The sequence below is a fragment of the Cognatiyoonia sp. genome (assembly GCF_965661665.1).
GTDB lineage: Bacteria > Pseudomonadota > Alphaproteobacteria > Rhodobacterales > Rhodobacteraceae > Cognatiyoonia.
In genome coordinates this window covers 1-110,356 of sequence record NZ_CBFIEO010000002.1, presented here as the reverse complement: position 1 = coordinate 110,356, position 110,356 = coordinate 1, and the positions used below count along the sequence as shown (strand labels likewise).

The window sequence follows — 110,356 nt, the reverse complement described above, 5'->3', positions numbered from 1 at the left end:
ATGAGTTGAAGCGCAGCCTCTGCCAAACCGCCTTTGACGCAGGAATCACGCATTTTGACCTCGCCAACAACTATGGCCCCCCGCCAGGCAGCGCGGAAACAGCGTTTGGCGAAATCCTCCGCACGGACTTCCGCGGCTATCGCGATGAGCTAATCATCTCTTCAAAAGCCGGATACCTAATGTGGCCCGGGCCTTATGGGGAACAAGGCAGCCGCAAATACCTGATCTCCTCTTGTAATCAATCGCTCAAGCGGATGGGTCTCGATTATGTCGATATCTTCTACTCCCACCGTTTCGACCCTAACACCCCACTGGAAGAGACGATGGGCGCACTCGACCAGATCGTTCGCTCGGGCAAAGCGCTTTACGCGGGGATCAGCTCATATAACTCGGAGAAAACCCGCGAAGCCGTCGCCATTCTCAATGACCTCGGCACCCCCTGCCTCATCCACCAACCCAGCTACAACATCCTGAACCGCTGGGTAGAAACCGACGGGCTAAAGGATACGCTGAAAGACCTCAGCGTCGGCTCCATTGCTTTCACCCCCTTGGCACAAGGACTGCTGACCAACAAATATCTGAACGGCATCCCCGAGGGCAGCCGCATGACCCAAGACAAATCGCTGGGCGAAAATCAACTGTCGGACAAGACACTCACCGCGATCAAAGCTTTGAACGACGTGGCCGCTAATCGCGGGCAAACCCTTGCACAGATGGCGATTGCCTGGGTGCTCAGGGGCGGCGGCATCACCACTGCCCTGATTGGCGCGTCCAAGCCTGAACAGATCACTGATTGCGTGGCCGCGACACAAAATCTCGACTTCACGCCCGACGAACTGGCGGAAATTGACCGCCTCGCAGGGGATGCCAACATCAACCTTTGGGCCAAATCATCTGAGTCCGACAACGCCCCCAGCTAAATGCGCACCGCCTCCACCCTGCACCCCATCGCGGCCTTCCTGACCGGCGGGCTACTGAGCCTCATGGTCCTGACCAACGGCACATTGGCGGTCTATGGCACGCTGCTCTTTTCATCATGGGTGCCGCATTTTACCGGCACCTCTGCGGCGCTGGCGCTGCTTCTTGTCCTGCGCCCGAAACGCGCCCAGCCGACGCGCGCGCCGCTTTGGTCCTATGCGGCGGGCATTGTGGGCGCGTTTACGGTCATGCTCACCTCCGCCGCGCTCAATTCCCCACTAGCCCTCTCCGGCACCATCGCCTTAGGGCTTGCCGGACAGGTGGCGTTTTCGATAATTGCTGACCTGCGCGGCCTCTTCGGCCTGCCAAAACGTCGCCCCAGCACACGCGAATGGGCGGCCTTTGCGCTCATCTTGGTGGGCGCGGGTCTACTGGTCCTGTCAGGGACGGAGGCATGATCCTGTTTATCACAATGTCCTTCGTTGCCGGCATCCTTGTCAGCGTCAGCCGCCAACTCAACGGCCGGCTTTCCCTTTCCACCTCAGCGATGGAGGCGTCGTTTTGGAACCACATCGTTGGCTTCGTTTTCCTCTCCCTCGTTGCCCTTGTCTTCGGCGGGCTCTTCGACGGCAACATCGCGGAGACGCCGAAATGGGCCTACCTTGGCGGCACCATCGGCGTGCTCTTCATCGCCGCGTCGAGTTGGCTGGTGGCTGAGATTGGCGCCGTCAAAACCACCCTGCTCATCATCGCAGGGCAGATGATTTTTGGCCTTGTTATCGACCTGCTGCGTGACGTGCCCGGTGATACCGCGCACCGTATTGCGGGCACAGTACTGATCCTTGCCGGCATGTGGCTCCTCCACGGGCGGCAGAAACGCACTCCAAATCCCTGATTTCCTTGCGGCCCCCCGTCGCGATGCCTATCTCTCCCCTAACGACGAAAGAGGGGACGATGATGCCGCAACCGAACCAAGCCGCGCTGGAGTTTTTGCTGACCCGCCGCTCTCGCCCCGCAAAAACCCTAACCACCCCCGTTCCCGACCGGGCGGCGCTGATGCAAATCCTGACCGCCGCAGGCCGCACACCGGATCACGGCAAGCTGGAGCCGTGGCGCTTCATCGTGCTGGAAAAAGACGCCCTCGCCCGCATCGCCGCCGAAATTCCAGCCCTCGGCACCGAGGAAGGTATTAATCCTGCGAAAATCGACAAAGCCGCCGCGCAGTTTGGCAATGCCGACCTTGCCATCGCCGTCATCTCCAGCCCGCAACCGTCTGAAAAAGTCCCGCACATCGAACAGGTCTATTCCGCAGGCGCGGTGTGCCTGTCGCTTCTGAACGCCGCACTCGCCAGCGGTTGGGGGGCGAACTGGCTTTCCGGCTGGGCCAGCCACGACAAACCTTTCATGCAAAGCATGTTGAGCCTCACTGCGGATGAAAGCGTCGCAGGCTTCATCCACATCGGCACTGAAACCAACGCGCCGCCCGAACGCCCCCGCCCCGACATTGACGCCAAAACCACATGGATGGCGCAATGATCTTTGCTGATTTCTTCAAGGCCATTGGCCAAATGGCTGACCCGCGCTTTCGCCGCGTCTTGCTGCTGGGCGTTGGCATCACGATCATCCTCCTGATCGCCGTCTACGCGCTCTTCCTCGGTCTCATCTCAATGTTCGTGCAGGAAGAAGTCACAATCCCCAGCGTCGGCCCTGTCACATGGGTGGGCGATCTCTTGGGCTTTGGCAGCCTGCTTTTGATGCTGGTCCTGTCGGTCTTTCTGATGATCCCTGTCGCATCGGCGGTCACTTCGCTCTTTCTCGATGACGTGGCCCAAGCGGTGGAGGATCAGCATTACCCATATCTGCCCCAAGTGGACCGCATTAGCTTTTGGGATGGGCTGAAAGACACGGTGAACTTCCTCGGCGTGCTGATTGCTACCAACCTCGCCGCGTTCATCCTCTATGTCTTCCTGCCGTTCCTCTCGCTCTTCATCTTCTTCGGGCTGAACGGATTCTTGCTGGGACGCGAATACTTCCAACTCGCCGCCTCTCGACGGATCGGACGCACAGCCGCGCTGCAAATGCGGCGCAACAACATGGCTCAGGTCTGGATAGCGGGCTGCCTGATGGCTTTGCCCCTCAGCATTCCTCTCCTTAATTTGGTGATCCCGATCCTAGGTGCGGCAACTTTCACGCACCTCTTTCACCGCATCAACGGGGCGGCGGCGACATCCGGTTGAGGAAATCAATATCGCGCACCGTGATCGTCCCAGACCAGATCACGAAGGCGATGATCGCCCAGATTCCAAACGCCCAAATCGACGTGATGATCGCTTTGCGCTTCAATTGAGGGTTCGCCGGTGCCGACGCATGAGTGCCCGGCACCACCTCCCCATCTTCGCCTTGCGTCACCAACCGCAACGGCAAGACGACAAAGAACACCATGAACCAGCAAACGGCATAAAGGACTAGGCCGGAGGTGATACCCATTTGAAGCTCTCCTTCAGGTGTGCAGTCTAGACTTGCTCAAGCTCGACAAGACAGCCGTTGAAATCCTTGGGATGCAAGAAAAGCACTGGTTTGCCATGTGCGCCAATCTTCGGCTCACCGCTTCCCAGCACCCGCGCCCCTTCTGCCTTTAACTTATCCCGCGCGGCCAAAATGTCATCCACCTCATAACAAATGTGATGGATGCCGCCCGATGGATTCTTTTCAAGAAAGTTCGCAATGGGGGAGTCGTCGCCTAATGGATAGAGAAGCTCAATCTTCGTGTTGGGCAGATTGATAAAGACCACCGTCACACCGTGATCGGGCTCATCGTGCGGCGCACCTACATCTGCCCCCAAAGCCCCGCGATACTGCGCAGACGCCGCTTCCAAATCAGGCACCGCAATCGCCACGTGGTTCAAACGACCAATCATCTCATTTCTCCCATCCAATCTTGGGGGTCTTATGCGGACAGGCGGCACGCGCTGCAAGTCTCTCAAATTTTTCGTTGTATCCTAAACGGACTATTCAAACTTTGCGTGAAAAGCTTCCCTTCTAGCCACACACATCAACGGAGGGGTCGATGGATAATCTCAACAATTTAACACAGGCGCGACGTCCGATAGCCCAGTGCCCGCTGCTGGGCCTCACCATCCTGATTGTGGAGGATAGCAGTTTCGCCAGTGAAGCGCTCCGACTGATGTCGACGCGCTCCGGCGCGCGGATCAGACGCGCTGATTCCATTGCCAACGCCCGCCGCCACCTTGCGATCTACCGCCCATCCGTGGTGATCGTGGACATCGGCCTGCCCGACGGCTCAGGGCTAGCACTGATCGAGTCTCTCAGCCTCGGCAGCCTCTATATTGACGTCATCCTCGCCACAAGCGGCGACCCTGGTCTGGAAAGCGCCGCGCGCCAGGCGGCGCGGATGGCTTCTTGCCCAAACAGATGGACAGTCTTGCGAAATTTCAGACAGCCATCCTCGATCACCTTCCACGGGATCACCAACCACCCGGCCCCCGCCGACTGAGCGAGGAAAACATCGCACCCGATCCGCTCGCTTACTGCGATGATCTGACCCATGCCGCGCAAGTGCTTTCCGGCGCACGCAATCCCGACAACGTCGACTACATCACGCAATTCCTCGGCGGTGTCGCGCAAAGCGCGGTGGATGCGGATTTGCAAAGGGCCGTCTCGCAACTCAGCTATATCAGGCGGCACGGCGCTCCGATCGATGTCGGCCTCGCCGAATTTTCCGCTCTCGTGCAATCGCGGCGCGCCAGCGCCAGCGCTATCTAAGCATGGGATCCGTCGCGTAAAGCAGGGGCCTCGTCAGCGATGACAAGGACTGTTTTTGATGACCCTCGGCATCGAAATTCTCTGGCGACAACCACGTGAGGTAGGCATCCCGCAGCGCTGGCCAATCGGCATCCGTGATCGCAAACCACGCCGTATCGCGATTGCGCCCTTTCACCACCAAATGATTTCGGAACATCCCTTCAAAACTGAAACCCAATCGCTCCGCCGCGCGGCGGGAGGGGGCGTTGAGCGCATTACATTTCCATTCCATCCGGCGATAGCCGTTCTGAAACACCCAGTCGTTCATGAGAAAAAACGCCTCCGTCGCGACAGGCGTCCGCTGCACCGCAGGCGACAGGTTCACATTGCCAATCTCATTGCTACCCATCGCGGGAACAGTCGTCCAAAAACAGGCATAGCCCAGCGACGCTTCATCCCCCTTTACGCGGATTACATAGGCAAATTTATCGTCCTTTGCGGCCAACTCTGACAAAATGCAGGTAAATTCCGCCTCACTCTGCGGTGCTGGCTCAAACAGATAATCCCATAGCCAATCCGCCCCCGCCATCTGCGCCCAAAGCCTGGGCGCGTCGCGCGCAACATCCAAAGGCCGCAACTCCGCCCAAGTCCCCACCAGATGTAACCCGCGCGGCTCCACCACAGGCGGAAAATCTGGCAGCTTGGCCCCCAAAACCCGGTCCATGCCTCCGGCCTTAATCCTCTGGCGGCAACACCCGCAGGCGCAACTCGCGCAACTGCTCGTTCATCGGCTCACTCGGCGCACCCATCATCAGGTCTTCGGCGCGTTGGTTCATCGGGAACATGATGACCTCACGGATATTCTCCGCATCCGCCAAGAGCATCACAATACGGTCAATCCCAGCGGCACAACCCCCGTGTGGCGGCGCACCATATTGGAAGGCATTGACCATGCCGCCAAAGCGCTTTTCAACCTCATCGGCCCCGTAGCCTGCGATTTCAAACGCCTTGAACATGATCTCTGGCCGGTGGTTCCGAATGGCCCCCGACACCAGCTCATAGCCGTTACACGCCAAATCATACTGGAAGCCCAAGACCTGCTCAGGATCACCCTCAAGCGCCGTCATCCCGCCTTGCGGCATCGAAAAGGGGTTGTGTTCAAAATCAATCTTGCCTGTCTCAGCATCGCGCTCGTAAATCGGGAAATCCACGATCCATGCAAAGGCAAAACGCTTCGTGTCCGTCAGACCCAGCTCATCACCAATGACAACCCGCGCACGGCCCGCGACTGCTTCAAACGCCTTCGGCTTGCCACCAAGGAAGAACGCCGCATCCCCCAGACCAAGCCCCAGCTGCTGGCGAATGGCCTCCGTCCGCTCCGACCCGATGTTCTTGGCCAGCGGTCCAGCGGCTTCCATGCCGCCTTCAACCTCGCCCGATTTCAACTTCGCCTGCGCTTCTTTGACGGTGATGCCCAGCTCTTGCGCCACCGCATCCGCTGTCTTTTCGCGCCAGAAGATATAGCCCATCCCAGGCAAGCCTTCTTTCTGCGCAAAGGCATTCATCCGATCACAGAACTTGCGGCTGCCCCCTGTCGGCGCAGGGATCGCACGCACTTCGGTGCCCTCTTGCTCCAACAGCTTTGCGAATATCGCAAAGCCAGAATCGCGGAAGTGGTCGGAGACCACTTGCATTTTAATAGGATTGCGCAGGTCGGGCTTGTCAGAGCCATACCAAAGCGCCGCGTCGCGATAGGAAATCTGCTCCCACTCCGCTGGCGCATCCACTTTGCGACCGCCGCCAAACTCTTCAAACACGCCCGCAATCACTGGCGCGATCGTGTCAAAGACGTCCTGCTGCTCCACAAACGACATCTCCATGTCGAGCTGATAGAAATCGGTGGGGGAGCGGTCTGCCCGCGGGTCTTCATCGCGGAAGCACGGCGCAATCTGGAAATACTTGTCGTAACCGCTGACCATAATCAGCTGCTTGAACTGCTGCGGTGCCTGTGGCAGCGCGTAGAACTTGCCCGGATGCAACCGCGACGGCACCAAGAAGTCGCGCGCACCCTCTGGGCTCGACGCCGTGATGATCGGCGTCTGATACTCGCGGAAGTCCTTCTCCCACATCCGCTTGCGGATGGAGGCGACCACGTCAGAGCGCAGCTTCATATTGTCCTGCATCGCCTCACGGCGCAGGTCGAGGTAGCGATGCTTCAGACGTGTCTCTTCCGGATACTCCTGATCGCCAAACACCATCAGGGGCAGCTCTTTCGACGCACCCAAAACTTCCATGTCGCGGATGAACACTTCAATCTCACCCGTTGGGATCTTCGGATTGACCAACTCTGGGTCGCGCGCCTTCACCTCACCGTCGATGCGGATACACCATTCGCTGCGCACCTTTTCGACCTCGGCAAACACAGGGCTGTCAGGATCGCAGAGCACCTGCGTCATCCCATAGTGGTCGCGCAAATCGATGAACAGAACACCACCGTGATCTCGGACCCGATTGACCCATCCTGACAGGCGGACGGTCTGCCCCACCTCAGCAGACGTCAATTCAGCGCAAGAATGACTACGATAAGCGTGCATGGCTCTATCCCTTATTTCACGGTGGGGAGGGTTGACCAATTCAACGCCGCGAAGTCAAGCCATCGCACTCCAAATATTCCTTGGAAACAAAGCCATCTCGAGCAAATGCGATCTCGTCCCACAAAAAGGCCATCTTTGGCGACGTGGGGTCACCCCTCTTTTGTTCATTTCTGACGCCGCGCGGGCAGATTTTCCCGTATAAATTGCATCCGAACCGGTCAATACACCTATTAACAGATCACAACCCCACTGTGATTTGTCCTGTCAGATGTTGGCCCATTTGAACTAAAGGGGCATTGCATCAGACGGGATCTGGGGAATGCAGCCCACTCACAGGCCAACTCCTGCCGCGTGGGACGCGTGCGAAGGCAGTTTGTTTCTACACATCCGCTGAATTTTTCGCCCGCCCCAAGGGATTAACCCCCCGCTTGCCCCATCGCCCTAAAAATAATGCCCACTGGCCCCTTGCAGGCCGCGTCCCGATGCGTATAACGCACGACAATTTGGGCGCAGGGGAGTGCCCAAATGAAAAATTGAAAAGGGGCTGCCGCCATGCCGAAGCGTACCGACATCAAGTCGATCATGATCATCGGAGCGGGCCCTATTATTATCGGCCAAGCCTGCGAATTCGACTACTCCGGCGCGCAAGCTTGTAAAGCGCTGAAAGAGGAAGGCTACCGCGTAATCCTCGTCAATTCGAACCCTGCGACGATCATGACCGACCCCAACATGGCCGACGCAACCTATATCGAGCCGATCACCCCCGAAGTTGTCGCCAAAATCATTGAGAAAGAGCGACCAGACGCGCTCCTGCCAACAATGGGCGGTCAAACAGGTCTCAACACCTCTCTTGCGCTCGACGACATGGGCGTGTTGGAGAAGTTCAACGTCGAAATGATCGGCGCCCGCCGCGACGCCATTGAAATGGCTGAAGACCGCAAGCTTTTCCGCGACGCGATGGACCGCCTCGGCATTGAAAACCCGAAAGCCACCATCGTCACAGCGCCATTTGCTGACGATCCAGACCAACGCCCGTGGCCCCGCATCCAAGGTAACGACCGGTTCAAGATCCTCGAAGAAGGGGAGCGTTTGGCTTTGGAAGCGCTGGAAGAGATCGGCCTCCCCGCCGTCATCCGTCCTGCATTCACTATGGGCGGTACCGGCGGTGGTGTGGCCTATAACCGCGAGGAATACATCCACTACTGCCGCACCGGCATGGATGCCTCCCCCGTGGCGCAAATCCTCGTCGATGAAAGCCTGCTGGGTTGGAAAGAATACGAGATGGAAGTTGTCCGCGACAAAGCCGACAACGCGATCATAATCTGTTCCATCGAAAACGTCGATCCGATGGGCGTGCACACAGGCGACTCCATCACTGTCGCCCCTGCGCTCACGCTCACGGACAAAGAATATCAGATCATGCGGACGCATTCGATCAACGTCCTGCGCGAGATTGGCGTCGAAACCGGCGGCTCCAACGTGCAATGGGCCGTAAACCCAGACGATGGCCGCATGGTCGTGATTGAGATGAACCCAAGGGTCTCCCGCTCTTCCGCGCTGGCCTCCAAAGCCACGGGGTTCCCCATAGCCAAAGTCGCGGCGAAACTGGCCGTTGGCTACACCCTGGACGAACTCGACAACGACATCACGGGCGTCACACCCGCCTCCTTCGAGCCGACCATCGACTACGTCGTCACCAAAATCCCACGCTTCGCGTTTGAGAAATTCGCAGGGTCTGAACCGTATCTAACCACCGCGATGAAATCCGTGGGCGAAGCGATGTCCATCGGCCGCACCATCCACGAGAGCATGCAAAAAGCCCTCGCCTCCATGGAAACGGGCCTCACGGGTTTTGACGAAATCGACATCCCCGGCGCCCCTGACAAAGCCGCGATCACCAAAGCGCTGGCGCAACAAACGCCGGACCGCCTGCGCGTCATTGCCCAAGCCATGCGCGAAGGGCTATCCAACGACGACATCCAAGCCGTCACCAAATTCGACCCATGGTTCCTCGACCGTATCCGCGAGATCATCGATGCGGAGGCGAAGCTGCGTAAAGACGGCCTGCCCGTCACCGAAAACCAGCTCCGCGCGATCAAAATGCTGGGCTTCACCGACGCCCGCCTCGCCAAGCTCACAGGCCGGGACGAAGACCAGATCAGAAACGCCCGCCACAACCTCGGCGTCACCGCCGTCTTCAAACGTATCGACACCTGCGCGGCGGAGTTTGAGGCGCAAACGCCTTATATGTATTCCACCTACGAAACCCCCGTCATGGGCGAGGCGGAATGCGAAGCACGGCCATCCGACAAAAAGAAAGTCGTCGTCTTAGGCGGCGGCCCCAACCGCATCGGTCAGGGGATCGAGTTTGATTATTGCTGCTGCCACGCTTGCTATGCGCTCAAGGATCAGGGCTATGAAACGATCATGGTCAACTGCAATCCAGAGACTGTCTCCACCGACTACGACACCTCCGACCGGCTCTATTTCGAACCGCTCACCTTCGAGCACGTCATGGAAATCCTGCGGGTGGAGCAGGAAAACGGCATGCTGCTCGGTGTCATCGTCCAGTTCGGCGGCCAGACACCACTGAAACTCGCCAACGCGCTCGAAGAAGCAGGCATCCTAATCTTGGGCACCTCGCCCGACGCCATCGATCTGGCCGAAGACCGCGAGCGGTTCCAAGACCTCGTCAACCGTCTGGGCCTCAAGCAACCCGTCAACGGCATCGCCAGCACCGACGCAGAAGCCTTGGAAATAGCCAAAGACATCGGCTTCCCGCTGGTCATCCGCCCATCTTACGTTTTGGGCGGCCGCGCAATGGAAATCGTCCGCGATCAATCCCAGCTTGAACGCTACATCTCCGATGCGGTTGTCGTCTCCGGCGACAGCCCTGTCCTCCTCGACAGCTACCTTGCCGGCGCGGTTGAGGTGGACGTTGACTGCCTCTCCGACGGCACAGACACCCACGTCGCAGGCATTATGCAGCACATTGAAGAGGCGGGCGTACACTCCGGCGACTCAGCCTGCTCCCTGCCGCCACACTCCCTTTCTGCGGCGATGATCGAAGAAATCCGCCGCCAAACCGTCGCCCTCGCCCTCGAACTCAAGGTCGTGGGCCTGATGAATGTGCAGTTCGCGGTGAAGAACGAAACAGTCTACTTGATCGAGGTGAACCCCCGCGCCTCCCGCACCGTGCCATTCGTGGCGAAAGCAACAGACAGCGCCATCGCCTCAATCGCCGCGCGGCTGATGGCGGGTGAGCCGCTCAGCAACTTCCCGATGCGCGAACCCTATGCGGAGGCTGACTATGACACGCCGATGCCGCTGGGCGACGCCTTCACGCTGGCCGATCCCAACACGCCGTGGTTCTCTGTCAAAGAGGCTGTAATGCCCTTCAACCGCTTCCCTGGTGTCGACACGATCCTGGGGCCAGAGATGCGTTCAACTGGCGAAGTCATGGGCTGGGCCCGTTCCTTCCCCCGCGCCTTCCTGAAAGCACAGCTTGGCGCAGGCACCACCCTGCCGTCAGAAGGCACCGTCTTCCTTAGCCTGCGCGATGCCGACAAAACCGACGACACCATCGCCGCCGCGCGCACCCTGACGGAGCTTGGCTTCACCCTATACGCCACACGCGGCACTGCTAAATTCCTCAATGACGCTGGGCTAACTGCACAAACCGTCAACAAAGCCTACGAAGGCGGCCGTACAGTCATCGACCAGATGAAGGATGGGGAGGTCGCGCTGGTCTTCAACACCACCGAAGGCGCCGCCGCCGTCGAAGACAGCCGCTCCATGCGCGCCGTGTGTTTGAACGACAAAATCCCATACTACACGACAGCCGCAGGCGCACAGGCGGCGGTGATGGCGATGAAAGAGAGCGCCGAGAGCGAGATTAAGGTTAGAGCCCTACAAGGTTAACCGAAGAAACCAAAGTTCTCCCAAATTGTCCTCATTGCACTTGTTAAAGTTGCAATATTCTTGGATGTTTTCGCAGAATTATCCAAATTATTTTCAAATTTTGTTACTGCGGCCTTCGTTTCGCCGACTGCTGAAACTGCGACGGGTTCCGATTGTGTCTCGGACGCAGTTGCTAGAGATCGAATTACAGCGTCACGTTCAGAATCGGCCATCCCGACAGCTTTCGCAAATTCCTCGAAAATTGTCCGTAGTTGATCGACATGCTTGGGCTCAACTAATTGCACCCCAGAATCTTCAAAGTTCACACAATTGCAGTCTTCGGCTCGACCACAAACAGGGCATCCATGAACGAAATAACTTATAAAAGCATCATCGAAAGACCCTGCACTAGTGGAAAGTTCCCATGCCGAAAGGAACCAAGCAAAGAGATCTGCAAATTCTTTAGTAACAGCTTCTATTGGCTTCTTACTGTTTAGGTGGCGCCTTGCCGCCTCATGTACTTCGGCCAAATCTTCTTGCATTTTTGCCGACAGTTTCCAACCACCGATTGTATCCCAGGTACTCTGGTTTCCGGGATAAATTGACTTAAGAACCCTTACAATTTCAGTGAAGTTCTTGCCCTGTTCTCGGAGCATGATTTCCGACTTGTAAAATAACTCTTCGGGTATTTTGTAGGCGGGTAGTCCGTTGACCGGTCTCTTACTCTTTGTCGTGCACCGGCAAGTTGACTCTACGCAGTATGGGCAAATTCCTGGGTAGCGCTTAATTATTGATCTCTCGAGATCAATTTCTAGTTTGTTACCAAGAGCCAACAGCCATGCCGCTGCCTTTACGAGCTCTGATCGTGGATCCCTATCCTGCGTTATGCACTTGGCTACAAATCCAAGATGTCGCGATGCGTATCCATAAATATATGGAAAATCTCGATCGTCGTTTGGATAAAGGCGGGCGATAAATTTTTGGGCGGCGCCGATTGAACCAATGTCCTTTGATCCCACGGAATATTCAGTCCACTTTTACCGTTTCAGTTCGAGATATCCTCATACAGCTTTGACGGGAAATCCAAGTTAATTTGTTCAGGCATAACGGGCAGGACATACGGCGTTAATGAATCATAACCCTCCATCGTCCTCGCCACCCCTGACATCGACGCGGATATCTTCATCAACGACATCGCTCTGTGTTTGAGGATATGCCGCAGACGCAAGTCTCTCTCTACGCCTCCTCCAACGACATTGCGCTGCAGGCCAGCCATGCCGTCAAAGGCTTTGCGCGGATCGGCGCTACGGAGTTCGGGGATGACGACCTCTCCCCCGTCAGCATGATAGATGCGTCGGAGGCCGAGTCGAATTTCTTTCAACACACCTACTACGACGATAACCTAAGGATTATTGACGATATTGGCGGTTTCATCCGCGACCAGCTGGCCCCGATTGACCGGCCGACGCTTGTGGGCGTGCCAAATCCAGAAGGCCCAACATAGAAGATTGTCGTCCGCTGACATGAACTGACTTTTGACGCATCGTTGGGCTGGACATTACGTCGCTTGGACCACAGTGTATGTGCATTCAAGGGAGCCCCGACATGCACAACGTCGCCATCACTGGTACGGGTGTTTCCACACCTGACAACGTCATCACCAACGACGAATTGGTCGAAGCGTTCAACGCCTACGCCGATCTAGAAAACGCCAAGAACGCCGCCGCCATCGAGGCGGGGGAGATGGAGCCGATCCCGCATTCCTCTGCCGATTTCATCGTCGCGGCGAGCGGGATTGAACAACGCTTCGTGCTCGACAAAGATGGGATTTTGGACCCCACCCGCATGTCGCCAAAGTTTTCCCCGCGCCCCGATGATGCGCCCGCAATCATGGCGGAGATTGCCGTAGATGCCGCCCAAAAAGCGTTGGATCAGGCTGGCATTGCAGCCGATCAGGTTGAACTGGTGCTCTGCGCCGCCTCCAACATGGAACGCGCTTATCCTGCCGTCGCAGTGGAGATTCAGAGCCTCCTAGGTGCTGGCGGATTTGCCTTTGATATGAACGTGGCCTGCTCTTCCGCCACCTTCGGCATCCAGACCGCAACTGACATGATCCGCACTGGGTCCGTGCGCACCGCACTGGTCGTTAACCCGGAAATATGTTCCGCGCATTTAGAGTGGCGCGACCGCGATTGCCATTTCATCTTTGGCGACGTGGCCACCGCAACCGCTCTACAACGTGAGGAAGACGCAAAAGGCGATCACTTCAAGGTCCATTCGGCCCGCTGTGCTACACAATTTTCTAACAACATCCGAAACAACAACGGCTACCTGCGCCGCGCTCATGACCAGATGGAAGACCGCCGCGATATGCAGTTCATGCAAAACGGGCGGAAGGTGTTCAAAGAAGTCCTTCCTTTGGTCAGTCAGCACATTGCCTCCCATATGGAAGAGGAAGGCGTCGTCGCGGATGATCTGAAGCGGCTTTGGCTGCATCAGGCCAATAAGACGATGAACGACTACATAGGCAAAAAAGTGCTCGGTCGGACACCGGAAGCGGGCGAACAGCCTAACATTTTGCAAGATTATGCCAACACGTCTTCGGCTGGGTCGATCATAGCCTTCTCGCAGAACTCCGATGACCTGAAGGCGGGCGACAAGGGTATCATCTGTTCCTTTGGGGCGGGTTATTCAGTCGGTTCCGTCCTCGTCGAACGGGCCTAGCTCTTCGTCACAAAGGGCGGCGGGACTGTCACAGTCAGCGCGGGCAGTGGTTTGCTCCATTTGTCCACCCGCACAACACAGGTATGCGCCGCATTGCCCTGGCTGAGGTCCGAACAGCCTTTGTCCAGCGTGAGCGCATTGGGGTTGCCATGCACCTCCAAATACGCGCCGTCCACGATTTGAGGATCATACCACGCCCCGGTGGAGAGGGAGATGCAATCAGCCCGCAGCGCATCACTGATCGCCACACCGGCGAGGCAGGCCCCACGCTCATTGTACAACCGGATGATATCCCCTGCTGCGACCCCTATCCGCGCCGCTGCCTCAGAGTGGAGCGTCGCCACTTCGCGCCCTTGAATTTTGGAGGCGAGCGACTCTGATCCCATATCGTTTTGCGCGTGAAGCCGCGTTTCGGGCTGGCCGGAAATCAGGTGAAACTCCCCCTCCGCCAATGGCGCACCTTCCGTCGGTGGGATCCATGCAGGATGTCCGGGGCAATCGTCCAACTCTCCTGCGCCAATTGCTTGATTTGAAATGGTAATCTTGCCGCTTTCGGTCCCCAGTGGATTGGCTTTGGGGTCCGCCACAAAGCCCTCCAACGCGATCCGTCGCTCCTGCGGATCAGGTATATCAAACCGCCCTTGCGCCTTGAACTCCGCCCACTCCGGCAGTTCAAATCCGTGCGCCTCGGCCACCTCCTGACACTGCGCCCACATGTGTTCTTGCCAAGCAACAAGATCCCGCCCTTCGGTGAACGCCTCCCCAAAACCGCACCGCTCAGACAGATCCGCGAAAATCTTAAAATCATCCCGCGCGGCACCCATCGGCGCAATCAACGCCGACATGTAAAGCAACGTCGGATCACGACGGTTGAGCATCATATCGTCTCGCTCCAACGGTGTCGTCGCGGGCAGTACAATGTCTGCCCGCCGTGCGGTTGCCGCCCAGCTGTGTTCGTTGACGATGACCGTCTCCGGCTTGCACCAAGCAGCCTCCAACTTGCGGAGGTCTTGGTGGTGGTGAAACGGGTTGCCGCCGCACCACCAGATCAGACGCGTGTCAGGATAGGTGCGCTCTTGCAGGTTATAGCGATAAACCCCGCCGGGATTATTCAAAAGGTCCGTGATCCGCGCGACGGGGATGTAATCGGACACGGGGTTTTTCGGCACCGGAAACGACGGCCATGGGACCAGCTTTGCGGCGCGGCCAACGGGCGAGGTTGAGCCATAACCAAACGCAAACCCCGTCCCCGGTTGCCCGATCTGACCCAGCACACACGCCAGCGCCAGCCCCGCCCAAATCGGTTGCTCCCCATGGTCCGCGCGTTGCATCGACCACGACATGCTGATCATGGATTTGGATCGGTGAAGGTCGGCCGCCAAAGCGCGGATGTTGCCCGCTGGGATGTCACAAATAGGCGCGGCCCAGTCAGCGGTTTTGGCGGTGCCGTCCACCTCCCCCATAACGTATTTTCTGAATTTTTCCCAGCCACTTGTATAGGCATCAAGGAAAGCCTGATCATGCTGCCTCGCCGCGACAAACTCATGGATCAAAGCAAGGATCAGCGCAGTGTCCGTCCCGGGCCGGATCGCCCACCACTCGCCCCGCGCCTCCCCCTTCTCAGGCGCGATGGTGATGACGCGGACACCCTTAGCGGCCAGTGCATCGATCCACGGTCCAACCTCATGATAAGACGTACCCGCCGACATGATCTGCGCCGTGCGCGCGGAAATGCCACCGAAGGCGAGCATCAACTCACAATGCTCTGTCACCAAAGGTTGGGCGGTCATCTGATCCTGCAGCTTCGTGTTGCTCATCCCCAAGACATGCGGGAAGAGCACCTCTGCCGCGGCGTGGGAATAGGTCTCCCGCGAGGATGTGAAGCCGCCACCCAGCGACAGGAACCGGCGCATCTGGCTTTGCGCGTGATGGAACCGACCGGAGCTTGACCAGCCATAAGACCCGCCAAAGATCGCGCTGTTCCCATGCGTCGCTCGGACGCGCATCACCTCCTCCGCCGCTAGGTCGAGCGCCCGGTCCCAACTCACCTCGACAAAGCTGTCGTTGCACCGTGCGGCGCCTTTGTCACCGTTGAGCCAGCCTTTGCGCACGGCGGGTTTCAGCACCCGCGTGGCGGCATCACCCGCAGCGCTGACCCAGCCCTTGCCGATCCGCGACGGGTTGGGATCACCGGCGAGCGGCTGAAGCTCTTCTGCGCCGTCTTCAAACTGATACGCGCCCCAATGGGCGGCGGTGTATTTCATCGATGCGACCCTGGTTTTGTGGTTGCGGCGACTCGACCGTGGCGGGGTCGTGGTGTCAATTCAAAACCTCTAAAAGCCAGTCCCGAAACAGCGCTGCGTCACCGCGCCCCTCGCGCGCCCAAAGGTAGTACCCTTCCTGCGCTGGGATCGCCCCGTCATGTGCGCGCACGACCTGCCCTTGCTTGATCGCTTGGCCTGCCAAAACCTCACTCACCAGAGCGACGCCATTGCCATGCGCGGCCAGTTCCAGCGCCATGCCGTAGTTGTCCGCGAAATACTGCGGTTTGTGCTGCCCGCCGTGTGCTTCCGACCACGCCGACCAGCCAGCGGATGTGCCAACCGCTTCGATCAAGGGCAAGTCGTCTAAGGGGGCCGATAGCGTGGGTGATTTCACCGCGATTAACCTGTTGGGCTCAAGCAATTGCGCCCCGTTCCCGACCTGCTTTTCCGAGCCAAAGCGGATCTCCACATCCACGCGCGGGGCTTGGAAATCATCCGGCCAAATCGCACTGATGAAGCGCAGTTGCAGGGACGGGTGCCGCTCTGTGAACTCCGTCAAACGCGGGGCGATGACCCATTGCGCCAAACTGACGGAGGTGGCGATGGTCAACACCCCATCTTTGGCGCCACCCGTGAACGTCTCAGCGGCGTGAAGCAACGTCTCCAACCCCGCGCCGACTTGCGGCAACAACCGCCGCCCGTCATCCGTCAGCGACAGCCCGCGCGGTTGCCGCACAAAGAGCGCGACATTCAACCGCGATTCCAAGGCTTTGACCTGTTGACTGACGGCGGATTGGGTGAGGCCGATCTCCTCCGCCGCGGCGGTGAAACTAAGGTGCCTTGCCGCCGCTTCAAACGAGCGGAACCATGTGAGCGGAGGGAGCGATTTCATGAAAGGTCAACCTAGGTATTAGCGATACTAATATCTAAGGGGCAAATACCATCATTTGTCAAAGTTTTCGGGCGTTCCTAGGCTCATTCGACTCAAGAAGGAACGCCCAATGCAGCCAGAAATCCGCAAGCTCGTCACCTACGACGAAGAGGTTTTGATCGAAGGGTTTCGCAAGGCGGCGACACCGTGGCGCATGTTTGCTGTGGCGGCTGTGGTCAAGAACCCGTGGGCCGGCAGGTACGTTGACGACCTCTCCCCCGAAATCCGCGCATACGGACCCGTCTTGGGGGAGCTACTGACCAAGCGGATCATCGACTTGGCAGGCGGCGGCGACCAGATCGAAGCCTATGGAAAGGCGGCGGTCGTCGGGCTGGATGGGGAGGTTGAACATGCCTCTGGCCTTATTCACACGCTGCACTTCGGCAACCACTATCGGGAGGCCGTTGGGGCCAAATCCTACCTGTCGTTCACCAACACACGCGGCGGGGCCAATGCGCCGATCATGGTCCCGCTGATGGACAAAAACGATGCCGGGCGGCGGTCGCATTACCTGACCATTCAATTCGCCATCCCTGACGCGCCGCGCGATGATGAGATTGTTGTCGTGCTCGGTGGCGCAACCACTGGTCGGCCTCACCACCGGATCGGCGACCGTTATCAAGACCTGAAGGAACTGGGCCATGACGTGGACAACCCAGCCTCGGTCTAAGGTCGGGCCCCTCGCCGCGATGTTGGCGGGCAACGGGCAGCGCGTCTTGTTGTTGCATGGCGTCGGCTTGCGGTCGGAGGCGTGGGCGCCGATCTTCACCGATTTGGCACAGGATTATGCCGTCCAAGCGCCCGACATGCTGGGGCACGGTGAAACGCCCCGCCCCGACGGGCAGTTGCGGCTGGATGATTACATCGATGCCGTCGCAGCCTTAGTCGACGGGCCGGTGGTGGTCATCGGCCATTCGATGGGCGCGGTGATGGCGTTGGAGCTTGCGATGCGGATGCCGGAACATGTCAAAGGCGTCGCAGCCCTCAATGCGATCTTCGAGCGGGATGCGGCGGCGACCGCCGCGATCCGCAAACGCGCCGCTGCGCTCGATGGTGAATCCGCGACCGACCCGACCGTCACCTTGCACCGCTGGTTTTCAGACACCCAGTCGCCGGAGCGGGAAGCGTGCGACAACTGGCTGCGCAGCATCAACCCCAAGTCCTACCAGTTGGCCTATCAAGCCTTCGCCGCCAGCGATGGCCCTGCCCGCGCGGACCTTGCAAACCTTACCTGCCCCGCGCTCTTCATGACCGGCGCGGAGGAACCCAATTCAACCCCTGCGATGTCAGAGGCTATGGCGCAGGTTTGCGCCAATGGCCGCGCCGTCATTGCCAAAGGCGCAGCACATATGATGCCAATGACCCATCCCAATCCAACAATTGCCGAGCTCCGCACGTTACTGCGGGAGGTTTGGCCATGACCCACCCAGAGAGGACTTAGACGATGGAGTTTTCCCTTTTTGCCCATATGGAACGGCTGACGCCGGAGGAGCCGCAGGAAGAGCTCTATGAGAATTTTATCTCGCTTTGCAAAATGGCGGATGATGCGAAGATGCGCGCTGTCTGGACGGGGGAGCATCATGGGATGGATTTCACCATCGCGCCCAATCCGTTCATTTCACTTGTAAACTTGTCGCATCACACAAAACATGTGCGGCTTGGGACGGGCACCGTCATCGCCCCGTTCTGGCATCCGATCAAATTGGCGGGTGAGGCAGCGGCAGCGGACCTTTGCACTGGCGGGCGCGTCGAATTGGGCGTGGCGCGGGGGGCGTATTCTTATGAATATGAGCGGCTGATGCCGGGGATGGATGCGTGGGAAGCAGGCCAACGGATGCGGGAAATCACGCCGCTTTTGCCACAGCTTTGGAAGGGGGATTGCGCGCATGAGGGGGAGTATTTCTCCTTCCCCGCAACAACGGCGACACCGCGCCCGTCGCAGACGGATGGCCCGCCCATTTGGATCGCGGCACGGGATCCAAACAGCCATGAGTTTGGCGTCCACAACGGGTTTAACATCCAAGTGACCCCGCTGTGGCAGGGCGTGGAAGAGATCGAAACGCTGATGAGCCGGTTCAACGATGCCTGCGCGACCTACGATGGGCCGCGCCCAAAGATCATGCTCTTGCATCACACCTACGTCGGCAGCGATACGGATGACGTGGCGCAAGCGGCGAACGAGCTGTCGAAGTTCTATTGCTATTTCGGCGCGTGGTTCCAGAACAAGCGGCCGGTCAATCAGGGCCTCATTCAAGAGTTGAGCGAGGAAGAGCTTGCCGCCAACAAGATGATGGCCCCCGAAAACATGGCCCGCGATCTAACGATTGGCACTGCGCAACAGGTCATTGACCGGATCAAGCATTACGAAGACCTTGGCTATGACGAATATGCGTTCTGGATCGACAATGGGATGAGCTTTGAACGCAAGAGAGAGTCGCTGGCGCGTTTCATCGACGACGTGATGCCAGCGTTTCAATAAGGAAAGACAGGGCCAATGGAGCACTATCAATTATTCATCGACGGCGCGTGGTGCGATGGCGCTGACGGTCAGGTCATGACCTCTGAAAATCCGGCGACCGGGGAAGGCTGGGCGACATTTGCCTGTGCCGCCCCCTCGGATGTCGAACGTGCGGTGTCTGCTGCTCGGCGTGTGTTGGGTGACCCTGCGTGGCGCGACATGACGCAGACCCAGCGGGGCAAGTTGCTCTACCGGTTGGCGGAATTGATCGAAGAGCATGCAAAAACCATCGGTGAGGTGGAGACGAAAGACAGTGGCAAGCTGTTGGCCGAAACAGCCGCACAATCAGCCTATGTCGGGGATTACTATCGCTATTATGCAGGCTTGGCGGACAAGATCGAAGGGGCTGTGCTGCCGATTGATAAGCCTGACATGCATGTCTTTACACGACGCGAGCCTATCGGCGTGGTTGCAGCCATTGTGCCGTGGAACGCGCAGATGTTTCTGACAGCGACCAAGCTGGGGCCCGCGCTAGCGGCGGGGTGTCCGGTGGTTTTGAAAGCCTCCGAAATGGCCCCTGCGCCGATGCTGGAGTTTGCCAAATTGATTGAGATGGCAGGGTTTCCGGCTGGCGTCGTTTCCGTCATCACGGGGAATGCTGAGAACTGCGCCATTCCGCTGACGCGCCACAAGGACGTAGATCGGATCGCGTTCACGGGTGGCCCGGACACGGCGCGCCATGTGGTGCGGAACTCGGCGGAGAACTTCGCGGTGACGACGCTCGAACTTGGCGGCAAATCCCCGATCTTGGTGTTTGAGGATGCCAACCTAGAAGGCGCGACAAACGGGTTGATTGCGGGGAACTTTGGCGCGTCGGGGCAAAGCTGCGTGGCCGGTACACGTGCGTTTGTGCATCGCTCCATCATTGACGATCTTGCTGCGCGGATTGAGCAGAAGATGAAAGGCGTAACCGTCGGTGATCCGCTGGATGCGAGGACGCATATCGGACCGCTGTGCACCAAGGCGCAGATCGCAACGATCGAGAAAACCTTGGCCGCGGCGCAGGCATCCGGCGCAAAGATCAGGTTCGGCGGCGCACCTTTGGACTGCCCCGGCAACTACATGGCCCCCACCTTGGTCGAATGCCCCGATACGGTGAGCGAGACGCTGCATACCGAGATGTTCGGCCCCGTAATGTCGCTGGTGCCGTTTGACACGGAAGAGGAAGCGATTGCGATGGCCAATGACACGCCGTTTGGCCTTGGCTCCGGTGTGTTCACCGAAAGCCTGTCGCGCGCGCATCGGGTGTCGGCACGGTTGAAAGCAGGCATTTGCTGGGTGAACACCTATCGCGCCGTGTCCCCCATCGCGCCTTTTGGCGGCTATGACCAATCGGGTTATGGTCGCGAGGCAGGGATTGAAGCCGTGCTCGATTACACGCGGACGAAAACCACGTGGATCAACACCTCCGACGCGCCTATGGCGAACCCATTCGTCATTCGCTAGGCGGCGATAAGGGAAGCGACATTTGTTCCGCTGACGGTTTGCGGCGGCGTTGACCACTGTTGGGGATGCCGCTTTTGCGGCTGCCGTGCTTGTTTTGGATCGCGCCTGCGGCCGCGCGGAAGTCATCGCCGCGACGGACAGTCCAGATCTTCTCCCGCGCGTCTTTCGCGGCGGCTTTGTAGTCTACAATCGGTTCGGGATAGCTGCGACCCAAGACGGCGCCTGCGCTCTCAGCCAGCCACGGCTCTTGCAAATGGGTGTCGGGAATGTCTTTCAGCTCTGGAATCCAATGGCGGGTGAAAGCGCCGGTTGGGTCTTGATCGTGGCCCTGTTTGACAGGGTTGTAGATGCGGATCGTGTTGATGCCTGTTGTGCCGGATTGCATCTGAACTTGGCTCCAATGGATGCCAGGTTCGTAGTCGGTGAAAAGCCGCGCCAACACTTCACCGGAACTGCGCCACGGCAGCCAGAGGTGGTAGCTCGCCACCGCTGTCACCATCGCGCGCATGCGAAAATTGAGCCAACCTGTTGCCCGAAGCGACCGCATACAGGCATCGAGGAACGGGAGACCAGTCTCCCCATGGGCCCAAGCGTGGAGGCGGGCGGCGTCAGGCTCAGATGGGCGAAATCCGTCATAGGCGCGGTGGAGGTTGCGAAACTCGATCTCCGGCTCATCCTCGAGTTTTTGGATGAAATGGCAATGCCAGTGCAGCCGCCCGTTGAAGGATGTCATTGAGCCGCGCCAGCCTTTGACCTCTGCCGGTGGTTGGGCTTTGAGGTCGCGCTGCCGTGCCCAAGTGGCCTGCGCCACCTCCCGCATCGACAGGCTACCCCAAGCAAGATGGGGGGAAATGCGCGAACAAGCGACCGCCCCTTCCAGCGGGGAGGACATGGCGGACCTGTAAGGTCGCCCACGTTCGTAAAGGAAGCTGTTGAGGCAGTCCAAACCGGCGGCACGTCCGCCGATCTGCCGGTCGCGGCAGTTGTCCGGCAGGTTTTGGTCGAGGGTGATTGCACCTAAATCGAGCGTGACAGGTTTCAGGTGCGGCGTGGGCGTAATGGGTTCGGCCATGAAGCGATCCCAATCTGCGGCCCATCCGTTCCGGCTGGCCAAGCGGCGCTGGACACCGTGGTTGCGCAATTCGCTCCATTCGATCGACGCAGCACGGCACCAATCCGCAACACGCTTGTCACGCTGATAGGTCCAATCGTTTCCAGTTTCCTCATGCGACCAGAGGTGCGTGAATCCGGTTTCCTGTTGCAGTTCGGTCAGAACTTGCGTGACTTCCCCACGCCGCACGATCAACGGTTGGCCTGCAGCCGCCAACGCGTCGCGCAGTTCGGTCAGGCATTCCTTCACAAAGGCCCATTGGCGTCCCGACATGTCCGGCTCTGACCAGAGGTCAGGCTCGATGACGTAGAGCGGGATGACAGGTCCCGCCTCCGCTGCTGCAGCAAGCGCGCGGTGGTCGTAGCTCCGAAGGTCTCGTTTGAACCAAACGACGTGCATGGTGGCCTTTGTGTTGTTCCCAAGAAAACACATAGGTCGGCGGAGCGTTCCGTCAGGGGATTAAACGCGACCTTTTCGCGTCTCCCAGCGGTCGACCCAATGGCGGTACCAGCGGTCGGCGGCTTGGAGGAAGTGCGGGTTTGATCCGGGGTGGAGGAAGCTGGTGCGCAGCGTCGTCGCGATATAGCCCGTTGCCCCACGGGGGTCGCCCAGCGCTTGATAGGCGGCCTTCGCGCCGAGGTATGGCGCGAGCACGGTGCCGGAGCCGGAATAGCCCATCGCGTAGTGGATACCATCGTGGCTGCCGACATGGGGCATATGGCCAAAGCTATAGCCCGTGTTGCCGGTCCAGACATGGCTTAGTTTTACCTCCGCAAGGTCGGGCCAAATCGCGGCCATCGTGCGCTGCAACCTGTCGGCAGCACGCGGCAGATCCATCGGGACCATCGCCGCACGACCGCCCCAAAGGATGCGGGTTTTGTCGGGCGACAGGCGGAAATAGGAATGCCGCGCGCGGGTTTCGACCATCATCCGGCCACCGGGCGCAAGGCTTTGGATCAGGTTCGGGGACAGTTGCTCCGTCGCGATGATGTAGCTTGGCAGTGGGAAGACGCGGCGCTGATGCCACGGGAAAATGTTGGGCGTGTAGCCATTGGTGGCGAGGATGATTTTGTTCGCACGGATCAGGCCGCGCGGTGTTTGGACAACGTAGGCAGTGCCGTCCCTTTCCCACCCCGTTGCGGGGGTTTGAGCGGCGATGGGGATGCCACGGCGAAGGGCGGCTTGCAGAAGGCCCGCATGGTATTTCGCCGGATGCAGACCTGCGTGATCCAGAAAGCGGATGCCGCCAAAGTATTGCTCCGTCACGATGTCATCGGCGAGGGCGTCGCGTGGGACAAGCTCCACACGAACCTTGGATTTCTCCTGCACCGCTTTGACCAACTGCTTCTGCGTCTCGTGCTGCTTCGCGGTCCATGCGAGTTGGATGCGGCCCGTGTTTTGCCAATCGCAGTCAATGCCTTCGGCTTTGATGAGGTCGCGAACCCAATCAAAGGCGGTGGTGGCTTCGGCAAAGATCTGATCGGCGACGTCGGAGCCAAAGCGTTGGCTCAGAATGTCCCAACTGAACCGTGGGTGTGCGCCTGCCATGCCGCCATTGCGGGTGGAGGCGCCGATGCCAGGCTCGCCTGCGTCCAAGACGCAGACGGTCGCGCCGCAGTCATGGGCCGCAATTGCCGCAGACAGTCCGGTGTATCCTGCCCCTATGACAAGGACGTCACAGCGATCGGTGATCTCCTGCCCGACCTCGACTTTCGGCGCATCGGCCCACCAATAGGGCGTGCCAATCTCTGCCTCCTCAGTCCAGCGGGCCATCAGCGTTGCAAGCCGCTGGCGACGGCTTGGATATGACCGATAAGGGCGTCGGCGTTATAGCGGAGGGCATAGAGGCGGTAAGTATCTTCATCCTTGATCCGGTGGATCAAAAGACCCAGCCCGAACGCCTGACGCACAACGCTGCGCGACGGTCGGGTGAGGGAGATTTCAGTGCCAGCTTGCAGGATTTGGAAAGCAAGATCGCCGGAGAGATCGAAGACTGCATAGCCATCGGACATGTTGGACACGGCTTGTTGTGTGGTGTCATCCCAGCCTTCGGCCGTCGTGTCGCCGCCCACGCAGAGTAGCCGATCTCGGCGCATGACTAGCACATGCTCACCATCGGGCGCGATGTCGGGCCAGCCGACTTGGGGCAGGTCAGTCGTGTTGAGGACATTTGTGCCAGACCGCAGGGTCAGTTGCAGGCCCTTCACCTGTGTCAGCGTCGTGCCACCGCCTAGGTCAAACCTCACCTCGCCCCGCGGCGCGGTCCATTTCAGCCGATCATCCCGCATGGAGCCGCTCCCCTTCTGGGTCGTAGACGCAAGGCTTGCAAACCGTGGCCTCGCGCACTGTGTCCATGTGCCAGATTTGGACGGTCGCGCCTTCTTTGGCCAATGGTGCCTCGATCATCGCCAACGCCACCGGCGCTCCGAGGTTGGGGCTCATATAGCTGGAGGTGACATAGCCGATCGACCGCCTGTCGGGGTCTTCGGTGATTGCATGTGCGCCAGTGGCCAAGGGCCCCGCCCCATCCGCCACGCGAAGGCCAACAAGCACCTTGCGGTTGGGATCGTTTGCACGGTCGGTGTGAAGACTACGGTCGCCAATGAAGGCGGTCGATTTCTTTTGGCGTGGAGCTGCAAACCCCAGATCATGCGGCATGGTCTCGCCGTCCGTGTCTTTGCCGATGATGATGAAGCCCTTTTCGGCGCGGAGGATCGACATCGCTTCCAACCCAATGGGGCGCACTTTAAGCGGATCGCCGAGTGAAACGAGCGTAGTCCAAAGCTCTGCCGCCATGGACGACGGAACTGAGATTTCGAAGCTCAAGTCGCCGGAGAAACTGACCCGTGCAATCCGCATCGGTTTTTCCTGCCAAGCCCCCGTCTGAAAGGTCATGTGCGGCAAAGCTTCAGCGGATATGTCGATGTTTGAGCGTAGCGACTCCACCACCGTCCGCGCTTGCGGCCCCGTCACCGTGACGGTTGCCCAAGCAGATGTCAGATCATGGAAGAATATGCGGTCTGGGTCGTTGCCGTCTTGCCGCCACGCCTCCAAATGCGCACGCACGCCATCGACATGGCTGGAGGAGCAGGAGACGATAAAGCGGTTTTCATCTACGCGAGAGACGACGCCGTCGTCATAAACAATCCCGCCTTCGGTGAGCATGAAACCATAGCGTATGCCACCTGGTTTCAGCGTCTTGATCGTGTTGTAGTAGACGAAATTCAGGAAGGCTTCGGCGTCGGGGCCCATCACCTCGATCTTGCCGAGGGTTGAGGCATCGAAGATGCCGCCTGTGTCGCGGGCGGCCTTCGCCTCCTTCTGGATCGTGACATCGCGGTGGCCGTTGCCATACCACCCGGCACGCAGCCAGCCGCCGTATTCACAGAGCGCGGCGTCGAGGTCGCGATGTTCGGCTTCAAGCGGCAAGCGTTTGACGGGGTTCCACAACTGATCCGTCGCAGGGCCGTGGTAAATCTCAAGCGGCACCGGCACGAATGGCGGGCGGAAGGTCGTTGTGCCGACCTGCGGGATCGGTTTGTCGCGCAAGCTCGCCATCGCGGAGAGGGCCGCCATGTTGGATGTCTTGCCTTGGTCGGAGGCCATGCCGAGCGTTGTGTAGCGTTTCAGATGCTCGACGGAGACGTAGTTTTCCCGCGCCGCGACCTCGATATCTTTCAGCGTGACGTCATGCTGAAAGTCGATCCATTGGCGACCTTTCGTCCCTGGGACAGGCCAGACAGGGGAGTGGGTGTAACGTGTCTTGGGTCGCGCCATAGGCGATCCCGCGCCTGCGGCCGCTGCCTCCTCCAACGCTTGTGGCAGATCATAGGTGCCGTTGGCCGCACCGATCGCTGTCATGCCGTCGAAGGCTGGGTCTGGCACGAAGGCTTGCCGTGTTTCGCACCACTCAAGCTTACCGCCTGCGTGACGCCAAAGATGGACCAGCGGTGTCAGGCCACCGGACACCAGCACCGCGTCGCCTGCATGCTGAGTGCGGCCTGATCTGAGCCCTTTGACCCGCCCGCGCCCAAGGCCCTTGAGCGTGCCGGATAGGTCCACCTCCGTCACCTCAGCGCCTGCCGCTTGCAACGTGTTGACCGCGTGGTCAGCGATGGTCGCATTGCGCAGAACCACAGGCGATTGGGCGGCGAGGATGCCGTATCGGGCGAGGTACTCTTGCGCCGCGATCAGGGACATGGTGCCGGGAAGGTCGTTTTTTGCGAAGGTGAGCGGGCGATCCAAGGCACCGGTGGCCAGAATGACCCGTTTGGCCCGCATTCGGATCAGGTTGGGCGCAGTGCCAAAGCCCCTCTGCTGGATCATCGCAATAAGGCCGTGATCGTAGACACCATAAGCCGTCGTCTCGGTCAAGATGCGGGCGCCCGCTGCCTCTAGCGCTGCCTTCTGCTCCGCCACCCATTTCGATGGGGCAAGATCGGCTTTGACGCCGCAGCGATAGACGCTGCCGCCAAGGATGCGTTGGTCATCGACCAGCACCACGTCTTGCCCCGCTTCCGCCGCAGTACGGGCAGCCGTCAGACCCGCCGGACCGCCGCCAACCACCAGCACATCACACTGCGCGTGGGTCTGGTGCGATGTGAAATCGTCCAACACATCCGTCGCCACGGCACCAAGACCCGCCATCTTGCGGATGGAGGGTTCAAAGAGGTGCCAGTCGGGCCAGATGAAGGTCTTGTAATAAAATCCTGCGCCCAAGAAGCGATGCAGAATGTCGAGGCCGCTTTTGATGTCATTCTTGGCCGTGGGCCACGCATTCACGCTGCGCACCCGCATGCCGTCTTGCAGGTAGGTTGTCGTGGCGGGGCAGTTGGGAAGCTCCCGCCCTCGCAAGCTGACCGACATGATGGCGTTGGGGTCATCGACCCAAGCGCTCCACAGGCCGCGCGGGCGGTGGTATTTGAAACTGCGGCCCACGATCGCGACATCATTGGCAAGCAGGGCGGAGGCGATCGTGTCACCTTCAAACCCTTCGTAGTTTTTACCATCAAACCAAAACGACAGCGGCTTGCTGCGGTCGATAAGACCGCCGGACGTTAGACGACGGGCGGTCATGCGTCACCCCCACGCAGCGCGATGCTTTGAGTGATACTCATCGTGACGCTGTCGCGTTCGAGGATGAAAACCTCCGCGCAGGTTGTGTGCATCCACACCTCCCGAACCGCGCCTTTTTCGTTGCGATGGCTGTGCAGGTAGGTGGCCCAATCTGCATCCGAAATTTCTTGTGTTGTGTCAGGGCGGACCTTGCCTGCTTCGGCGAGGAAGTGGAATTCGCGTTCGTTGCGGTCGCCGCAGAAGGGACATGGGAAAACTTGCATATCTGACCCTCCTAATGCGCGATGCCGGACGCGGCGCTTTCGTCGATCAAGCGGCCGGTCGTGAACCGATCAAGGTCAAACGGGCGGCTGATCGCGTGATGCTGTCCCGTCGCCATACGGTGCGCGAGGAGGTATCCCCCGGCAGGGATCGCCTTGAACCCGCCCGTGCCCCAGCCACAGTTGAGATAAAGCCCCTCCACCCCCGACGGCCCGATGATGGGGGAGCTGTCAGGCGTCACATCTACGATGCCGCCCCAGTGCCGCAGGAGTTTGACCTTGGCAAGCGCTGGCATGACTTCCAAGAGCCCGCCAATCACCGCCTCTTGCACCGGCATGTTGCCGCGTTGGCCATAGGACGGGATGCGATCCAAAGCGCCGCCAAAGACCAGCCCGCCTTTGTCGGATTGGCTGATGTAAGTGCCAACAGCGGGGGACAGCACCACAGTGTCGAGGACAGGTTTGTAGGGCTCTGACACGAAGGCTTGCAGCGCATAGGAATGGATCGGAAGCTTGACCCCTGCGAGACCTGCGATGACGGAGGAATGTCCGGCGACCGTCGCCGCGACCATGCCTGCGCGGATTTCGCCAAAGGCTGTGTTGACCCCGACGCATCGGCCGGCTTCCATAATGAAATCAGTTACTTCGCAGTTCTGAATGATATCAACGCCCAGCGCGTCGGCGGCCCGCGCATAGCCCCAGGCAACCGCATCGTGACGCCCTGTACCGCCCCGCGGCTGGTTCACCGCGCCATGGATCGGATAGCGGGCGTCCTGCCGAAAGTTCAGCAATGGCGCGCGTTTCTGTACCTCTTTCGCATCCAGCAGTTCCGCGTCGATCCCATTGAGGCGCATTGCGTTGTACTGCCGCGCGGCCATCTCCATCTCCGGTTCGGAATGGGCAAGGACCATCATCCCACGTTGGGAGAACATGACGTTGTAGTTGAGGTCTTTCGACAGCACCTCATAAAGCCGCACGGACAGGTCGTAGAGCTGCGCGCTTTCAGGGTAGAAATAGTTCGACCGGATCGCCGTCGTGTTTCGACCAGTGTTACCGCCGCCAAGCCAACCTTTTTCGATAACCGCGATGTCCGTGATGCCGTGGTTCTTGGCGAGGTAATAGGCCGTTGATAGGCCATGCCCGCCTGCCCCGATAATCACTACATCGTATTGCTTCTTTGGTTTCGGCGTGCGCCACGCCGCGCCCCAGCCCTTACCGCCGCGCAACCCTTCGCGGAACACCTGCCACGCGGAATAGCGTTTCATGTTTTCGCCTCCTGCGCCTTTGCAAAGGCAGCAAACTCAACAACCGCTTCTTGGCTTGGGACAACGCCCGTGAAGCATTCCAGAAATGCGGGTAGCCGCTGCATCCGCGTTTCCATCGTTTCACGGACATCGAGCGCATGATAGCCCAACTGCATGAAATAAAGGACGCGGGCGCGGGCGTCCGCCTCCGTCGCTGGAAACCCTTGCCTGACGAACATAGCGATGATTGCGTCGAGCCGTGCCGCATCCGCCACATCAATCCGCTTGCGGACGGAAGCATCGCGCCGCGCCCATTCGCGCACGGCGAAGTCTAGGCGGCTGTCAAAGAGCGATTGGTCAATGAAGCAACGGAAAAAATTGCAGGCGGCGTTGGTGATGTTCGCTGCGGGCATTTCGCAATGCCGGATGATCGTCTGAGAGTTCCGGCTCTCCCATTCCTGCAACAGAGCGTCGAGCAGTTCGGAGCGGTTCTTGAAGTACCAATAGAAACTGGAGCGTGAGACGCCGAGCTTCTCTGCTAGCGTCAGGATCTTCAGCTCCCCCACCCCATCGTGGACCAGCACATCACGAGCGAGGTTGAGCCAGTCTTCGCGCGTAACTTTGACGTTGCCGATCAGCGGCGGGCTGCCGGGGTCGTCACGGCTCAAAACTGGGGTGTCACGATCCATCATCCTAGCTCTCCGGCGGTGCGCCGCCCTCCGCCTTACGTTTGGCGATGAACGCCTGCAAGGCGCCATTTCGGTCGGCGTCGACTTTGGGGCCGTTGTCTTCGGCCAAGATGCGCTGCCACACTTCCGTCGCGCGGGCTGTGGCGTCTTTCGCGCCTCTATCCGTCCATGTGCCGAAGTTCGCATAATCGTGGACGATGGGTTCATAAAATTCCGTGTTGTAGCGCGCCATCGTTTGGGTCGTGGCGAAGAAATGGCAGCTTGGATCAACCTCTGATAGCGCGTTTTCAAAGCCGATCTCATCGGGGCCTGCTTTCGCGCCTGCGCAAAGCTCCGCCACCATGTTGAGCACTTCTACGTCGGTGATGAGTTTTTCGTAAGACACAGAGAGGCCCCCTTCGAGCCATCCAGCCGAATGAATGATGACCGTGGCCCCTGCCATCAAGCAGCCCCAGAGACCAAGCTGGTTCTCATTCGCCGCTTGCACATCGTTGAGGTTTGAGGCCGACCCCGCCGCACTGCGCCACGGCAGCCCCAAATGGCGGGCTAATTGGCCAGCAGCGAGGGAGGCTTGGAAATGCGTCGGCGTGCCGAAAGCGGGTGCGCCGGATTTCATATCCACGTTGGAAGTGAAGGTGCCATAGCACACCGGCGCGCCGGGATTGATCAATTGGGTCAGGGCAATCGCTGCCATGCATTCGGCGTGGCTGAGTGTCATCGCTCCCGCAACCGTGATCGGGGCCATCGCGCCCATCAAGGTGAAAGGCGTGACGATGGACACCTGCCCGTGCCGCGCAAAATCGATCAAACCTTGGGCCATGGGGATGTCGAGCGTGCGCGGGCTGTTGGTGTTGATGATTGTGTAGCAATGGGGACTCGCCCGGAACGCCTCATCCGACGCGCCACGGAAATCCCTCAGCATCTCGAAATTATCCATCGCCTGCGGTGTCCCGCGAGAGAAGAAGAAGGGGAATTTGTCCGTCTTTGTAAGCTGCACTTCGGTCGTGAAGTAGTGGCGGTCTTGGACAGGCACGTCTTGTGGTTCGACCAGCGGCGACACCATCTGAAAGACGTCAAAATGCTGGGTCAGTCGCGCCAGTTCTTCGAAATCCGCGCCACGGCCTGGGCGACGGCCACGGACAAGATCGGTGGCATGGGGCGCGGCGGCACCGGGTTGGAAGGTCAGACTGCCAAGTTCCAGCGTGAAATCACGGTGGCGGGCACCGGCGAGACACGGGATCGACTTCGGAGCACTGGCGATGGCGGCTTCGATGATGTCGCGGCCAATATAGACCATCTCCCCTTCCGCCCGAGCGCCCGCTTTGACAAAGATGTTGAGCGCTTCGGGCAGCAGAACTTTGATCCCAAGCTCCTCCAACATCCGAAGGGCGGTTTCATGCATGTTGGCGATCTCATCGTCCGAGAACGCCTTCATCACCGGGAACGGGTTTTTCAACTGGCGATAGTTGACCTGCCGCGCGGATGGCGGGGCGCTGGTGGCGCCTCGTCTGCCGCGACGGCGGGTTTTGGTGTCACCCGACATAAGCTAGCCCCGCATCGCCTGACCCTTTGGATCATAGGGCGAAGCTGCGACAACCTTGGCCTGTCGTGGTTGCCCGACAACATGGACCATCAGGTCAGAGCCTTCGGCCGCAAACTCCCGATCGACCATCGCCATGGCGAGCGACGCGCCGACGGTGTAGCCATATGCACCGGAAGTCACGAAGCCGACGCGGTCGTCGCCGTTCCAGATGGGTTCATAGCCAGAGGCATCGCTGTCGCCATCTTCGATCTGCAAGGTGACAAGGATTTGGGAGGGGCCGTTGCCTTCCTTCTCCTTCAACGCAGCCGCACGACCGATGAAATTGCCTTTGTCCCAGTCGATCCAGCGGTCCATGCCGGTTTGTGCGGCGGTGTAGAGCTGCGTGAATTCCGCCGACCAGATTCCGAATGATTTCTCGATGCGGGTGGAAAGCATGGCGTTGAAGCCGCATTCGCGGATGCCTTCGCTTGCGCCTGCTTCCAGCAGCAACCGACGCAGCGCGATGTGATCGCCGTAGCGGACGTTGATTTCATAGCCGAGTTCGCCTGTGACCGACATGCGGGCCACTTTCGCGCGCAGCGGGCCGATATCCACATCGCGGCAGCCCATGAACGGCAGGTCGCTGATTTCCTGTTCCGCCAGCTTTTCGATTACTGCTTTGGATTTCGGACCAGCAAGGCCGAAGCCGCACATCTCTTCCCCCAAATCGCGGACAGTGACACCGTCTTCCATGTGATCGTCGAACCAGCGCATGTGCCACGCGCGCAGGTAATAGCTGCCCATAATCCAGTAGGTGCCATCGCCCCAGTTGAGGATCGTAAGGTCGCCTTTCAAGCGACCCTCTGGCGACAGCATCGGCGCGAGGCGTGCGCGGCTTGGACCGGGCAGTTTGGAGGCCATGATCTTGTTGAGCCAACTTTCGGCATTGGGGCCAGACACCTCGTACCGAGAGAAGCCGGTGATATCGAGCATGCCGACGCCCTCACGGATCGCTTTGCATTCCTCTCCCACGATGTCGAAGGCGTTGGAGCGTTTGAGGGTTGGGGTTTCTTCAAACCCTTCCGGCGCGAAGTAGAGCGGCACTTCTAAATCCCAACTATTGCCCCACTTACACCCAGCCGCGGTCATCGCGTCATGGGCTGGCGCCATTTTCAGTGGACGACCTGCGGGCAATTGTTCGTTGGGGTAAGTCATCACGAAGCGGCGGGAATAGAACTGCCCCGTGGTTTCGCGGATGTAGCGTTGGTTTTCAGCGAACTTGCCATAGCGGGCGACGTCCATGCAGAACACGTCTGCCTCCGGCTCGCCCTCAATCATCCATTCGGCCAGAGATTTGCCAACGCCACCGCCTTGCAAGAAGCCCGCCATCACCGCGCAGGCTGACCAGTAGCCGCGTTTGCCCGGCACAGGGCCGACGAGCGGGTTGCCATCGGGGGAGAAGGTGAAGGCGCCGTTGACCCATGTTTTCACGCCCACATCCTGCAAGGCCGGATAGCGTTCGAAGCCGCAAATCAGTTCATGCTCAATCCGGTCCGTCTGCTCTTGGAAGAGCTCCATTCCGTAATTCCACGGTGCACCGTCCATGGCCCAGTGCTCATGCTCCACCTCGTAGATGCCCAGTAGCACGCCTTTTTGGTCTTGGCGCAGGTAGGTGAACCCTTCGAGGTCGACGGTCATCGGAACCTCGAAATCCAATTCCTCCAACTGCGGGATGGTGTCGGAGATGAGGTAGTGGTGCTTCAACGGGCTGAGGGGCAGTTCGATGCCTGCCATGCGACCCACCTGCTTGGCCCAGAGGCCCGCGGCGTTGACGACATGTTCACAGGTGATCGTGCCTTTGTCGGTCACGACTTCCCAGCCATCGGCGGTTTGGTTGAGCGCCTCCACCTTCGTATGCTCGAAATAGCTGGCACCGCGTTTTTTGGCGGCTGTGGCGTAGGCGTGGACGGTGCCGGTGGTGTCAACGTAGCCCTCACGATCGGCCCACATGCCACCAAGCAAGCCGTCGGTTGACATGATGGGGCAGCGCCTCTGAGCTTCTTCCGGCGTGACAAGCTCGCAATCCTCGATCCCAATGGATTGGAACACGCGGTAGGCAGATTGCAGCCATTCCCAGCGATCGGGCGTGCCGGCCATCGTCAAACCACCCGTCATATGCAGGCCGATATTTTGACCACTTTCCTCTTCAATCTCGCTCAAAAGGTCGATGGTGTAGGCTTGCAGCGCCGCCATGTTGGGGTCGGCATTGAGCGCGTGGATACCACCTGCGGCGTGCCAACTGGAACCTGCGGTGAGCACGCTGCGTTCGAGCAAGCACACATCCGTCCAGCCGAGTTTAGCAAGGTGGTAAAGAACCGATGTCCCAACGACACCCCCACCGATCACGACGACACGATATTGCGATTTCATACTGACCTCCCAGCCTTGCTCAGGTCGGGTTTGGCCGCGACTCAGTGAGCACTAAACATTCCTGTCCAGAACCTTGGAACCGAATGGGCAGGCCTGTCTAGTTTTTTCGCATTACCCTTTCGGGATTTCGTTTACGTGGTTTGGAATGTGATAGCCGCGCTGAACGGCGGGACGGTCAGCAAGGCGCTGATACCACGCGCGGACGTTCGGGAAATCGGCAAGGTCGATCCGCTGCCATTCGTAACGTGACGCCCACGGCCAGCAGGCCATATCGACGATTGAGTATTCGCCAATGATGTACTCCTGCCCCTCCAACTGCTTGTCGAGCACGCCGTAGAGCCTTCGGGTTTCTCCCAAGAACCTCTCCTCCGCATAGGGCGCGATACCAGGATTGAACTGCGCGAAATGGTGGGTTTGGCCCAGCATCGGACCGAAACCGCCCATCTGCCACATCAGCCATTCCCACGCCTTCGCACGTCCCACGGCGTCGTTTGGCAGGAACTTTCCGTATTTATCCGCGAGGTAGAGCAGGATCGCGCCGGACTCCATCAGGCTGACGCCAGTTTCATGATCGACAATCGCCGGGATTTTGTTGTTGGGGCTGATCCTGAGAAAGTCTTTGGTGAATTGCTCATCCTCGCCAATGTTGATCGCGTGAACCTTGTAGGGCACCTCCAACTCCTCAAGCATGATCGACACTTTGCGGCCGTTTGGGGTGTTCCACGTATAAAGATCAATCATCGGAAGTCCTGCGGTAGCATTTCATCCAGCCTAACGATGCCTCAGTTTTCCCGTAAGGTCGATACTCCGCGCCGAGCGGTTTGTTCCAGCCTAGGTCATCGAGCATGGCGAACACTTCAGCGTAATCCAGCATGCCTTGATCGGGCGCAGCGCGGTCGGGGATGGACGCGAATTGGATGTGACCAACATGGTGCTGGACGGGCGTGAACTCAGCGATGGGATCAGGGTGCATCCGGCCGATGTGGTAGAAATCGAACATGAGTTTCAGGTTGGGTTTGTTAACGCGCTCGATGAGTCCGATCGCGTCTTCAAGCTTGTGCAGGAGGTAGCCGGGTACATCGTAAGGATTGATCGGTTCGATCAGGATTGTACGTGTTGGGGCGAGGTCGCAGGCCAGCCGCACATTCCCTTCAAAAGTGGCCCAAGCCTCACTACCAGAGGCGATGCCCGGCAGGACGTGGATGGCTCTTGCGTTCACGGCTTCTGCGTAGTCGGTGGCAGTTGCGATGCTGTCTGCGCCGCTGGCGTGGGCAGCGAGGCCAAAATCACCCCTTTCCGCGTCGCCCTTTGGCGTGTTGAGGCTGAGCAGGTCGAGGCCCGTTTCATCGAGCGCAGCTTTCACGTCATGGGCGTCATGCGCGTAGGGCCACTGCACCTCCACCGCGTCGAACCTTGCGGCCTTCGCTGCGCGGATAGCGTCGGGAAGCGGAAGGTCGGCCCATAGAAGGCCGAGATTGGCGGAAAACCTTGGCATAGCGCCTTATGCGATGGCGGCGACGGCCTTGGCAACGACAGCTTCGGTGAGTTGAAAGTCCGCCTCCGTCAAAGCGAGCGAGGGGTAGAGCTTGCCCGGAGATTTGAAGACGCCATTGTCGCGGAGAACTGCGTTGTATGTGGCGTTGACCGACGGGTCATCATGCTTGGCGGACCGATAATCCAGCGGCTCCCGATCGGTGAATAGGATGTCGAACAGAGTCTCATCGCCGCAAACGCGGTGCGGGATGCCAGCAGCGGTCAGCGCATCGGTTTGCATCTTTTGCAGCCGCGCGCCGTTGGCGCGGAGGGTGTCATAGGTGCCGTCACGCCGCAAAACTTCCATCGTTTTGAGACCGGCGACGGAAGCGACTGGATTGCCTGACAGGGTGCCCAGTTGCATCAGCCACTTCTCTGCCCCGACTGAGGATTTGTCGAAATGGTTCATGATCTCTCTCGACGCCCCAAGCGCAGCAAGTGGAAAGCCACCACCGGTGATTTTGCCAAGGGTGCAGATGTCAGGCACAACCCCATAGCGTTCCTGCGCCCCGCCATAGGCAAGGCGGAAACCCGTGACGATCTCGTCGAATATGAGCAACACACCAAGTTTGTCGCAGAGGTCTCGGAGGCCTTGTAGATATCCCGGCTGTGCGGGGATGATGCGCTGCAACGGTTCTGCGATGATCGCCGCGACATCGGAGTGTTCGACCAGCAGGTTTTCAACGGCCGTCAGATCATTGAACGGCGCGATCAGCATGTTGTCGGCCACGTCCTGCGGAATGCCCGCGCTGTCGGGGACGGCTTGCGGGAAGTTGACTTGGACACTGGGTGCAAGGCTCATCTGCGCCTCCGCACTCATGCCGTGATAACCGCCTTCGAACTTGAGGATTTTGGTTTTGCCGGTGCAGGCGCGGGCAAGGCGGATGGCGTACATGTCCGCCTCACCGCCTGAGGCAACAAAGCGGATTTGTTCACAACATGGGACGGCTTCGCAGATCGCCTCTGCCAATTCGATCCCGCTGGCATTGTTGGCGAAGAAAGTCATGCCTTTGGGCAATTGCTCCAAAACCGCTTCCATCACTTCAGGATGCCCATGGCCCAAGAGCATGGGGCCAGATCCGATCAGGTAATCGACATACTCATTGCCGTCCTCATCCCAAACGCGGCTGCCCTGCCCTTTGGAAATGACTATGCCAGCGTCGAAGTTGCCGAACCCAGCGGCGGGTAAAACCTCTGCCGCGCGGGCGATCCATTCGGCTTGGGTGCTGATTTTTTGCATAGCTAGCTCAGTTCCAAGATTGGCTCACCCAGCACGTCCATGTCAGGCGTGACGCCCAATCCTGGACCTTCCGGCGGCGCGATGCGGCCCTCAGACCGCACAGGGCAATCGGGTGCCACACGCGGGCCGACGTAGGATGACAGATCGCAGACGTTCAGCAGCGACCCATGCGGCGTGCTGGCGGCGAAGTGGAGTGATGCGGCAGTCACGATATCCGACCCCCACGTGCATTCGGCGCAAATCTCCGCCCCCAGATGCACGGTCAGGTCGCGGGCGCGTTTCATTGCTGACAAGCCGCCGAATTTCGACAGTTTCAGCGCGACAGCGTCGAGGCATCCCAATTCGTAGGCTTTCAAGAGGCTCGCTTGATCGAATGCGTTTTCGTCGATCTTCATCGGCAGGCCGGTTGCGTTTCTGACGGCGGCGCAGTCTTCCAAAGTCGCGCAGGGTTGTTCCAGCATTATGTCGAGGTGCGCCACCGCGCGGCCCGTGCGCGTCGCTTGGAGCTTTGATGCGCCGCAGTTCCAATCGCCATAGACCAGTGGTCCATCGCCCACGGCCTCTCGCACTTTGATCAGGCGTTCGGCGTCTGCGGCCCAATCGGCATCAACGCCAAGTTTGGCTTGGAACTGGCGGATGCCGGTGGCGTAAGCCTCCTTCGCGATCTGCGCCATGTCGTCAGGATCAATGCAGGTTATCGAATGGTAGAGCGGCATATGCTTGCGCGTTCTGCCGCCCAACAGGTCATAGAGCGGCTGTCCAGTGACCTGTCCAAACAAATCCCAAAGCGCCATGTCGACAATGGATTTGGCGTGGTTATGCCCGATAAGGAACCCGTCAAGCTTGCGCATCGGCGCGTCGATGCCTGTCGGCGTGATGCCGAGGATTTCAGGGGCCATTTCCTGCACCGCCGACGGCACGCCCTTGGCGAAAGCAGGCAGATAATGTGGGATCGGGCAAACCTCCCCCCAGCCTTTCAGACCTGTGTCTGTTTCGAGGCAGAGGATGTGGCTTTCGACCGTGGCGCAGGTCTTCCCCTCCGCCATGTAGTAGGTCTCGTGGCTGGTCAGATCGACTGACCAAAGGGTGATCTTAGACACTCTCACTTGTAGACCGCGACTGGATCGCCCAGCGCCCCTTCGTCCGGATGAACCCCGAGGCCGGGTGCCTCTGGCAAGTGCAAATGCCCATCAATGTTACGCGGACCGCGACCGCCCGCGATGTCGAGCGTCAGCATGTCTTGGCAGGCCCAAACCGCGTGGCAGTTGGCGTCAGGGATGGTGGCGGCAAGGTGCAGTGCCTCCGTATCGGCGAGGACGGAGCCTCCTGTGGCCATCACAAACATGTCGATACCATGCGCCAAGGCGATGTCGCGCATCCGCGCGGCTTTGGTCAGGCCACCGACGCGGTTGAGCTTGATGCCGAACACCTCCGCCAACCCGTCGCGAGCAATGCGCGCCGCGTCCTGCAACGTCACCAAGGCTTCGTCGACGGACACAGGTGCTGCGTGTTTCGTGCGGATCGCTGCGATATCGTCCAACGTCTCCCCCGGTTGTTCAAACATGACGGAGAGGTCTTCGGTCGCTTTCATAACACGCAACGCCTGTTGCCGCGTCCAGCCACGGTTCACATCGTAGAGCACGATTTCACCTGGTTTGCGGATGCTTTCAACATCCCTTACGCGGGCGATGTCACGTTCCACATCGCCGCCAATCTTCACCGAATGCGCGACATAGCCGCGTTGCCGGTAGCGGTCGATGACTTGGCGGGTTTCGTCGATTGTCTTGGCCCCGACGGAGGAAGCAATCGGCCGCGGTGTGCGGGATCCGCCGCCCATCAGGTCAGCAATCGGCATTCCTACGGCTTGGCCCGCGATGTCCCAACAGGCCATATCAATCGGTGATTTAGCGTAGAGGTGGCCAGGTAAAGCGAGGTCCATCGCCCGCTCCACATCCAGCAACTTGCACGGATCTAGACCGAGGATGAAGGGCGCCATCGTTTCGATCCCTGCGCGGATGCCGGGGCCGTGGGCGGGGACATAGGTATGGCCCCACGGCGTCCCTTCGCCCCAACCGGTGAGACCTGCGTCAGTGTCGATGCGCACCAGCGTGGCGTCCAGAACTTCGAATTTCAGGCGACCACCGGAGAGCCAGTAAGGATGCTCTAGCGGTAGATCGACGTGAAAGACGGTGATGGCGGTGATCTTCATTGTGCTGTTTCCATTTCCGTCCAAACGGGGAATGTCTCAAAATCATCGCGCCACGCGACATAGGCCATCACAGGGTCATCAGTTGTGATCAGCGCGTGTGGGCGACCGGCAGGGTGAAATGCATGATCGCCAGCGTAGAGCCTTTGGGTGAGCGCACCCTCAAGCAAGAAATCCGCCGAACCTGCGAGGACGACATAGATCTCCTCCGCCGGGTGATGGTGCCAAGGGTAATGCTGATGCGGCGGCTGGTAGATAACGAAGCTGCGCATGTGGTCGCTGGCGAGCGGTGTGTTCCTGCCGATGATTTCAAAGCAGGCAAAGTCTTTCATATGGCTGTCGAAGAGCGTGGTACCCTTGTACGGCTCAAGCCAGATCACCTCATCCGCGCAAGCCTGCAACGCATCCGTGAGGGGTTTGTAGGGCGTGTCGCCCAGCCGCGCATCGCGGAGCATACCGTCGGTTGAAGCGACTTTGAGCGGCGTGATTTCTTGTTGGGTCACATCCTTTGGAAACGGGCAAAACGCGGCAAGTGCGGCATGATCCGCGTGGAGTTTTGCCACCTCTTGCATCAGCGTTTCCAGCGTCGGTGTCATGGCACAACCACGAAGTTCCCGATGTGGGATTTCTCGATAAAGGCCGCTTGGCCAGCATGGAAATCGGCAAGCGGCACGGTTTGCGCGACGAGCGGTTTGACCTCCCCCCGTTCGATGTAGCTCACGAGGTTTTCAAAGATTTGCGGTGGGATGACGGTCGAGCCGGTGAAGGTCAGATCGTTGAGGTAGAAGGTGCGCAGATCAAGCTCCACCATCGGGCCGGCAATCGCGCCGGAGCAGGTGTAGTATCCACCGCGCGCGATCAAATCGATGAGCGATCCGAACGCAGGTCCGCCGACGATATCTGCCACGACTGTGACGGTCTCGCGTCCGATGGCCGCTTTCAGTGCTTTGCCCAAGTTCGGGACGGAGCGGGGGAGGAGCGCGTCAGGTGCGAGTTCCGCCAATTGCGTGTGTTTGCTTTCCGACGCCATCGCGACCACTGTCGCGCCGCGACGTTTGGCCAGCTGGATCAGGGCGGAGCCGACACCGCCAGAGGCGCCAGTGATCAGAACGACATCATCCGCGCCGACGTTCGCGCGCGTCAGCATCCCTTCGGCCGTGCTGTAAGAACAGGAAAACGTCGCAAGCTCGGCAGAGGTCATATCGCTTTGCACCACATGGGCGTTGCGATGGTCGATGACGGTGTATTCGGCATAGCCACCATCGGCTTCGGAGCCAAAATAGCCTGTCGAATACTTATTGAGCGGATCGCTCCAATCCCGCAGCCAGTTGTCGGTCATGATGCGTTGACCAATGCGATTGGCGTCGACATTGGCACCCACAGCCACAATCTCCCCCACGACGTCGGCACCTTGGATACGGGGGAAACTGATCGGTGCGCCGCCCCACGTTGGGTCGTCTTCACCGACCTCCTCAAACCCGTCCCCACTGGTCGCATCGCTTACAGCCTTGGAATACCAGCCGACACGGGTGTTCACGTCGGTGTTGTTCATACCGCAGGCTTCGACCTTGATCAGGACTTGATCCGGCCCGGGCTCAGGCCGTGGCCAATCCGTGTGGTATTCCAGTTTGTCGAGGCCGCCATGCCCCACCAAAACAATCGCGCGCATCGTGTCGGGTAGGGTCATTGGGCAGGCTCCATCACTTCATCCGTTCTTGGAAGAAGACTTTGCGGGTCATAGGCCGGTTCGGACAAGACCCGCGCGCGACGTTTTTGGCCCGCAATTACGACCTCTAGTTCTGTTTCAGGCTTCGCGGCGGCAGGTTGCAGATAGGCGAAGACCAAGATTTTCCCGACCGTATGGCCGTAGACGATGGAGGCGGTTGAGCCGACGACAGCGCCGTTCCAAAGCACCGCCTCCCCGCCATTGCCGTCTTCGGTGCCATTCGGCTCCACTTCCAAATAGGCACAAACCCAGAGCATGTCGTCTTCGTTAGCGAGGGTGGCATCGCGACCCAAGAACGCCTTATCGCGCTTCACAAACCGTATCACATCGGCTTCGGGAAGGGTGACTTCATTGGTCAATTCCCCTGCCCCTTTGAAGCCTTTCTCCATCCGCAAAACGTTCATCGTAAAAGATCCGTAGTCGGCAATGCCGTGCGCCTGACCTGCGGCCATGAGCGCGTCATAGATATCCATGCAGGCCGCGTTTGGCATATGCAGTTCCCAGCCAAGCTCTCCTGCGTAGGACATGCGGAAGGCCCAAACCTTATGGCCCGCGACAGTGATCTTTTGCGCGGTCAACCATTTGAAGTGGGCGTTATTGAGCGGCGCGTCGGTTGTCTGAGACAGCACGTCACGGGATCGCGGGCCGTTGAGAGAAAGTGCGGCCCAATTGCTGGACAAGTTGGTGACGTCCACGTCCGCGCCATCGCGGTGGGCCGCAAGATGATCCAACAAACGTTGTTCAAAGAACGCCGCGCAGACGAGGTAGAACCCCTCCTCCCCATCAGCCATGCGCACAACTGTCGTTTCCAACTCGATCCGGCCGCGCGTGTTGAGCATGTGGGTCAATGCGATCCCGCCGGGCTTTTGTGGCAGGCGGTTGGCGACCAAACGGTCGAGGAAGGGTTCCGCATCTGGGCCACTGACCAGCACTTTGGTGAAGGCTGTGACGTCCATCAGCCCGACCCGTTCGCGGACGGCCTTACATTCTGCAGCGATCACATCGTGCAGCGCGGTGCGGCCGAAGCGGTAGATATCCTTCGCCTCCATCCCCTCCGGCGCGAACCAGCGTGGGCGTTCGTGGCCGTAAACCTCCTCAAACACAGCGCCTTTGGCTTTCAGCGTCTCATAAACCGGGCTTGGCTTGATCGGTCGTCCGGCGAGGCGGTTGAAATGCGGGAACGGGATTTCGTGGCGGAGGCAGTAGTCTTCCTTTGCCTTGATGACCTGCCAGTCCTTCGTCGCGTAATCACCGAAACGACGCGGATCGAATTCCCGCATCGAAATGTCAGCCGCCCCATGAACCATCCAGCGCGCCAGTTCGCGGGTCAGGCCCGGCCCCCAACCGATGCCGATCTGTGTGCCGCAACAGCACCAATAATTCCGCACGCCGGGTGCAGGACCGATGAGCGGGTTGCCATCTGGTGGGTGGCTGATCGCGCCGTGCACCTCGCGGGTGATGCCAAGCTCCGCAAAGATCGGCATGCGGTTCAGGCTTTCCTCCAACCACGGCATAACGCGGTCATAGTCTGGATCGAACAGCTCATTCTCTGCTTCCCACGGGCAGTGGTCCTCCCAAACCGTGTTGGGGTTGGCCTTTTCATAGATCCCAATGAGGCCGCGTTTTTGCTCCATCCGAATGTAGCCTGACACCTTCTTGTCGTCGCGGATGACGGGGAGTTCGGTGTCGAGGGTTTCGAACTCCGGCACATTCTCCGTCACAAAATAATGGTGCGTCATGGAGGTCATCGGCAGTTGCAGACCGGACCATTCACCCATCTGCCGCGCGTAGGTGCCGCCAGCGTTGACGACATGCTCACAGCGGATCGTGCCCTTCTCGCTTTCAACGATCCATTCGCCTGTGCTGGCCTGGGTGATGTTCGTTGCGCGGCAGCGGCGGACGATCTTGACGCCAAGCTGCCGTGCCCCCGCTGCCATTGCCATGGTGACATTGGTGGGGTCGACGTGGCCATCATCCGGCGTGTGCAATGCGCCAATTACACCGTCGAGGTTATAAAACGGGTGCAGGTCGGCGATGCGATCCGGCGTCACCAGTTCGATGTTGAACCCAAGCGCGGTCCCGACCGACAGAGTGTGTTTGAGCCAATCCATCTCATCTTGGTCATAGGCCAGCCGGAACGACCCGCAGCCGTGCCATGTGACGGGTTGGCCCGTCTCCCGCTCCAACCCGCCCGAATAAAGGCCGATGTTGTAATCGACACATTTGCCAAGGCCGAAGCTGGACGTGGAATGCGTGATTTGACCGGCTGCGTGCCATGTGCTGCCGCTGGTCAGCTCCGCCTTTTCCAGCAAAATAACATCCGTCCAACCCTCATGCGCCAAGTGATAGGCCAACCCGACACCCATCACGCCGCCCCCGACGATCACCACACGTGCAGTGCTGGGAAGTTGGGAATCAGCCATGATGCGCCTCGTCTCGCAAAACTCTCGACACGGTAAGCGTACAAATATACCATCGTCAATCATGAATGACACAAATGTATCATACACAGTCCTCGAACGCCTCGCTGCCGAACTTCCTGAACTGACGCCTGAGGCGCAGAAGGCGGCGACATATGTACTGGAAAATCCGCGCGATGTTGGGGTCTCAACCGTCCGTGAAATTGCAGAAGCCGCGAAGGTAAAACCCAACACATTGGTGCGCATGGCGCGGCAGGTGGGGTTTGAGGGTTATGATGACTTCCGCGAACCTTTCCGCGACGCAATCCGCAACGGCGCGGTCAGCTTCCCTGATCGTGTGCGCTGGTTGCAGGATGTGCGCAAGTCGGGCGAGCTTGGGACGCTTTACGCCGACATTGTGCAATCAACGATCTCAAACATCGAAGAAACGTTCAGCGGCATTGACGCCGATGCGATGAAGGCGGCAGCGGAAATGGTTTGGGCCGCGCGCACTGTGTTTACGATGGGTGTCGGGGTGAACAACGCCAACGCGCAGAATTTCACCTATCTTGCCTCCACCGGCATGGTGCAGTTTCACACGATCCCCAGACCCGGCTCGACCGCGATTGACGATCTGGCATGGAGCGATGAACGCGATGTGCTGATCGCAATGACCTGCAAGCCCTATCGGGCGGAGGTTGTGGCGGCGGCGAAGCTTGCCAAAGAGCAAGGGATGAAGGTGATCGCCATCTCCGACAGCCCTGCCAGCCCGATAATTCGGGCAGCCAATCATGGGTTTGTCGTCGCCTCCCAAACGCCGCAGGTCTTCCCCTCCTCCGTTGCCACGGTTGCCGTTTTGGAGACGCTTTTGTCGTTTGTGTATTCGGTCGCCAGCGATGAAATCGTTACAAGGGTAGAGAAGTTTCATGCCCGGCGTCATGCGCTTGGCATCTATGTGGAAGACCCTGAATGACCGAACCCCTTCGTTCGCTAGATGCCCGCTACTACACCGACCCAAAGGTGTTTGAGGTCGAGCGGACGGGGCTTTTGTCCCAGACTTGGCAATTCGCTGGTCATGCCAGCCAACTCAAAGAAGCGGGCGACTATTTTACGTTCGAACTGGCAGGTGAAAGCCTGTTTTGCATCAAAGGGCGCGATGACGTCATTCGGACATTCTACAACGTTTGCCAACACCGCGCCCACCAGTTACTGGATGGGTCCGGCGCGACGCGCGTTGTCGTTTGCCCCTATCATGCGTGGACCTATGAGCTGACGGGTGGCTTGCGGGCAGGCCCGAACATCAACGCAGTCGAAGGCTTTGATCGGTCGAAGATTTGCCTCACCTCCGTACGGACGGAAGAGTTTCTAGGCTTCATCTTTGTAAACCTCGACGCGGACGCTAAACCGATGGACGACTGGTTCCCAAATGCGCGGGCGGAGCTTGAAGAATGGGTGCCCAATTGGCGAGATTTGGCCCCGCTTGAGTTCGTGGAAATCCCCGAGAACTGCAATTGGAAGGTCTCGGTGGAGAATTATTCGGAGTGTTATCACTGCTCCCTCAATCACCCCACCTTTGCGACAGGCGTGGTGAAGCCGGAGACCTATGACATTCAACCGCAAGGCAAATGCCTGCGCCACACGACGGAATGTCAGAACCTCGATCAGATGACCTATGACATTAACTCGGGCTTTGCGCATCAGAAGGAATATTCGTCGTGGTTTCTGTGGCCGATGGTGTCGTTTCAAGTCTATCCAGGGAATGTTCTGAACACCTATCACTGGCGCGCGATTGATGCGGAGCGGGTGGTCGTGTTCCGTGGTTGGTACAGCGTCGGGGGGGAGGAAAACCCCGTTGTGCGCAAGCTTGCTGTGCAAGACCGCGAGACGACTGTGGAAGAGGATATTCACCTTGTTGAGAGCGTGCAGCGCGGGCTAAAGTCGCGGGGGTATGTGCCCGGACCCTTAGTGTTGGACCCGAAATGCGGTGTGAATTCCGAACACTCCGTCATGCACCTGCAAAAATGGATGCGCGAGGCGGTCGATGGTTAAGGCTGGCGCGACGGGGCGGTGCTTGTGTGGGGCGGTTAGGTTTACGGTTGCGAGCGAACCGATGTGGACCGCGCTTTGCCATTGTGACAGTTGCCGACGCTCAGGCTCCGCTGCTGTGGTGCCGTGGATGGGATTTGCGCCTGACAACGTGGCTTGGACAGGCGCGCGGACGTTCTTCAAATCCTCCGACATCGCCCAGCGCGGATTCTGCGGAACCTGCGGCTCGCAGATGAGCTTTGAAAGCACGCGGTGGCCCGGCGAAGTGCATCTTTGCGCCACCACATTGGAGGATCCGAGCGCTTATGAGCCGCAGCTCCATTGTCATACCGCTGAGCATCTTCACTGGTTGAAAATCGATGACGGCCTACCCCGTTTTGAGCGGAGTGCGGAGCCATGATGCCATCGGAATGGACGGCAGAGCAGAAGCTGTTCCCGCATCAGGTGGGCTTCACCTGCCCGCCGTTTGATTTCGATGCTGCACCGTCCGATTTTCTGCGCATGGCCCCACGGTCTGTCGGGGTGCACGGCTGGATGCTGCACGATCCCGATTATGTGCACGGCCTAGACCAGCGAAAAAAGAACTTCGGCATGTTGGAAGAGTTCGTCCATTGCATGTCCCGCAATGGGGTCGATGTCGCGGGGCAAGTTGGGTCGAACTGGGTTCATGCCTCGGGATTGGGCGTCGAGGGCATCCGGCAGCACTGCGCGGATTTGTCGGATCGCTACGGCCTGCAGTTTCACATGGCCGGCTACGCGATGGTGGAAGCGCTTCGAGCAATGAATGTGGAAAAGGTGGCGCTCAACGCTGCCTATCATTGGCCCGCATGGTGGCAGGGCACCGTCAGGTTTCTGAAAGAAGCTGGGTTTGACGTGCTTTGGGCGGGCAATTTTCACGATCAGGGCTGGTTCGAAAGCCAAGACGCGGTGAACGCCAAGCGTTGGATATTTGATGGTGATCTTGCGGAAAAATCGTTCGTCTATGTTGCGGAGCAGGCGCCCGACGCCGATGCCTATCTCATCAACGGCATGTGCAATTTCCGCAGCGGGCCGGACGACGTGCCGGAACGCCCCATTCATCTGACCGAACACCTTGAGCGCATGCTCGGCAAGCCAGTGATTGGCCATGACACCGCGCTCTACTGGCGCATTTTCAAATCGCTTGACCTTGCGCCGACCACTCCGCATGGTCGGTTGCTGGCTACTTTGGAGGCGTGATGCACCGAATACTCGCGCTTTGGGCTGTGCCCCGCTCTACCTCCACCGCGTTTGAATGGATGATGCGGCAGCGTGGAGACTTTGACTGCCTGCATGAACCGTTTGGGGAGGCGTGGTATCAAGGCGAGGCCCCAATCTGGCCGCGTTGGAAGCCCGGGGACAAGGTGACACCCGGTCTGACACTGCAATCGACACTCGAAGATATTCTGGACCGCGCCACGCGCGCGCCGGTCTTCATCAAAGACTTTCCACATTACATCATTCATATGGCGGATAAAGACTTCCTTGCGCATTTTGAGCACGCATTTCTGATCCGCGATCCTGCGAAAACGATCACGTCGATGTATGACAAATGGCCGGACTTCAATGAAGGCGAGGTTGGGTTTGCGGAGCAGCGCGCGCTCTTTGACAAGATCACCTTGCTAAATGGCCGCCGCCCGCCCGTGATCGACAGTGATGACCTGCTGGAAGATCCGCACACAATGGTCGAACGCTGGTGTGAGAGTGTGGAAATCCCCTTTATCGAAAGCGCCCTGTCATGGGAGCCGGGCGCGCGGGATGAGGTCAGCTGGTGGGACGGTGGGTCTTTCCACGCGAACTTGCGCAATTCAGACGGGTTGAAGCCACAGGTGCGCAAATATGTGGAACTAGACGCGACGCCAGAGCGGGTGAGAGACGTACACAGTCGCGCAAGGCCGAACTACGACCATCTCTATCAGTTCAGAACGCAACCCTAGGCATACATCCGCAACAGTGCGGCGTCACTTTTGCCCTAGATACGACGGGCGAAGCCGCCGTAGCTGCTTGCATCTCCATTGAGGTCTGGCAGTTGCGCAAGTCTAATCGCCAGCGAGCCTTTTGGTTGACAAGATCGCCACCGCTGCCGCCTATGCGAATTAGTACGTTTGGAGCACGACCATGCCAAATTCCCTCTACGACGCCCTCTTTGGTCAGCACATCAGCAGCACTGCGCGGTTCCTATTGACCGATGCCGGAACGACCGTGACGTATGCGGATTTCATCGCGCGTGCGGGTCAAATGGCGGCGGCTTTGGACCACCTTGGGGTTGGCATGGGGGAGCGGGTGGCGCTGCAACTGCGCAAATCCGTTGATGCGCTGGCCCTCTGCGCGGCGTGCATTCAGCGCGGTGTTATCTTCTTGCCTCTGAACCCTGCCTATACGGCGGCGGAGGTCGACTATTTTGTCTCCGACAGCGGCGCGGTTTTGTTGGTCTGCGATGGGGCAAATTTGGACGCGCTTGCCCCCGTCGTGGCAGTCTCCGGTGCGCGGATTGAAACGCTGGACCCCGATGGCACCGGCACGTTTGCGGCCTTGAGCGATGGAATGGTGCCCAGCGCAGGTGTCACCGATCGTGGTGACGATGATCTGGCTGCATTTCTTTATACGTCCGGCACCACCGGTCGCTCAAAGGGCGCGATGTTGAGCCAGAAAAACCTGATTTCCAACGCGCGGACGCTGGTCGATCTGTGGAAGTTTACGTCTGACGACCAACTGCTACACGCGCTGCCGATCTTCCACACACATGGGCTATTCGTCGCAATCAATACCGTTCTTCTGACGGGCGGGTCGATGCGGTTTATCGAGAGCTTCTCCACCGATGCGTTGATCGACTCGATGCCCACTGCCACCACGATGATGGGCGTCCCAACGTTTTACACGCGGCTGCTGGATGACCCCCGTTTCACCAAGGATTTAGCCAAGAACATGCGCCTTTTTATCTCTGGCAGTGCGCCACTACTGGCTGAGACGCACCGCGCGTTTACGGAGCGGACGGGCCATCATATCCTCGAACGATACGGGATGACGGAGACGAACATGAGCACGTCAAACCCCTATGATGGCGCGCGGAAGCCGGGGACCGTTGGCCTGCCCCTGCCCGATGTGGACCTCAAGATCACGGACCCTGAGACGGGTGCGCTAGTCGCGCAAGGCGAGGTTGGACAGATTGAGGTGCGCGGCCCCAACGTGTTCCAAGGCTATTGGCAAATGCCCGAGAAAACGGCGGCAGAGTTGCGCCCCGATGGGTTTTTCATCACCGGCGACCTCGCCACCCAAGACAAGGATGGCTATGTGACGATTGTTGGCCGCGCGAAAGATTTGATCATCGCGGGCGGCTACAACATCTATCCGAAAGAGGTTGAGGCAGCCTTAGACGAGGAAGATTGCGTCTTGGAGTCAGCGGTGATCAGCGTCCCCCACGCGGATTTGGGCGAAGCCGTGGTTGCCGTCGTGGTGCCAGAGTCTGGGGTGGCGATTGACGCAGATGCGCTTAAAAACGCGTTGTCAGACAAGCTCGCCAAGTTCAAACAGCCGAGAAAAATCATCGTTTTGCCTGAACTGCCACGCAACACGATGGGGAAGGTACAAAAGGCGGAAATGCGACGGATTTTCGCGGATTTGTTTGATTCTTAGGCCATCCGCGCCTTCTATTTGCATCGCAAACACGACGCTATGTCGGAATTGCGGCCTTCCATGTCAGAAATCAAACTGACTCCCCCACCCGCTGCCCTACGATCATGTGCAGAGGTACTACATGCGATATTCAGGATTTCGAGTCATCAAAGAAGCGTTGACCGGCCACAAGGGCTGGACACCTGCTTGGCGCGACCCAGAGCCTGCGTCGAATTACGACATCGTCATCATCGGCGGCGGCGGTCACGGTCTGGCCACAGCGCATTACCTGTCCAAAGTCTATGGCGAGAAAAGCATCGCCGTTTTGGAAAAGGGCTGGATCGGTGGCGGCAACGTCGGCCGTAACACGACGATAATCCGCTCCAACTACCTGCTCGACGGGAATGAGCCGTTCTATGAATTCTCGCTCAAACTCTGGGAAGGGTTGGAGCAGGATCTGAACTACAACGCGATGGTTAGTCAGCGCGGGATCTTGAACCTGATCCATTCTGACCCGCAGCGCGATGCATTTGTCCGGCGCGGCAACGCGATGATCCTCAATGGCGCTGACGCCGATTTGATGACTTCCGCTGAGATCAAGAAACGGTATCCGTTCCTGAACACCAGCGATGCACGGTTCCCGATCAAAGGCGGGCTGGCGCAGCACCGCGGCGGCACAGTGCGCCATGATGCGGTGGCTTGGGGCTATGCCCGCGCTGCCGACAGTCGCGGCGTCGATATCATCCAGAACTGCGAAGTCACCGGTTTCAAGATCGAAAATGGCAAATGTCTGGGCGTTGAGACGAGCCGTGGGTTCATCGGCGCGGGCAAAGTTGGCTGCGCTGTGGCGGGCAACTCCAGCCGCTTGATGTCGATGGCAGAGATGCGCCTGCCAATTGAAAGCCATGTCTTGCAAGCCTTCGTTAGCGAAGGCCTGAAACCTGTCCTGCCCGGCGTCATCACCTTTGGCGCGGGTCACTTCTATTGCAGCCAGTCCGACAAAGGCGGCTTGGTCTTTGGCGGTGATTTGGATGGCTACAACTCCTACGCGCAACGCGGCAACCTACCGGTAGTCGAAGACGTCTGCGAAGGCGCGATGGCGATCTTCCCAATGCTAGGCCGTGCGCGTCTGTTGCGGATGTGGGGCGGCATCATGGATATGTCGATGGATGGCTCGCCCATCATCGACCGGACCAAGATTGATGGCCTCTATTTCAATGGCGGCTGGTGCTACGGCGGCTTCAAGGCGACGCCTGCAAGCGGCTACTGCTTCGCGCATTTGCTGGCCAAGGATGAGCCTCACCCGACCGCGACGGCCTACCGCTTTGATCGGTTCGAAAAGGGCCTGATGATTGATGAAAAAGGGATGGGCAATCAGCCCAATTTGCACTGATGATTATTGATCACCCTTTACTTGGCCCCCGCGACGCTGCTGAATTCACCTATATGGGCGACGCAGGCCTGATCGACCGCCCTGATCCGGAGGCCGAGAATGCAGCCGAGGCGTTCTATGACTATGGTTACCTGCGCGACAATCCGGCGGGCGAACATCAGGAGCTTTGGTTTCACGAAGCTGGCGATCGGTCTTGGCTGGTGGTCACGCGCAACACGGTGACACATGAGATCAGCAAGGTGGAGATGGCCCGCGATGTGGCCCGCGCACGGGGGCGGTCGAAATGAGCCAGAAGAACCGGATTTCAGGCGGTCAGATTGATCACACTACAACGTACAAGTTCAGCTTTGACGGCAAACAGTTCACTGGACATCCTGGCGATACGCTGTCCTCCGCCCTTTTGGCCAATGGCGTGCGGCTTATGGGCCGCAGCTTCAAATACCACCGCCCGCGCGGGCCTTTGTCTGCAGGCTCCGAAGAGCCGAACGCCTTGGTAGAACTGCGCGGCGGGGCTCGGCAGGAACCGAATACCAGAGCCACGACCGTGGAGCTTTATGATGGGCTGCTGGCGAAATCACAGAATCGGATGGGGTCGCTCAAATTTGATTTTCTTGGCATCAACGACAGACTGTCGAACTTTCTTACCGCTGGTTTTTACTACAAAACTTTTATGTGGCCTGCCGTATTCTGGGAAAAGCTGTACGAGCCCATTATCCGCCGCGCGGCAGGTCTTGGGTCGTTGTCCCTTAAGGATGATCCCGACAGCTATGATAAAGGTTTCTTGCATTGTGACCTGCTGGTCGTGGGTGCCGGTCCGTCTGGCCTGATGGCCGCCCTGACCGCTGGTCGAGCGGGGGCTGATGTGATCCTGGCCGACGAGGATTTTCGCCTTGGTGGTCGTTTGAATTCAGAAACCATCGGCATCGGGGATGAAGCTGGGGCTGACTGGGCGGCCAGCGTAGTCGCGGAATTGACGAGCCTGCCGAATGTCCGCTTAATGAGCCGCACAACCGTCATCGGAGCCTTCGATCATGGCATCTATGGCGCGGTGGAGCGGGTGAGCGATCACCTGCACACGCCGGATGAGGGAAAACCACGCCAAATCCTGTGGCGCATCTACACACAGCAGACGATCCTTGCCGCAGGCGCGATTGAGCGTCCAATAGCGTTTGAGAACAACGATCGTCCAGGTATTATGCTGGCCTCGGCTTTGCGGACCTATGCGAACCGGTTTGGCGCGTCGGTCGATCAGCGCAACGCAATTTTCACCAACAACGACGATGGGCACCGGACTGCGGCTGATTTGCACGCCAAGGGCTTGAGAGTCACGGTCATCGATACGCGGCCAGACGCGCCGAAATCATCAGATTACGAAGTGCTGTCCGGTGCGGTTGTCACAGACACCAAAGGGCGTCTGGGCCTCAGCTTTGCAGAGGTGCGATTGGCGGATGGGACGTCGTGCACCATCGAATGTGGCGCGCTCGGCATGGCGGGCGGTTGGAACCCGAATGTGCACATGACCTGCCATCAGCGGGGGCGTCCAACATGGAATGACGAAATTTCGGCCTTTGTTCCGGGCGATGTTCCTGCTGGTATGACCGTCGCTGGCGCGGCGAACGGCGATTTGACCACCTCTGGTGCGATCGCCTCAGGCGCACGGGCGGCAAAGGATGCCATGGGCCTCAAGGGACGGTTGCCGAAGATGCCGGAAGCTGACGATGGGCCAGTGAACGTCGCACCCTTCTGGTATGTCGAAGGGTGCCAGCGTGCGTGGCTCGACCAGCAGAACGATGTCACTGTGAAGGACGTGAAACTGAGCCATCAGGAGGGGTTCCGCAGTGTTGAGCACCTCAAGCGCTACACGACACTCGGCATGGCCACGGACCAAGGTAAAACCGCAAACATCGGTGGCCTTGCGATCATGGCGGAGCTTGCGGGCAAAACCATCCCAGAGACCGGCACGACCATTTTCCGCCCGCCTTATACGCCTGTCGCCATCGGTGCTTTTGGCGGACGTCATCGCGGGCAGGAATTTCATCCGAAACGTCTGACCCCCTCCCACGCTTGGGCGGAAGAACAGGGCGCTGTGTTTGTCGAGGTTGGCAACTGGCTGCGCGCCCAATGGTTCCCCCGTCCGGGGGAGACGACGTGGCGCGAAAGTGTGGATCGCGAAGTGTTGGCGACGCGCAACTCCGTCGGTGTTTGCGATGTGACCACGCTTGGCAAAGTCGACGTTCAAGGCACCGACGCTGCCGCGTTCCTGAACAAGATCTACTGCAACGGTTTTGCAAAGCTCGCTGTAGGCAAGACCCGCTATGGCCTAATGCTGCGCGAAGACGGCATTGCGATGGACGATGGCACGGCGGCCCGTTTGGCGGAAGATCACTTCGTCGTCACAACAACCACGGCAAACGCCCTGCCCGTCTACCGACATATGGAGTTTGTGCGTCAGTGCCTTTGCCCTGACATAGATGTGCAGCTCATCTCCACCACCGAAGCCTGGGCGCAATATGCAGTGGCTGGTCCTAACAGCCGGAAAGTCTTGGAGAAAATCGTCGACCAAGATATCAGCAATGAGGCGTTCCCCTTCATGGCTTGCGCCGAAATCACCGTTTGCGGTGGGTTGCGCGCGCGGTTGTTCCGCATCTCGTTCTCCGGCGAATTGGCCTATGAGATCGCGGTACCAACAGCCTATGGCGACGCGCTGATGCGCCGGATCATGGAGGCGGGCGCCGAGTTCGACATCACGCCTTATGGCACTGAAGCACTTGGTGTAATGCGGATTGAGAAAGGCCATGCGGCGGGCAATGAATTGAACGGCACGACGACAGCCGCGAACCTTGGGATGGGCCGCATGGTCAGTACCAAGAAAGACAGCATCGGCGCGGTTCTGTCGCGGCGTGAGGGACTTAATCGCATAGGCGATTTGCGGCAGGTCGGCATCAAGCCGGTCAACGCGAACGATCCCGTTCCGGCGGGTGCGCATTTGATGAACGCCACAGGGCCAGTCGTTGCGGCGCATGACCAAGGGTATGCAACCTCCGCCTGCTATTCACCGATCCTTGGCCACGCGATTGCGATTGGCTTCCTTAAGAACGGGTCGGAGCGGATGGGCGAAAAGATGCGCCTTGTCAGCCCGCTGACCAACGTTGATGTAGAAGTCGAAATCGTCAGCGCCCACTTCGTTGATCCAGATGGGGAGCGGCTCCGTGCATGATCTGAAACCAATTGCGGCCATTGGCAGCGGTCCTGAGACGATCGGGACGATGACAATTGCGGAGAACACGAATGTTGCGCTGGCCTCAGTCGCTGCGCGAAAGGATGGTTTGACCAAGTGCAAGAAGGTGCTGAAGTCGGTCTTGGGTGCCGTGCCGGACGTTGGGCGTGCGGTCTTGCATGACCCTGAAGCCGGTTTTTGGATGGGGCCCGATCAGTGGATGATTGGCGCACCGATGGACAGCCACGAAGACATTGCCGATCAGATGAAGGCGCAGTTGGGCTCTGCCGCCTCCGTCACGGAACAGTCGGGCGCTTGGGTTGTCTTTGACGTCACTGGCGATGCAATGCCGGACATGTGCGAGCTGCTTTGCAACGTCCCAATCCGCCGCGTTACAGCAGGCGATGTGCAACGCACGATGATCCACCAAATGAGCTGTTTCGTGATACGGCGGGAGGATGAGAACCATATCCGCGTCTTGGGTCCACGGGCCTCCGCCCATTCACTGCATCATGCATTGGTGACTGCCGCGCGGTCAGTGGCATAGCAAAAACACCCGTCAGAGCGCGTTGATTGCGCTAACATTCCTTTATATGGTCCCCCCATCTTGGGAGGGATCATGAACACTTTTCGACAATTTGACGCTGGCTTGGGCCGTTCGTCGGCCTTGCAAGTCGCATGACGTTCATCGGTCTCGATCTCGGCACCTCCTCACTCAAGGCGATCCTGGTCAACGAACAGCAGGAAGTTTTGGCAGAGCATAGCGTGCGGTTGTCTGTTCAACGCCTGCATGACGGCTGGTCGGAGCAAGACCCGCAGTCATGGTGCGGTGCCGCAGTTGAGGCGCTGCGCGCTTTGGCGCAGAAGTCGGATTGCAGCGATGTCGCGGGCATTGGTCTGTCTGGCCATATGCACGGGGCCACATTGATCGGCGCGGATGACCAGCCATCGCGCCCCTGCATGTTGTGGAACGACACGCGCAGCCATGCGGAAGCGGCACAGATGGATGCGGACCCGAAATTTCGCGACATATCAGGCAACATCGTCTTTCCTGGGTTCACAGCCCCGAAAGTGGAGTGGGTCCGGCGGAATGAGCCGGAGGTCTTTGCCAAAACAACGAAAATACTTCTGCCCAAAGACTATTTGCGATTGTTCCTGACGGGCGAACATGTGTCGGAGATGTCGGATGCCGCTGGCACCACATGGCTCAACACCGGGCAGCGGGATTGGTCGGATGAGATTCTGGCCGCGTGTCACCTAAGCCGCGATCATATGCCCCGCTTGGTCGAGGGGTCAGAGGTGTCTGGCATTTTGCGGGCTGACTTGGCGGCTGACCTTGGTCTGCCTCAAGCAATCGTTGCTGGTGGCGCGGGGGACAATGCGGCAGCGGCCATAGGCGCGGGCGTCCTTGAAGACGGCACCGCCTTTCTGTCGCTCGGCACGTCTGGCGTGCTCTTTGCCGCCAACAATGGCTACCGACCCTATCCTGCGACTGCCGTTCACTCATTCTGCCACGCGGTTCCGGAGACATGGCATCAGATGGGCGTAATCCTTGCTGCGACGGATGCATTGGAATGGCTGGCGCGTTTGACGGGCAGGAGCGCGGAAGAGCTAACCTCTGGCCTCGGTGATTTGCGGGCGCCGACCAAATCGATCTTCCTCCCTTATCTCGGCGGCGAGCGGACGCCGCACAACGACGCCGCGATCCGTGGGCAATTCTTGAACCTTGAGCACACAACCGACGCAACGGAGGCGGCGCGCGCTGTCCTCCAAGGTGTCTCTTTCGCGTTCGCTGACTGCCAGGAGGCTCTCGCCGCGACGGGCACCACGATCACCCGCGCCCTCGCCTTGGGCGGCGGCACGAAGTCAGCGCATTGGCTCAAAATGCTCGCCACGACATTGAACATTTCGCTCGATCTGCCCAAGGCTGGTGATTTCGGTGCTGCGCTTGGGGCCGCGCGCCTTGGGATGATGGCGGCAACCGGCGCAGGCTCTGAAATTGCGACACAACCGCCGCTCGCACAATCCATCGACCCAGATCCAAAACTGACTGACGCGATCACCGAGGGTCACGCGGCCTACAAAGCGGCCTATCTCAAACTAAAGGACCTTTCATCATGACCGATTTTTTCAAAGATATTCCCAAAATTTCCTATGAAGGGCCTACGACCAAAAATGAATTTGCCTTTCGTCACTACAATCCGGACGAAGTGGTTATGGGTAAGACGCTGGCGGAGCATTTGCGCTTCTCCGTCGCATATTGGCATAGCTTCGCATGGCCCGGCGGCGACCCGTTTGGCGGCCAGACGTTCGACCGGCCTTGGTTTGGCGACACGATGGAGCTTGCGAAGCTGAAAGCTGACGTCGCCTTCGAGATGTTCCAAATCCTTGGTGCGCCTTACTTCTGCTTCCACGACGCAGACGTGCGGCCCGAAGGCGCGAATTTCGCCGAAAGCACCCACAATCTGGAAGAGATCGTCGGTTACTTCGCGCAGAAGATGGAGAAGACTGGCGTCAAACTGCTTTGGGGCACGGCCAACCTCTTCTCCCACCGCCGGTTCATGTCGGGGGCGGCAACGAACCCTGACCCCGACGTTTTTGCCTATTCCGCTGCAACGATCAAAAGCTGCATGGATGCGACGATGAAGCTGGGCGGGGAGAATTACGTCCTTTGGGGCGGTCGCGAAGGCTATGAGACACTGCTGAATACCGACATGGGGCGCGAACGTCAGCAGGCGGGTCGCATGTTGCAGATGGTCGTCGATTACAAGCACAAGATGGGCTTCAAAGGCACGATCTTGATTGAACCGAAGCCGCAGGAACCGACGAAGCATCAGTACGATTACGATGTGGCGACGGTTTATGGATTCTTGAAAGATTTCGACCTTGAGAATGAGGTGAAGGTGAATATCGAGCAGGGTCACGCGATCTTGGCAGGTCACACGTTTGAGCATGAACTCGCAACCGCGCGGGAGCTGGGCATTTTCGGCTCCATCGATATGAACCGGAACGATTATCAATCCGGTTGGGACACCGACCAGTTCCCCAACAACGTGCCTGAAATGGCACTGGCGTTTTATGAAATCCTCCGTGCTGGCGGGTTCACCACGGGCGGCACAAACTTTGATGCAAAACTGCGTCGCCAGTCACTTGATCCCGAGGATCTGATCCTTGCGCACGTCGGTGGAATGGATGCCTGTGCAGCCGGTCTGAAAGCAGCGGCAGCTATGCTGGAGGAAGACAAGTTGGAAAAGGCGCGTGACGCTCGCTACGCGGGCTGGGACACAAAGGATGGACAGGCTTTGCTGTCGTCTGACTTGGCCTCAATAGAGGAGATGGTGCGGACCAAAGACATCAACCCGCAGCCAAAGTCTGGGCGTCAGGAACGCTTAGAAAACCTAATCAACTCATATCTCTAAATGAAAGGCGGCGGGAAAGACCCGCTGCAGCATCAGCTTGCTGGAGTTTTGATCGCCACAGCGGGCCCCAAACATGCCGAGATATCAGCTACCCTTCGAGAACTGGGAAACACCCAACTCGTTACGTGCTTAATATGAGGTTTCCGCAGGGTTAGGATAATAGGAACAATTGATATAGTTTCACACCTTGCATCAACCACAGGATGTAGTGGTTAGGACTTAATCGCGAATATGGTGTTTTTTTCGTCCAGAATCTCGATTGAGGCGCCCTGCGCCTCCAACATCTGGCGCACAATCGGCAATCCCATACCTGTGCCGCGGCTGTCGCGCATTGTAGTGAAGAACGGATCAAACACGTGGTTGCGGTTTCCGGGGGAGATACCGGCCCCGTTGTCACTGACCGTGAGCATGTTGTTTGAGACAGAGAATGTGATTTGCGACGCCCCGTGTTGACGTGCGTTTGAGATGAGATGCTTGGCCACAGGCTCAAAGGCAGTTTGCGACAGCGGGATCACACCATCCCACGCAAAAACAACGTCATTGGCCTCTGGCAACACCTCTGAAAACCGACACTTGCCGACGGGCAGCGGTTCATTCGCGTGGGCCAGCACCCTTTGCGCATCCAAGAGGCTGGTCATGCTTTCGGAGGCTTCGGTGATATACCCAACCGTTTGTTTTCGGTTCGCCTCAGGAAGGTCTGGATTGGCGAGCAACTCCGCCGCGCCTTGCACGAAGGTGAGGGGCATTTGAGTTCGTCGGTCACATGATCGGCATAGCTGCGCAGAACCGCTTCACGATCTAGCAGGACGTTGCCCATCTGCCGCATGGAGCGGCGCATCGCCTCCATCTCGGACGTACCATAATGATCGAGCGGGGCCAATGCATCGGTTTGGCCGGTGCGGATGTTATCCACCCGCGCGGCAAAAGCCGTAATCGGACGCAAGAGAACGTGGAGCAGCACCCAACCGACGATTACCCCAACACCCATCGGACCCATCGCCGTCAGCAGAAGCGCGGTGTTGAAGTCCGTAACTTGAACCAGACGGCTCAAAACAAAAAGCGCCAAGATTGGCAGCAACAGCATCGCGCCAATCGTGCCGCTGATGACAAACCACATCGGTGGCCACCATTTGACCTCTATATCGCGCTGCATGGGCCCATGCGGATGCCAACGCCATGGACCGTCTCGATTGCGTCGTCACAGTCCACGGCCGCGAACTTTGCCCGCACGTTACGCAAATGGTTGTCCATCGTGCGGTCGCTGACATGGATGTTGGTGCCGTAGATGGCATCAACCAGCTGTGGCCGTGCCATAACGTGGTTGGGGCGTTTCATGAGCTGAATGACCGGTTCCATCTCGCGCGCGGTCAAAGTTGCAGGCGTATTACCCACCTCGCAGAGGTGCCGATCTGGATCGAGCTTGAGTGCGTCGCGCTGCATCGTGGTGGTGGGTACTGCATCAGCGCCCGCACGTTTCAAGATCCCCCTAATCCGCGCAATGACTTCGCGGGGGAGAAGGGCTTTGACACATAGTTATCCGCGCCAAGTTCAAGGCCGACCACGCGATCAATCTCATCCCCTTGTGCGGTCAGGAAGAGGATTGACGTTCCTGTCGATTTGCGCAGTTCGCGGCACACCTCCAGTCCTTCTATTTCCAGCATGCCGATGTCGAGAACGACGCGGTAAGGTAGATCGCGCAGCGCCACTTTCAACGCGTCGCGACCATTCGATACCTACTGCACGTCAAAGCCTGCTTGTTCCAGCGACATGCGCAGCACGTTCCTGATCTGGGCATCATCGTCAGCAATGAGTATCCGGCGGTCCATCCTAAATCTCCGTGTTTCCATCCATTTAGGGATAGGACGCCACCGTGCAACGGGTCACGCGCCGCTTCTGCAGTTTTTGTGCAGATCAGATTGCTTCGCGGATGGCGCGGATGTTGGCGCCATAGGGCTCTGGATTGTTGACGGAGCCGCCACGGAACACAGCAGACCCTGCCACCAGAACGTCCGCACCTGCGGCCGCGACCAATGGTGCGGTCTTTGGATCGACACCGCCGTCAATTTCGATGTGAACGGGACGGTCACCAATCATATCACGCAGGGCGCGCACTTTTGCGGTCATGTCGATAAAGCTCTGTCCGCCAAATCCAGGGTTCACGGTCATCACACAGACCAAATCCACGATGTCCAAAAGCTCTTCCACTGCGCTGGCAGGGGTGCCGGGGTTCAAGGCAACACCTGCTTTGCATCCTGCCCCTCGAATGGCCTGAAGCGTCCGATGGATATGCGGGCCTGCTTCGACATGAGCGGTGATGAAATCAGCGCCTGCATTGGCGAAATCCTGGATGTAGGGATCAATAGGCGCGATCATCAGATGCACATCCATAACGCCCTTGATATGCGGACGAATGGCTTTGCAGGTTGTCGCCCCGAAAGAGATGTTGGGCACAAAATGACCGTCCATCACATCGACATGAATCCAATCTGCACCCTGCGACTCAACCGCTGCACATTCCGCGCCAAAGTTTGCAAAATCTGCAGCCAAAATAGATGGTGCGATCTTTATAGACCGATCAAAGCTCATGTCTTCCCCCTGCTTTTGATGTCTCGTCCTTAGCGCCCCTCTTCCGCAATGTCACCTACTGTTATCTGGGTCCACATTGTCCGTGATGTGCTAGGATTTCGACATGACGATCACGCTGCGCCATGCTGACATTCTGAAAAATGGGGATCACGTTCACATCACGCGGGCGGAGCTGACCCCGCACGGCCCAATCCGCTGCATACGCACGACTTTTTGAACTCTTTTGGGTGCAGAATGGGCGGGTGCGGCACCATATTGATGGTCGGATTGATGCGTTGTCCGATGGTGATTTGATCCTCATGCCCCCCGACCCCGCACATGGTGTTCAAACCAAGGGAGAGTTTGCGTTGATCGTCGCCCTATGCCTGCATCCAGACATCATCGACAAGCTCCAAGATCGACATGGCCCAGCCCTCCCCGATCTTTCGATCATGCACCAGCGCAGCCTCAACAGCCGCGACCTGGCGCAACTGAACCAAGCGGCGCTGAAGTTAGAACAAAGCAGCCGATCCGCGCTGGCGACGGAGGCGTTTATTCTGCCCATTCTGACCGACATGGCCAAGGGCATGAACGCCACTGACATGCCCGCATGGTTATCTGACGCCTTGAATGACATGACCGACCCGAACGCCTTCCAAGAGGGTGCCGCTGGCCTCGTCAAACGCACGGGCCTCACCCATGCGCACGTCAGCTGGTCCATGCGCGCGTTCACAGGGCAAAGCCCGTCAGAGTACATCAATGGAATCCGGATGCACTATGCCGCGCAACAACTAATCACCGACAGCGACATCGTTCAGGATTTTGCCGCCCAATGCGGCATCCCGAATATGGCACATTTTCAAAGCTGTTCCGCGCCCATCACGGGGCCACACCGCTGAAATACCGTCAGGCGTATCAGCGCGATATCCTTCAGCCAAAGCGCGCCAACTAGTTGCATCGCGCGGCGGTTCCGTGCCACTGATCAGACCTATACAGGAGAATACACGTGCACACCGCTGTCACAGACACGCACCAGCTGCCACAGATCCAAGCACCACGAAACGATGGTATCCCGCTTGATCTGGATTGGGTGGCTTCCGTTCAGGCAAACACGTCGGCGATTGAACGGCGGGCCAAAACCCTGCCCGGCAGGCGGTCGGTCAAGAAGAACTATCAAGCGGCGTGGCTGTGCAAAGCGATTTCCTGCATCGATTTGACGACCTTGAGCGGCGACGACACTGAAAACCGTGTCCGACGCCTTTGCGCGAAGGCGAAACAACCCGTTTCCCCCGCGCTGTTGGACAAACTGGGCATGACGGGTCTGACCACAGGCGCGGTCTGCGTCTATCACGACATGGTACCAACGGCTGTCGAGGCTCTGCGCGGCTCCAGCATTCCGGTTGCGGCTGTTTCCACCGGTTTTCCAGCGGGACTGTCGCCTTTTCACCTGCGCATTGCAGAGATTGGCGAAAGCGTTGCGGCGGGCGCGGAAGAGATCGACATCGTCATTTCCCGCCGCTACGCGCTCACCGGCAATTGGCAAGCGCTTTATGACGAAATGAAAGAGATGCGCGCTGCTTGTGGGCATGCGCACGTCAAAGCCATCCTTGCCACCGGCGAGCTCGGCACGCTTCGCACTGTCGCTAAGGCCAGCCTAGTCTGCATGATGGCTGGCGCCGATTTCATCAAAACCTCCACCGGCAAAGAGCCCGTCAATGCGACCCTGCCCGTGACCCTGACCATGATCCGCGCCATTCGTGCCTATCAAGCCAGCACAGGGTTTAAAGTGGGCTACAAACCCGCAGGCGGTATTTCCAAAGCCAAAGACGCGATCACCTATCTGTCGATGATCAAGGATGAGCTGGGCGACAGATGGCTCCAGCCCGACCTTTTTCGCTTCGGGGCGTCGTCGCTCTTGGGCGACATCGAACGGCAACTCGAACATCACGTGACCGGCAGCTACTCCGCCAACTGGCGCCATCCGATTGGATAAGACAATGACAGTCAAAGAGATTTTCAAAACCATGGACTACGGCCCTGCCCCCGAAAGCAGCAAAGATGCGCTGCAATGGCTGGCCGATCGCGGCGGCATTGCGGGGCATTACATCAACGGCGCATGGGGCCCGTTGCGTAATGATTTTGAAACGACCAATCCCGCCACGGAGGAGCGGCTTGCCGGTGTCACAAAAGGCACCGCAGAAGAGGTTGCCAAAGCCGTCGCCGCCGCCCGCAAAGCGCAGCCCAAATGGGAGAAACTCGGCGGTCACGGTCGGGCTAGGATCCTCTACGCGATTGCGCGGCTTTTGCAAAAACACAGCCGTCTATTTGCCGTGATGGAGACGCTGGATAACGGCAAGCCGATCCGCGAAAGCCGCGACATCGATGTCCCTCTGGCGCAGCGGCATTTCTATTATCATGCGGGCATGGCGCAATTGATGGAAAGCGAGCTGCCTAATCACAAAGCCGTTGGCGTCTGCGGGCAGATCATCCCTTGGAACTTCCCGCTTCTGATGCTCGCGTGGAAAATCGCGCCTGCGCTTGCGATGGGCAACACTGTCGTCCTGAAACCTGCAGAATACACGCCTCTCACCGCCATGCTTTTTGCCGAAATCTGCACCGAAGCGGGTGTGCCTGCGGGCGTTGTGAACATCGTCACCGGCGATGGGGAAACGGGCGCAGCCTTGGTCAACGCCGATGTCGACAAGATCGCCTTTACAGGCTCCACTGAAGTCGGTCGCATCATCCGCGACGCAACGGCGGGCACCGGCAAGAAGCTCACCTTGGAGCTTGGCGGTAAATCCCCCTACATCATTTTCGAGGACGCCGATATCGACAGCGCCATCGAGGGGCTCGTCGATGCGATCTGGTTCAACCAAGGGCAGGTCTGCTGCGCAGGATCGCGGCTCTTGGTGCAGGAAGGCATTGCGGAGGATGTCTATGCACGGCTCAAAAAGCGGATGGAACGGCTTCGTGTGGGCGACCCGCTCGACAAATGCATCGACGTGGGCGCGATTGTGCATCCTGTGCAACTCGATCAGATCACTCAGATGGTGGATGGAAACACCGAAGGCGAGATGTTCCAAACCTCAGCGCCAGATGGCTGCTTTTATCCCCCGACGCTGATCACAGGCCTCCACGCTGCCTCCCCCCTGATGCAGGAGGAAATCTTCGGCCCCGTGTTAGCCGCGACGACCTTCCGCACGCCAAGTGAGGCAGTTGAGATTGCCAACAACACCCGCTATGGCCTCGCCGCCTCCGTTTGGTCGGAAAACATCAACCTCGCGCTCGACATCGCGCCCAAGCTTGCCTCGGGCATCGTCTGGGTGAACGGAACCAATATGATGGACGCGGCTTCAGGCTTCGGCGGTGTGCGTGAAAGCGGCTTTGGACGCGAAGGTGGCTGGGAAGGGCTCGCCGCCTATACCAAGCCGAAAACCACGCCCAAGGCCCTGAAAGCCATCGAAGCCTTCGACGGCAACGGCGCACGCTGTGAGGGCGTCGACCGCACCGCGAAACTCTACATCGGTGGCAAACAAGCGCGTCCCGACGGTGGCTACAGCCGCCCAGTCTACGGACCCAAAGGCGCGCTCTTAGGCCACGCAAGCCTTGCCAACCGCAAGGACGTGCGCAACGCCGTGGAGTCCATGAACGCGGCCAAAGGCTGGGCCAACACAACGGGCCACCTGCGCGCACAAATCCTTTTCTACATCGCGGAAAACCTCTCCGCCCGCGCAGATGAATTTACCGACAGGATCGAAGCCCTCACCGGCAAATCCGGCAAAGCGGAACTGAGTCACTGCATCAGCACGCTCTTCACCTTCGCCGCTTGGGCCGACAAATACGATGGCCAAGTACATGGCGTCCCCATTCGCGGCGTGGCACTGGCGATGAAAGAACCGGTTGGCAAGATCGCCGCCTTCTGCGACGATGCTTATCCGCTTTTGGGCACCATCGCCCCGATGGCCGCGGCCCTTTCTACAGGCAACAGCATCACGCTGATCGCAAGTGAGCCTTTCCCTCTGGCAGCCACAGATTTCTATCAGGTCTTGGAAACCTCAGACGTGCCAGCCGGCGTCGTCAACATCCTGACCGGACACCACGCAGAGTTGGCCCTACCCGTCGCCAGCCATGCTGATATTGATGCGGTCTGGTCTTTCTCCGCCAAGGACATCTCCGCCACGATTGAGAAGGCCAGCGCAGGCAACCTCAAGCGCACATGGGTCAACCACGGCAAAGACCACGCGCCCACAGCCAAGGACCTTCTGGCAGAAGCGACAGAGATTAAAAATATCTGGATTCCCTACGGCGAATAAACTTCCGCTTGCCAAAAGTATCCAGGGGGGGAGGCGAAGCCGGGGGCAGCGCCCCCACAAGGGGTGGGTGGGCGTGCCCACCCACATCCAATCTACTTCCGGTCTTACTTCTTTCGCCAGGTGTTCAGCCAGCGGAGCAAGCCAGACCTCCGCTCCGCAACACCGGCCTGCACCTCATCCAAGCGGTCGCCCGCTGAATCGAGCAAGGGGTCCACTTTGCGTTCGCGGAATTGGTTCCACATCGCCCGCACCGTCACGATGGCCACGATCAAGAACACAAAGAAGAAGATGTTGAACCAGGGGATGATCCGCACGTCAGGGCCATCTACAGGTCTGATCGCGACTGCATTGGGATAAATCGACGCCCAAGCAATCCGCCAACCATAATGCGTGATGCTGTACCACTGATCGTCCCCCTCGGCGCCGGCCATTTCCGCTTGAAGGTTCGAGCTGTCAAACTTGAAATAAGGCGGCCAAATCCAACCCGTATCCTCGTTCCGATAGACCATCACCTCTTCAACATCGCGCTGCACAAAGCCAAGCAGGAAGGTCTTGCGCTTTTCAGTGTAGATCAAGCGCAGGTCACGGGTCAGATTGTCGAAATTGCCGCTGTCCGCTTGCGCATAGAACAGGCGGTTCAACCCGCCAAAATCGATCCGAATAATCTCTGTAGAGGTCACGCGCACGATGTCGTGCTGCGGCAGCATGTAGTGCAAAAACAGACCAACGATCAAAAAGACCGACACTCGAAAAATCATACGTAGACGGGCCAAATCAGTCTTCAATTCGCATTGGTAGCATAGATGATGCCTGCGACCAGAATGGTCGGCACCACATAGACAAGCAGCAAAAGTTTTGGCCGCAAGCTGCTGTTATATTTCTTAATTCCGGCCGCGACGTATTGATCGCGGCTGATGCCGTCAGGCTTTTCTTCCACCCAATCCTCTTCCAGCTTTTCGCGCCGGACGGACCGTGAAAACCATGAAAGGCAAAAGTAGATGATGCCCAGGAAAATAAATCCAAAGACGACGAGACGCACAAAACCCATCACATTCTCCTGTTGATCACGCCCCACGGGCCAACGCGATCTATAATATCACGGCTCTTGTCACCGCTCCAAGAGTTGCTTTCGGGCGCTTTGGATTCGACCATTTCGGGCTCCGATCCAAAGAGCGCCTCCCGTGTTTCCGCCTTATCAATCAGGTATTCACGAGGCCGTTACCAAGGCCACACAGGCGAAAATCGACCCGCTACGCACACTCTAACGGGTTAAATCGACTCATCAACCACTTCTGGAACGTCAAGAATATCAGGTGCGTCAAAGTCCGGCACGGGATCCGTTTCCAGCGCTTCATAGACCTCATCCGAATCGAGGAACTTTGGTGGCAACTCAATCCCGCGTCCGAAATACTCTGGATCAACCCGCAGGCTTTCTTCCTCACTGCGGACATTGACCCGCATCGGAATTTCGACCCGCTCAAAAAGGTCGATGATGTCTTGGTTGAACATACGGATACACCCAGCGGAACCAGAGTTGCCGATGCTTTCCAAGTCGTTGGTGCCGTGGATGCGATAGAATGTGTCTCGCCCGCCGCGATAAAGGTAAAGCGCGCGCGCGCCCAAAGGACTGCGTAGACCGCCCGGAATACCCGTGCGGAAGGGGCCGTAAACGTCTGGTTCCGTGCGGATCATGTTCTGGGTGGGCGTCCAGCCCGGCCATTTCTTTTTCAAACGGATTGTGCCCGACCCGCTAAAGCTCCGCCCGGCGCGCCCGACGCCTACCGGATACCGGATCGCGCGCCCGTCTTCCTGCACGAGGTAGAGAAACTTGGCATAAGGATCGACGTCAATCGTGCCTGGCTCCGCCTCACCCGTATAAATGCCTTCCATGCGGCGGTTGATGCCTTGGGTATATTTCTCTGGAATCCCCGGCAGAGAGAAACCAGCATCAGGAATTGGCTCATACCCTGGCAGGAACTTTGGCAAAGCCTCCTCTTCAGGGTTTGAGGCTGGCACACGGGGCGCGCAAGCGGCCGCAGTAGACAGCATCAGCGCACCAAATGCGCGGCGTGTGATTTTGTTTTTCGTCGACATAATGCGCCTAATTGTTATTCAGCCTCTCTATCAAAGCCGAATATGGCGAAAAAGCGGTGAGATGGCCGTGATTTGAAGTTAACTAGAGAACCGTTGCGGCACGGTGTCAGTTCTCACTTTATGTTAGAATTCGAACAGTCACCGTTCTGGGCTCAAAATCGCTGGACCTTTGCCCTGCGATTCAGTCAGATGCGCGAGGAATAAAGGGAGGCACCCCATGCTTGATCAGACAACCGATTTGAAATCCATGCTATCACGTCCGGACCTTGTGTGTGAGCAAGCCTACGTTGCAGGCGAATGGGTCGACGCCAAAGACGGCAAGACGTTTGACGTGGTAAACCCTGCCCGCGGTGACGTGATTGCCAAGGTTGCAGACCTGTCCCGCGCGGAAATCGCCACTGCGATTAATGCAGCGGAAAAATCCCGCCACGATTGGGCCGCTCAAACTGGCAAGGCAAGGGCTCAAGTGCTGCGCAAGTGGTTCGACCTGATGATGGAGCATCAAGAAGACCTCGCCATCATCCTGACCGCAGAGCAAGGCAAACCGCTGGCCGAGTCTCGGGGGGAGATTGGTTATGGCGCATCCTTTATTGAGTGGTTCGGCGAAGAGGCGAAGCGGGTCTATGGCGAGACCATTCCTGGACATATGCCGGACAAAAGAATCACGGTTCTGAAGCAGCCAATTGGCGTGGCTGCAGGCATCACGCCGTGGAACTTCCCCAATGCGATGATCACACGAAAAGCAGCGCCTGCGTTGGCTGCAGGCTGTTCCTTCATCATCCGCCCTGCAGCGCTGACCCCTTTGTCAGCCTTGGCGATGGGCAAGCTTGCCGAAGAAGCGGGCGTGCCGAAAGGTGTCTTCTCTGTCGTGACCTCAACCTCATCTTCTGATGTGGGGAAGGAGTTTTGCGAGAACCCACATGTGCGCAAGCTAACATTCACTGGCTCGACGGAAGTGGGCCGCATCCTGCTGCGCCAAGCCGCCGATCAAGTAATGAAATGCTCAATGGAGTTGGGCGGCAACGCGCCCTTCATTGTCTTTAATGACGCCGATCTGGACGCAGCCGTTGAAGGCGCAATTGCCTGCAAGTTCCGCAACAACGGCCAAACCTGTGTTTGCGCCAACCGCATCTACGTGCAAGCGAGCGTTTATGATGAATTTGCCGCCAAGCTGAAAGAGGCTGTCGAGGCGCTGACCGTGGGCGACGGCCTGTCTGATGGCACCGCACTCGGTCCCCTGATCGAGCCGTCCGCCGTGGACAAGGTACAAGAACACCTCGACGACGCGCTGTCCAAAGGAGGGGAGATCCTGACAGGCGGCAAGCCGCATGACTTGGGCGGTCTCTTCTTCGAGCCAACCATCGTCACGCAAGCCACCAAGGACATGCTCGTCAGCACCAATGAGACTTTTGGCCCCTTCGCGCCGCTTTTCAAGTTTGAAGATGTGGATGACGTGATCGCACAGGCCAATGATACAATCTTTGGTTTGGCGAGTTATTTCTACGCCAACGACCTCAGCCGCGTGACCAAAGTCGCCGAAGCCTTGGAATACGGGATCGTCGGCGTGAACACGGGCATCATCTCCACCGAAGTTGCCCCGTTTGGCGGTGTGAAACAGTCCGGCCTTGGCCGCGAAGGATCGCATCACGGGATCGAGGATTATCTGGAGATGAAATACATTTGTACCAGCGTCTAGCGCTCAAGCCTGGTCGCGGTAGGCCTCCGCTTCAGAGAAATCCTTTAAGGTCTGGCCCCTCTCCGGTTTGAACCGGTCGAGTGGCGCCAGCCCATCGATTCTGTCCAACCGGAACACGCGAAAATCTTCGCGCAATTGGCACCAGCAGATCGCCGTCCAGACCTTGCCCGAAAACCAGACGCCCAAAGGACGCACAACACGACTGGTCGGGTTGCCCCTTGGTCAACGTAGGTCATTTGAAGCCTGATGTTGCGCTCCGACGCATCCTCGATCTGATCGAGGTATTCGCGCCACTGCTGCCCCATCAGCATGTCGGGGAAGGTATGGACGTTCAACTGCCCTGACCTGAGGCGTACCTGCTCTGGCAAGACCGCATCGATCTTGACCAAAGCTTCTTCTGCCCCCGCCGCCATCTTCGTCCCGCCCCACGCCTGCAATAGCCGCGCAGCGGAGACTAGGGCCACAATCTCATCATGGGAGAACATGAGCGGCGGCAGGTCATAACCTTCGCGCATCAAATAACCGACGCCAGCCCACTATCGATGGGCACGCCGGAGCCAATCAAATGGGCGATGTCACGGCGGATCGTGCGCAGTGTCACTTCCAACCGCTCCGCGAGTTGCGCCGCCGTCACAAGCTGCCCCCCCCCCGCAGAAACTGCAGTATCTGAAAAAGGCGGTCAGCGCGGCGCATCAGGCAGCCGGCGGCTCAAAAAGCCCGATGGAATTGCCATCCAAGTCCTTGGCATAAGCAAACCTGCCGGGCGGGATTTCGATGGCAGGGCTAACCACCTGACCACCTGCGGCCTCACACCGCTTCATGCCTTCTTCAAGCGTATCACTTATCGCCAGATGCACAGTGTTTCCACCATATGCTGCTGGCGTGCCGGGGTAGAGATGACCAGCAATCGCAGTCAGGTCATCGGTCAAATTGATCATTGGGTTCGGACCGGTGTCGTCACGCACAGTCTTGAAGCCTAATACTTTCGCATAAAAAGCAGCAGACTTTTCCAAATCAGTCACCGGAATCTCGCACCAAACAAGAACGAGTTGAGCAGTCATAAGAATCTCCTTCATCTGTTGATGAAGATCTTAAATAATACCCCTACTGACACCTTTATGTCAGTAGCTTTCAGGAGCCAAGGCTAGACAAGAATCAACGCCGGCGTCATCTTTTGCTGCAAGAGGAGATTTAACATGCAACCAACAGCAGATGAGATTAGTCATCCGATCAGTGAGCACCTGACGACGCAGTTGAAGGATATTCAAAAAACACTGCCTCTGCGCGTGCTTTCAAAGGAGGATTGGCAGCACTGGATCACCAAAGGCTATGTGATCGTCCGGAGCGCAGTACCAGTAGAACAAGCCAAAGCTTTAGTCGACGTTCTTTGGGAGTTTGACGAGAAAAACCCCAACGAACCTGAGACATGGTATGCGCCAGAGCGGCGGCCTCATGTTCGCGCGGAATTAAACAACGCAGGCATGGTGGAAATCTACCACCACCAAACGATGTGGGACAATCGCCAGACGCAGCGGGTTTATGATGCTTTCGTTGATATCTGGGACCGCGAAGACCTTTGGGTCACCATCGACCGCGCCAATCTGAACCCACCCAAAAAAGGTGCTACATCCAAGAATGGCTTCATCCATTGGGATGTGAACACATCGATGACCCCGCCGCCTATTGGCGTTCAGGGCGTCCTCAGCCTTGATGTGCAAGACGGCGAAACCGGCGGGTTCCAATGTGTGCCTTATCTCTTTGAGCATTTCGACGAATGGGTGAAAACCCAGCCTGAAGACCGCAATCCATTGCTGCCTGATATGGACGGGTTGGAGCGGGAGAATATCTCCCTCAATCCTGGCGATCTGATGATCTTCAACTCGCTCTTGGCGCACGGCGTGCGGCCGAACATCTCAAAGGATAAGATAAGGCTGGCGCAATACATCTCTATGCATCCGGCAGAGCCTGACAATGTAGCGGAGAAGGCGGAGCGTGTGCGCCTCTGGAAAGAGATTGAACCCCCGAACCGCCCAGACTTCCCCGGTGATCCGCGCGATTGGGAAAAGAACCACTATGGTCCGGCAAAACTGAGTGAGTTGGGCGAAAAGCTATTGGGTGCGAAAGACTGGTAGCTAGCGCAGTTTTTCGGCGGGGATGATCGGAAAAAACGTCCCTGCCGAGCGCACCCCAAACCACTCAACCCCGTCGATGGTCTCTTCCTCGCCGATCTCCACCAAACGATAAAAGCTTTTCCGGTCGATCAGGGCTTCAAGGTTTGAGCGCACCAAGACATAGGGCGACGGCTCCCCCGTTGCTTCATCGCGCTCAACACGAATGGGGTTTTCAGCGGTGGCGCGCACTTTGTCGCCTACGTTCGTTTCAAATTCCACGTCATCGCCCACCAGGTTGAAATCAATCGCAACAAACGGCGCGTCGTCAACGGTGATGCCGACCTTCTCCACCGGGGTCACGAGGAAGAAGTCATCCCCATCGCGGCGGATGATGGTGGAGAAGAGCTTGACCAGCGCATGACGCCCAATTGGCGTGCCAAGATAGAACCACGTCCCATCCCGCGCGATCCGCATATCGAGATCCCCACAAAACGGCGGGTTCCACAAATGAACGGGCGGCAAGCCTTTGCCTTGGGCGGCTTGTGCCGAGGATGCGAGGCTTTCTGCCGATGGGGTAACAATCTTTTGTCCACTCATTGTTTTTGCCATTGGGGTCATTCGGAATATCTGCTGTTATAATCCAATATAGTCCAACAGGAGCATTGTCATGGCCGACGCCGAAAATCTGGTCGCGGAAATCGAAGCACTGGGTGAGAAGCTTGGGCAGGCGCGGACCAGCATCGCGAACCGGTTCTTGGGACAAGACCGCGTTGTCGACCTGACGTTGAGTGCGCTGATTTGCAGCGGTCATGCGGTTCTAATCGGTCTTCCCGGCCTTGGCAAAACACGGCTCGTGGACACGCTATCGACCGTGATGGGTCTTGATGGCAACCGCATCCAGTTCACGCCGGACTTGATGCCTGCTGACATCCTTGGCTCTGAGGTTTTGGATACTGGCCCGGACGGCAGCCGCGCGTTTCGTTTTGTCGAAGGTCCGATCTTTTGCCAGCTTTTGATGGCGGATGAGATCAACCGCGCCTCCCCCCGTACCCAATCCGCACTCTTGCAAGCGATGCAGGAGCGGGAAGTGACCATCGCGGGCGAACACCGCCCGCTTGGCCCACCGTTCCACGTTCTGGCGACGCAGAACCCCATCGAACAAGAAGGGACCTACCCACTGCCCGAAGCGCAGCTCGACCGATTCTTGGTACAGGTGGATGTGCCCTATCCGGACAAAGAGACGGAGCGTGACATCCTCCTCGCCACCACCGGCGCGGAAGAGGCGCAATCAACGGCCATCTTCACGGCGCAAGAGTTGATCGACGCACAACAGTTGCTGCGTCGAATGCCTGTAGGGGAAAATATTGTTGAGATGATCCTCGACCTCGTTCGCGCCTGCCGTCCTGGACCGGATGCAGCGGAAACTGTCCGCGCTTCCGTCAGTTGGGGGCCTGGCCCGCGAGCGGCGCAGGCCTTGATGTTGACGGTTCGCGCGGCGGCCTTGCTGGACGGACGTCTTGCCCCGTCGGCAGAGGATGTCCAATCGATGGCTGGACCGGTTCTGAAACACCGCATGGCATTGTCATTTGCAGCCCGTGCGCGGGGCGAAAACCTTGATGCCCTCATCGACCAACTGGCCGCTCAATACACGGGCGTCAGCCAAGCGGCATGAACCAGCCCCTCACCCTCCGGTCTGAGGCGGAAAGCCTTGCCTCGCCAATGCCACCGCTTTTGGCGCAGGCGGAGCATTTGGCGACGACTGTGATCCTGGGGGAGCATGGCCGCCGACGCGCAGGTACCGGCGATACCTTTTGGCAATACCGTCCCGCGCAGGCGCATGACACCGCGCGGTCGATTGACTGGCGCCGCTCCGCACGGTCTGACACGGCATTTGTGCAGGACAGGGAATGGCAAATCGCCCAATCAGTGCTGATGTGGGTCGATCCCGCCGCATCCATGCGCTTTTCATCGAATGACAATCTCCCCGCCAAATCAGACGTCGCCCGCATTCTTGGCCTTGCGACCGCGATCCTTTTGGTGCGCGGGGGGGAGCGGGTCGGCCTCACCGGACTGCGCCTGCCGCCCAAGCGCGGCGAAGGGCAGCTTCAACAAATGGCGCAAATCCTGACGGAGGATGCGGAGGTTGACTATGGCAGCCCAGACACTCACGGGATGCTGCCGCATTCGCACGCTTTCTTTATCAGCGATTTTCTGGGGGACCTGACTAGCGTGGAAACCGCCCTGCGGAAAGCAGCCGATCGCGGCGTGCAAGGGGCGCTGCTGCAAATCCTCGACCCGCAAGAGGAAGCTTTTCCCTTCGACGGGCGCACCGTTTTCCAATCCATGACTGGTGCGGTGGAGCATGAGACACTAAAAGCAGGCGATCTGCGGGACCGATACCTCATTCGAATGGCAGAGCGGAAAGACCGCCTGTCTGAATTGGCCCACATGACCAGCTGGTCGTTCCAAACGCACCACACTGACACACCCGCGACTGCCGCGCTCTTGTGGCTGTATCAAGCGTTGGAGCGGCGCTAATGTGGTCCATCGGTCCCATAGGATTTGCCTCGCCTTTGCTTTTGCTCGGGCTGATTGCGCTGCCTATCCTTTGGATTTTGCTGCGTGCCGTGCCGCCCGCCCCGATCCGCCGACGGTTTCCAGGCGTTGCCCTGCTGTTGGGTCTGCAGGACGACGAAAGCCAATCTGACAGAACACCATGGTGGCTGCTTTTGCTGCGTATTCTGGCGGTTGCGGCGGCGATCATTGGTTTTGCCGGTCCCGTCCTAAACCCACAAGACAGCGAAACCGGCACAGCACCGATCCTGATCTTGGCCGATGGCACGTGGGCCGATGCCCCCGATTGGCAGGCACGCATAGAACGGATTAACGCGCTGATGCAAGACGCGACGCGGCAAGGCCGGCTAGTCGCTTTGGCAACCCTCAGCAACCCGTCAAAGATCACATTTGAAGCGGCTAATGTTGCTAGAACCGCCCTCCCCGGTTTTCAGCCAAATCCATGGGAACCTGATGAGGCCGAGATCGAGATTTGGCTACCAACCTTGCCGGAAAGTTTCGACACGTTCTGGCTGTCAGATGGTCTGGAACGCGACAGCCGTGCGCCTGTGCTGGACGCACTGCAGTCGCGCGGCGATGTCCGTGTATTCCAAACCCCACGGCAAAAGATCGGACTGCGCCCTGCGCGGTTTGAAGATGGGGAGGTGGTCATCTCCGGTGCGCGAACTCCCGTCGGGTCTGCGATAGAGACGCTGATTGCCGCGATGGGATTGGACCCGAACGGCGTTGAACGGCAGTTGGCGACCGCTAACCTGTCGTTTGCATCGGGGGAGGCCGTGGCAGAAATCGCCCTCGTGCTGCCGCTCGAACTGCGCAACCGCCTGACCCGTTTTGAGATCACTGGTACCCGATCCGCCGCCGCTGTGTCGCTCACCGATGATGCGCTCAAACGGCGCGAGGTTGCGCTGTTATCAAGCACTGGCGACCGTGAAGGGCCGGAATTGCTAAACCCGCTTTTCTACCTGCGCGAAGCGCTGCTCCCAACCGCTGACATCATCGATGGCACGCTGGCTGACATGCTGCTTGCCAATCCAGACGTCATCATTCTGGCGGATGTGGCTACCTTGTCCGACACTGAAGCCAGCGGCGTCGCGGATTGGGTTGATGCGGGCGGATTGCTCGTCCGTTTTGCAGGCCCACGCCTTGCCGCAAGTGAAATAGGACGCGCCGATGAAGACTCGCTTTTGCCTGTGCGCCTCCGCCAAGGCGGACGCAGCGTCGGCGGCGCGATGAGCTGGGGGGAGCCTAAGACCCTTGCGCCCTTCACCGAAGACTCCCCGTTTTTCGGCTTGGACATCCCCGACAATGTCGAAGTCACATCGCAAGTCGTCGCACAGCCTGATCCCACCTTGGCCTCGCGGGTGATCGCGGGGCTGACCGACGGCACACCGCTTGTGACGCGCAAAAGCGCGGGCGAAGGGCAAGTTATCCTGTTCCACGTCACCGCAAATGCCGAATGGTCCACCCTGCCGCTGTCAGGGCTCTTCGTGCAAATGCTGGAACGCCTTGCCATTTCTACCCGACCCGCACAGGCCGAGCCGGGGGCGCTTGAAGGCACGACATGGACGCCGACACAACTGCTTGACGCCTTTGGGCGCCGGACGGACCCGGGCAACGCGGCAGGCATCGACGGCACGCTTGTTGAAACGCCGGTCGCCTCCGCCAACGTTCCCCCTGGCCTCTACCAAGACGAAGACCGCTTGATCGCAGTCAACGTGATTGGTGCGGACACGACGCTCGCCACCGCGCAATGGCCTAGCGATGTGCCGGTTGAGGGCATCAGCGTTATCGAAGAACAAGATCTGAAAGGCTGGCTCCTCGCTGCGGCTATCCTTGCGCTGATGATTGACGTCATTGCTTCGCTCGCCATCGGCGGGCGGTTGCGCGGACCAAGGGCCGACGCGATGGCGACCATACTTATTGGCCTGATGGCATTGCCAAATGTAGCCGACGCGCAAAATGCCGACGATTTCGCCATCACCGCCACCTCCGACGTTGTGTTGGGCTATGTCCTTACAGGCGACGCCGAAACAGATGAGATCTCTGAAGCAGGCCTGCGCGGATTGGGCAACATGCTTTTCCGCCGCACAACGATCGAACCGGCCGCACCGCTTGGTGTTGACTTGGAAAAGGACGAACTAGCCTTCTTTCCGTTCCTCTACTGGCCGATCACGCCCGATCAGGCGCTGCCGTCTCGGGAGGCTTATGGAAAACTAAATCGCTACCTGCGCAACGGCGGGATGATCCTATTTGACACGCACGACGCCAATATCGCGCGGTTCGGATCAAGCAGTCCTGCAGGGCGGATGTTGCAAGCCATCGCCCGCACGCTCGATATTCCCGCACTTGAACCTGTCCCGTCCGACCATGTTTTGACGCGCACATTCTATCTGATCCAAGACTTCCCCGGTCGCTACGCCAGCCGCGATATCTGGGTCGAAGCCGCCACCAATGTCGAACAGATCGAAGGGATGCCATTCCGAAACCGCAATGACGGTGTGACACCTGTGGTCATTGGCGGGAATGACTGGGCCCGCGCTTGGGCAATCGATAAGGCGGGCAACCGCATGTTCCCCGTGGGCCGCGGCCGGACGGGTGAGCGGCAGCGCGAACTGGCCTACCGCTTTGGCGTCAATCTGATCATGCATGTCCTGACGGGCAACTATAAGTCCGACCAAGTGCATGTGCCCGACCTTCTGGAAAGGTTGGGGGAATGAACGGCACGTTGCTCTTTGATCCGTTGCTGCCGATCAGCTTGATCGTTGCCGTTGGCATATTGGCCTTTGCGGTTGTGAGTTTCGCACTCTGGCGGTGGCTGTCCGGCTGGTGGTTGCGCGCTTTGGCAAGCGCGTGCCTTGTGCTTGCCCTCTTGAACCCCGCGCTCCAGCAAGAAAACCGCACACCGCTCTCTGACATCGTGATCGTCGTTGTCGACGAAAGCGCCAGCCAATCGGTCGGCGACCGCCCCGACCAAAACGCAACCGCCCTTGCCAACGTCGAAGCAGAACTGGCGCGCCTCGAGAACATCGAAGCGCGCATCGTGACAGTCGGCGATGGGGAGGGCGACGCAGGCACGCAATTGATGACGGCCCTGTCAGAGGCGATGGCTGAAGAGCCGCAGGGCCGCATCGCAGGCGCGATCCTTATCACCGATGGCAGGCTGCATGATGCGGAGCGTGTACCGAACATGCCCGCCCCACTTCATGCCCTCATCACAGGCCAACCCAATGATTGGGACCGCCGCCTCACAATCTCCAACGCGCCTGCTTTTGCCATCCTTGGTGAACAGGTGACACTAACCTTGCGCGTCGAAGATCAAGGTGCCGCACCTGACAACACCGGATTTGTCCCGCTGGAAGTCAGTATCGACGGCGACGCGCCATTGGCGTTTGAAATCCGGCTCAACGAAGACATCGAAATCCCAATCGAGCTGCCCCACGGCGGCATGAACGTCCTGCAATTCACCGTGCCGACAGAGGATGGCGAACTCACCGACCGCAACAACACAGCCGTGGTGCAAATCAACAGCGTGCGTGACCGCCTGCGGGTGCTGCTAGTCTCTGGTGAACCCCACGCGGGGGAGCGGACATGGCGCAACCTTCTGAAAGCCGATGCAGCAGTTGATCTGGTGCATTTTACCATCCTCCGCCCACCCGAAAAGCAAGACGGTGTGCCTGTAAATGAACTCTCGCTGATCGCTTTTCCGACGCGTGAACTGTTCCTGGAAAAGATTGACGATTTCGACCTCATCATCTTCGACAGATACCGCCGCAGGGGCATTCTGCCCTCTGCTTATCTTGAGAACATCGTGCAATACGTTGCAGATGGCGGGGCGGTGCTAGTGTCTGCCGGGCCAGAGTACGGCGGGGCGGAAAGCATCTATCGCTCCCCCTTGGGGATCATCTTACCTGGCAACCCCACCGCGCGGGTTTATGAGGAAGGGTATAAGCCCATCATCACTGACCTTGGCGCACGGCATCCTGTCACCGAAGGACTGGATACAGGCCGGCAACCGATCGAAGATGACACCCCAAGCTGGGGCCGTTGGTTTCGACTTGTCGATGTGGACGTGCCGGACAGCGCGACGGTCATCATGCAAGGTCTCGATGATCGTCCACTGCTCGCGTTGGAGCGGATCGGTGAGGGCCGCGTGGCCTTGATGACCTCGGACCAATCGTGGCTTTGGGATCGCGGATACGAAGGGGGCGGGCCGCAATCCGAACTGCTTCGTCGTCTGGCGCATTGGATGATGAAAGAGCCGGAGCTAGAGGAAGAAGCGCTGTGGGTCGAACCCACCGGCCAGCGGATGCGAATTGTGCGCCGCACGTTGGCGGAAACTACGCCAGATGTGACCATAACCCTTCCCAATGGCGACACCAGCGTGGTCGACTTGGAAGAAGTGTCACCGGGACGCTTTGAAACACTGTGGGATGGCCCTGAAATGGGCCTCTACCGTCTGACCGATGGGATCGAAACAAGCGTTATCGCCCTCGGCCCGACGGCCCCGCGCGAGTTTGAGCAAACCATTGCGACCGACGCAGTTCTGGAACTTGCGACCGACGCCACAGGCGGTGGTGCGTTGCTTGTGTCTGACGGCGACATCGACCTAAGGAGCGTGCGCCCCGGAAGGCCAGCGGTTGGGAGAGGCTGGCTCGGGATCACCCCGCGCGACGCCTACATCACAGACGACATTCGCGTTGCGTCGATCCTGCCTGCATGGGCCTACCTGATCTTGTCGGCCCTGTTGATGATCGGCGCATGGCTTCGCGAAGGGCGGCGGTAAGCGGTTCAGTTCGGCAGCACATACTCAACGAGCATGTCAGACCAGCCATCAATATTGTCGCGCCCACGCACGAAGACACTCTCGGTCCCGTCTTCAAAGACGATCCCTGATTTCTAGCGGGTGATTCACATGCCGATGCGCCAACTCCCGAATGCCGAGGCTGTTGCCCGCCACATCCAGCACTTCCCACGCATCGGCGTAATGATCCCAGCCAGTATCAGGATGGTGCAGCGTGACATCAAACCGCCAGCTGTCGCCTTGTTTGGTCGCCGTGACGCCCACAACCTCAACAGGATCCGCGCTCACTGAACCAGCGAGGCAAAAGAGGGATGCAAAAAGTAGCTGTTTCATTCCAAAGAACGTAGCAGAATTGTCCGTGGCAAGGATGCAAATTCCCGTGACCAAAGCACCCAGATTACGATCACGGAGCTGGACATCAGTGCGACGGGCCCCAGCAGCCACCCTATGGCGCCCAAGGCAAAATAAAGCGCGCGCAAACCCCGATTGAAATTCATCACCGCGCGAAAGTTCAGATCGGCCGCCTGCTCCGCCCTCAGGTAGGCCTGTGGGTGCTTGGGGTCGTTTGGAACGCCCCCCATCAGAACGGTGCCATAGCCAAAGACACGGTGTGCCCAAACAAACTTCAGGAAGGCGTTGACGGTGAAGAAGGCCACCAAAGCCAGCTTGATTTGCCAGACAAGTTCCGGCGCATCGGTGGCGTTCACTTTGCTCGCCAAGCTGCGCAGGAAATCCACGTTGCCCATGACCGCCAAAATCCCGCCCAGCGCCAGAATGCTGGTGGAGGCGAAGAAGGCCGTGCCTTGTCGCAAAATCCCCAAGACCTGACTGTCGAAGATGCGCGGTTCGCGCGTGACGAAGACCTTGAGCCAGTCTTTGTGGCGTTCCTCCATCAGCATTGTGACGGAGGTGCGGCTTTTACCGGGATGCTCTATCCGCCAGCCAATCGCGATCCAAGCCAGCAGTATGAACCCAATAGACAGCCCATCAAGCATCGAAAATTGTTGCAAAACGTCAAACTGCTCCATGCCGGAACAGTATGCCGCAACTTGAGTGATTGCCAGCCGCCAAAATTGGTTATATATTTTTACCAATTATTTCGACAGGAGATTTCCATGGAAATGCCCCCCCCCGATCCAGTCATTCTTGGCAAGAAGGCAAAACTGGTCGAACGCCTGCAATCAGTCCTCCCTGCAGATGTGGTCATCCATGATCCTGCAGAAACCCTTGCATATGAGTGTGACGGCCTCGCCGCCTATCGCTGCCCGCCACTTTGTGCGGTGCTCCCCAGAAGCACGAAAGAGGTCGCGGCTGCCTTGAAGATTTGCCATGAGGAAGGCGTGCCGGTTGTCCCGCGCGGCTCTGGCACATCGCTTGCCGGTGGCGCGATGCCCACCGCTGACAGCGTGATCTTAGGCGTTGCACGGCTCAACCAAGTGATCGAAACGAACTACGCCGACCGCACGATCACTGTGCAATCCGGCCGCACAAACCTGAGCGTCACCGGCGCGGTTGAGGCGCATGGGTTTTTCTACGCGCCCGACCCGTCCAGCCAATTGGCCTGTGCGATTGCAGGCAACATCGCAATGAATTCCGGCGGGGCGCATTGCCTGAAATACGGTGTGACGACCAACAACCTCCTCGGCGTCAAAATGGTGATGATGGATGGAGAGTTGGTGGAGATTGGCGGCAGCCACCTCGATGCTGCTGGGCTAGACCTTTTGGGCGCCATCTGCGGATCAGAAGGACAGCTTGGCGTGGTGACGGAGGCGACGCTGCGCATCTTGCACAAGCCAGAGGGCGCGTTGCCGATCCTGATGGGTTTTGACAGTTCCGAGGTGGCAGGCGCTTGCGTGTCCGACATCATCAAAGCGGGCGTCTTACCTGTCGCGATCGAGTTTATGGACAAGCTTTGCATCGAGGTTTGCGAGGACTTTGCGAAAGCAGGCTACCCGCTTTGCGAAGCACTGCTGATCGTGGAGGTCGAAGGCTCCGACCTCGAGATTGCAGAGCAACTTGAGAAGATCAAAGCGATTGCATCGAAGCACAATCCCGTCGAATTGCGCGAGGCGGGCGACGCAGACGAAGCCGCCCGCATTTGGCTGGGCCGCAAATCCGCCTTTGGCGCGATGGGTCAGATCAACGACTACATGTGCCTCGACGGTACGATCCCAGTGACCGAACTGCCCTTCGTGCTGCGCCGCATTGGGGAGCTGTCGAAAGAATACGGTCTGGATGTGGGCAATGTATTTCACGCGGGCGACGGCAATATGCACCCGCTGATCCTGTTTGATGCCAACAAACCCGGTGACTTGGAAACCTGCGAAGCGCTGGGGGCTGAAATCCTGAAGCTCTGCGTCGAAGTGGGTGGCTGCCTGACCGGTGAGCATGGCGTCGGCATTGAGAAGCGCGATTTGATGTCAGAACAGTACACCGACGCGGACCTCGAACTTCAGATGGCGTTGAAAGACGTGTTCGATCCCTCTTGGCTTTTGAACCCTGCGAAAGTCTTTCCGCTAAAAGCAAGCGCGACACGGCGCGAAGCCGCGTGACATAGGGCCGTTGCCGCCGGGCCGGGCGGGCCTCCCCCAAGGTATTTTGAGCAAAAAAAGATCATGCTGACACCAACCTCTGAAGCTGACTTGGCAGCCCTTGTGACCAAGCGAAACGCGCCCCTGCGCCTCTGTGGTGGCGGCACGCGCGATATCGGTCGGCCTGTCGAAGGCACGCGGCTGTCGACCAGAGGTTTGTCTGGCGTGACCCTTTATGAACCGGGGGCTTTGACGCTCGTCGCGCAGGCTGGCACGCCTGTGTCGGAGATTGAGGCGTTGCTAAGGGCTGAAAACCAGCGCCTGCCTTTTGAGCCAATGGACCACCGCGCTTTGCTTGGTACCACGGGCGAGCCCACCATTGGCGGGGTGATCGCGGCCAATGTCAGCGGTCCGCGGCGCGTGGCCGTTGGTGCCGCGCGGGATTTCCTTCTTGGCGTGCGCTTTGTCGACGGCATAGGTCAGATCGTCAAGAATGGCGGTCGCGTGATGAAAAACGTGACGGGTTACGACCTTGTCAAATTGATGGCTGGATCTCATGGCACGCTGGGGATTTTGACCGAGGTGTCGATGAAAGTGCTCCCCGCGGCAGAAGCCGCTGCCACGCTGGCCATCGAAGGCTTGGATGCGCCGACCGCTGTCTCTGTGATGTCCTCCGCACTTGGATCGCCCTTTGATGTGACGGGTGCGGCCTACCGCGCCCAAACGCAGACGGCCTATATCCGGATCGAAGGGTTTGAGCAGTCGGTTGGTTATCGGACGGAGGCTTTGTCCAAGAAACTGGTAAGCTTCGGCGCCCCAAGGCTGCACCATGGGGAAGCCCATGACGATTTATGGCGCGGTATTCGGGATGTGGCCGACCTGTCAGCGGTGGGACCGGATATTTGGCGCAGCTCCGTCAAACCCTCGGACGCGCTGGCTGTTCTGGCGGCGACTGGCGCGCAGGATTTTCAGCTCGATTGGGGCGGTGGCCTTATTTGGATCGCGTGCAAACCGGGCACCGACCTGCGGGCGCAACTTGCGGGCATCACTGGCCACGCGACGCTGGTCCGCGCCAGCACCGACACCCGCAAGCGCATCGCGCCGTTCCACCCCGAACCCGCCCCGATCGCCGCCATCTCCAAAGGATTGCGCGACAAATTTGATCCCAAGGGGATCCTGAACCCTGGGATCATGCTCTGATGCAGACAACATTTACCGAAGCACAGCTCAAAGACCCGGGCACGGCGCGAGCCAATGAAGTCCTCCGCGCTTGCGTGCATTGTGGGTTTTGCACGGCCACCTGCCCGACCTATCAGGTCTTGGGAGATGAGCTCGACAGCCCGCGCGGGCGCATCTACCTCATCAAAGACATGCTTGAGAATGAGCAGGTGCCCGATGCCAAGACGGTCAAACACATTGATCGCTGCCTATCCTGTCTAGCCTGCATGTCCACCTGCCCTTCCGGCGTGCACTACATGCATCTGGTTGATCACGCGCGGGCTTATATTGAACAACACTACAAACGTCCCTTAAGCGATCGCGCCTTGCGCTGGGTGCTGGCGCAAATCCTGCCGTATCCCAACCGATTCCGCGTGGCGCTGCTACTCGCCAAGATCGGCAAGCCGTTCAAGCGACTGGTCCCTGATGAGCGACTGCGCGCAATGCTTGAAATGGCGCCCAAACATGTTCCGCCCGTGAGCCGCAATGATGACCCGCAGACTTTTGCCGTGGCGCAGCCGAAGATGCGCGTGGCGCTAATGACGGGTTGTGCGCAAAAAGCACTGAACACCGACATCAATGACGCCACAATCCGGCTTCTGACGCGGTTGGGGGTTGAGGTCGTTGTGGCAGACGGCGCTGGTTGTTGCGGGGCCCTGACCCACCACATGGGGAGGGAGGATCAAAGCCATGCGGCGGCGGCAGCCAATATCAAAGCGTGGCAGGCCAAAAAGGCGCGTGGTGGTTTGGACGCCATTGTGATTAACACATCAGGCTGTGGCACCACTGTCAAAGACTATGGACATATGTTCCGTAATGACCCCTTGGCAGAGGCGGCGGCAGAGGTCTCCGCCCTCGCAATGGACATCAGTGAGCTTTTGGTGAAGCTTGAGTTGCCAAAGGAGACTGCCGCACCGCTGAAAGTGGCCTATCATTCAGCCTGTTCGCTCCAGCATGGCCAGCAGATTAAGACGCATCCAAAGACGTTGCTCAAGAACGCTGGGTTCACCGTTTTGGAACCTGCGGACCCGCATCTGTGCTGTGGATCGGCAGGGACGTATAACCTGATGCAGCCGGAGATTTCGGGCCAGTTGAAAGATCGCAAAGTGCATACCTTGGAGGCGTTGAAGCCCGATGTGATCGCGGCAGGCAACATTGGGTGCATGATGCAAATTGGGTCAGGTACGGGTACGCCGGTTGTCCACACGGTCGAGCTTTTGGACTGGGCGACAGGTGGCCCGAAACCGCTGTCCCTCACCGAAGATGGCATCCGGCCTGGGGCCATACCAATTCTGCGCTAACGCCTTAATGTCGCCGTATCGATTTTTCACAAGCCTGCGTATTGTGAGGATTCATTTGATCTGATTTTTAAGAGTTTTCGGCCTGATTGCCGTCCTTTATACTTCTGCCCAAGTGCAGGAAACGGACCTACGTAGCTTAGAGACTGGGACCGACGTTCGCGGATGGGAGGCGGTGGGCCGCCTTGTTTTCAATGGCGGTTTTTGCACGGCAACGCTCATTCGTGACAATTTGATCCTTACCGCGGCCCATTATGTCTATCGCCAGAACGGACAATCACGCGATGCGCGCGAATTCATCTTTAGCGCTGGTTTGCGCGGCGGTCACGCGGAAGCAACACGTGGTGTCAACAGCCTTGTGGCGCTTCCTGATTATGAACATATCCCATTTGCGGTGAATGACGTCAACGTCGCCCATGACATTGCGGTTCTGCGTCTCGATCAAGTCATCCAACGCGCCGACATCCAGCCATTTCGCATTGATGAGCAACCCGTCCGTGGTGACGAAATCGGCGTTGTATCCTATGGTGTGGGCCGATCCGAAGCGCCAATCTTGCAAGAGGTGTGCTCCGTCCTGGAGCGTCAGACAGGTGGCGTGCTGATGACGTGCGACGTTGTTGCAGGCTTCATCGGATCCCCCGTCTTCACCCTTGGGGAAAGCGCACCGCGCATCGTCTCCGTCGTGTCAGCGGTTGCACCTGTTGGGGATGACAAGGTCAGCCTTGGCGCCTCCTTGAAAGAGCCACTTCAGACGCTTCTGTCACATTACGCAGCCATTGGGCCGGCACGACCCAGCGGTTGGCAAGTCGTTGTTCGCACAGGGGAAAGAAACGACACAGGCGCAAAGTTTGTCCGCCTTTAGGCGATTTTAGCGCGAGGTCTTGATCCGCCCTCAAACCCTTCCCACATAACAGTTATCGGGACGCCAAGCATGGGTCCTGGCAACTTCAGTCCGTCCGATGTCGGAGGGCTACATCTTATCGCTTTGAGAAGGATAAACGAAATGCGTCGTTTTGATATGACACCCCTGTACCGTGCCACTGTTGGCTTTGACCAAATCGCAGATCTTATGGATCGCGCCCTTGCCAGCGACGTCGGCCAGAACAGTTACCCCCCTTATAACATTGAGAAAATCGAAGATGACGGATGGCGGATTTCCATCGCTGTCGCCGGTTTCTCTGACAGTGACCTCGCCATTGAGGTGAAGGATCGTTCCCTCATAGTCACAGGCCGCAAAGCCGACGAAGACAGCGAGCGCAACTTCCTCCACCGTGGCATCGCGACCCGCGCGTTCGAGCGTCGTTTCCACCTTGCAGACCACGTCCGCGTCACAGGCGCGAGCCACGTTGACGGCATGTTGAACATCGATCTGGTGCGCGAAGTACCCGAAGCACTGAAACCACGCCGAATTGAGATTGCGAAGGCCCCAGAAGCCGAAGCAAACGTGATCGAGGCTGAAAAGGTCAACTAAACCGCAGTTTTAACTGCTGAAAATCCGGAGCGTCACCCAATTGGGTAACGCTTCTTTTTGCGCTCACAGGTCTTGTTGCTCGCGGCGGATCCGAAGGCAGTGGCCCAAAATTTGGCGTTGATGTAACGCTGCCTACACCCACTGGCATCGGAAGAGGATACATTGAAGCGGCGACTTTCCGTGAAATCGCCACAGCGAACGATGCGCTGCGCATAGCAATCTTTGACGACAATCGCTTTCCCACAACGACCAGCTCCGGCGTCGTTGATATGACCGGCTATCTTGGCGTGTCGGAAGTCGGGAACGAAGATAAAAGCATTGTCGGCAACATGTCCCTGACCGTTGATTTTGACGTTCAGGATGTGACCGGTTCGGTGGATGACATTGCAGTCTACGACACCACTGGTGACACTCCTGTCCGTATCGTCGATATGACGGGCACTTTGACGTTGACTGGTAGTGCGGCTGGGTCTGGTTTTGCCGCAGATGTCACAGGTGTCATTTCTGACGGCTCAGAAAACTATACTCTTGACCTCGACCTGGGTGGAAACCTCTATGATGTCGATGGGACGAACATTTATGTCGGCGGTGTAAATGGCAGTTATTTTGACAGCGCATGCACAATGACATTGGAAGGGGAGTTCCTTGCTCAATAGCTTGGAACGTAGCGGACATTGCTGAAATGTGCGCTCAGCAAGAACAGCTTGAGCGCCCAATCGCAGCTTGCCAGTCGGGTGCTTAGTTCTTTCCTCATCGATTGTCATGACGCACTCCTGAAGGGCCTGTCGCAAGATCTGGCGCCTATCTTTCGAGACTAGGTGACGCAATATCTGCCGGAAAGCGCTCGGACTCATACCGTTTTAGACAATCAAGACGACCGGCACCATTTGATCGATTTTGAACCAGCGGATGGGACACCGGTCATAGGTCTTATGCCCACTATTTTTCCGTTCATTCATCAAAGCTACATTGAAGCGGCCGAACGGCTTGGACTTCGCATTGTCATGCCGCTGCGGCAGTGCGCGTTGGACCCATCATTGTCGGATCAAGCTCCACAGGACTTGATGCAGTCTTGCCTAAGGGGCGTCGTCTGCGCCTCCAACATCCTTGGACAGGTCTCAGCTATTTGGGGCGCCAGCAATGCCTGCACATATGCCGTGGCCGCAGCGCGTAACTACTTCTCCTGTCAAACACCTTTGATACTCGTGTCACCGCTCTTGCACCCCAAAGGTCCAGTCGATGCGTTGGTGTCGTTCAGGCAGGGATTCATAAAGCTGGCTGGCAAAGCCCCAAGGCTGCGTAAACTCACTCTGCAGTTTCTGAAGCACAAGATCGCTACCCCTGTAAGTTATCGTGACTTTTTGCTTTCCCTCCCAAAGAAGAAAGACTGCGACAGCAGAATAATTCAAACCGAGTTTGCAGATGTGAAAGTTCGAGAAGCGTATCATAAGTTCGCACAGACGAGCTTCGCACTCTTTCTCGCCGACAATCATCCCGATATCACATTGAAGCCTTCAGATTTGGAAGGATTATAGTGTCCGATCACGATAATTAATGGGTCTGAAGACGAGTTGACAACGCCCGAAATAGTTCAGCAGTTACAGAACTATGCGCCAAACACCGATGTGGCGACACTCGCAAAGACCGGGCACATCATGCGCTTTGGAGCATTCACAGACTGCTTAAGCGAAATCAGGTCATCAACTGATCGGAATGCAGTTTAGCGGCCTAGACCACTTCAATGCGCTTCCGCCCAGTTAGCACCCTGCCCTGCATCCACCGCCAGCTTCACATCCAGTTTCACCGCCGGATCGCTGGCGTTTTCCATGATGTCGCGAGCGGTGTCGATGAGATCGTCGACGCCTTCTTCTGCCACCTCAAAAATCAGTTCGTCGTGAACTTGTAACAGCATCTTCGCCGATTGCCCTTCGATTGCGTCAGGCATCCGGATCATCGCGCGGCGGATAACGTCCGCAGCGGTACCTTGGATCGGTGCGTTGATGGCCGCGCGCTTGGCAAAGCTTGCCTGCGGGCCTTTGGCGCCAATCTCTGGCGTGTTGATCTTCCGACCGAAGAGGGTTTGCACATAGCCATGCTCTTTCGCGAAGGCGACGGTGTCATCCATGTAGGCACGAATGCCGGGGAAGCGTTCAAAATAGCGATCGATGAAGCCCTGCGCCTCGCTCCTCGGTATGCGCAGGTTGCGGGCCAGACCAAAGCCGGAGATGCCGTAGATCACACCGAAATTGATCGCCTTCGCCTGACGCCGGATGTCTGGTGTCATCTCCTCCAACGGCACGTCAAACATCTCGGAGGCAGTCATGGAATGGATGTCGAGCCCATCGCGGAACGCCTGTTTCAGCGCATCAATGCCTGCGATATGGGCCAAGATGCGCAATTCAATCTGCGAATAGTCGAGCGCGACCAGCACCTTACCGGGTTCGGCGACAAAAGCTTCCCGGATCCGACGACCTTCTTCGGTGCGGATCGGGATGTTCTGCAGATTCGGATCGTTCGAAGCCAAGCGCCCCGTGTTCGCACCTGCAATGGAATAGGACGTGTGCACCCGCCCCGTGTCAGGATTGATATGGTTCTGAAGCGCGTCCGTATAGGTCGATTTCAGCTTGGCCAACTGACGATAATCAAGGATGCGGGCGGGAAAGTCATGCTCCGTCGCGAGGTCTTCCAACACATCGGCAGGCGTCGACCATTGGCCTGTCTTGGTGCGTTTACCCCCTTCCAGACCCATCTCATCAAACAGGATGCTGCCCACTTGTGCCGGGCTTTGCACGTTGAAATCGCGACCGGCGAGCTCATATAGCTCCGCCTCAAGCCCCGCCATTTTTTGGCTGAACGCATTGGACATACGGGACAGCGTATCGCGATCGACTTTGATGCCCGTCATTTCCACATCGGCGAGCACCTGAACCATCGGACGTTCCAAGGTCTCATAAACGGTCGTGACCCGTTTCTGGTGCAGTTGCGGCTTGAACTGCTGCCAAAGGCGCAGCGTAATGTCGGCATCCTCTGCCGCGTACTTCACCGCATCCTCAATCGGCACACGGTCAAAGGTGATCGCAGATTTGCCCGTGCCCAAGAGCGACTTAATCTCGATTGGGCTGTGGCCGAGATAGCGTTCTGACAACCCATCCATGCCGTGATTATGCAGGCCTGCATTCATCGCGTAAGACATCAGCATCGTATCGTCTATGGGAGCAACACTGACGCCATAACGCGCAAAAATCTTCGCGTCGTATTTCATGTTCTGGCCGATTTTGAGGACCGATGCATCCTCCAAAACCGGCTTGAGCAGCTTCAGCGCCTCCTCAAGCGCCATCTGCCCTTCGGCCAGATCATCATTGCCAAATAAATCGTCGGAGGCAGAGGCTTTGTGAGTGAGTGGGATGTAGCACGCCTCCCCGGCCTCAACACAAAGCGAGATACCCACCAATTCAGCGGTCATCTCATTCAAGCCCGTCGTCTCCGTATCGACGGCGACATAGCCCCGCTCTCTGATCTTGATGATCCAATCGGTCAACGCGGGGGCGTCTGACACTTGGGTGTAGGTGGCTGCGTCGAAAGCCACTGCTTCAAGGGCCGCTTCCTCCTGCGCGGCAGGGGCCACCTCGATCACCGGCATCTCGACCCCCAGCTTGTCCGCGATCCGCTTCGTGACCGTCCGAAACTCCATCTTTGCCAGGAATGCCACCAGCGGTTCTGGCTCAATATCCTTGATCTCAAGACTGTCGAGGTCGAACGGCAGGTCCATATCGTCGTCGAGCTGCACCAGCCTTTTCGACAGCTCGATTTGCTCGCGGTTTTCGATCAGGGATTGTCGACGTTTCGGTTGTTTGATCTCTTCCGCGCGGTCGAGCAGTTCTTCAAGCGATCCGTATTCATTGATGAGCAGCGCCGCGGTCTTGATCCCGATCCCTGGCGCACCCGGCACGTTGTCGACCGAGTCGCCTGCCAGCGCCTGCACATCCACGACACGCTCCGGCCCCACACCGAACTTCTCAACAACGCCTTCGCTGTCCACACGCTTGTTCTTCATAGGGTCGAGCATTTCGACACCGCCACCAACAAGCTGCATCAGGTCTTTGTCGGACGATAGGATCGTTACCCGACCACCAGCGTCCCGCGCCTGAACAGCCAGCGTCGCGATGATGTCATCCGCCTCGAACCCTTCGATCTCTTCACAAGCGATATTGAAGGCTCGAGTGGCGTCGCGGGTCAGCGGGATTTGTGGGCGCAAATCCTCTGGCATCGCCTCACGATTGGCTTTGTATTCATCATACAACTCGTTTCGAAACGTATGACTGCCTTTGTCGAAAATAACCGCCACATGGGTCGCCGCATCAGGGCCTGTGTTCCCCTCAACATAACGTTGCAGCATATTCACAAAGCCGCTGACCGCCCCGACAGGCAGACCGTCAGATTTCCGCGTCAATGGGGGCAAGGCGTGGTAAGCGCGGAAAATAAATGCCGAGCCATCAATCAGATGCAAATGGCAACCGCTTCCGAATTGCGTGGTCATACGCTGTCCCCCAGACTAGTTGAGCAGGATTTTGGCACGAACCGCCAATGCCTTCCAGCCTTCGCATGGCCAAAAAGCTGATCGGTCGATGTGAGCAAGTCGGCTTAGCCGTTCACGGCGTCCTTGAAATCCTCATGGACGTATTTCGCATCGCAATAAGGGCATTCGACCCAGCCATGCTCCGTCGGGATTTGCAACCAGACACGCGGATGGCCCAAGCCACCCTCCCCACCATCGCAAGACACGCGATACTGTTGAACGATCTTGGTTTCCGGTGCGGGACGTGTCATGGCTGGCCTGTGTGTTGATGCGCAGTCATCGCGCGATATCAAGGCCTACATACCCCAGCCGATGGATCGGGAAAACCACGAATGACAGAGTATGCGATTGAAATTTCAGGTTTGCGCAAGACCTACGCCGCATCAAAGCAGCAAGAAGCGAAAGAAGCGCTCAAAGGCATCGACCTCAACATCCCGCACGGATCGATCTTTGGCCTGTTGGGGCCGAATGGGGCAGGCAAATCGACGCTGATCAACATTCTCGCAGGCTTGGTCATCAAAACCTCCGGCACTGTCAAAATCTGGGGGTTCGACCAGGATGAAAATCCACGCCAATCGCGGGCATCGATCGGGGTGATGCCGCAGGAACCCAACCTTGATCCTTTCTTCACGCCGTGCGGGTCGCTCGATGTGCAAGCAGGGCTTTATGGTGTGCCGCGGAGCCAGCGCCGGACGGATGAAATCCTTGAACTCATCGGCCTCACGGACAAGGCCAACGCTTACGCGCGGTCCCTGTCTGGCGGGATGCGGCGCAGGTTGTTGCTTGGCAAAGCACTCGTCCACAGCCCTCAGATCCTTGTCTTGGATGAACCGACCGCTGGCGTAGATATCACCCTGCGCAACCAGCTTTGGGACAACGTGCGCCGACTCAACAATGAGGGCATGACAATTATCCTGACGACCCACTACCTCGAAGAAGCGGAGGCGATGTGCGACGAAATCGCGATCATCAACCACGGGTCGTTGATTATCCGCGACACCACGGCGAACCTGTTGGGCAAACTGGACCAGAAAACCTTGGTCATCACACCGACGGTGCGGTCACAAATCGCCAGCACCGCTGAGATCGACGTCACACACACCGACGACGGCAAAATCAAACTATCCTATCACCCTGCGCAAACCTCCGACAACGCAGTACTCGACTACCTGCGCACGTCTAGCGTGAACATCAAAGACATTCAGACCGACGTGCCTGACCTTGAGGATGTGTTCCTATCGCTGACGGAATAGCTAGGGCAGCATCTGGCCCAACTGTTCCCCACCTACGATGTGCATGTGAAAGTGTGGGACTTCTTGCACGCCGTGAATGCGCGTGTTGCAGATCGCACGGAAGCCGCTGTCTAGCTCAAGCAACTTGCAAACCTCGCCCACAGCGGCCATGAAGCCTGCCTGCTCCTCTGTCGGCGCTTCAATCGCGAAGTGATCAAGGCTCATGTAAGGGCCTTTCGGAATCACCAGAACATGATGTGTCGCCTGCGGATTGATGTCTTTGAACGCGAGCGCGTGGTCGCTTTCATAAACCGTCTGATTGGGGATTTCGCCGCGCAGGATTTTGGCAAAGATATTTTGATCGTCGTAGTCAAAGGTCATGTGGGTCATCAATCGAAAAGTTATGGGGTTTCGGCCCGTTTTTGCGCCACGTCTTTCGGCAAATCAAGGAAAGACGCCAAGGCTTCGGCATTTTTGGCCGCCGAATGGGTCTGCTGAATGCGGTGGTAGCCTTCGAAATTGCTGTCTTGGATCCGCCGACTCTCATGGGCGATGTCATAGCGGATCGTTGGCACAAGCTGCGCCGTCACATCATCCGGCGCATCCGCTGCGACGGGCCCAACCCGTTTGGCATGGCCAGACAAGTATTCATCGGTGTACACGCAATCAATTTCCAACATGCGGGTGCGGGAGCGATCGGCAAAAAAGTCGTTCAAAAGGTCAATGCTCGACGTATCAAGACAAATCACCAGTTTCTGAGACTCGCGGCACTCGAACAACAGCCGCATCAGCGACCGACGATGCTGCGTCCGCTTGACGAGGCTGTTTTCAAAGCCACCAAGGTCCGGCAGCTCTGTATCCTCTTCGCTGAAGAGGTAATTGACCGCGGTGATGTCCGTATGCGTTCTGATCGCTGCGGTCAGTACGATTAGATATTCTGGACAGAAAAATTCAATGACGAGATGCAAGGCGTGTTGAACAACATTAAAACGCCGAAGTCCGTCAAACTGACGGACATTCCGCGCTTTAACGGACATTCCGCGCTTTAACGGAAGCGAAGGGCATGGCCCAAAACGCGCGCATCCGGTCGAGGATTACTTCGACGATCTGTCCATGCATCTAGTCTATGAAATTTACAAAAAGAATTTCGATCTCTTCAAATACGATTTCCACGATCCGTCGAACAAAATGCCGATTGGGGAGATTAATCTGGATGAGGTGCACGCGAAACTAGACGACTAGGCGCACTGGACCTCCCCATGTCGTGGCTTAAGTTACAGCACTGTTGAGATGTCCAGCCATCAAAGGCCCTGAATGACAAGAGTATTGCTGTTAGGAAGCGGCCCCAATGTGGTTAAAGCTCAGGATTGGGACACCCACCCGTTCGATCATGTTGTCGTCATCAACAACGCATGGCGCGTGCGGGACGATTGGACCCATCTGGTCCATCCCTCCGACTTCCCAAAAGATCGCATGCCCCAGGCCATCGCGGTCAATCAAACCGTGATACAAGCTTCCGACTATGTGCCCTTGCAGAACAACTACGGCGGGTTCGTCTATGCCGGCGGCACAATGGCGTTCACGGCCAGCTACTGGGCCTTGGCCGCCCTGAAACCGTCGCTGATCGCCGTTCTGGGATGCGATATGGTTTATCCAAACACCACGAACACCCATTTCTACGGCACCGGCACCGCCGACCCGCTGCGCGATGACAAAACCCTCCGCAGTTTGGAGGCGAAATCAGCGCGTTTGATGATCAAAGCCGCAGAGCAACATTGCACGATGGTCAACCTCAGCACCAACGAAAGCCGCCTCGTTTTTCCACGCGCGACGCTAAACTCGTTAGGCGCTACAAATCGGACCGACGTCGACTTGACAATGGTCCGACAGGCCAAAATGCTTGAAGAAAAAACAGCCTACTACGTACCCAGCGGCAAATACTGGAAAGTCGAAGACAGTTTCGACACGGATATCATCGACGAAATCGACGCGCTGTGGCTCAGATCAATCCAGCCTTCGTGAAGAGCACCTTCAAATCCGTTTGTGGCCGTGGTCCGATGTGACGGATCACCTCCGCCGCCGCAACGACGCCCATCTTTCCACAGACCTCAGGCGATTGGCCCGTTGCCATGCCATAGATGAAGCCCGTCGCAAACTGATCGCCCGCACCGGTCGCATCGACCGGTGTCACAGGCGTGACAGGCGTCTCGACACGCTGACCGTTCTGCAGAATGATCACAGGGCTCCCGCCACGGGTGCAGACGATGGTTTCGCAGGTCTCAGCCGCTTGGGAGAGCGCGGCTTCCAAATCGTCCGTCTCGTACAGCGCGGTCCATTCACCCTCGTTCCCAAGAGTAAAATCCAACTCATCATGGATCAAACGTTTGAAATCATCGCGGTGACGATCAGCGCAGAAGAGATCCGAAAGCGTGATTCCTGACTTGCCGCCTGCCGCGCTCATCAACCGCGCCGCCTCCGTGAACGCGGATTTTCCATCGTCCTTGTCGAACAGATATCCTTCGAGGAACAAGAACTTGCTGCCCCCGAACAAATCCTCCGGCACGTCTTCACCGTTGAGGTCGGCACCCGCTCCAAGGTAGGTATTCATCGACCGTTCCCCATCAAGGGAGACGAAGATCATGGACCGCGACGTCGGTGCCTCCACCTCTGCAACGGGCGGATTGGGAAAGGCCGTTCCCGCGTCTTCCATGCCCTTCGCATAAAACCGGCCCAGCGCGTCGTCTTTCACCTTGCCAATGAACGCAGTCGACAGGCCGAGGCTGCCAAGCCCTGCAATCGTATTGGCAACGGACCCCCCGGGCGTCTCCACACAGTCAGTCATTGCAGCATAAAGAACCTCCGCGCGGTCCTTCTCAATGAGCTGCATGATCCCCTTTTCGATCCCCATATGATCCAGAAACGTATCTTCGGCTGGGGCAATCACGTCCACAATCGCGTTGCCGATCCCGATCACATCAAAATTGCTCATAGGTTTTTGTCCTCAAACATACACAGATCTCGAATCAAACAGGCCGCGCATTTCGGTTTTCTGGCGACGCAGATATAGCGCCCGTGCAGGATTAGCCAGTGGTGTGCGTGTAGCTGAAAATCCGCTGGAATATTGTCCTCAATCGCCCGCTCAACCGCATCGACATTCTTACCCGGCGCAAGGCCTGACCGATTGCCAACGCGGTAGATATGCGTGTCCACCGCCTGCGCGGGCTGCTGCCACCACATGTTCAAGACAACGTTCGCTGTCTTCCGCCCGACACCAGGCAAAGACTGCAGAGCCGCGCGGGAGTTCGGAACCACCCCGCCATACTTATCGACCAAGATCTGGCTCATCTTCATGACGTTCTTGGCCTTTTGACGATACAGGCCAATTGTTTTGATGTGTTCGGTCAGCTTTTCGATCCCAAGCTCGAGCATCTGCTGCGGCGTCTCGACGATTTTGAACAGCGCCTCCGTCGCCTTGTTCACGCCCTTGTCGGTCGCTTGCGCGGACAGGGCCACCGCCACCACCAACGTGTAGGCATTGGTATGGTTCAGCTCCCCCTTCGGCTCCGCCTCTGCCGCCTCAAACCGCTCAAAAATCTCGCGTATCGTGTTGTAATCGAGTTGTTTTGCCATGCGCACCGATATGCGCAATTTTTGGGTCGCTCGCAACGGTTGCTTTGCCTAGTCTCAATGTCATGGAATACGACCAGTCATATCACTACCAAGTCATGGCCCGCGCGATCGAGGCGATTGATGCACAAGCGGACATGCCTTTGACCTTGGCTTACATCGCCGCGCAGATGGATATGTCGCCTGCACATTTCCAACGTGTCTTCTCCCAATGGGTCGGCGTCAGCCCAAAGCGGTACCAACAATACCTGACATTAGGCCATGCGAAATCGCTCCTCTCCAACAGGTTCACCACCCTCGCCACCGCGCAAGAGGTTGGCCTGTCTGGCTCAGGACGTCTGCATGACCTTTTTCTAAAGTGGGAGGCAATGACACCTGGCGAATACGCGAAAGCAGGTGCAGACCTCAGCATCTTTTGGGGCTGGTTCGACAGCCCGTTTGGTCCCGCTCTCGTCATGGGCACCGACCGCGGCATATGCGGCCTCGCATTCTCCGCCGAAATGGGCGCGGACGAGGCGATAGTCGACCTCACGCGCCGCTGGCCTAATGCAACCTTCGTTGAGGCACCGAATCGCCTCAGAAACTGGGCCGAAGCTACGCTCACAGCCAAGGGCGACACCTGCCTCCACATGATCGGGACGCCGCTGCAATTGAAGGTTTGGGAAGCGCTGCTCCGCATCCCCTCCGGTCATGTCACGACCTACAGCGAAATCGCGGACTCAATCGGCCATCCCAAAGCGGTTCGCGCGGTTGGCACCGCTGTCGGGCGGAACCCTGTGAGCCTGCTCATTCCCTGCCACCGCGCCTTGCGCAAATCCGGCGCCCTCGGCGGCTATCATTGGGGATTGCCGGTCAAACGTGCGATCCTCGCGTGGGAATCTGCACGCGCAGATGCTGCGGCCTCGGCGGAAACCCGCCCTTCACGGCAGTGATATTGGATAGCAGGGAACAATCAGGCTTTATAAGCGTTATCTGACTGCCCCCCCCCAATCTGGGCGGCGCAAACATTGAATATGGAAACGGTCTTATGGCTATGAAAAAACTCTCCCTCATTTTCGCAGCAAGCGCCCTGACACTTGTGGCCGCTTGTGACACCACCGGTCCCAACGGCAACCAAAACGCGCAACAAGGCGCATTGATCGGCGCAGGCGTTGGCGCTCTCACAGGAATTCTGCGCGGCGACAGCGTAGAGGACCGCCGTCGTGGTGCTCTCGTCGGTGCTGTCATCGGTGCGGCTGGTGGCGCGGTCATCGGCAACCAGCTTGACAAGCAAGAAGAAGAGCTGCGCGCCTCCCTCGGCAACAACGTCGGCATTGTGAACAACGGCAACAACCTTGTTGTGACGTTACCGCAGGACATCCTGTTTGCGACCAACAGCACCGCCGTCTCTGGTCGCTCGCAAACGGACCTGCGGACGCTGGCGAATTCGATCAACCAGTACCCGAACACAACTGTCAACGTGATTGGTCACACCGACAATGTCGGCGATGCGTCGTATAACTTTGACCTGTCCCAGCACCGTGCACAGGCGGTGACAAGCGTTCTGATCAGTGCCGGTGTTACCCCAGCGCGGATCATCTCCACTGGTCAGGGTGAGAACCGTCCGATTGCGACCAACCAAACGCCAGAAGGCCGTCAGGCCAACCGCCGTGTGGAAGTTGTGATCACGCCAACGCGCTAAGCCTAAACACATGCGACGAAAGGGGCTGCACTGTCGGCCCCTTTTTATTTGTCTGACCTCTGCTCCGGTCATATAAATTGACCAATTCATCTGCGGAGGCGACATGCCCTTTCAAACCGTCCAACAAGAGAAACTCTCCCAAGGCGTGCTGCGCCAGATCGAAGAGCTGATCCTGCGCGGCATCTTACGCCCCGGCGAACGGCTCCCGTCAGAGCGGGAGTTGAGCGAGAAGATGGGTGTCTCCCGCCCCTCCCTCCGCGAAGCGTTATCAGAGCTTCAGGACAAGGGCCTTCTCGTGTCCAAAGTGGGCTCCGGCGTCTTTGTGGCAGACGTCCTTGGCAGCGCATTCTCGCCTGCACTCGTCTCCCTCTTTGCGACACATGACAGCGCGGTGTTCGACTACATCAGCTTCCGCCGCGACATGGAAGGATTGGCCGCCGAGCGTGCCGCGCGTCTTGCGTCCGACACCGACCTCAAAGTGATCGATGCGATCTTCAAGAAGATGGAGGTTGCGCAGCAAAAGAGGAACCCAGCAGAAGAAGCCGCGCTCGACGCTGATTTCCACCTCGCCATCATCGAGGCGAGCCACAACATAGTCATGCTCCATATGATGCGGTCGATGTATGAACTGCTGCGTGAAGGCGTGTTCTACAACCGCTCCGTCATGTTCAAACAACGCATGACCCGCGATCATTTATTAGACCAACACCGCGCCATCAACGACGCACTCCAAGCCCGCGACCCCGCAGCCGCCAAAGCCGCCGTCGCCAGCCACCTCGACTATGTCAGAGGGGCATTGGTAGATCAGTTGAAAGCGAATGAGAACGAAGATTTCGCGAAACGGCGATACGAGCATGAGGCTGGGCGGTAAAGGCCAGCGGCACAAGCGCTGGCTTGGAACCAATTCAAGTCCCCATTTTCCGTTGAGCCTGCAATTCGCTGTATGGACATACATCGTCTTCGAAAGGGACATGTCGGCGGCGGAAATGGCGAAAATCCTCGCGAAGCGGATCCCATCCGACCAAATACCAAAGCGGTGGCAGAATGAGCATGGCTTGCGGCTGCACCACGTGTTGCGTCTGAACGCCTTTTGCGTCGCAATAGTCAAATCGGATGAAGTGTCGGTTTAGAAATGAGGTTTCAAACGCAGGCAACAGTTCGGGACTCATCTGACCAATGTCTGATAGGTACTGCAACGGCGATAACTTCCCTATATGCAGGCAATCGAGAAAAGCGCGGAAGTCTATTATCTTGTCGGATGGCAACCCCTTTTCGATTTTTGCCAGCCCCGAGTCCGCTTACTCAGAAAATGTAAGGTTCCCAGCAGCGCGTACGGCCGAAACGCTGATCAATAGTGCAAAAACCTCTGGCACAGAAAGCTTGGCGGTCGTCTGAAAGGATTGGGGTTCAAGCTGTAGGCCAGCGCCCGTGCCAACGTCGGAATATATGACGTAGCCCTCATCACGGAGGGCGCTTATATCCCGCAGCACAGTGCGACGCGAGGCGCCACCATCGTCGCTAGGGCGTCTACTGTCGATGTGCCGCTTCGGCGCAACGTACATACAAGGGTTTCTCGTCTGAGTCGGGTATTCATTTTTTCAGTCAAGCATAAATAGTAACATTTTTTGGCACTATTTGTCCCACTACGTTTCCAGACATTTACCAAATGGAGAAATGAATTATGGAAAGGCCAGCAGTGAACCCATGGGATTGGTCGATCAAATTGGGTTACAACCGAGCTGAAATCATCGAAGGGGCAACCCATCAGGTCATTTGTGCCGGTCAGATCGCGGTTAATGAGAATGGCAATCCGTAACATCCAGAAGACATGAGAGCACAGATTTCATTGGCGCTCGACAACCTTGAGGCCGTCCTAAACAGCGCGAGAATGGATTGGAGCAATGTTGTCAGATTTGGGGTCTATGCGACTGATGTTGGTGAAGCTCTGAAGAACTTCGATCTGATGGGAATGCGGGTTGGACCTCACCAAGTGTCGGCCCCATGACATTGCTCGGCGTTACATCACTGGCGATCCCTTGCCTGATGTTTGTAATTGAAGCGACTGCCGCAGCCTAAACCCAAAAAGAAAGGCCCAGCGACTGCTGGGCCTTTTTAATTCCATCGGATGAGTTCCTAGTGAAGCTTTTCGCTCACTGTCGCAATTGCATCGTCTATGAGGCTGTTGGAGGTCTTGGCATCCATTTGCTTCGCGATGATGTCTTCAGCCGCACCCACAGCCACAACGATCGCTTGATCGCGCACTTCCTTGACGGCGGAGCTTTCGGCGCTGGCGATCTGCTCTTCAGCGGAGGCAAGGCGACGCTCAATCGACTTTGCAATGTCGGCCTTCGCAGCTTCCGCCGCACGGGATGCTTCGTCCTTCGCGTTGGCAACTATGCGGTCGGCTTGTTCCTGCACCTCTTGCTGCTTGCGCTCATAAGAGGCGAGCAGGCTCTGCGCTTCTTCGCGCAGCGTGCGGGCTTCGTCGAGTTCCGTTTTGATCGTGTTCGCACGGCCATCCAGCATTTCACCGATCTTACCCGGGACCTTGAGGTACATCAGGAAAGCGACGAACAGTATGAACGCGACCAAAACGACAAAGTCGGTGTTGGCGAAGTTGAACCAGAACGCTTTCTCAGCAGCGAAGGCTGGTGTCGCGGTCAGGACGAAAGCAGGGATCAGGAGCTTTTTCATGTCGTTACCCTTTCATCCGCGCGGTGACTGCGGCGGTGATGGTCTTGGCGTCGGCCTTGCCACCCATCGCTGCGACGATCTCTTTCGCGGTGTCCTTTGCAACTTGTGCCACGGATTTCACAGCTCCTTTACGGATCTCAGCAATGGCTGCTTCGCTTTCTGCCGCTTTCGCAGCGATCTGCGCGTCAGCTTTCGCCAGTTCCGCATCTAATTCTGCCTGAATTTCGGCTTTGGCTTTGTCGACAATCTGTCCCGCCTCCGCACGCGCATCAGCCAGCGCTTTTTCATAAGCGGCTTCAGCTTCCACCGCTTTTTGCTTTAGCTCTTCGGCTGCAGCAAGATCGTTAGTGATGGTTCCGGACCGTTCCGCAAGGATGGCCCCGATCCGTGGCAACGCGATGCGCGAAAGGATCAGATAGATCGCGATCAGTGCGATCGCCAACCAGAAGATCTGGTTTCCGAACGTTGTAAAGTCGAGCTGCGGAAGTCCGCCAGATTCGGCTGCTTTTTCTGCGGTTTCTGTTGCCATAGTCTTTTCCCGTTAACCTTTGGATTTACCGGCAGGCGCGCCATGCGCACCTGCCAGACGTAAGGATTGGGGTGTTCTTAAACGGCGAACATCAACAACAGAGCAACGAGGAATGAGAAGATTCCCAGCGCTTCTGCGAAGGCGATGCCGATGAACATTGTTGCGGTTTGACCAGCAGCAGCAGATGGGTTGCGCAGTGCGCCAGCAAGGTAGTTGCCTACCACGTTGCCCACACCTACAGCAGCGCCCCCCATGCCCATGCATGCGAGACCAGCACCAAGGTATGCGCCCATTTGTACGATATTGCCTTCCATTTCGAATTCTCCTTACGTTGGAATTGGCGAGATTAGACGATCTGACTTAGTGGTGTGGATGCAGTGCATCGCGCAAATAAACACAGGTCAGGATCGTGAATACGTATGCTTGGATGAAGGCCACAAGGACTTCGAGAGCATAAATGGTAGAAATAGCAACTACAGACACTGGCGCGATCACCGCGGCTGCTGCGAAGGTTGCGAACACTTTGATCACCGCGTGACCAGCCATCATATTTCCGGCCAGACGGACGGAGTGGCTGACAGGGCGGACAAAGTAAGAGATAATTTCAATCACGGCGAGGATCGGACGCAGCGGCAGAGGCGCAGCAGAAACCCAGAAGAGGCTGAGGAACCCAATGCCGTTTTTCACAAAGCCAATCACAGTAACTGCGACAAACACCAACATCGCCAAAACGATGGTGACAGCGATGTGCGATGTCGTTGTGAAGGCCAGCGGTAGAAGGCCGAGGAAGTTGGCGAACACGATGAACATGAACAGTGTCATGATGTAGGGGAAATATTTGACCCCATCTTTGCCCGTCACGTCCTCTATCATTTTGTAGATGAAGCCGTAAGCCAGCTCGCCAATGGACTGGATGCGGGACGGGATGATAGCTCGGCGCGATGTGCCCAGAACCAAAAGCGCGAAGATGGCGAGGATTGTCAGAGCAATCCACAGCGTCACGTTCGTGATTGTGTACCACTGAACCGGACCATCGCCGAAAAGTGGCTTCACGATGAACTGGTCCATCGGGTGGAAGTTGAACAGCTTTTCTTCGCCTGCCGATTCAGTCGCCATTTCTACAAGCCCTCTTGCTCGTCATTCCGTTCGGCCTCTTCGGCCAGTGTCTTCGCTTGGACCTCGTTGGCGGTGCTTATCATTGTGCGCACACCCGCCACGAACCCCAGCAATATGAAAACCACCAGAAAGATCGGCATTGTGCCGAACAGGCTGTCGAGCCCGTATCCAATGGCAAAACCGATCCCGAGACCGGTCACCAGTTCGATCACCATGCGCCAGGCCAAATGCGCCTGAGAGTGATGATCTTCCCCGTGGCGTTTGCGTTCCGCCGGCTTTTTGGCCGCCTCGATCCGGGCGTCTAGCTCCTCCAAACGGCGCTTGTCTGCCTCGCTCACCAACGCAAATCTCTCCTTGGGGCGTTTGGGGGTGTGCTACGTCTTGATGTACGCGGAGTCAACGCCGAAGAGCGGATCACGCGTACGTATATAAGTATCTGTAATAAATGGTTTTTTATTAACTTTGGATTGGCGAGAAAATCATGCGTCTCGCACAGAAAACCGCCATATCAGCCAAAACCAATATTTAACCGAATGGTTGACGATTGAACAGCATGGTGCTTGATGACCCGCATGGACACGCAACTTGATATCGTCTTTGCCGCTCTCGGCGACGCCACACGCCGCCGCATCCTGTCGATGCTACTGGAGGATGATATGGCCGTTACCGACGTCGCCGAACCCTTCGACATCTCGCTAGCCGCAATCTCAAAACACCTCGCCGTCCTCACCTCCGCCGGCCTTATCAGCCAAGAAAAGCACGGCCGCGTGAAATGGTGCAAGCTAGAGCCTGACGCACTGCGCGATGCCTCCGTCTGGATGAAAAGCTTCGGACAGATGGACAGTATCGACCTGGATGCTTTTGAGCGCTTTCTAGATCAGGAGATGGGCGACAAACCCAACGCCTAGACGTCCCACGTCGTAGCTTTGTCCTTGAGATAGCTCAAGAAAGACTGAACCTTGGCTGTCCGATGCAGATCAACATGCGTCACCAACCAAAGTGCCGCGGACCACTCCGGCTTGCTGGGCATCACCTCTACCAGATCAGGATAGCTGCGCAGCTCGTGGTTGCTCACAAACCCTAAGCCTGCCCCGGCGAGGATCGCTTCACGCATCACGGGTGCGTCGGTGGCGCGAAAGACGATCCCATCGGGGTCAACCACGTCCCGTAGCCAGCGGTTGAACGGCGCACGGTTGTTGTCATTGTCCTGCCCAACAAACTTATGCCGTGCCAAATCCGCTTCGTCTTTTGGCATGCCATGTTTCTCGACATAGGCTTTTGACCCCGCCAAGGTCATATTCTGGTGGCAAAAGGGCTGCACCACATTATCGGGATCCTCCGGCATCGCACCCGCCCGAACGGCCACATGCGCTTCGCCATACTCCAACCGGAACAAGCGGTCGCTCGTCAGATAGCGCACCCGCACATCTGGATGCTCTGCTTGATATTCGGTTAGTCCGGGCACCATCAGCGGCGACAGCCGCGCTAAGGACGTCACCACCAGATCGCCCGACACGCCCTTGCCCAACCCTTTGATCCGCCCCTCAAGCTGACTGAACTGGTCGTCGGTCGTCTTTGCCACCTGTAACAGGTCCGCCCCCGCCTCCGTCGCCGTATATCCCCGCGAGTGTCGCTGGAAGAGCTTCACGCCCAACCGCTCCTCCAACGCGTTAATATGCCGGATGACCGTCGCATGATGCACACCCAACGCCTCCGCCGCGCCACTCACCGTGCCTGCCTGCGCCACATGATAGGCGGTGCGGATTTCGTCCCAACTGTCCATAGTCCGATCTCTGTGCGAAATTTCACAAATTTTTTGATAATCTAGACCTTATGTTCATTTCTGCAATGGTGATTTTAGTGGCACGCCCAAAACACGCAACACTCCACCAACCATCGACATTGTTGACTCTGCCCCCCGCACCTTCTAGATGGTGGAGAACTCCGGACAGCATTAGCCGTCCGGTCTCTACTCTAGTAGAGATCGCCCTCCGTCAGCGCGTTGCGCCCACGGGGGCGCAGTGTGTTGGAAGAACGCCCACTAGGGCGCTATTACTTTAGCCGGTCGGTTCTTACATAAAAGACCAACCAGAACGAAATGAGGGCCTTGGCCGATGTTTGAGAACCTATCCGAACGCTTAGGCGGCGTCTTTGACCGGCTCACCAAGCATGGTTCGCTGAGCGAGGATGACGTCAAAACCGCCCTCCGCGAAGTGCGCGTGGCCTTATTGGAGGCGGACGTCTCCCTCCTCGTTGCCCGCGATTTCATCAAAGCCGTTCAAGATAAGGCCACCGGTCAGTCCGTCACCAAGTCTGTCACACCGGGTCAGCAGGTCGTCAAAATCGTCCACGACGAATTGCAGCACATCCTGACCGGCAACGAAGACCCCGGCGCCCTCAAAATCGATAACCCACCTGCCCCGATCCTGATGGTTGGCTTGCAAGGGTCTGGTAAGACGACGACGACAGGCAAGCTCGCCAAACGCTTGAAGGAGAAAGAGGGCAAGCGCGTTCTCATGGCCTCTCTCGACGTCAACCGACCTGCCGCGATGGAACAGATTGCAATTCTTGGCGCACAAATCGGCGTCGACACTTTGCCTATTGTTAAAGGCGAAGACCCTGTCGCCATCGCCAAACGCGCGAAAACCCAAGCCTCCCTCGGTGGCTATGACGTCTATATGCTGGACACCGCAGGCCGCCTGCACATAGATCAAGAACTGATCGCCCAAGCCGCCGCTGTCCGTGATGTCGCAAACCCGCGTGAAACACTGCTGGTCGTTGACGGCCTGACAGGTCAAGACGCAGTGAATGTGGCGCAAGAGTTTGACGACAAGATCGGCGTCACAGGCGTGGTTCTGACCCGTATGGACGGTGACGGGCGTGGCGGTGCGGCGCTCTCCATGCGCGCGATCACAGGCAAACCTATTCGGTTCGTGGGCTTGGGCGAAAAGATGGACGCCATCGAGGTGTTCGAACCCTCCCGCATCGCAGGCCGCATCTTGGGCATGGGCGACATCGTCTCCCTCGTCGAGAAAGCCCAAGAAACCATCGAGGCTGAACAAGCCGAAAAGATGATGAAGCGTTTCCAAAAGGGCCGCTTCAACATGAACGACCTGAAAATGCAGCTTGAACAGATGATCAAGATGGGCGGCATGGAAGGGATGATGGGCATGATGCCCGGCATGGGCAAAATGCAAAAGCAGATGGAAGCGGCGGGCATGGATGACAGCATCCTCAAACGCCAGATCGCCCTTATCAACTCCATGACCAAACGCGAACGCGCCCAGCCAGAAATTTTGCAAGCGAGCCGCAAGAAACGCATCGCCAAAGGTGCAGGGCTTGAAGTCTCCGAACTCAATAAACTTCTGAAACAACAGCGCCAGATGGCCGACATGATGAAGAAGATGGGCAAAATAGGCAAAGGTGGGATGCTCAAACAAGCCATGAAAGGCATGATGGGCAAAGGCGGGATGCCGGGAGGCATTCCCGATATGAATGACCCCAAAGCAATGGAAGAAGCTGCAAAAGCCATGCAAGGCAAAATGCCCGGCGGTCTGCCCGGCTTGGGCGGCGGCGCACTCCCCCCAGGTCTCAGCGGTTTTGGGAGGAAGAAATGAGGCTTCCTCTTGCCAAAAATATCTCCGCTGGAGGTGCTCAGAAGGGTGTCGCGCGTCAGCGCGGCCTTTGGGGAGCGCTATGACAGCTTGGCTCACTCCTCCCATCGGCTCCCCAGCCCTGCGCGTGACCGCACTCAATGCACACCTGCCTGTGCTCGAGACGGAGCGTTTGATCCTGCGCCCCTGCAAGATCGAAGATTGGGCAACGCTGGAAACGATTTGGACGACGGATCGCGCCAAATACATCGGCGGCCCAATGAATGGTGAGGATGCGTGGCTCGATTTCAACCAGTCCGTGGCGAGCTGGCTGCTGCGGGGCACTGGCCCGCTGACGATCACTCTCAAGGATGACGAGACACCATTGGGACTCGTCCTCATCGCACCCGAATATGGCGACCCATCGACCGAACTTTGCTGGCTTTTGACAGGAGCGGCCGAAGGCAACGGCTACGCCACAGAAGCCGCCCGCGCCCTGCGCGACTGGGGCTTTACTGAACTGGGGCCAAATGGGTTCTGCAGCTTTATATACAAAGACAACGCGGCATCCCTGCGCGTCGCTGCACGTCTCGGTGCCACGCGCCAAGGGGACCATCCAGAACATACCGATTGCGCCGTTTTCGCCTACACCACAGGAGCGCCCCAATGACCGACGCATCAATACGCGCAGCGGACCTCCTCAAAGATCACCGCGAAAGCATCGACCGGCTCGACGCGATCCTGATCTACACGCTTGGCGAGCGGTTCAAACACACGCAGGCTGTGGGGAAACTCAAAGCCGCCTACGACCTTCCCCCGTCCGATCCAGCCCGCGAAGCGGCACAGATCGCACGGCTCGAAGATTTGGCAAAACGGGCCGATTTGGACCCGGAATTTGCCAAGAAGTTTCTCAACTTCGTCATCGCTGAAGTCATTCAGCATCACAAATCACATCAATCTCAACCCTAAACGCACCTTTGGTGCGACAAGACAAACCTTAAGGAAGTCAAACCATGGCTATGAAAATTCGCCTCGCACGCGGCGGTTCCAAAAAGCGCCCATTCTATTCCATCGTTGCAGCGGACAGCCGCATGCCACGTGATGGCCGCTTCATCGAAAAGCTGGGTACGTACAACCCAATGCTGCCAAAAGACAGCGAAGAGCGCGTTAAAATGAACATGGAGCGCGTGAAGTACTGGTTGGGCGAAGGCGCACAGCCATCCGACCGTATCTCCCGCATGCTCGAAGCTGCTGGTGAGCTGCCAAAGAAAGACCGCAACAACCCCAAGAAGGGCACACCGGGCAAAGCCGCTCAGGAACGTGCTGAAGAAAAGGCGGAGAAAGCAAAAGCCGCTGAAGAAGCTGCAAACGCACCTGCTGAAGAAGAAGCACCCGCAGAAGAGCCTGCAGCAGAAGAGGTACCTGCTGAAGAAGCTGCGGCTGAAGAGTAAGACCTTAGGAGGAGCTGTCGTAGGGCAGCTCCCCTTCCGTTCCGATCATGTTGCGGCTTTTTCGCGTTATCATTCTGATCCTCTTTGCCTTCGTGGCTGGCATCTTCTTCTCAGACGCCAACCGGCAAGAGGTCTGCCGCACCGAAGGCGGGGAATGGCGGGACCGCACATGTTTCATCAAGGGGTAGGCCGATGCCAGATCGCATAGTTGTCGGATCCTTAGGCGGTGCCTTCGGCGTCCAAGGTGAAGTGCGCCTCAAGTCTTTCTGCGCCGACCCTGGCGCAATTGCGGACTACACACCGCTTTTCACCGAAGACGGACGCCAGTTCGTTCAACTCGTCCTTACCGGTCAGCAGAAAAACGGTTTTACCGCGCGGCTTGATGGCGTCGTGACCAAAGAAGACGCCGACGCCCTTAGAAACACCAAACTTTATGCCGACAGGTCGCAGATGCCAAGCCTGCCGGACGACGAATACTACTATTCCGACCTCATCGGGCTCGACGTGCTCGACACAGGCGGCAAGAGCTTGGGCACAGTCAAAAACGTCATGGACCATGGCGCAGGCGACCTTCTGGAAATTCTCGTACCAGGCGCACCCGACACCGTCCTCCTCCCGTTCACGCAAGCGGCCGTCCCGACCGTAGACCTCGCCAGCGGACGACTGATCGCCGATCCACCCGAAGGGCTGTTCTGATGGCAACCCCCAAATCCCACGGCCGCAAGTCGATCCACGCGACGCTCAAGCCGCGGGAATTGATGACGGACACGCCGGATCTTGCAGGTGTTTGGACGGCGCAAATCATTACGCTTTTCCCAACCGCATTCCCCGGCGTGCTCGGTGAAAGCCTGACTGGGAAAGCGTTGAAAGACGGCCTTTGGCAGCTGCAAACTTTCGACCTGCGCCACTACGGGATCGGCAAGCACAAGAACGTAGACGACACGCCTGCGGGCGGCGGTGCCGGCATGGTCCTGCGCGCCGATATCTTGGAAAAAGCGATCATCGAAGCGCGCAGCAGCGCCACGGGCCGCATGCCGCTCGTCTACCTCTCCCCCCGCGGCCCGCGCTTTGATCAAGCCATGGCCCAGCGCCTTGCCCAAGCAGACGGGGTGACGATGCTCTGCGGTCGGTTCGAAGGCGTTGACGAGCGTGTCTTGGACCATTTCGACATCCAAGAGGTGTCGCTTGGCGATTTCGTCATGACCGGCGGCGAAATAGCGGCCCAAGCCATGATCGACGCCACGGTGCGCCTGCTTCCAGGCGTCCTCGGCAACGCGGAAAGTGCGGAGGAAGAGAGTTTTTCCAACGGCCTCCTCGAACATCCGCAGTACACAAAACCCGCCGAATGGAACGGTCGCGCGATCCCAGACGTGCTCCTCTCCGGTAACCACAAAAAGATCGCGGAATGGCGACGCGAAAAGTCTGAAGAACTGACCAAAGCACGCCGTCCAGACCTTTGGGAAAGAACGTCAGCAAAAGAACGGTTAAATGATAGCTGATCTGAATAATTAAAGCCGCCAAGGCTGTCCCTCGGCGGCTTAATATTATTCGAGTGCGAGAGGATTCTAGGTTTGACGGCGTCGCACAAGCGCAAACCCACCAAGGCCTGCAAGCAAGAGTGGCAAACCAGCAGGCAACGGCACCGGTTCAAGACCGACATTCAAGATGGATGGATCCCTGTTTGTCGCGACATAAATCATGTCGAAATATCCACCACCGTAATCAAGAACCGTTGTCCGCTTGGAGTTCGGGGCCTGCAAAGCCACCGAACGTACGCGCCACGGGCTATGTTTGCCCTTGAAACCACTTGATCGAACCCCGAAACCCGCCTAAAGAAACGCATCTTCGGACGGGAAACCGATTCCGGGGTCTTGGTTTATGGAACCAGCCGGATTTCTGCAGATGCCTTCGTTGGCATCCCATGCACCGGACAGGCCAGACAACTACAACAATGGAACGATGACGGCACCTCTGGCGGGCGCGATGGCGGACCCGATAACGACGCAGAGCTCTGACGACACGCATAAACGTTACGGGGACCACCCGTGCCATATATAAGGAGCGTTTCAGATGGATCTGATCGCACAACTCGAAGCGGAACAAATCGCCGCTCTGGGGAAAAACATCCCCGACTTCAAAGCGGGTGACACCATCCGCGTCGGTTACAAAGTGACCGAAGGGACCCGCAGCCGTGTGCAGAACTACGAAGGTGTCTGCATCTCCCGCAAGAACGGGTCTGGCATTGCTGGGTCATTCACAGTTCGCAAGATTTCTTTTGGTGAAGGTGTGGAACGTGTGTTCCCACTGCATTCCACGAACATCGACAGCATCACCGTTGTCCGCCGTGGTCGTGTCCGCCGCGCTAAGCTTTACTACCTCCGCACACGTCGCGGTAAGTCCGCACGTATCGCCGAGGTCACAAACTACAAAGCCCCTAAGGGCGCTGAAGCATAAGGAGCCGATGATATGAAAAAAGATACACATCCTGACTATCACATCATCGACGTCAAAATGACCGATGGCACCATCGTTCAGATGAAATCCACCTATGGCAAAGAAGGCGACACACTCGCCCTCGACGTGGACCCAACGGTTCACCCAGCTTGGACAGGCGGCAACACACGCCTGCTCGACCAAGGTGGCCGCGTCTCCAAGTTCAAGAACAAATATGCAGGTCTGGGTTTCTAAGCCACTCACCAGCTCATTCATCAAAGACGCCGCTTGGTCTTCAAAGCGGCGTTTTTCTTTGCTGAAGCGTGAATTGAGGCCGTCGCTGGTAGAAATTGACTAAAGGTCAGGAAAACCTGACCTCGTTTTCGCCCTAAACACGCACTTCCGGTTGCAAGAGTACGAATTTCCTTACTCGACCGGCTTCCTTTTCGCACTCCATCGTCTCTCAAGACTTCAAGACCTCTACTTTTTGATTTTTCGATAGGCTTTTCAGATGCTTATTTCCATGACGCTTGGCGTGATTGCGCCACGAGTGGGGCTGTGATGCTGCGTCCAATTCCATCACGAGGGATGGCCGTGACCATCACAGGCTTTGCGCTCATCGCTATAACCTATGGGTTGGTCCACTTCCCCTACGGTCAGTTCATGCCGACCATCCGTGCGGAGCTTGATCTGACTGAAGGCCTGGCAGGCGTGATCAGTTCGGCGCTGTTTCTTGGCAACTGCGCCGCCCTACTCATCGCTGCTTGGGCGACGGAGCGTTTTGGCGGCAAGGTGGTCGCCACGCTTTCTGTGACCATGGCAACGGTTGGCTTGATGGGCATGGCCATCAGCCATGATCCTCTGATTTTCGCCATGTGGTTGATGTTGGCGGGGTCGTCGGCAGGATTCTCAATGCCGCCGCTTGTCGCCGCGATCCTTGTGACCGTGAGGGAAGAGCGTCAGGCAATGGCGACCACCATCGTCAACGCGGGTACTGGCGTCGGCATCATGATCTCCGGCCCCATCGCACTCTATTTCACAGGGCTTTGGCGGTTCTCTTTCGTGGGCTTCGCGGCGCTCGCCCCTATCACAAATCTGGCCACTCTCCTATTCCTCCCGAAACGTCGCCCGGTCGCAAAGGCCGCCACTGGCCCTCGTCCCGAGCCGATCTGGCGCGTCTCTGCGGCCTATTCGATCTTGGCGAGCGCGTTCCTGTTCAGCGTAGTCTGCGCGTTTTTCTGGACGTTTGGCGGCGAAATACTATCAGACATCGGTGGCTGGACTGCCGAAGGCCTGAGTTGGTTCTGGATCCTCATAGGCACGGCAGGTCTGGCCGGTGCAGGCGCGGACGCATGCCTTAAAATGCTGGGCATCCGCACAACGCACACTTTTTGCTACCTCATGGTCGCGGCCGCGATCATCCTTTTGGGTCTTACGGGCGAACATTAGGCGTTCCCGCTGATAGCTGGGGTGCTTTTTGGCATCCTCTACATCTTGCAGACCGGGCTTTAACTTCTCTGGGGTCTAAAGGCGATGCCGGATCGACCAGCAACAATCGTTGCTGCCACGTTCTTCATGCTGCCTTTGGTTCAGGTCGTGGGATCTGTACTGATGGGCTACGGCACGCAGTGGCTGGGCACTAAAGAAACCCTCTTCGGTTTTGTGATCCTGTGTCTCATGGGGGCGCTCTACGTCCCGTCAGAGCGGAGACAGAGCGCGATCGCACAAACCGTCTAAGCCTTTGGTGGCTTCTTCCCTCGACGCCGAGGTCTGCGAGGCTTAGCGCCGTCAGGCGCTCCCTCGCTCGGCTTCCCGCCTCCCTTGCGGCGCGGCTTGCCGCCAGATGGCGGTCCCCCATCCCCTTTGGCACCGCGTGGTGGGCCACCGGCGCGATTGCCGCCGCCACCACGACGACGGTTGCCACCACCCCCGTTCGGGCGCTTCTTTTGCCCCGGCTGAACCTCCCACCGGCGTCCGGAGGCTGTGGGGATTTCCTCCTGCATGGCGCGTTCGATGTCCTGCAGCTCGATCATCTCATCCGGCGCACAGAGGGCAACGGCGGTCCCGCCTGCCCCCGCCCGCGCAGTGCGACCAATGCGGTGCACGTAGTTTTCCGGGACGTTCGGCAGATCAAAGTTGTAGACCCATTTCACACCAGGAATGTCGATCCCCCGCGCGGCGACATCCGTCGCCACCAAAACCCGTACTTCGCCTGCCTTGAATGCCTCAATCGCGCGGGTGCGCTGGCCCTGACTGCGGTTGCCGTGGATGGCGTCCACTGCGAAACCCTTTGCCTGCAACTGCCGCGCCATCTTCTCACAGCCGTGCTTGGTACGCCCGAAGACGAGGGCCAAATCATCGCGGTGGCTGTCCAATAGCTCGATCAACAGGTCCATCTTCGCCGCTTGCGCGACATAGTGAATGGATTGCTTGATCTTGGTCGCCGCTTGGCCCGGTGGGTTCACTTGAACCCGAACAGGGTTCTTGAGGTACGTCGTCGCCAATTCATTCATCAGCTTCGGCATCGTGGCCGAAAACATCATCGTTTGGCGATCCTCAGCCAGTAGGGGCGCGATCTGGCGCAGGGCGTGGATAAAGCCCATGTCGAGCATCTGGTCCGCTTCATCGAGCACAAGATAAATCGTCTCGTCCAGCCGGATAGCTTTCCGTTCCAGAAGGTCAATTAGGCGTCCCGGTGTAGCAACCAAAAGGTCGACACCTTTCAAAAGCCGTTTGGTCTGCGCGACGATCCCCACGCCGCCAACGACCAGCCCCACCTTCAGGTGCGTGCCTTTGGTGTAGGCGCTCAGGTTGTCGGAAATCTGCTTGGCCAACTCACGCGTTGGCGCAAGGATCAGGCCGCGGGTGGTCTTGGGGGAGGGCTTCACCCCCGCCTTCATCAAGGCATCAATCATCGGTAGACCGAAGGCAGCGGTCTTACCCGTGCCGGTCTGCGCAAGCCCCATCACATCGCGGCCATTCATGGCATGCGGGATGGCTTGGGCTTGAATTGGCGTCGGGTCGGTGATGCCCTGCTCCGCCAGTTTCTCGATGAGGCGGGGCGCAAGGCCCAACATATCAAAATCCATTGGTATCCTTCTCAGGCCGTCGCGGCCTCGGGTGTGCGCCAGATGCGCCTCTCACAGACCAAAGTCAATGCACGGCAAAAAACGACCTTACGCAACTGGCCTACCGATCCGCTTTTCAGTAGTGCGAATTGTGCAAGTGGTGTAGAAACGCACCAAAGTACAGGGGCGGGATCAGTGGCACATATTATTGTTGTTGGGAACGAAAAAGGCGGCGCGGGCAAATCCACAGTTTCGATGCACGTCGCAACCGCACTGTCGCGAATGAGACATAACGTTGGGGTTCTAGACCTCGATCTGCGTCAGAAAACTTTGGGCCGCTACATCCACAACCGCCGGTCTTTCATGAAGTCCGAAGGGCTGAACCTGCCCACGCCAGAGTACCACGATCTACCTGAGATCAAGCATAGCGACCTTAGGCCAGGAGAGAATGCGTTTGATCGCCGTCTCTCCGCCGCTGTGGCCGGGTTGGAACCGGACAATGACTTTATCCTGATTGACTGCCCCGGCAGCCACACCCGCCTGTCGCAAGTCGCACACTCGCTGGCCGATACACTGGTGACGCCGCTCAATGACAGCTTTGTCGATTTTGACCTGCTGGCGCACACCGATACCTCTGGCGAAGAAATCACCGGTCCCTCCGTCTATTCAGAAATGGTCTGGAACGCGCGTCAGCTTCGCGCGCAGGCCGGTTTGCCGCCAATGGATTGGGTCGTTGTGCGCAACCGAACCGGTGCGCAGGCGATGATCAATAAAGAAAAGATGGCCCGCGCGTTGGAGAAACTGTCTAAGCGCATCGGCTTTCGAACCGCGCCCGGCTTCAATGAGCGCGTGATTTTCCGTGAGCTATTCTCCCGCGGTTTGACGTTGCTTGATTTGCGTGACCTTGGGGTCAAAGGGTTAAACATTTCCAACATCGCTGCACGGCAGGAATTGCGCGAACTGGTCAAGGCGCTGAACCAGCCGAATGTCACGGTGGATTTCTGATGGTGGACCTTTTTGATGAAGACCTGTTTCTCAAGGGTTTGGAACAGCGCAAAGGCACGCTTGGCGCTGAGTATGTTGAGAAAAACCTCGCCGCAGCCGACGATTTCACCCGTCCGTTTCAAGAAGCGATGACCGCGTGGTGCTGGGGCTTTGGCTGGGGCGACGATGTGATCGACGCCAAGACCCGCAGCATGATGAACCTGTCCATGATCGGCGCATTGGGCCGGATGCATGAGTGGGAAGTCCACTGCAAGGGCGCGCTCAACAACGGTGTCACCAAGGAAGAAATCCGCGCAATCATTCATGTGGTTGGCATCTACTGCGGTGTGCCAATGGCGCTTGAGTGTTTCCGCGTAGCCCGCAAGGTTTTGACCGAAGTCGGCGAGCTTTAGTAACCGCTGACAATTTTCGTCAATTGTTCTGCAAATCCCTTCGCGATCGTAACGGTCGGGTCACATCTTCTGTCTACGGTCCTCCGGTT

116 protein-coding genes and 1 pseudogene (1 of these 117 cut by a window edge) are annotated in these 110,356 nt (G+C 58.1%); 63 read left to right on the top strand and 54 right to left on the bottom strand.

Annotation, left to right across the window (positions count from 1 at the left end):
• The 5 genes from mgrA to ACTF5F_RS01815 all read left to right on the top strand — a co-directional run.
• Window positions 1-920, top strand: the 3' portion of a protein-coding gene (mgrA, locus tag ACTF5F_RS01835; RefSeq protein WP_438955176.1) for an L-glyceraldehyde 3-phosphate reductase. 124 nt of this gene lie to the left of the window's left edge; only the last 920 of its 1,044 coding nucleotides appear in the window; its start codon lies beyond the left edge, outside the window; its stop codon occupies window positions 918-920.
• Window positions 921-1,376: a DMT family transporter gene (locus tag ACTF5F_RS01830; RefSeq protein WP_438955175.1), complete on the top strand. Its 456-nt coding sequence runs from the start codon at window positions 921-923 to the stop codon at window positions 1,374-1,376. It begins immediately after the preceding gene.
• Complete coding sequence (locus ACTF5F_RS01825) at window positions 1,373-1,813, top strand: DMT family transporter (protein ID WP_438955174.1); 441 nt, start codon at window positions 1,373-1,375, stop codon at window positions 1,811-1,813. The genes ACTF5F_RS01830 and ACTF5F_RS01825 overlap by 4 nt, the downstream gene beginning before the upstream one ends.
• 62 nt (window positions 1,814-1,875) lie before the next feature.
• Window positions 1,876-2,454 carry a nitroreductase family protein gene (locus ACTF5F_RS01820; protein ID WP_438955288.1) on the top strand — a complete coding sequence of 193 codons (579 nt, stop codon included), beginning with the start codon at window positions 1,876-1,878 and terminating at the stop codon, window positions 2,452-2,454.
• Window positions 2,451-3,155 carry an EI24 domain-containing protein gene (locus tag ACTF5F_RS01815; protein ID WP_438955173.1) on the top strand — a complete coding sequence of 235 codons (705 nt, stop codon included), beginning with the start codon at window positions 2,451-2,453 and terminating at the stop codon, window positions 3,153-3,155. The genes ACTF5F_RS01820 and ACTF5F_RS01815 overlap by 4 nt, the downstream gene beginning before the upstream one ends.
• Here ACTF5F_RS01815 and ACTF5F_RS01810 read toward each other — a convergent pair.
• Both ACTF5F_RS01810 and mce read right to left on the bottom strand, forming a co-directional pair.
• Entirely contained in the window at window positions 3,127-3,405 is a 279-nt protein-coding gene (locus ACTF5F_RS01810; RefSeq protein ID WP_438955172.1) for a DUF1467 family protein, read from the bottom strand. The genes ACTF5F_RS01815 and ACTF5F_RS01810 overlap by 29 nt on opposite strands.
• A gap of 26 nt (window positions 3,406-3,431) precedes the next feature.
• Window positions 3,432-3,836, bottom strand: coding sequence for a methylmalonyl-CoA epimerase (mce, locus tag ACTF5F_RS01805; protein ID WP_438955171.1), 405 nt, complete (start codon window positions 3,834-3,836; stop codon window positions 3,432-3,434).
• Between the two features lie 149 nt (window positions 3,837-3,985).
• Here mce and ACTF5F_RS01800 point away from each other — a divergent pair, with 149 nt between their 5' ends.
• Window positions 3,986-4,432, top strand: coding sequence for a response regulator (locus tag ACTF5F_RS01800; protein WP_438955170.1), 447 nt, complete (start codon window positions 3,986-3,988; stop codon window positions 4,430-4,432).
• Window positions 4,351-4,701, top strand: a complete 351-nt coding sequence (locus tag ACTF5F_RS01795) for a hypothetical protein (protein ID WP_438955169.1) — start codon at window positions 4,351-4,353, stop codon at window positions 4,699-4,701. Before ACTF5F_RS01800 ends, ACTF5F_RS01795 begins: the two co-directional genes overlap by 82 nt.
• Here the strand turns inward: ACTF5F_RS01795 and ACTF5F_RS01790 are convergent.
• Window positions 4,694-5,404, bottom strand: a complete 711-nt coding sequence (locus tag ACTF5F_RS01790; RefSeq protein ID WP_438955168.1) for a GNAT family N-acetyltransferase — start codon at window positions 5,402-5,404, stop codon at window positions 4,694-4,696. The two genes, ACTF5F_RS01795 and ACTF5F_RS01790, sit on opposite strands and share 8 nt — an antisense overlap.
• A gap of 10 nt (window positions 5,405-5,414) precedes the next feature.
• The gene (gene aspS, locus ACTF5F_RS01785) at window positions 5,415-7,274 is read right to left on the bottom strand and encodes an aspartate--tRNA ligase (RefSeq protein WP_438955167.1); all 1,860 of its coding nucleotides are present in this window, start codon (window positions 7,272-7,274) and stop codon (window positions 5,415-5,417) included.
• Between the two features lie 552 nt (window positions 7,275-7,826).
• Here aspS and carB point away from each other — a divergent pair.
• Window positions 7,827-11,195 carry a carbamoyl-phosphate synthase large subunit gene (gene carB / locus ACTF5F_RS01780; protein ID WP_438955166.1) on the top strand — a complete coding sequence of 1,123 codons (3,369 nt, stop codon included), beginning with the start codon at window positions 7,827-7,829 and terminating at the stop codon, window positions 11,193-11,195.
• On the opposite strand, the gene ACTF5F_RS01775 is transcribed toward carB, so the two are convergent.
• Window positions 11,192-11,830 (bottom strand): hypothetical protein, encoded by a 639-nt coding sequence (locus ACTF5F_RS01775; RefSeq protein ID WP_438955165.1) that lies wholly within the window; start codon window positions 11,828-11,830, stop codon window positions 11,192-11,194. The two genes, carB and ACTF5F_RS01775, sit on opposite strands and share 4 nt — an antisense overlap.
• Before the next feature lie 557 nt (window positions 11,831-12,387).
• Between ACTF5F_RS01775 and ACTF5F_RS01770 the strand changes: the two genes are divergently transcribed.
• Together ACTF5F_RS01770 and ACTF5F_RS01765 are read left to right on the top strand one after the other, a co-directional pair.
• Window positions 12,388-12,678 (top strand): hypothetical protein, encoded by a 291-nt coding sequence (locus tag ACTF5F_RS01770; protein WP_438955164.1) that lies wholly within the window; start codon window positions 12,388-12,390, stop codon window positions 12,676-12,678.
• A 101-nt stretch (window positions 12,679-12,779) separates the two neighbouring features.
• Complete coding sequence (locus tag ACTF5F_RS01765; RefSeq protein ID WP_438955163.1) at window positions 12,780-13,898, top strand: beta-ketoacyl-ACP synthase III; 1,119 nt, start codon at window positions 12,780-12,782, stop codon at window positions 13,896-13,898.
• Here the strand turns inward: ACTF5F_RS01765 and ACTF5F_RS01760 are convergent.
• Window positions 13,895-16,162, bottom strand: a complete 2,268-nt coding sequence (locus tag ACTF5F_RS01760; protein ID WP_438955162.1) for a molybdopterin-dependent oxidoreductase — start codon at window positions 16,160-16,162, stop codon at window positions 13,895-13,897. The genes ACTF5F_RS01765 and ACTF5F_RS01760 overlap by 4 nt on opposite strands.
• Window positions 16,163-16,217: 55 nt before the next feature.
• Complete coding sequence (locus ACTF5F_RS01755) at window positions 16,218-17,054, bottom strand: LysR family transcriptional regulator (protein ID WP_438955161.1); 837 nt, start codon at window positions 17,052-17,054, stop codon at window positions 16,218-16,220.
• Window positions 17,055-17,163: 109 nt separating this feature from the next.
• On the opposite strand from ACTF5F_RS01755, the gene ACTF5F_RS01750 reads away from it, so the two are divergent.
• Genes ACTF5F_RS01750 through ACTF5F_RS01735 form a run of 4 tightly spaced genes read left to right on the top strand, consistent with a single transcriptional unit; the run spans window position 17,164 to window position 21,057 of the window.
• Window positions 17,164-17,763, top strand: a complete 600-nt coding sequence (locus ACTF5F_RS01750) for an amino acid synthesis family protein (RefSeq protein WP_438955160.1) — start codon at window positions 17,164-17,166, stop codon at window positions 17,761-17,763.
• Window positions 17,735-18,514, top strand: a complete 780-nt coding sequence (locus tag ACTF5F_RS01745; RefSeq protein WP_438955159.1) for an alpha/beta fold hydrolase — start codon at window positions 17,735-17,737, stop codon at window positions 18,512-18,514. The genes ACTF5F_RS01750 and ACTF5F_RS01745 overlap by 29 nt, the downstream gene beginning before the upstream one ends.
• Before the next feature lie 23 nt (window positions 18,515-18,537).
• The gene (locus ACTF5F_RS01740; protein ID WP_438955158.1) at window positions 18,538-19,572 is read left to right on the top strand and encodes an LLM class flavin-dependent oxidoreductase; all 1,035 of its coding nucleotides are present in this window, start codon (window positions 18,538-18,540) and stop codon (window positions 19,570-19,572) included.
• A 15-nt stretch (window positions 19,573-19,587) separates the two neighbouring features.
• Complete coding sequence (locus ACTF5F_RS01735; protein ID WP_438955157.1) at window positions 19,588-21,057, top strand: aldehyde dehydrogenase; 1,470 nt, start codon at window positions 19,588-19,590, stop codon at window positions 21,055-21,057.
• Here the strand turns inward: ACTF5F_RS01735 and ACTF5F_RS01730 are convergent.
• The 17 genes from ACTF5F_RS01730 to ACTF5F_RS01650 all read right to left on the bottom strand — a co-directional run bounded on the left by ACTF5F_RS01730 (window position 21,047) and on the right by ACTF5F_RS01650 (window position 42,517).
• Window positions 21,047-22,567 carry a deoxyribodipyrimidine photo-lyase/cryptochrome family protein gene (locus tag ACTF5F_RS01730; protein WP_438955156.1) on the bottom strand — a complete coding sequence of 507 codons (1,521 nt, stop codon included), beginning with the start codon at window positions 22,565-22,567 and terminating at the stop codon, window positions 21,047-21,049. The genes ACTF5F_RS01735 and ACTF5F_RS01730 overlap by 11 nt on opposite strands.
• Before the next feature lie 60 nt (window positions 22,568-22,627).
• Window positions 22,628-23,941, bottom strand: coding sequence for an NAD(P)/FAD-dependent oxidoreductase (locus tag ACTF5F_RS01725; protein WP_438955155.1), 1,314 nt, complete (start codon window positions 23,939-23,941; stop codon window positions 22,628-22,630).
• Window positions 23,941-24,456 (bottom strand): hypothetical protein, encoded by a 516-nt coding sequence (locus ACTF5F_RS01720; RefSeq protein ID WP_438955154.1) that lies wholly within the window; start codon window positions 24,454-24,456, stop codon window positions 23,941-23,943. The genes ACTF5F_RS01725 and ACTF5F_RS01720 overlap by 1 nt, the downstream gene beginning before the upstream one ends.
• Window positions 24,446-27,244: a 2Fe-2S iron-sulfur cluster-binding protein gene (locus ACTF5F_RS01715; RefSeq protein WP_438955153.1), complete on the bottom strand. Its 2,799-nt coding sequence runs from the start codon at window positions 27,242-27,244 to the stop codon at window positions 24,446-24,448. The genes ACTF5F_RS01720 and ACTF5F_RS01715 overlap by 11 nt, the downstream gene beginning before the upstream one ends.
• Window positions 27,241-27,507 (bottom strand): sarcosine oxidase subunit delta, encoded by a 267-nt coding sequence (locus tag ACTF5F_RS01710; protein ID WP_438955152.1) that lies wholly within the window; start codon window positions 27,505-27,507, stop codon window positions 27,241-27,243. Before ACTF5F_RS01710 ends, ACTF5F_RS01715 begins: the two co-directional genes overlap by 4 nt.
• 11 nt (window positions 27,508-27,518) lie before the next feature.
• Window positions 27,519-28,769 carry a sarcosine oxidase subunit beta family protein gene (locus tag ACTF5F_RS01705; protein WP_438955151.1) on the bottom strand — a complete coding sequence of 417 codons (1,251 nt, stop codon included), beginning with the start codon at window positions 28,767-28,769 and terminating at the stop codon, window positions 27,519-27,521.
• Window positions 28,766-29,440: a TetR/AcrR family transcriptional regulator gene (locus tag ACTF5F_RS01700; RefSeq protein ID WP_438955150.1), complete on the bottom strand. Its 675-nt coding sequence runs from the start codon at window positions 29,438-29,440 to the stop codon at window positions 28,766-28,768. Before ACTF5F_RS01700 ends, ACTF5F_RS01705 begins: the two co-directional genes overlap by 4 nt.
• A gap of 1 nt (window position 29,441) precedes the next feature.
• Window positions 29,442-30,980 carry a trimethylamine methyltransferase family protein gene (locus ACTF5F_RS01695; RefSeq protein ID WP_438955149.1) on the bottom strand — a complete coding sequence of 513 codons (1,539 nt, stop codon included), beginning with the start codon at window positions 30,978-30,980 and terminating at the stop codon, window positions 29,442-29,444.
• A gap of 3 nt (window positions 30,981-30,983) precedes the next feature.
• On the bottom strand, window positions 30,984-33,389 hold the full coding sequence (locus ACTF5F_RS01690; protein WP_438955148.1) for a GcvT family protein: 2,406 nt from the start codon (window positions 33,387-33,389) through the stop codon (window positions 30,984-30,986).
• Window positions 33,390-33,500: 111 nt separating this feature from the next.
• The gene (locus ACTF5F_RS01685; protein WP_438955147.1) at window positions 33,501-34,130 is read right to left on the bottom strand and encodes a glutathione S-transferase family protein; all 630 of its coding nucleotides are present in this window, start codon (window positions 34,128-34,130) and stop codon (window positions 33,501-33,503) included.
• Window positions 34,123-34,884, bottom strand: coding sequence for a hydroxypyruvate isomerase family protein (locus ACTF5F_RS01680; protein WP_438955146.1), 762 nt, complete (start codon window positions 34,882-34,884; stop codon window positions 34,123-34,125). Before ACTF5F_RS01680 ends, ACTF5F_RS01685 begins: the two co-directional genes overlap by 8 nt.
• Window positions 34,885-34,890: 6 nt before the next feature.
• Window positions 34,891-36,162, bottom strand: a complete 1,272-nt coding sequence (locus ACTF5F_RS01675) for an aspartate aminotransferase family protein (protein ID WP_438955145.1) — start codon at window positions 36,160-36,162, stop codon at window positions 34,891-34,893.
• A 2-nt stretch (window positions 36,163-36,164) separates the two neighbouring features.
• The gene (locus ACTF5F_RS01670) at window positions 36,165-37,268 is read right to left on the bottom strand and encodes a mandelate racemase/muconate lactonizing enzyme family protein (RefSeq protein WP_438955144.1); all 1,104 of its coding nucleotides are present in this window, start codon (window positions 37,266-37,268) and stop codon (window positions 36,165-36,167) included.
• Entirely contained in the window at window positions 37,265-38,371 is a 1,107-nt protein-coding gene (locus ACTF5F_RS01665) for a mandelate racemase/muconate lactonizing enzyme family protein (RefSeq protein WP_438955143.1), read from the bottom strand. The genes ACTF5F_RS01670 and ACTF5F_RS01665 overlap by 4 nt, the downstream gene beginning before the upstream one ends.
• Window positions 38,368-38,964: a dimethylsulfonioproprionate lyase family protein gene (locus tag ACTF5F_RS01660; RefSeq protein ID WP_438955142.1), complete on the bottom strand. Its 597-nt coding sequence runs from the start codon at window positions 38,962-38,964 to the stop codon at window positions 38,368-38,370. Before ACTF5F_RS01660 ends, ACTF5F_RS01665 begins: the two co-directional genes overlap by 4 nt.
• Complete coding sequence (locus ACTF5F_RS01655) at window positions 38,961-40,055, bottom strand: alcohol dehydrogenase family protein (protein WP_438955141.1); 1,095 nt, start codon at window positions 40,053-40,055, stop codon at window positions 38,961-38,963. Before ACTF5F_RS01655 ends, ACTF5F_RS01660 begins: the two co-directional genes overlap by 4 nt.
• The gene (locus ACTF5F_RS01650; protein ID WP_438955140.1) at window positions 40,052-42,517 is read right to left on the bottom strand and encodes an FAD-dependent oxidoreductase; all 2,466 of its coding nucleotides are present in this window, start codon (window positions 42,515-42,517) and stop codon (window positions 40,052-40,054) included. Before ACTF5F_RS01650 ends, ACTF5F_RS01655 begins: the two co-directional genes overlap by 4 nt.
• 61 nt (window positions 42,518-42,578) lie before the next feature.
• Between ACTF5F_RS01650 and ACTF5F_RS01645 the strand changes: the two genes are divergently transcribed.
• From ACTF5F_RS01645 to xylA, 12 genes are all read left to right on the top strand, one after another.
• Window positions 42,579-43,466: a MurR/RpiR family transcriptional regulator gene (locus tag ACTF5F_RS01645; protein WP_438955139.1), complete on the top strand. Its 888-nt coding sequence runs from the start codon at window positions 42,579-42,581 to the stop codon at window positions 43,464-43,466.
• A complete protein-coding gene (locus tag ACTF5F_RS01640) occupies window positions 43,463-44,542 on the top strand; it encodes an aromatic ring-hydroxylating oxygenase subunit alpha (protein WP_438955138.1) in 1,080 nt (359 codons plus the stop codon). Before ACTF5F_RS01645 ends, ACTF5F_RS01640 begins: the two co-directional genes overlap by 4 nt.
• Window positions 44,535-44,939 (top strand): GFA family protein, encoded by a 405-nt coding sequence (locus ACTF5F_RS01635; RefSeq protein WP_438955137.1) that lies wholly within the window; start codon window positions 44,535-44,537, stop codon window positions 44,937-44,939. Before ACTF5F_RS01640 ends, ACTF5F_RS01635 begins: the two co-directional genes overlap by 8 nt.
• Entirely contained in the window at window positions 44,936-45,757 is an 822-nt protein-coding gene (locus ACTF5F_RS01630) for a hypothetical protein (RefSeq protein WP_438955136.1), read from the top strand. The genes ACTF5F_RS01635 and ACTF5F_RS01630 overlap by 4 nt, the downstream gene beginning before the upstream one ends.
• Window positions 45,757-46,494, top strand: a complete 738-nt coding sequence (locus ACTF5F_RS01625; protein ID WP_438955135.1) for a sulfotransferase family protein — start codon at window positions 45,757-45,759, stop codon at window positions 46,492-46,494. Before ACTF5F_RS01630 ends, ACTF5F_RS01625 begins: the two co-directional genes overlap by 1 nt.
• A gap of 181 nt (window positions 46,495-46,675) precedes the next feature.
• Entirely contained in the window at window positions 46,676-48,190 is a 1,515-nt protein-coding gene (locus ACTF5F_RS01620) for a malonate--CoA ligase (protein ID WP_438955134.1), read from the top strand.
• Window positions 48,191-48,311: 121 nt separating this feature from the next.
• Window positions 48,312-49,562, top strand: a complete 1,251-nt coding sequence (locus ACTF5F_RS01615) for a sarcosine oxidase subunit beta family protein (RefSeq protein WP_438955133.1) — start codon at window positions 48,312-48,314, stop codon at window positions 49,560-49,562.
• Complete coding sequence (locus ACTF5F_RS01610; protein ID WP_438955132.1) at window positions 49,562-49,849, top strand: sarcosine oxidase subunit delta; 288 nt, start codon at window positions 49,562-49,564, stop codon at window positions 49,847-49,849. The genes ACTF5F_RS01615 and ACTF5F_RS01610 overlap by 1 nt, the downstream gene beginning before the upstream one ends.
• Entirely contained in the window at window positions 49,846-52,779 is a 2,934-nt protein-coding gene (locus ACTF5F_RS01605; protein WP_438955131.1) for a sarcosine oxidase subunit alpha family protein, read from the top strand. Before ACTF5F_RS01610 ends, ACTF5F_RS01605 begins: the two co-directional genes overlap by 4 nt.
• Window positions 52,772-53,326 (top strand): sarcosine oxidase subunit gamma, encoded by a 555-nt coding sequence (locus ACTF5F_RS01600; RefSeq protein ID WP_438955130.1) that lies wholly within the window; start codon window positions 52,772-52,774, stop codon window positions 53,324-53,326. The genes ACTF5F_RS01605 and ACTF5F_RS01600 overlap by 8 nt, the downstream gene beginning before the upstream one ends.
• A gap of 131 nt (window positions 53,327-53,457) precedes the next feature.
• On the top strand, window positions 53,458-54,900 hold the full coding sequence (gene xylB, locus ACTF5F_RS01595; RefSeq protein WP_438955129.1) for a xylulokinase: 1,443 nt from the start codon (window positions 53,458-53,460) through the stop codon (window positions 54,898-54,900).
• Window positions 54,897-56,198 carry a xylose isomerase gene (xylA, locus tag ACTF5F_RS01590; protein ID WP_438955128.1) on the top strand — a complete coding sequence of 434 codons (1,302 nt, stop codon included), beginning with the start codon at window positions 54,897-54,899 and terminating at the stop codon, window positions 56,196-56,198. The genes xylB and xylA overlap by 4 nt, the downstream gene beginning before the upstream one ends.
• Window positions 56,199-56,410: 212 nt before the next feature.
• On the opposite strand, the gene ACTF5F_RS01585 is transcribed toward xylA, so the two are convergent.
• The 5 genes from ACTF5F_RS01585 to rpe all read right to left on the bottom strand — a co-directional run bounded on the left by ACTF5F_RS01585 (window position 56,411) and on the right by rpe (window position 58,784).
• Window positions 56,411-56,944 carry a sensor histidine kinase gene (locus ACTF5F_RS01585; protein ID WP_438955127.1) on the bottom strand — a complete coding sequence of 178 codons (534 nt, stop codon included), beginning with the start codon at window positions 56,942-56,944 and terminating at the stop codon, window positions 56,411-56,413.
• Window positions 56,833-57,315, bottom strand: coding sequence for a hypothetical protein (locus ACTF5F_RS01580; protein WP_438955126.1), 483 nt, complete (start codon window positions 57,313-57,315; stop codon window positions 56,833-56,835). Before ACTF5F_RS01580 ends, ACTF5F_RS01585 begins: the two co-directional genes overlap by 112 nt.
• 20 nt (window positions 57,316-57,335) lie before the next feature.
• Complete coding sequence (locus tag ACTF5F_RS01575) at window positions 57,336-57,677, bottom strand: winged helix-turn-helix domain-containing protein (protein ID WP_438955125.1); 342 nt, start codon at window positions 57,675-57,677, stop codon at window positions 57,336-57,338.
• A complete protein-coding gene (locus ACTF5F_RS01570; protein ID WP_438955287.1) occupies window positions 57,674-57,904 on the bottom strand; it encodes a response regulator in 231 nt (76 codons plus the stop codon). The genes ACTF5F_RS01575 and ACTF5F_RS01570 overlap by 4 nt, the downstream gene beginning before the upstream one ends.
• Window positions 57,905-58,109: 205 nt before the next feature.
• Complete coding sequence (gene rpe, locus ACTF5F_RS01565) at window positions 58,110-58,784, bottom strand: ribulose-phosphate 3-epimerase (RefSeq protein WP_438955124.1); 675 nt, start codon at window positions 58,782-58,784, stop codon at window positions 58,110-58,112.
• A 242-nt stretch (window positions 58,785-59,026) separates the two neighbouring features.
• Here rpe and ACTF5F_RS01560 point away from each other — a divergent pair, with 242 nt between their 5' ends.
• The 3 genes from ACTF5F_RS01560 (at window position 59,027) to ACTF5F_RS01550 (ending at window position 63,076) form a co-directional block, all read left to right on the top strand.
• On the top strand, window positions 59,027-59,662 hold the full coding sequence (locus ACTF5F_RS01560) for a helix-turn-helix domain-containing protein (RefSeq protein WP_438955123.1): 636 nt from the start codon (window positions 59,027-59,029) through the stop codon (window positions 59,660-59,662).
• Window positions 59,663-59,769: 107 nt separating this feature from the next.
• Complete coding sequence (gene deoC / locus ACTF5F_RS01555; protein WP_438955122.1) at window positions 59,770-60,756, top strand: deoxyribose-phosphate aldolase; 987 nt, start codon at window positions 59,770-59,772, stop codon at window positions 60,754-60,756.
• Window positions 60,757-60,760: 4 nt separating this feature from the next.
• Window positions 60,761-63,076 carry an aldehyde dehydrogenase family protein gene (locus tag ACTF5F_RS01550; protein ID WP_438955121.1) on the top strand — a complete coding sequence of 772 codons (2,316 nt, stop codon included), beginning with the start codon at window positions 60,761-60,763 and terminating at the stop codon, window positions 63,074-63,076.
• A 104-nt stretch (window positions 63,077-63,180) separates the two neighbouring features.
• On the opposite strand, the gene ACTF5F_RS01545 is transcribed toward ACTF5F_RS01550, so the two are convergent.
• From ACTF5F_RS01545 to ACTF5F_RS01530, 4 genes are all read right to left on the bottom strand, one after another.
• Window positions 63,181-63,834, bottom strand: coding sequence for a DUF1523 family protein (locus ACTF5F_RS01545; protein ID WP_438955286.1), 654 nt, complete (start codon window positions 63,832-63,834; stop codon window positions 63,181-63,183).
• A gap of 23 nt (window positions 63,835-63,857) precedes the next feature.
• Window positions 63,858-64,124 carry a hypothetical protein gene (locus ACTF5F_RS01540; protein WP_438955120.1) on the bottom strand — a complete coding sequence of 89 codons (267 nt, stop codon included), beginning with the start codon at window positions 64,122-64,124 and terminating at the stop codon, window positions 63,858-63,860.
• Entirely contained in the window at window positions 64,124-64,276 is a 153-nt protein-coding gene (locus tag ACTF5F_RS01535; protein ID WP_438955285.1) for a DUF6638 family protein, read from the bottom strand. The genes ACTF5F_RS01540 and ACTF5F_RS01535 overlap by 1 nt, the downstream gene beginning before the upstream one ends.
• Before the next feature lie 69 nt (window positions 64,277-64,345).
• Entirely contained in the window at window positions 64,346-65,170 is an 825-nt protein-coding gene (locus ACTF5F_RS01530; protein WP_438955119.1) for a L,D-transpeptidase, read from the bottom strand.
• Between the two features lie 217 nt (window positions 65,171-65,387).
• Between ACTF5F_RS01530 and ACTF5F_RS01525 the strand changes: the two genes are divergently transcribed.
• Window positions 65,388-66,866 (top strand): NAD-dependent succinate-semialdehyde dehydrogenase, encoded by a 1,479-nt coding sequence (locus ACTF5F_RS01525; protein WP_438955118.1) that lies wholly within the window; start codon window positions 65,388-65,390, stop codon window positions 66,864-66,866.
• A 3-nt stretch (window positions 66,867-66,869) separates the two neighbouring features.
• Here the strand turns inward: ACTF5F_RS01525 and ACTF5F_RS01520 are convergent, their stop codons facing one another.
• The 3 genes from ACTF5F_RS01520 to ACTF5F_RS01510 form a co-directional block, all read right to left on the bottom strand.
• On the bottom strand, window positions 66,870-67,061 hold the full coding sequence (locus tag ACTF5F_RS01520; RefSeq protein ID WP_438955117.1) for a WYL domain-containing protein: 192 nt from the start codon (window positions 67,059-67,061) through the stop codon (window positions 66,870-66,872).
• A 319-nt stretch (window positions 67,062-67,380) separates the two neighbouring features.
• Window positions 67,381-67,500 (bottom strand): HTH domain-containing protein, encoded by a 120-nt coding sequence (locus ACTF5F_RS01515; RefSeq protein ID WP_438955116.1) that lies wholly within the window; start codon window positions 67,498-67,500, stop codon window positions 67,381-67,383.
• Between the two features lie 58 nt (window positions 67,501-67,558).
• Window positions 67,559-67,927 carry a VOC family protein gene (locus ACTF5F_RS01510; RefSeq protein ID WP_438955115.1) on the bottom strand — a complete coding sequence of 123 codons (369 nt, stop codon included), beginning with the start codon at window positions 67,925-67,927 and terminating at the stop codon, window positions 67,559-67,561.
• Window positions 67,928-68,062: 135 nt separating this feature from the next.
• Between ACTF5F_RS01510 and ACTF5F_RS01505 the strand changes: the two genes are divergently transcribed.
• Window positions 68,063-68,998, top strand: a complete 936-nt coding sequence (locus tag ACTF5F_RS01505; protein WP_438955114.1) for a phytanoyl-CoA dioxygenase family protein — start codon at window positions 68,063-68,065, stop codon at window positions 68,996-68,998.
• On the opposite strand, the gene ACTF5F_RS01500 is transcribed toward ACTF5F_RS01505, so the two are convergent.
• On the bottom strand, window positions 68,999-69,574 hold the full coding sequence (locus tag ACTF5F_RS01500; RefSeq protein WP_438955113.1) for a DUF1285 domain-containing protein: 576 nt from the start codon (window positions 69,572-69,574) through the stop codon (window positions 68,999-69,001).
• Window positions 69,575-69,644: 70 nt separating this feature from the next.
• Between ACTF5F_RS01500 and ACTF5F_RS01495 the strand changes: the two genes are divergently transcribed.
• The 4 genes from ACTF5F_RS01495 to ACTF5F_RS01480 are packed head-to-tail and all read left to right on the top strand — an operon-like array spanning window position 69,645 to window position 76,334.
• On the top strand, window positions 69,645-70,649 hold the full coding sequence (locus ACTF5F_RS01495) for an AAA family ATPase (RefSeq protein ID WP_438955112.1): 1,005 nt from the start codon (window positions 69,645-69,647) through the stop codon (window positions 70,647-70,649).
• The gene (locus ACTF5F_RS01490) at window positions 70,646-71,515 is read left to right on the top strand and encodes a DUF58 domain-containing protein (RefSeq protein WP_438955111.1); all 870 of its coding nucleotides are present in this window, start codon (window positions 70,646-70,648) and stop codon (window positions 71,513-71,515) included. The genes ACTF5F_RS01495 and ACTF5F_RS01490 overlap by 4 nt, the downstream gene beginning before the upstream one ends.
• On the top strand, window positions 71,515-74,268 hold the full coding sequence (locus tag ACTF5F_RS01485) for a DUF4159 domain-containing protein (RefSeq protein ID WP_438955110.1): 2,754 nt from the start codon (window positions 71,515-71,517) through the stop codon (window positions 74,266-74,268). The genes ACTF5F_RS01490 and ACTF5F_RS01485 overlap by 1 nt, the downstream gene beginning before the upstream one ends.
• Window positions 74,265-76,334, top strand: coding sequence for a hypothetical protein (locus tag ACTF5F_RS01480; protein WP_438955109.1), 2,070 nt, complete (start codon window positions 74,265-74,267; stop codon window positions 76,332-76,334). The genes ACTF5F_RS01485 and ACTF5F_RS01480 overlap by 4 nt, the downstream gene beginning before the upstream one ends.
• Before the next feature lie 93 nt (window positions 76,335-76,427).
• Here the strand turns inward: ACTF5F_RS01480 and ACTF5F_RS01475 are convergent, their stop codons facing one another.
• Entirely contained in the window at window positions 76,428-76,685 is a 258-nt protein-coding gene (locus ACTF5F_RS01475) for a hypothetical protein (protein WP_438955108.1), read from the bottom strand.
• On the bottom strand, window positions 76,682-77,380 hold the full coding sequence (locus ACTF5F_RS01470; RefSeq protein ID WP_438955107.1) for a DUF599 domain-containing protein: 699 nt from the start codon (window positions 77,378-77,380) through the stop codon (window positions 76,682-76,684). The genes ACTF5F_RS01475 and ACTF5F_RS01470 overlap by 4 nt, the downstream gene beginning before the upstream one ends.
• An 87-nt stretch (window positions 77,381-77,467) precedes the next feature.
• Between ACTF5F_RS01470 and ACTF5F_RS01465 the strand changes: the two genes are divergently transcribed.
• From ACTF5F_RS01465 to ACTF5F_RS01435, 7 genes are all read left to right on the top strand, one after another.
• Window positions 77,468-78,904, top strand: a complete 1,437-nt coding sequence (locus ACTF5F_RS01465) for an FAD-linked oxidase C-terminal domain-containing protein (RefSeq protein WP_438955106.1) — start codon at window positions 77,468-77,470, stop codon at window positions 78,902-78,904.
• A gap of 63 nt (window positions 78,905-78,967) precedes the next feature.
• Window positions 78,968-80,083, top strand: coding sequence for an FAD-binding protein (locus ACTF5F_RS01460; protein ID WP_438955105.1), 1,116 nt, complete (start codon window positions 78,968-78,970; stop codon window positions 80,081-80,083).
• Window positions 80,083-81,402, top strand: coding sequence for a glycolate oxidase subunit GlcF (glcF, locus tag ACTF5F_RS01455; protein ID WP_438955104.1), 1,320 nt, complete (start codon window positions 80,083-80,085; stop codon window positions 81,400-81,402). The genes ACTF5F_RS01460 and glcF overlap by 1 nt, the downstream gene beginning before the upstream one ends.
• 172 nt (window positions 81,403-81,574) lie before the next feature.
• The gene (locus tag ACTF5F_RS01450) at window positions 81,575-82,261 is read left to right on the top strand and encodes a trypsin-like serine peptidase (RefSeq protein WP_438955103.1); all 687 of its coding nucleotides are present in this window, start codon (window positions 81,575-81,577) and stop codon (window positions 82,259-82,261) included.
• A gap of 141 nt (window positions 82,262-82,402) precedes the next feature.
• Window positions 82,403-82,870, top strand: coding sequence for an Hsp20 family protein (locus ACTF5F_RS01445; RefSeq protein WP_438955102.1), 468 nt, complete (start codon window positions 82,403-82,405; stop codon window positions 82,868-82,870).
• Between the two features lie 269 nt (window positions 82,871-83,139).
• Window positions 83,140-83,526 (top strand): hypothetical protein, encoded by a 387-nt coding sequence (locus tag ACTF5F_RS01440; RefSeq protein ID WP_438955101.1) that lies wholly within the window; start codon window positions 83,140-83,142, stop codon window positions 83,524-83,526.
• 162 nt (window positions 83,527-83,688) lie between these two features.
• Window positions 83,689-84,405 carry a hypothetical protein gene (locus tag ACTF5F_RS01435; protein WP_438955100.1) on the top strand — a complete coding sequence of 239 codons (717 nt, stop codon included), beginning with the start codon at window positions 83,689-83,691 and terminating at the stop codon, window positions 84,403-84,405.
• A 203-nt stretch (window positions 84,406-84,608) separates the two neighbouring features.
• Here ACTF5F_RS01435 and polA read toward each other — a convergent pair whose 3' ends face one another.
• Together polA and ACTF5F_RS01425 are read right to left on the bottom strand one after the other, a co-directional pair.
• Window positions 84,609-87,407: a DNA polymerase I gene (polA, locus tag ACTF5F_RS01430; protein ID WP_438955099.1), complete on the bottom strand. Its 2,799-nt coding sequence runs from the start codon at window positions 87,405-87,407 to the stop codon at window positions 84,609-84,611.
• A gap of 104 nt (window positions 87,408-87,511) precedes the next feature.
• On the bottom strand, window positions 87,512-87,697 hold the full coding sequence (locus tag ACTF5F_RS01425) for a zinc-finger domain-containing protein (RefSeq protein WP_438955098.1): 186 nt from the start codon (window positions 87,695-87,697) through the stop codon (window positions 87,512-87,514).
• Window positions 87,698-87,778: 81 nt separating this feature from the next.
• On the opposite strand from ACTF5F_RS01425, the gene ACTF5F_RS01420 reads away from it, so the two are divergent.
• The gene (locus tag ACTF5F_RS01420) at window positions 87,779-88,699 is read left to right on the top strand and encodes an ABC transporter ATP-binding protein (RefSeq protein WP_438955097.1); all 921 of its coding nucleotides are present in this window, start codon (window positions 87,779-87,781) and stop codon (window positions 88,697-88,699) included.
• Here the strand turns inward: ACTF5F_RS01420 and ACTF5F_RS01415 are convergent, their stop codons facing one another.
• A complete protein-coding gene (locus ACTF5F_RS01415; protein WP_438955096.1) occupies window positions 88,700-89,059 on the bottom strand; it encodes an HIT domain-containing protein in 360 nt (119 codons plus the stop codon).
• A gap of 20 nt (window positions 89,060-89,079) precedes the next feature.
• Entirely contained in the window at window positions 89,080-89,646 is a 567-nt protein-coding gene (locus ACTF5F_RS01410) for a DUF5928 domain-containing protein (protein WP_438955095.1), read from the bottom strand.
• On the opposite strand from ACTF5F_RS01410, the pseudogene ACTF5F_RS01405 reads away from it, so the two are divergent.
• Window positions 89,611-89,920: pseudogene (locus tag ACTF5F_RS01405) on the top strand (sulfotransferase family 2 domain-containing protein); the annotation flags it as partial. The gene ACTF5F_RS01410 and the pseudogene ACTF5F_RS01405 sit on opposite strands and share 36 nt — an antisense overlap.
• Before the next feature lie 108 nt (window positions 89,921-90,028).
• The gene (locus ACTF5F_RS01400; RefSeq protein ID WP_438955094.1) at window positions 90,029-90,700 is read left to right on the top strand and encodes a hypothetical protein; all 672 of its coding nucleotides are present in this window, start codon (window positions 90,029-90,031) and stop codon (window positions 90,698-90,700) included.
• Here the strand turns inward: ACTF5F_RS01400 and ACTF5F_RS01395 are convergent.
• Window positions 90,678-91,667 carry an adenosine kinase gene (locus tag ACTF5F_RS01395; protein ID WP_438955093.1) on the bottom strand — a complete coding sequence of 330 codons (990 nt, stop codon included), beginning with the start codon at window positions 91,665-91,667 and terminating at the stop codon, window positions 90,678-90,680. The two genes, ACTF5F_RS01400 and ACTF5F_RS01395, sit on opposite strands and share 23 nt — an antisense overlap.
• Entirely contained in the window at window positions 91,664-92,308 is a 645-nt protein-coding gene (gene nth / locus ACTF5F_RS01390; RefSeq protein ID WP_438955092.1) for an endonuclease III, read from the bottom strand. The genes ACTF5F_RS01395 and nth overlap by 4 nt, the downstream gene beginning before the upstream one ends.
• Window positions 92,309-92,370: 62 nt before the next feature.
• On the opposite strand from nth, the gene ACTF5F_RS01385 reads away from it, so the two are divergent.
• From ACTF5F_RS01385 to ACTF5F_RS01375, 3 genes are all read left to right on the top strand, one after another.
• On the top strand, window positions 92,371-93,237 hold the full coding sequence (locus tag ACTF5F_RS01385) for a bifunctional helix-turn-helix domain-containing protein/methylated-DNA--[protein]-cysteine S-methyltransferase (RefSeq protein ID WP_438955091.1): 867 nt from the start codon (window positions 92,371-92,373) through the stop codon (window positions 93,235-93,237).
• A gap of 95 nt (window positions 93,238-93,332) precedes the next feature.
• A complete protein-coding gene (locus ACTF5F_RS01380) occupies window positions 93,333-93,986 on the top strand; it encodes an OmpA family protein (protein WP_438955090.1) in 654 nt (217 codons plus the stop codon).
• 103 nt (window positions 93,987-94,089) lie between these two features.
• The gene (locus ACTF5F_RS01375; RefSeq protein ID WP_438955089.1) at window positions 94,090-94,857 is read left to right on the top strand and encodes a FadR/GntR family transcriptional regulator; all 768 of its coding nucleotides are present in this window, start codon (window positions 94,090-94,092) and stop codon (window positions 94,855-94,857) included.
• Between the two features lie 34 nt (window positions 94,858-94,891).
• On the opposite strand, the gene ACTF5F_RS01370 is transcribed toward ACTF5F_RS01375, so the two are convergent.
• Complete coding sequence (locus ACTF5F_RS01370) at window positions 94,892-95,155, bottom strand: helix-turn-helix transcriptional regulator (RefSeq protein WP_438955284.1); 264 nt, start codon at window positions 95,153-95,155, stop codon at window positions 94,892-94,894.
• Window positions 95,156-95,667: 512 nt separating this feature from the next.
• Here ACTF5F_RS01370 and ACTF5F_RS01365 point away from each other — a divergent pair.
• Entirely contained in the window at window positions 95,668-95,802 is a 135-nt protein-coding gene (locus ACTF5F_RS01365; protein WP_438955088.1) for a hypothetical protein, read from the top strand.
• A 317-nt stretch (window positions 95,803-96,119) separates the two neighbouring features.
• On the opposite strand, the gene ACTF5F_RS01360 is transcribed toward ACTF5F_RS01365, so the two are convergent.
• From ACTF5F_RS01360 to ACTF5F_RS01340, 5 genes are all read right to left on the bottom strand, one after another.
• The gene (locus tag ACTF5F_RS01360; RefSeq protein ID WP_438955087.1) at window positions 96,120-96,680 is read right to left on the bottom strand and encodes a F0F1 ATP synthase subunit B; all 561 of its coding nucleotides are present in this window, start codon (window positions 96,678-96,680) and stop codon (window positions 96,120-96,122) included.
• Between the two features lie 4 nt (window positions 96,681-96,684).
• The gene (locus ACTF5F_RS01355; protein ID WP_438955086.1) at window positions 96,685-97,209 is read right to left on the bottom strand and encodes a F0F1 ATP synthase subunit B'; all 525 of its coding nucleotides are present in this window, start codon (window positions 97,207-97,209) and stop codon (window positions 96,685-96,687) included.
• A 77-nt stretch (window positions 97,210-97,286) separates the two neighbouring features.
• Window positions 97,287-97,523 (bottom strand): F0F1 ATP synthase subunit C, encoded by a 237-nt coding sequence (locus ACTF5F_RS01350; protein WP_438955085.1) that lies wholly within the window; start codon window positions 97,521-97,523, stop codon window positions 97,287-97,289.
• Between the two features lie 46 nt (window positions 97,524-97,569).
• Window positions 97,570-98,325: a F0F1 ATP synthase subunit A gene (locus tag ACTF5F_RS01345; protein ID WP_438955084.1), complete on the bottom strand. Its 756-nt coding sequence runs from the start codon at window positions 98,323-98,325 to the stop codon at window positions 97,570-97,572.
• A 2-nt stretch (window positions 98,326-98,327) separates the two neighbouring features.
• Window positions 98,328-98,666, bottom strand: coding sequence for an AtpZ/AtpI family protein (locus tag ACTF5F_RS01340; RefSeq protein ID WP_438955083.1), 339 nt, complete (start codon window positions 98,664-98,666; stop codon window positions 98,328-98,330).
• Window positions 98,667-98,897: 231 nt separating this feature from the next.
• Between ACTF5F_RS01340 and ACTF5F_RS01335 the strand changes: the two genes are divergently transcribed.
• Window positions 98,898-99,233: an ArsR/SmtB family transcription factor gene (locus tag ACTF5F_RS01335; protein WP_438955082.1), complete on the top strand. Its 336-nt coding sequence runs from the start codon at window positions 98,898-98,900 to the stop codon at window positions 99,231-99,233.
• Here the strand turns inward: ACTF5F_RS01335 and ACTF5F_RS01330 are convergent.
• Window positions 99,230-100,108: a LysR family transcriptional regulator gene (locus tag ACTF5F_RS01330; RefSeq protein WP_438955081.1), complete on the bottom strand. Its 879-nt coding sequence runs from the start codon at window positions 100,106-100,108 to the stop codon at window positions 99,230-99,232. The genes ACTF5F_RS01335 and ACTF5F_RS01330 overlap by 4 nt on opposite strands.
• 331 nt (window positions 100,109-100,439) lie before the next feature.
• Here ACTF5F_RS01330 and ffh point away from each other — a divergent pair, with 331 nt between their 5' ends.
• The 7 genes from ffh to trmD all read left to right on the top strand — a co-directional run bounded on the left by ffh (window position 100,440) and on the right by trmD (window position 104,868).
• Window positions 100,440-101,942, top strand: coding sequence for a signal recognition particle protein (gene ffh, locus ACTF5F_RS01325; protein WP_438955080.1), 1,503 nt, complete (start codon window positions 100,440-100,442; stop codon window positions 101,940-101,942).
• Between the two features lie 79 nt (window positions 101,943-102,021).
• Entirely contained in the window at window positions 102,022-102,588 is a 567-nt protein-coding gene (locus tag ACTF5F_RS01320; RefSeq protein WP_438955079.1) for a GNAT family N-acetyltransferase, read from the top strand.
• The gene (locus ACTF5F_RS01315) at window positions 102,585-102,887 is read left to right on the top strand and encodes a chorismate mutase (RefSeq protein ID WP_438955078.1); all 303 of its coding nucleotides are present in this window, start codon (window positions 102,585-102,587) and stop codon (window positions 102,885-102,887) included. The genes ACTF5F_RS01320 and ACTF5F_RS01315 overlap by 4 nt, the downstream gene beginning before the upstream one ends.
• 44 nt (window positions 102,888-102,931) lie before the next feature.
• Window positions 102,932-103,369, top strand: a complete 438-nt coding sequence (gene rpsP, locus ACTF5F_RS01310; protein WP_438955077.1) for a 30S ribosomal protein S16 — start codon at window positions 102,932-102,934, stop codon at window positions 103,367-103,369.
• Window positions 103,370-103,416: 47 nt separating this feature from the next.
• Window positions 103,417-103,557: a hypothetical protein gene (locus ACTF5F_RS01305; RefSeq protein WP_438955076.1), complete on the top strand. Its 141-nt coding sequence runs from the start codon at window positions 103,417-103,419 to the stop codon at window positions 103,555-103,557.
• A gap of 4 nt (window positions 103,558-103,561) precedes the next feature.
• Window positions 103,562-104,065, top strand: coding sequence for a ribosome maturation factor RimM (gene rimM / locus ACTF5F_RS01300; protein ID WP_438955075.1), 504 nt, complete (start codon window positions 103,562-103,564; stop codon window positions 104,063-104,065).
• A complete protein-coding gene (trmD, locus tag ACTF5F_RS01295; RefSeq protein ID WP_438955074.1) occupies window positions 104,065-104,868 on the top strand; it encodes a tRNA (guanosine(37)-N1)-methyltransferase TrmD in 804 nt (267 codons plus the stop codon). The genes rimM and trmD overlap by 1 nt, the downstream gene beginning before the upstream one ends.
• 66 nt (window positions 104,869-104,934) lie before the next feature.
• On the opposite strand, the gene ACTF5F_RS01290 is transcribed toward trmD, so the two are convergent.
• Window positions 104,935-105,069: a VPLPA-CTERM sorting domain-containing protein gene (locus tag ACTF5F_RS01290; protein WP_438955283.1), complete on the bottom strand. Its 135-nt coding sequence runs from the start codon at window positions 105,067-105,069 to the stop codon at window positions 104,935-104,937.
• Between the two features lie 370 nt (window positions 105,070-105,439).
• Here ACTF5F_RS01290 and rplS point away from each other — a divergent pair, with 370 nt between their 5' ends.
• The 4 genes from rplS to ACTF5F_RS01270 all read left to right on the top strand — a co-directional run bounded on the left by rplS (window position 105,440) and on the right by ACTF5F_RS01270 (window position 107,539).
• Window positions 105,440-105,823, top strand: coding sequence for a 50S ribosomal protein L19 (gene rplS / locus ACTF5F_RS01285; RefSeq protein ID WP_438955073.1), 384 nt, complete (start codon window positions 105,440-105,442; stop codon window positions 105,821-105,823).
• A gap of 12 nt (window positions 105,824-105,835) precedes the next feature.
• Window positions 105,836-106,057, top strand: coding sequence for a 50S ribosomal protein L31 (gene rpmE, locus ACTF5F_RS01280; RefSeq protein ID WP_072902016.1), 222 nt, complete (start codon window positions 105,836-105,838; stop codon window positions 106,055-106,057).
• Between the two features lie 306 nt (window positions 106,058-106,363).
• A complete protein-coding gene (locus ACTF5F_RS01275) occupies window positions 106,364-107,251 on the top strand; it encodes an MFS transporter (protein WP_438955072.1) in 888 nt (295 codons plus the stop codon).
• 84 nt (window positions 107,252-107,335) lie between these two features.
• Window positions 107,336-107,539: a hypothetical protein gene (locus ACTF5F_RS01270; protein WP_438955071.1), complete on the top strand. Its 204-nt coding sequence runs from the start codon at window positions 107,336-107,338 to the stop codon at window positions 107,537-107,539.
• Here the strand turns inward: ACTF5F_RS01270 and ACTF5F_RS01265 are convergent.
• The gene (locus ACTF5F_RS01265) at window positions 107,536-108,891 is read right to left on the bottom strand and encodes a DEAD/DEAH box helicase (RefSeq protein ID WP_438955070.1); all 1,356 of its coding nucleotides are present in this window, start codon (window positions 108,889-108,891) and stop codon (window positions 107,536-107,538) included. The two genes, ACTF5F_RS01270 and ACTF5F_RS01265, sit on opposite strands and share 4 nt — an antisense overlap.
• A 174-nt stretch (window positions 108,892-109,065) precedes the next feature.
• Between ACTF5F_RS01265 and ACTF5F_RS01260 the strand changes: the two genes are divergently transcribed.
• On the top strand, window positions 109,066-109,875 hold the full coding sequence (locus ACTF5F_RS01260) for a division plane positioning ATPase MipZ (protein ID WP_438955069.1): 810 nt from the start codon (window positions 109,066-109,068) through the stop codon (window positions 109,873-109,875).
• A gap of 2 nt (window positions 109,876-109,877) precedes the next feature.
• Window positions 109,878-110,267, top strand: coding sequence for a carboxymuconolactone decarboxylase family protein (locus ACTF5F_RS01255; RefSeq protein ID WP_438955282.1), 390 nt, complete (start codon window positions 109,878-109,880; stop codon window positions 110,265-110,267).
• Window positions 110,268-110,356 lie beyond the last annotated feature (89 nt).

Excerpts from the sequence above, each read along its gene's own strand:
- ACTF5F_RS01790 (WP_438955168.1), bottom strand. The coding sequence starts at position 5,404 with ATGGACCGGGTTTTGGGGGCCAAGCTGCCAGATTTTCCGCCTGTGGTG.
- ACTF5F_RS01385 (WP_438955091.1), top strand. The coding sequence starts at position 92,371 with ATGGAATACGACCAGTCATATCACTACCAAGTCATGGCCCGCGCGATC.
- ACTF5F_RS01620 (WP_438955134.1), top strand. The coding sequence starts at position 46,676 with ATGCCAAATTCCCTCTACGACGCCCTCTTTGGTCAGCACATCAGCAGC.
- ACTF5F_RS01750 (WP_438955160.1), top strand. The coding sequence starts at position 17,164 with ATGCAGCCAGAAATCCGCAAGCTCGTCACCTACGACGAAGAGGTTTTG.
- ACTF5F_RS01490 (WP_438955111.1), top strand. The coding sequence starts at position 70,646 with ATGAACCAGCCCCTCACCCTCCGGTCTGAGGCGGAAAGCCTTGCCTCG.
- ACTF5F_RS01525 (WP_438955118.1), top strand. The coding sequence starts at position 65,388 with ATGCTTGATCAGACAACCGATTTGAAATCCATGCTATCACGTCCGGAC.
- ACTF5F_RS01275 (WP_438955072.1), top strand. The coding sequence starts at position 106,364 with ATGCTGCGTCCAATTCCATCACGAGGGATGGCCGTGACCATCACAGGC.
- ACTF5F_RS01745 (WP_438955159.1), top strand. The coding sequence starts at position 17,735 with ATGACGTGGACAACCCAGCCTCGGTCTAAGGTCGGGCCCCTCGCCGCG.
- ACTF5F_RS01610 (WP_438955132.1), top strand. The coding sequence starts at position 49,562 with ATGATTATTGATCACCCTTTACTTGGCCCCCGCGACGCTGCTGAATTC.
- ACTF5F_RS01440 (WP_438955101.1), top strand. The coding sequence starts at position 83,140 with ATGACCGGCTATCTTGGCGTGTCGGAAGTCGGGAACGAAGATAAAAGC.
- ACTF5F_RS01625 (WP_438955135.1), top strand. The coding sequence starts at position 45,757 with ATGCACCGAATACTCGCGCTTTGGGCTGTGCCCCGCTCTACCTCCACC.
- ACTF5F_RS01675 (WP_438955145.1), bottom strand. The coding sequence starts at position 36,162 with ATGCAAAAAATCAGCACCCAAGCCGAATGGATCGCCCGCGCGGCAGAG.
- ACTF5F_RS01735 (WP_438955157.1), top strand. The coding sequence starts at position 19,588 with ATGGAGCACTATCAATTATTCATCGACGGCGCGTGGTGCGATGGCGCT.
- ACTF5F_RS01635 (WP_438955137.1), top strand. The coding sequence starts at position 44,535 with ATGGTTAAGGCTGGCGCGACGGGGCGGTGCTTGTGTGGGGCGGTTAGG.
- ACTF5F_RS01660 (WP_438955142.1), bottom strand. The coding sequence starts at position 38,964 with ATGACACCGACGCTGGAAACGCTGATGCAAGAGGTGGCAAAACTCCAC.
- ACTF5F_RS01665 (WP_438955143.1), bottom strand. The coding sequence starts at position 38,371 with ATGAAGATCACCGCCATCACCGTCTTTCACGTCGATCTACCGCTAGAG.
- ACTF5F_RS01825 (WP_438955174.1), top strand. The coding sequence starts at position 1,373 with ATGATCCTGTTTATCACAATGTCCTTCGTTGCCGGCATCCTTGTCAGC.
- ACTF5F_RS01740 (WP_438955158.1), top strand. The coding sequence starts at position 18,538 with ATGGAGTTTTCCCTTTTTGCCCATATGGAACGGCTGACGCCGGAGGAG.
- ACTF5F_RS01770 (WP_438955164.1), top strand. The coding sequence starts at position 12,388 with ATGCCGCAGACGCAAGTCTCTCTCTACGCCTCCTCCAACGACATTGCG.
- ACTF5F_RS01690 (WP_438955148.1), bottom strand. The coding sequence starts at position 33,389 with ATGAAATCGCAATATCGTGTCGTCGTGATCGGTGGGGGTGTCGTTGGG.
- ACTF5F_RS01605 (WP_438955131.1), top strand. The coding sequence starts at position 49,846 with ATGAGCCAGAAGAACCGGATTTCAGGCGGTCAGATTGATCACACTACA.
- ACTF5F_RS01685 (WP_438955147.1), bottom strand. The coding sequence starts at position 34,130 with ATGATTGATCTTTATACGTGGAACACCCCAAACGGCCGCAAAGTGTCG.
- ACTF5F_RS01355 (WP_438955086.1), bottom strand. The coding sequence starts at position 97,209 with ATGGCAACAGAAACCGCAGAAAAAGCAGCCGAATCTGGCGGACTTCCG.
- ACTF5F_RS01395 (WP_438955093.1), bottom strand. The coding sequence starts at position 91,667 with ATGAGCAATTTTGATGTGATCGGGATCGGCAACGCGATTGTGGACGTG.
- aspS (WP_438955167.1), bottom strand. The coding sequence starts at position 7,274 with ATGCACGCTTATCGTAGTCATTCTTGCGCTGAATTGACGTCTGCTGAG.
- ACTF5F_RS01720 (WP_438955154.1), bottom strand. The coding sequence starts at position 24,456 with ATGCGGGATGATCGGCTGAAATGGACCGCGCCGCGGGGCGAGGTGAGG.
- mce (WP_438955171.1), bottom strand. The coding sequence starts at position 3,836 with ATGATTGGTCGTTTGAACCACGTGGCGATTGCGGTGCCTGATTTGGAA.
- ACTF5F_RS01810 (WP_438955172.1), bottom strand. The coding sequence starts at position 3,405 with ATGGGTATCACCTCCGGCCTAGTCCTTTATGCCGTTTGCTGGTTCATG.
- ACTF5F_RS01730 (WP_438955156.1), bottom strand. The coding sequence starts at position 22,567 with ATGCACGTCGTTTGGTTCAAACGAGACCTTCGGAGCTACGACCACCGC.
- ACTF5F_RS01365 (WP_438955088.1), top strand. The coding sequence starts at position 95,668 with ATGGAAAGGCCAGCAGTGAACCCATGGGATTGGTCGATCAAATTGGGT.
- ACTF5F_RS01315 (WP_438955078.1), top strand. The coding sequence starts at position 102,585 with ATGACCGACGCATCAATACGCGCAGCGGACCTCCTCAAAGATCACCGC.
- ACTF5F_RS01705 (WP_438955151.1), bottom strand. The coding sequence starts at position 28,769 with ATGAAACGCTATTCCGCGTGGCAGGTGTTCCGCGAAGGGTTGCGCGGC.
- ACTF5F_RS01800 (WP_438955170.1), top strand. The coding sequence starts at position 3,986 with ATGGATAATCTCAACAATTTAACACAGGCGCGACGTCCGATAGCCCAG.
- ACTF5F_RS01725 (WP_438955155.1), bottom strand. The coding sequence starts at position 23,941 with ATGGCCCGCTGGACTGAGGAGGCAGAGATTGGCACGCCCTATTGGTGG.
- ACTF5F_RS01330 (WP_438955081.1), bottom strand. The coding sequence starts at position 100,108 with ATGGACAGTTGGGACGAAATCCGCACCGCCTATCATGTGGCGCAGGCA.
- ACTF5F_RS01640 (WP_438955138.1), top strand. The coding sequence starts at position 43,463 with ATGACCGAACCCCTTCGTTCGCTAGATGCCCGCTACTACACCGACCCA.
- ACTF5F_RS01545 (WP_438955286.1), bottom strand. The coding sequence starts at position 63,834 with ATGATTTTTCGAGTGTCGGTCTTTTTGATCGTTGGTCTGTTTTTGCAC.
- ACTF5F_RS01495 (WP_438955112.1), top strand. The coding sequence starts at position 69,645 with ATGGCCGACGCCGAAAATCTGGTCGCGGAAATCGAAGCACTGGGTGAG.
- rpmE (WP_072902016.1), top strand. The coding sequence starts at position 105,836 with ATGAAAAAAGATACACATCCTGACTATCACATCATCGACGTCAAAATG.
- ACTF5F_RS01320 (WP_438955079.1), top strand. The coding sequence starts at position 102,022 with ATGACAGCTTGGCTCACTCCTCCCATCGGCTCCCCAGCCCTGCGCGTG.
- rimM (WP_438955075.1), top strand. The coding sequence starts at position 103,562 with ATGCCAGATCGCATAGTTGTCGGATCCTTAGGCGGTGCCTTCGGCGTC.
- ACTF5F_RS01830 (WP_438955175.1), top strand. The coding sequence starts at position 921 with ATGCGCACCGCCTCCACCCTGCACCCCATCGCGGCCTTCCTGACCGGC.
- ACTF5F_RS01645 (WP_438955139.1), top strand. The coding sequence starts at position 42,579 with ATGAATGACACAAATGTATCATACACAGTCCTCGAACGCCTCGCTGCC.
- ACTF5F_RS01815 (WP_438955173.1), top strand. The coding sequence starts at position 2,451 with ATGATCTTTGCTGATTTCTTCAAGGCCATTGGCCAAATGGCTGACCCG.
- polA (WP_438955099.1), bottom strand. The coding sequence starts at position 87,407 with ATGACCACGCAATTCGGAAGCGGTTGCCATTTGCATCTGATTGATGGC.
- ACTF5F_RS01755 (WP_438955161.1), bottom strand. The coding sequence starts at position 17,054 with ATGAAATCGCTCCCTCCGCTCACATGGTTCCGCTCGTTTGAAGCGGCG.
- ACTF5F_RS01700 (WP_438955150.1), bottom strand. The coding sequence starts at position 29,440 with ATGATGGATCGTGACACCCCAGTTTTGAGCCGTGACGACCCCGGCAGC.
- ACTF5F_RS01265 (WP_438955070.1), bottom strand. The coding sequence starts at position 108,891 with ATGGATTTTGATATGTTGGGCCTTGCGCCCCGCCTCATCGAGAAACTG.
- ACTF5F_RS01290 (WP_438955283.1), bottom strand. The coding sequence starts at position 105,069 with ATGATTTATGTCGCGACAAACAGGGATCCATCCATCTTGAATGTCGGT.
- ACTF5F_RS01465 (WP_438955106.1), top strand. The coding sequence starts at position 77,468 with ATGGAAATGCCCCCCCCCGATCCAGTCATTCTTGGCAAGAAGGCAAAA.
- ACTF5F_RS01540 (WP_438955120.1), bottom strand. The coding sequence starts at position 64,124 with ATGGGTTTTGTGCGTCTCGTCGTCTTTGGATTTATTTTCCTGGGCATC.
- rpsP (WP_438955077.1), top strand. The coding sequence starts at position 102,932 with ATGGCTATGAAAATTCGCCTCGCACGCGGCGGTTCCAAAAAGCGCCCA.
- ACTF5F_RS01765 (WP_438955163.1), top strand. The coding sequence starts at position 12,780 with ATGCACAACGTCGCCATCACTGGTACGGGTGTTTCCACACCTGACAAC.
- xylA (WP_438955128.1), top strand. The coding sequence starts at position 54,897 with ATGACCGATTTTTTCAAAGATATTCCCAAAATTTCCTATGAAGGGCCT.
- ACTF5F_RS01370 (WP_438955284.1), bottom strand. The coding sequence starts at position 95,155 with ATGAGTCCCGAACTGTTGCCTGCGTTTGAAACCTCATTTCTAAACCGA.
- ACTF5F_RS01460 (WP_438955105.1), top strand. The coding sequence starts at position 78,968 with ATGCTGACACCAACCTCTGAAGCTGACTTGGCAGCCCTTGTGACCAAG.
- ACTF5F_RS01485 (WP_438955110.1), top strand. The coding sequence starts at position 71,515 with ATGTGGTCCATCGGTCCCATAGGATTTGCCTCGCCTTTGCTTTTGCTC.
- ACTF5F_RS01360 (WP_438955087.1), bottom strand. The coding sequence starts at position 96,680 with ATGAAAAAGCTCCTGATCCCTGCTTTCGTCCTGACCGCGACACCAGCC.
- ACTF5F_RS01615 (WP_438955133.1), top strand. The coding sequence starts at position 48,312 with ATGCGATATTCAGGATTTCGAGTCATCAAAGAAGCGTTGACCGGCCAC.
- ACTF5F_RS01550 (WP_438955121.1), top strand. The coding sequence starts at position 60,761 with ATGACAGTCAAAGAGATTTTCAAAACCATGGACTACGGCCCTGCCCCC.
- ACTF5F_RS01305 (WP_438955076.1), top strand. The coding sequence starts at position 103,417 with ATGTTGCGGCTTTTTCGCGTTATCATTCTGATCCTCTTTGCCTTCGTG.
- ACTF5F_RS01795 (WP_438955169.1), top strand. The coding sequence starts at position 4,351 with ATGGACAGTCTTGCGAAATTTCAGACAGCCATCCTCGATCACCTTCCA.
- ACTF5F_RS01650 (WP_438955140.1), bottom strand. The coding sequence starts at position 42,517 with ATGGCTGATTCCCAACTTCCCAGCACTGCACGTGTGGTGATCGTCGGG.
- trmD (WP_438955074.1), top strand. The coding sequence starts at position 104,065 with ATGGCAACCCCCAAATCCCACGGCCGCAAGTCGATCCACGCGACGCTC.
- ACTF5F_RS01500 (WP_438955113.1), bottom strand. The coding sequence starts at position 69,574 with ATGAGTGGACAAAAGATTGTTACCCCATCGGCAGAAAGCCTCGCATCC.
- ACTF5F_RS01415 (WP_438955096.1), bottom strand. The coding sequence starts at position 89,059 with ATGACCTTTGACTACGACGATCAAAATATCTTTGCCAAAATCCTGCGC.
- ACTF5F_RS01530 (WP_438955119.1), bottom strand. The coding sequence starts at position 65,170 with ATGTCGACGAAAAACAAAATCACACGCCGCGCATTTGGTGCGCTGATG.
- ACTF5F_RS01775 (WP_438955165.1), bottom strand. The coding sequence starts at position 11,830 with ATGCTCCGAGAACAGGGCAAGAACTTCACTGAAATTGTAAGGGTTCTT.
- ffh (WP_438955080.1), top strand. The coding sequence starts at position 100,440 with ATGTTTGAGAACCTATCCGAACGCTTAGGCGGCGTCTTTGACCGGCTC.
- ACTF5F_RS01820 (WP_438955288.1), top strand. The coding sequence starts at position 1,876 with ATGCCGCAACCGAACCAAGCCGCGCTGGAGTTTTTGCTGACCCGCCGC.
- ACTF5F_RS01630 (WP_438955136.1), top strand. The coding sequence starts at position 44,936 with ATGATGCCATCGGAATGGACGGCAGAGCAGAAGCTGTTCCCGCATCAG.
- ACTF5F_RS01760 (WP_438955162.1), bottom strand. The coding sequence starts at position 16,162 with ATGAAATACACCGCCGCCCATTGGGGCGCGTATCAGTTTGAAGACGGC.
- ACTF5F_RS01715 (WP_438955153.1), bottom strand. The coding sequence starts at position 27,244 with ATGACCGCCCGTCGTCTAACGTCCGGCGGTCTTATCGACCGCAGCAAG.
- ACTF5F_RS01425 (WP_438955098.1), bottom strand. The coding sequence starts at position 87,697 with ATGACACGTCCCGCACCGGAAACCAAGATCGTTCAACAGTATCGCGTG.
- ACTF5F_RS01350 (WP_438955085.1), bottom strand. The coding sequence starts at position 97,523 with ATGGAAGGCAATATCGTACAAATGGGCGCATACCTTGGTGCTGGTCTC.
- ACTF5F_RS01505 (WP_438955114.1), top strand. The coding sequence starts at position 68,063 with ATGCAACCAACAGCAGATGAGATTAGTCATCCGATCAGTGAGCACCTG.
- ACTF5F_RS01710 (WP_438955152.1), bottom strand. The coding sequence starts at position 27,507 with ATGCAAGTTTTCCCATGTCCCTTCTGCGGCGACCGCAACGAACGCGAA.
- carB (WP_438955166.1), top strand. The coding sequence starts at position 7,827 with ATGCCGAAGCGTACCGACATCAAGTCGATCATGATCATCGGAGCGGGC.
- ACTF5F_RS01445 (WP_438955102.1), top strand. The coding sequence starts at position 82,403 with ATGCGTCGTTTTGATATGACACCCCTGTACCGTGCCACTGTTGGCTTT.
- ACTF5F_RS01655 (WP_438955141.1), bottom strand. The coding sequence starts at position 40,055 with ATGACCCTACCCGACACGATGCGCGCGATTGTTTTGGTGGGGCATGGC.
- ACTF5F_RS01375 (WP_438955089.1), top strand. The coding sequence starts at position 94,090 with ATGCCCTTTCAAACCGTCCAACAAGAGAAACTCTCCCAAGGCGTGCTG.
- ACTF5F_RS01345 (WP_438955084.1), bottom strand. The coding sequence starts at position 98,325 with ATGGCGACTGAATCGGCAGGCGAAGAAAAGCTGTTCAACTTCCACCCG.
- ACTF5F_RS01480 (WP_438955109.1), top strand. The coding sequence starts at position 74,265 with ATGAACGGCACGTTGCTCTTTGATCCGTTGCTGCCGATCAGCTTGATC.
- glcF (WP_438955104.1), top strand. The coding sequence starts at position 80,083 with ATGCAGACAACATTTACCGAAGCACAGCTCAAAGACCCGGGCACGGCG.
- nth (WP_438955092.1), bottom strand. The coding sequence starts at position 92,308 with ATGGCAAAACAACTCGATTACAACACGATACGCGAGATTTTTGAGCGG.
- ACTF5F_RS01475 (WP_438955108.1), bottom strand. The coding sequence starts at position 76,685 with ATGAAACAGCTACTTTTTGCATCCCTCTTTTGCCTCGCTGGTTCAGTG.
- rpe (WP_438955124.1), bottom strand. The coding sequence starts at position 58,784 with ATGAGCTTTGATCGGTCTATAAAGATCGCACCATCTATTTTGGCTGCA.
- ACTF5F_RS01585 (WP_438955127.1), bottom strand. The coding sequence starts at position 56,944 with ATGCCCCTCACCTTCGTGCAAGGCGCGGCGGAGTTGCTCGCCAATCCA.
- ACTF5F_RS01580 (WP_438955126.1), bottom strand. The coding sequence starts at position 57,315 with ATGTGGTTTGTCATCAGCGGCACGATTGGCGCGATGCTGTTGCTGCCA.
- rplS (WP_438955073.1), top strand. The coding sequence starts at position 105,440 with ATGGATCTGATCGCACAACTCGAAGCGGAACAAATCGCCGCTCTGGGG.
- ACTF5F_RS01695 (WP_438955149.1), bottom strand. The coding sequence starts at position 30,980 with ATGTCGGGTGACACCAAAACCCGCCGTCGCGGCAGACGAGGCGCCACC.
- ACTF5F_RS01270 (WP_438955071.1), top strand. The coding sequence starts at position 107,336 with ATGCCGGATCGACCAGCAACAATCGTTGCTGCCACGTTCTTCATGCTG.
- ACTF5F_RS01420 (WP_438955097.1), top strand. The coding sequence starts at position 87,779 with ATGACAGAGTATGCGATTGAAATTTCAGGTTTGCGCAAGACCTACGCC.
- ACTF5F_RS01380 (WP_438955090.1), top strand. The coding sequence starts at position 93,333 with ATGGCTATGAAAAAACTCTCCCTCATTTTCGCAGCAAGCGCCCTGACA.
- ACTF5F_RS01510 (WP_438955115.1), bottom strand. The coding sequence starts at position 67,927 with ATGACTGCTCAACTCGTTCTTGTTTGGTGCGAGATTCCGGTGACTGAT.
- xylB (WP_438955129.1), top strand. The coding sequence starts at position 53,458 with ATGACGTTCATCGGTCTCGATCTCGGCACCTCCTCACTCAAGGCGATC.
- ACTF5F_RS01335 (WP_438955082.1), top strand. The coding sequence starts at position 98,898 with ATGGACACGCAACTTGATATCGTCTTTGCCGCTCTCGGCGACGCCACA.
- ACTF5F_RS01470 (WP_438955107.1), bottom strand. The coding sequence starts at position 77,380 with ATGGAGCAGTTTGACGTTTTGCAACAATTTTCGATGCTTGATGGGCTG.
- ACTF5F_RS01680 (WP_438955146.1), bottom strand. The coding sequence starts at position 34,884 with ATGCCAAGGTTTTCCGCCAATCTCGGCCTTCTATGGGCCGACCTTCCG.